The organism is Streptomyces sp. NPDC034085, assembly GCF_055575555.1.
Window position 1 is genome coordinate 202,379 of the sequence record NZ_JBVISL010000009.1, and the last position, 112,078, is coordinate 314,456.

Below are 112,078 nucleotides of genomic sequence, written 5' to 3' on the forward strand. Positions count from 1 at the left end.
GTCCCCGCCCCGGTTGTGGTGCCGGGGGGGGGGGGGGGGCGCGCGCTGCCCGCCAGCGGGTTCAGCACCAGCCGGTCGCCCCGGCGCGTGAGCAGCAGCTCCGGGGACGCGCCGAGCAGCACGCGCCGCCGCCGGCCGGCGGGGGAGGGCAACTCGACGCGGAAGACGTACGCGCTCGGATACCGCTCCATCGGACGGGCCGCGACGTCACTCCCGCCCCCGGCGAGAGGCCCGCCGAGATCCACGTGCCGGGCCAGCACCACCTTCTCGGCGGCGCCCGCCCGCAGCCGGCGCACCAGCCGGGCGACCGCGGCCACGTACGCCTGATCGGCCACGGGCGCGGCGCCGGACAACGGCGGTACGACCGGACCTGCCTGGGGCCGGCGGGGGGAGACCACGACCGCCGACAGGGTGAGCACCGCGGGTGTGTGCTCGTCACCGAACTGACCACGGACCAGGAAGTCCCCACCCGCCTCGACGGCATCCCGGACCCGGCAGCCCCGCCCCGCCGCCTCGGCCGCATCGGCGTCGTCCTCGAGGACGCCGACGCCGGCGGTGACTCCTACGTCGAAACCACCTCCAGCCCCAGCGTGTGGACCGGCCGCGAAGTCGGCGAGGCGGAGGGCTTCCTGCCCGGCACCCCCTGACCCACCGCCTGCCCCACGCCCAGGAACCGGACGCCCACCCGCACGAGACCGCCCCCGCCTGGCTCACCGACGCCCGCCGTACCCGCCGGCTCACCGATGCCCGGGCCGGCACGGCCGTCGCTTACGGCTCCCAGGTCCTCCACGGCGTCACCCCCGTCCGCGCCGGCCACCTGCGGAAGTTCGTCACCGACCTCCTCGACACCACCCTCCCGCCCCTGCGCTGAGGGCACGCCGCCACAGCCCCGGGCAAGGTCGGCAGGGGCTCGAAAGGCACCCTTGCTGCCCGGCGAACCGCCCCGCTACCGTCCGGCGGGTGCCTGATTCCTATGCCGACCTGTCGCGTTTCTACGACCTCGTCATGACGTCGGGGTACTACGACTACGACGCCTACGCACACGCCATCCTGACCTGCATCGGTACCCGCAAAGACGTGCTGGAGCTGGGGGTGGGCACCGGGCTGGTCGCCGACCGCCTCCTGGCTCTGGGCCCGGGAGACCTGAGACTCACCGCCATCGACCACACCGACAGCATGCTGGCCCAGGCCCGCGACAGACTGGGCGACCGAGCCCGGCTCCGCCGCGAGGACATCCTGGACCTGTCCCTCTCCTCGGCCTTCGACGTCGCGTACTCCGTCGGCGGCGTCTGGTACATCGTCCAGGACGGTGAGGAATCCTGGTTGAGCAGCCACCTCATGGAAGAGGAGGACAACGAGCGAGCGCTGACCAACCTCGCCGCCGCCATCCGGCCCGGCGGCTCCCTGCTGCTCTCCGTCCAGGGGCCCCATCGACGCTCCGATCGCCCCCTGCCCGGAGGTCTGCTCTACACGCAGCACGTCGCGGTCGACCGGGCAGGCCGTCATCTCAAGGACTACTTCATCGAAGACCAAGGAGTGGTGGTGGCCCACCAGCGCCTCCGCTTCCGGCTCTTCCCCCGGGCAACGGCCGACCGGCTCCTGACGCGCTGCGGATTCCACCTCCAGGCCAGCGAAGGCGTGCTGTGGCAGTACGTCCGGCGCTAGTCCTTCAACGACTCGACAACGAACATCCAGCACCCCCGGCCCGAAACGACCAGTTGGGCGGCGGTCAGGTCAGGCGGAAGACCGGGCCCCTCGGGGTGAAGGGGAGACCGGCGCCCTGGGGGATCAGGTAGGCGTGCTCGCGGCGGATGCGCAGGGTGTCGCACCAGCCGTCGGTGATCACCAGGAGCGGCGCCGCGGGCGGGAAGTCCTCGGCGCGCTGGAGCAGGTCGATGCCCGGCTGGAGCACCGTGCCGCCCCGGCCGCGGACCCGGACCCGGCCCGCGATCTCGGTCGGCGGGACGTAGCCCGCGTCGTAGGCCGCCGCGTCGCAGAACACCACGCGCGCCGCCGGGACGTCGCGGGCCTCGGCGTACGAGGCGATCGCGCCCAGTGCCTTGCCGAGCAGGGCGGCGTTCATCGACCCGGAGGTGTCGAGGACCACGCCGAAGGTGCAGCGGGCGGTCTCCTCGGGCGGGAAGTACCGGCCGGCGCGCGGGATGTCCGGGGTGGAGGCCTGGCGGCGCGCCGGGCGGGCGTAGGACCGTACGGCCTGCGGCCTGGGCACGTACTCGTCGAACCAGCGGGCGAGGCGGGCGTCCCACGGCACCGGCGGATGGGCCAGGGCCCGGATCTCCTGGACCAGCCCGGCGGGCAGCAGGCCGCGGCTGCCGCGCACGTGCAGGTCGAAGCCCTGGGCGAGGCCGCGCCGGTAGAACTCGTCGAGATCCGTGTACGGGCGCCCCGCGCCGTGGGCGAGCGGCTCGCCCAGCATGTCTCCGGCGCCCCGGCCGCGCAGGGTGGCCAGGCGCCGCATCCGGCGCAGATCGGTGGCGATCCGGTCGTACACCTCCTCTACGGACAGCCCGCGCAGCGCCGGGTCGTGCAGCAGCCCTTCGGGCATGCTCCCGATCCGCATCTCCACCAGCCAGTCGTTGACGACGTAGTCGGCGGCGACGTTGTGCAGCAAGGGATCGCGGGGGCCGCGGCGCTCGCCGTGGCGCAGGGCGGCGTGCAGCATCTCGTGGGCCAGGATGAACCGCCATTCGTCGTCGTCGAAGGTGCGCAGCGGGTTGATGTAGATCTCCCCGGCGGTGGCGCTGACGGCGGCGATGGAGATGTCCTGCGCGCGGGCCAGCTCGGCGTCGGCGACGACGGTCAGGCCGGCGGCGAGGCCGCCGAGCAGCGGGTACGAGGACACGAACCAGTTCAGGGCCCGGTCCCAGGGGCGCTGTGCGAGGCGTTCGCCGGTGGTCCGGTCGCGCCGGCCGCCGGCCACGTCCATGGCGGCGGAGACGCTGCGGGTCAGGGCGGCGGCGAAGGCGGTCTGCCAGTCGGGGACGGTGGTGTTCCAGGTCCGCCAGGGCACCAGGACCTGGTCGGGGTGGCGGCCGGCCGTGCCGCAGTGCTCGTAGGCGGCCGGAATGCCGTCGCGGCGCCAGCGGGCGGCGAGCTCGTCCTCGTCGCCGCCGGGGTACGCGGCGGGAAGGTGGTCCGGGGCGCGGCCGGCCGGGAAGGTCAGCAGGAAGCGGTTGACGACCGTGCAGCGGGCGGCGAGGTCGAAGCGGTCCGGCTGGGGCCGGTCCTCGTCCTTGGCGGCCGGGACGTGGCCGAAGCCGAGGTGCAGCAGGGCGTGGGCGATGGTCCAGGCCCACTCGCCGGGTTCGGCCCGCCGGGTGGGGTGGACGTGGACGACGCCATTGGAGGTGACGGCGGCCAGGCCCCCGCCCGGCGACTCCGGGCAGCCGGCCTCGCGGCAGATCTTGCCGTCGAGGGCGGCGAGGGCCGGGTTCTGCTTCACCAGGGCCAGGCCCTCGGCGAAGGCCTGGGTGGCGGGGTCGGGCTTGGCGGCGGCCTTCGCGCGGGCGTTTCCGCTCCGGCTCACCGGCGGGCCTCGACCAGGCGGGGCATGTCCCGGGCGGCCTCGATCAGGAACCATCCGGGCAGCACGGGCAGGCCGTCGGCGTCGTCGGCTATGACGGTCTGGGCGACTTCGACGGAGATCTCGGCGAGCTGGACGAGCAGCGACTTGAAACGGTGGGTGTGCTGGCGCAGGGCGGGCGAGACGTGTTCCTTCTGCGCGGGGAGTTCCTTGAGCAGGCGGCCCCGGAAGGCCTCCGCGAGGTAGTAGAGCAGGTCGCGGTCCTGGAGCCGGGCGGGCCAGGAGGCGTCGCCCTTCAGGATGGCCTCGATGCCGAAGGTGTGGCGGACGATCTTGGCGTAGCCGCAGAAGGAGACGGCGTGCGCGGGGGTGAGGGTGCCGTGCGCGACCACCTTGAGGGTCTGCTCGTCCAGCTCCGCGCCGAAGGAGTGCAGGGCGTCGGAGAGCATGTGCCAGGAGCGCGGGGTGGAGAAGGGCTCCTCGGTCTTGGGCGGCTGCGACCAGAGGTGGTCGGGGCGGTCGGTGAGGTAGTCGGTGACCCACGGGTGGACGCCGTGCTCGCCGGCCCACACCAGCCAGTCCTGTGCGGACGCCTGGAGGTGGACGTGGGTGAGGCGGTTGACCAGGGCGGAGGCGATGGGCCGGGCCAGCGCGTTGTCCGTGGCGCGGTTGCCGGCCCCGATGACGATGGAGCCGGCGGGCAGTTCGTAGGAGCCGATGCGGCGGTCGAGGATCAGCGAGTAGAAGGCCTTCTGGACGTCGGGGCCGGCGGCGTTGAGCTCGTCGAGGAAGAGGCAGTACGGCTCGTCGCGGGCGATGGCCTCGGGCGGGCAGAAGACGGAGCGGCCGTCGCGGATCTGGGGTACGCCGATCAGATCCTCGGGAGCGAGCTGCGTGCCGAGGAGGCTGACGCATTCCAGGCCCAGGGAGTCGGCGAACTTCCTTACCAGCGACGACTTCCCGATGCCGGGCGCCCCCCAGAGGAAAACGGGCCGCACGGTGGCGAGGCCGAGCAGCAGTTCGGGGATCTGGGCGGGGGTGACGGTGACGGCAGCCTGCACGGGCGGGGACGTCCTTCAGGTGGGGCGATGTGTTGGTGCGGCCAGTGTGGTCACACCGCACACCGCCCGGCATCCGGTTTTCCCGGGGGCGGTGCGGTGGTCCAGGTGGTCCCCGGTGCCCAGGTCTCGTCCTCGTTCTCGTCCTCGTCGTCTCCGTCAGGTCCTCCGTGTCGACGTCGAGTCGGCGCCGGTGGCGATGAGGAAGTCAGTCCAGGACGTTGCGGTCCAGGTGCCGGCCGAAGAGGCTTCGGGGTTCCGCGGTGCTCGGTTCAGCCCTCGCTGTCCGTATGCCGGTCCCGGTATACGCCGACGTGGGGACCTCGTCATCATGGGCCCATGATGCACAGCGACGACCAGCACACCGACTCGCCGGCGATAGCGCTGCTCAAGGAGAGGGGAGCGGAGACGGCCAAGCACTCCGGCGGCACGCTCCTCACCCATCTGCTGCGCGTCGAGGCGCTGCTCGCCGTGTGGGGCGCGCGGCCCGCACTGCAGACCGCGGCCCTGTGCCACGCCTTCTACGGCACCGACGGGCTGCCCTTGGTACTGCTGGAGCTGTCCGAGCGCGACCGCCTGGCCGCGGCGATCGGTACGGAGGCGGAGGAGCTCGTGTACTTCTACGCCAGCTGCGACCGCAAGGCCTCCTACCCCAGCCTCGCCGCACCGGACGGAGTGGCGGTGACCTTCCGGGACCGGTTCACCGGTGAGGAGTTCACGCCGTCCCTGCAACAGCGTCGGGACTTCGCCGAGCTCACGGTGGCCAACGAGCTGGACCTGGCCAAGGTGAACGAGTCCTTCCGGGAGCGCAACGGGGCCGCTCTGCTCGAGCTGTTCACGCGCTGGTCGCCCCTCCTGTCGGACGCGGCCCGTCACGAGGTGACCGCGGTCCTCGGCGCCGGAGGCGGCGCGGCCGTCAGCCCTTGACCTTGGATGCGCACGGCCCGGCCGACTCGCCGCCCTCCAGCTGCACGGCCTCCGTCTTCGTCCAGGGCGGCGTCACCTGGTGGAAGTGGTGGGAACTCCCGTTCCCGTCGGCCGCCACCCACGTGCTGGGCAAGCCCGAGGAGCGCCTGGGCAAGCCGCCCCGAACCAGGCTTGCCCACCCCGGCCGGGGCCGCGCCCTCAGGACGGCGCCGGAGAGGGTCCGCCCGGGGCACCTCGGCGGCGGCCGGTCCGACCGGACGCCCCGTACCCACCGACGTCAGGGCCGCCGCAGACCGTCCAGGGCGATCTCCGCGAACCGGCGCCAGTCTCCGATCTCATGGTGGCTGAGCATCGCCACGGCACCCACACTCATGTACAGGTCCCCGACCGTCACATCGGCACGCAGCGTCCCGTCCGACCGCCCCCGCTCGACCAGCCGCGCCCCCATCGCGAGCAGTGCCTCACCGACCTCGCCCCGCGGGGCCATGCCGCCGAACGACGCCTCGATCATGCCCGAGAGCGCGCGCCCCTCCTCGTGCATCTCACCCACGCGCGTCAGGAGCGCCTCCACCGCCCCACACGCGTCGGGCCGCGACGGGCCTTCCTCCTCCAGGAACGAGAGGACCTTCGCGAATCGTTGCTCGGCGACGGCCCCGACGAGGGCCTGCCGGGTCGGGAAGTGCCGGTAGACGGTTCCGACGCCGACCCCGGCGGCCCGGGCGACCTCCGCCATCTGCACCTCGTCCCCGCGCTCGGCGAACAGTTCGTGCGCAACCTTCAGCACCCGCAGGCGATTTCGCTCCGCGTCGGTCCGGGAGGGTCTTGACATGCCGCTGCTTCCTCTGCTCAGCTGAAACGGAATCGGATTCCGATTCCGAAGTCGTTGAGGGAAGGATACTCATGTCCGAAGACCGGTTCATCCTGCTCGACCCCGGCGCCTCCCGCCCCACTCGCGTACCGCTGCCGCCTGCGATGACCGTGAAGGCGAGGACGGAGGACACCGAGGGCCGTTTCTCCCTCATGGAAGTCGTCGTCGCCCAGGAGATCCCGCGCCACGTCCACCATGTGGCGGACGAATGCGTCTACGTGCTGTCCGGGGCCCTCGGCGTGGAGTTCGACGACACGGACCGCACGGTGACGGCCGGCCAGTTCGTCCTGCTGCCGCACGGCGTCCCGCACGCGCTGCGTCCCGCGAGCAGCCCGCCGCCGCACGTCCTCCAGATGTCCTCGCCCGGCGGCTGGGAGTGCTACCTGGAGGACCTGTCCGAGCACGTGTCCGGAACCGGCCACCGGGGCCGCCTCGACGCCACGGTGCTGAACCGGATTGCCGCCCCGTACCAGATCACCTACGAGGAGCGGGAGCCGCGTGCGTAACGGCGGTGGTTTCGGCGGAGTCTCCCACCGCCTCTGACGCCGGCTCCCGCTACCGCGGCCCTGCCGCCCGGCCGGGTCAGGCCCTGGGGGTGGCGGGGTAGAGGAGTTGGGCGGCCTCGAGGAGGGTCGCGACGAAGGGGCGGATGGCGGGGGAGCTGTACGACTTCAGCCAGACGGCGGCCCGGTCCAGGCATGGCATGTCGGTGAGCGGGACGTAGGTGATGCCGGGACGGGTGTAGAACTGGGTTACCTGCTCGCCGACGACGACTGCGCCGGTTCCCGAAGCGACCACTTGCAGGGCTTCCATGAACGTCTCTATCTCGGGGCCCGGGGTGATCGGCCTGCCTTGTGGCGTGCGGTCGGGCCAGAGCTCCGAGAGCCATGCCCCGGGTGGCGTGCCGGCGACGCGTACGAGCGCGACGTCGGCGAGGTCTTCCATGGTCACGCTTTCGCGGCGGGCCAGGGCGTGCCTCGCGGGAACGGCCAGCATCCGCCGCTCGGAGAAGACCACGGGCCCTACGACGATGTCGGGCTCGGTGATCGGCAGGGCGAGGATCAGGATGTCGACCTCTCCCTCGCGAAGTCGCGCCAGGGCGTTGAAGAGCTGGACCTCGCGGATGTGGACGCGCCAGCCGGGCTCGCGTTCGGGAAACATGTCGCCTGCCTGGTGGGCGATCTGGCCGGCGGCGGCACCCATGAAGCCGACCCGCAAAGTGTCGACGGTCGCCCGGGCGCTGCTCACAGCCCGGGCGAAGGCGGCCCGGATGTCTTCGTACGCGGGCCGGACTTCGTCGTGCAGCCGGTGGCCGAGCGGCGTCAGGCGAACACTGCGGTTGGTGCGCTCGAACAACGGCGCCCCAACCTTGCGTTCGATCTTCTTGATGAGCTGGCTGACCCTTCCGGTGGTTACGTGCAGGCGTTCCGCAGTACGTCCGAAGTGCAGCTCCGCCGCCAGCCCGAGGAACGCTTCCATTTCCAGACGTTCGAGCACCCGGCCACCACCCCCCTGTTCACCCTGATCAAACGAAGGTTCCAGTATCTCTCCTTGAAGCACGGGTCATGCCGGGCATCCTTCGCGCCGCGGCAGGTAGGCCCGTGTGTTGAACCTGGCTAAACGAGGGTTCCAGTATTGAGTGTTGTTCGGATGATCTCCAGGCGCGAGTCTGTGGGTCGGCAGAGCTGGCGATCGATCACCCAGCCAGGACGCCGCAACCACCCGCTTCTCATCTGAACCGAGGAGAACTCCCTTGGGCAAGATCGTCGCCCTGCCCTGCCCACTGCGCGACGGCGTCACAGAGGTGTGCCCGTGACGCCGCCGTCGCTGTGGAGCAGGCGCCGGATACTCAGCACCCTGGCCGGGGCCGCCGCGATTCCGGCCGTGCCGTCCGTCGTCACCTTGAGCGCCGGCCCGGCCCGGGCCGCCGAGGGCGACCCCGCCGTGGGCAACGGCCTGCCCGACACCGATCGGGGCAAGGCCGTATGGGCCTACAAGAGCGGAGGCCGGGCGGTCCGCGAGGCCGCTGCCGCCGCCCTCGTCGGCACCCCGGCCGCGGTCTCCGCCTTCCTCACGAGCGAACTGCCGCTCGCGAAGGCGGACGACAACCGGTTCGGCGTTCTCGCCGCCCTCCCCCTCGCGGACAAGTCGGTCCGCGAGAGCGCGAACGCGGCGCTCTCCGCCGGGGACGCGGCGATCGCGTCCTACCTGCGCGACGGCTACGCGCAGTCGCTCGACACGGACATGCGGGCAGCGGTCTTCACCGTCATGAACAACAGCGGGACCGCCGTCAAGCGGGAAGCCGCCAAAGCCCTGGAACTGGGCACCCCGGCGGCCCTGCGCACCTTCCTGCAGACGACGCAGCACACCGCGCAGCAGGAGGACGAGCGGGCCGAGGTCTTCGCGATCCTCACCACCGCCTCCCCCGAGGTCAAGAAGTACGCGGAGCGCGCCCTGAGCGACGGCTCGCCCGAGGCGATCCGCCAGTTCCTCGCCTCCGGCCAGTACATCGCGCGTGCCCGTGACGAAGAAGCCGCGACGGTCGACCAGTTGGTCAAGATCGTGATCCGGGAGGGCAACCGGGCGAAACTGCAGACGGAACAGGCCGTCGCCGCCTCGAACCGGGCCAAGGACGCCGCGGAGAAGGCGAAGGCCGCCGCGTTGAAGGCCGCCGAGGAAGCGAGGGCGGCGCAGAACGACGTACGGAAGTCGGCCAAGGCGGCGAACAGCGCCGCGAGTGCCGCACGGGGCGCCGCGAGCGCCGCCTACACGGCCATCTCCGCCTCCCGTACCGCTCAGGCCGCCTCCAGCCGCGCCGCGCAGGCCGCGCAGGCCGCCGCCGGCGCCGCCGCGGCCGCGGGCCGTGCCGCCTCGCGGGCCTACGGCGCCGCCATCGCCGCCTCGAAGGACGCCGGCAAGGCCTCGGCGGCGCGCCAGGCCGCCCAAGGCGCACGGGACGCGGCCGGACGCGCGCGCACCGCGGCCGCCGCCGCCGCGCAGGCCGCCGCCGCCACGCAGCAGTCGTCCGCCGCCTGCGCCGCCGCGACGAGCGCGGCCCAGAACGCCGCGGCCGCGGCCAACGCCGCCGCCGACGCGGCCGCCTCCGCCGGCAGCGCCAGGGCCCAGGCGGCGGAGGCGCGGGCGGCAGCGGCCGAGGCCGACGCGGCCGCCGCACGCGCGGCCCGGGCCGCGGCCCTCTCGCAGACCCTGGCGAACCGGGCCTCCGCCGCCGCCGGTGCCGCACGCGACGCCGCCAACAGCGCAGCCGACCACGCGGAGAAGGCCGCGGCCGCGGCGGACGACGCCGCGGCGAACGCGGGCAAGGCGATCGAGTACGCCAAGCGGTCCACCGCCTACGCGGAGGCCGCGCTGCAGGCCGCCAACACGGCGGCCGACGCGGTCAAGGAAGCCCAGGCCGTGGAACGGGCGGCCCGGGACGCGGAAACCGCCCGCATCGCCGAGGACACCGCGATGGGAGTCGAGGAGGCCCGCCTCAGGGCACAGGCCGAGACCGAGGAAATCGCCCGGGCGGCGAGGGAGCGCACGCAGGCCGACAGGACCGCCACCGACATCAAGGACCTCGTGGCGGCCGCCTCCGAGGCGTTGCGCGGCGGTGACCTGGTCGCGGCCGTCACGGCTGGCCGGAAGGCCGCCGTACGCCTCCTTGACTCACCGGGCACGTGGACGCGCGACGCCGCGGAGTTCGCCCTCGCCGGCGCCGAACAGGACGTCGTCAACTGGATCGACACCGACCGTCTTCTCGCCGAGCAGCAGGACGACCGGGAGACCGTGCTCGCCATCGCCGGGACGGCCGGCTCGGAAGTCGCCGCAGCCGCCCACCGGGCGCTGGCGAGCGACGACCCGAACGCGGCGCGCGATTTCCTCACCCACGGGGTCATCGAAGCCTCCGCCACGCAGAACCGCGTCATGGTGTTCGAGCTCCTGAACCAGAACCCGGGCAGCAACGTCAGGTCCAAGGCCGAGGCGGCCCTGGCCGACGGGAGCGCCGCTGCCCTGCACCGCTTCCTCACCGTCGAACTGGCGGACGCGGTGAAGGTCGACGACCAAGCCGAGGTGTTCGCCCTCCTCTCCGCCGGCGGCCCCTACATGAAGTCGGCCGCGCAGATCGTGCTGGAGGGCCCCGCCCGCATGCGGCGGTACTTCGTCCTCCAGGACAGGTTCAACATCGCCCGCCTGGACCAGGACCACGCCACCCACGTCTCCGCGATCCGCGCCTCGATCGCGCACGCCGCGAAGGTGGCGGCGAAGGCCCTGGAGGACGCGGCGCTGGCCTCCAAGGCTGCGGCCGAGGCCCGTCAGGCCGCGGCAGATGCGAGCACGTGGGCCTTGAAGGCACAGGGCCATGCCGCGGACGCCGAGACCGCGGCGCGGGACGCGAAGACGAACGCGGATGCCGCTGACCTGTCGGCGGCCGAAGCGGCCAAGTCGGCGGCGAGTGCCAAGCAGGCGGCCTCCGCAGCCCAGGTCGCCTCCCGTTCCGCGAACTATTCGATGCGCCAGGCCGTGGCGTCGGCGCGGCAGGCGGCCTCCTCCGCGTCGAGCGCCCAGGCGAGCGCCAGCCAGGCCCGTGCCTCCGCCCTGCAAGCCGGCCAGGACGCGCAGGCCGCCGCCGACGCGGCCACCGCCGCCCGCCTGACCGCCGAAGTCAAGCAGAGGGCCGAGGCCATCGCGAGGGCGAAGCAGGCGGTCGAGGATGCGCGCCAGTACGAGGCGAACGGCACCCATCCCTCGCAGACCACCGCCAACGACACGCCTTGGTACGTGGAATGGGGATTGTGGCCTTCGGACACGGGAAGCGACAAGGACTGGGCGAAGGTCACCAAGCGCTGGTCCACGCTCGCCGGCACGGCCTCGCTCATCACCATGGGGCTCGGTTTCATCCCGACGCCGGCCTCGCCCTTCCTGTTGGGGGCCAGTCTCGTGCTCGGCGGTGTCTCCGTGGCCCTCAAGGGGGTGAGCGCCTATTTCACGGGCCAGGCGTACGGCTGGGACAGCAGCGAGTTCCACACGTCGCTCGGGAAGTTCGTGCTCGGCGGCGTATTCCTCGGGAAGTCCGTCTTTCTCGAGCGGGCGGGCCTGGCCCACACGGTGGGCGGCAAGGTCTCGGAGTTCACGGGTGAAGCGGTGACCACGGTCATCGGCTGGCTGCAGTGGTAGCCCCCTCTACACCTCGGCGTTCACGGCCGCATCGGCGGCCCGCCTCCCTGCGCATGAAAAGGAACAACGGAATGAAGTTCGTACGACGCGTCATCGCGACCACAGCGGCGGCCGCGGCCTGCATCACCCTCGCCGTCACCGCGACGCACGCCAGTGAGGCCCCCGCCCAGGGCACGGCCGCGGTGAGCACCGACCTGCCGCCGCACGCGGTGGAGGACTTCACGTACCCGGACGCCGCGAGGATCCAGGCCGAACTGGGCATCACCCTCAAGCGCGGCGACGGGCACATCGTGCTCGCCGACTGCGCCTCGGCCTCCGGGCTGATGGAGGTGTACTCCCGGACCCGGGGCAAGATCTGCTTCCGCGCCACCGGGAAGACCGGCCACCTCAGCCTGGAGGTTCCCGCGGTGTACGGGATGAAGGGCGACGCCACCCACGAGGCCGATGTGACGCTGACCGCCGAGGGCAGCAAGCAGAACGTGACGGTGGCCCCGAACGAGTGGAAGGGCGTGGGCGAGGCCGCCGACCCCGAGCGCCGCGATCACGTCCTCGTCGAGATCACCGTCTCCTCGTAGCCCTCCACCGGCGGCCGGCGGGGACATCCCGCCGGACCGCCGCATGCGACCACCCTTCCGTCCGCCGTCTCGCGCGGCCGGAACGCCCTGACTCGATTTTTCGGAGAACACCATGTCGAACGTACGTCGTCGCAGAGCATGGATCGGCGGCGCCGCCGCCGTCGCCGCGGTGGCCGGAGGCCTGCTGGCGTCGCCCGCCCAGGCCCTGCAGGGAACCCCGGCCGAGGCGGCCGCCCACTCCCACACCGCCGCCATCGTCATCGGCAACGCCGAGCGCGCCTGCACGGGCACCCTCGTGGCCCCCCAGTGGGTCCTGTCCGCCGCGAGCTGTTTCGCCGACGCGACCGGCGTCGTCCAGCCCGGCAAGCCCACGGCCCCCGTCACGGTCACCGTCGGCAGGACGGACCTGACCCAGACCACCGCCGGAGCCACCCGCACCGCGATCCGGCTCGTCCCGCACCCGGAGCGGGACCTCGTCATGGTGAAGCTGGACACCGGCATCGCCAACCTGAAGCCGGCCGTCCTGGCCACCACGCCCGCGGGCGCCGACGAGACCGTGCGGGCGGCCGGCTTCGGCCGGACCAAGACCGCCTGGGTCCCCGACCGCCTGCACACCGCTTCCTTCACGGCGGTCGCCAACGGCTCCACCGACCTCGCCCTGACCGCCACCGGCGACGGGGCCATCTGCCAGGGCGACGCGGGCGGCCCCGTCCTGCGCGAGAAGAACGGCACCCAGGAACTCCTCGCCGTCACCAGCCGTTCCTGGCAGGGCGGATGCCTCGGCACGCCGTCCACCGAGACCCGTACCGGCGCCGTCGCGACCCGCGTGGACGACGTGCGCTCCTGGGTCGCGAACACGTCGTACGCCGTCCCGGGCGACCTGACCGGCGACAACAAGCCGGACCTCGTCGCGGTCGACGACACCGGCAAGCTGCGCCTGTACCCCGGTACGGGCACCGGCGGCGTCGGCGCGCACACGATCATCGGCACCGGCGGCTGGTCGGGAGCCTCCGTGACGCATCGGGGCGACTGGAACGGTGACGCCATGGAGGACGTCGTCGCCCGCGTCGACGACGAGGTCCGCGTCTACCCCAACCTCGGCAACGCCACTCTGGGCGCGCCGATCAAGATCGCCGGTGGTCTGCCCACCACCGCCCAGGTCGTCGGCATCGGGGACACCAACCGCGACGGGAAGCCGGACCTGGTCGTCACGCACACCAACAAGCTCTTCCTGTACCCGGGGGTCGTCGGCACCACCGCGGCCGTCGGCGCTCCCGTCCTCATCGGCAACGGCGGCTGGGACGTCATGGATCTGAGCGCCCTCGGCGACGCCAACAAGGACGGCCGCCCCGACCTGCTGGCCCGCGACACCCGTGACGGCGTCCTCTACGCCTACCTCGGCCAGCCCGACGGGAAGACCTTCAGCGACCGCAACGAGTTCGGCCGCGGCTACACCGTCGCCAACCGGCCGCTCATCGCCGGCGCCGCAGACGCCAACCTCGACGGCACGGCCGACATGTGGGCCACCGCCGGCGACGGCACCCTCAAGTTCTACAAGGGCGGCGCCGACATCCACGGCCCCATCGACGGCCCGAGCATCCAGGTCGGCAGCGGCGGCTGGGGCGCCATCAAGTCCATCAGCTGACCCGGCACCGGGCCCGGCCCGGACCCCGACGGCACCCGCCCACCGGCCCCGGCAGGAAAGTCCTGGCCGAGGCCGGTGGGCGCTGCCTCCCGGTGACGCGGTGCTCTTCGGCAGGGATGAAGTCCGTCAACGCCGTGCGGAAGGACCGCGGACCGCTGATCGCGATGACGGTGGAGCCCGTTTCAGGCCGTCGGGTCCCAGAGGCCGCCGGCCTCACCGCGGGCGAGGTGTTCGGCGTAGACACCCACCTTCCAGGTGATCACGGAACGACACTCCTCCAGCGCCCGGATCTGCGCGTCCACGCGCCGCCGATGCGCGTCGAGGAGCCGGAGGCGTTCCGCTTCGTTGCCCGGACCCTGCCGGACCAGCTCGGCGAACCTCTTGAGGTCGGACAGGGGCATTCCGGATTCCCGCAGCTTGACGCAGACCAACAGCCACTCGACATCGGAGGAGGAATAGCGTCGCCGACCGCCGGGAGTGCGCTGCACCGGTCCCACCAACAGGCCTTCGCGTTCGTAGAGACGGAGCGCGTGCACGCTGAGCCCGGTCCGTTCGGCCACCTCGCCGATGCTGCTCGGGTCCCGGGAGGTCTCGGTGCTCGCCATGCAGGACAGCGTAGGGCTTGATCTAGACCTAGGTCTAGATCGTAGCGTGGACGACATGACCAGTCGCGAACAACAGCCCCTCGGCTCGCCCTTCTCCGCCACCAGCACCGCCGCCGACGTCATGGCCGGCGTCGACCTCTGCGGCACCAGCGCCGTCGTGACCGGGGGTTACTCCGGACTCGGCCTGGAGACCACCCGGGCCCTGACGGCCGCCGGGGCCCGGGTCATCGTCCCGGCGCGGCGCCCGGAAGCCGCCCGAGCAGCCCTCGCCCACGTCAAGGGCTGTGACGTCGTCCCCATGGACCTGGCGGACCTCGGCAGCGTGCGCGCCGCCGCCGCGCGGATCAGGCAGTCCCTCACCAAGCTCGACCTGTGCATGGCCGTCGCCGGGGTCATGGCCACGCCCGAGCGGTACGTCGGACCCGGCTGGGAGAGCCAGCTCGCCGCCAACCACCTCGGGCACTTCACCCTCGCCTGCGAGTTGTATCCGCTCCTGGCCGCCGGCGAGGGCGCGCGCGTCGTGGTCAACAGCTCGGCCGGCCACGCCCTGACCGACGTCCGCTGGCACGACCCCCATTTCCGCACCGGCTACGACAAGTGGCTGGCGTACGGGCAGTCCAAGACCGCCAACTCCCTCTTCGCCGTGTGGCTCGACGTCCTCGGGCGCAACGACGGCATCCGGGCGTTCGCCCTTCACCCAGGGAAGATCATCACCGGACTGCAGCGGGAGATGACCTTCGAGGAGCAGGTCGAACGCGGCTGGGTGGACGTGCACGGCAACGTGGTCGGCGACGGCTTCAAGTCACCGTCCCAAGGCGCAGCCACCGGTCTGTGGGCAGCCACCTCCCCACTCCTCGACGACCGCGGCGGCCTCTACCTGGAGGACTGCGACGTCGCACGCGTCCTGCGCCGCGACGCCCCGATGGATGACGGCGGCGTACGCCCGCACGCGGTCGCCCCCGACTCGGCCGCACGCCTCTGGGCCCTGTCGCTCACCGCGACCGGAGCCACCCCGATCCCCGGGTGACCGGCCGCTCGGGTGGCGCTACCAGCCCACCGTCCACCCGAGTCGCGGGCTCCAGCCGGCGCTGATCGCGGTCGCGGCCAGAGCCGCCGCCGGCCCAACCGGCTCATTACCGTCTGTCTGTGCTCTGCTGCTGACAGCCCCGGCATGCGTAGGATGCAGGCATGGGCATGGGGAAGATCATTGAGGATCTGGCGGAGGAAGCCGAGCGGCAAATCCGTGATCAGGCGTGGGAGCTGTCGCCCACCGACCGCACCGTCGCCGCGAAAGCCGCCGCCGACCTCCACGCCGCCGTCGGCACCCCGCAGTCCCGGCAAGGCTTGCCCGAGGTCGACCGACTGGAACACCTGCGGGAAGCGCTCGCCGCTGTGGCCATCGCCCTCGCCCACGTCCACGGACGCCTGGCCTGGTTCCTCGGCGCAGCCGCCACCGCGCTCACGCCGGTCCTGCACTGGCGGGCCCTGCCCGCCGGAGGCGGTCCCACCTTCGGCGCCGTCCAGCCGACCCTCCAGGAGTACACGGAAGCGGAAGACGCGATCCGTCGGCTCCAGCGAACCCTCGCCAGTATCAACACCGCCTGACGCCCCCGGGCTCGCGGGGGAGCGTCCGTCGCGTTCGGGGAGGGGGCCGGGGTGACGCTGCGTTTTCCGATCGAGCCGATGCTCGCGCAGGCGCGTCGACAGAAGGCGATCACTCCGTGACGAGTAGGCACTCGGCGAGCAGGTCGAGGACGTCGCGCCAGGCTCGCTGCGCGTGCTGGGGGTGGTAGCCGACGCCGGGGACCGTGGGGTGATCGACCGGTGGGTGGTGGAAGGCGTGCAGGGCGCCGCCGTAGACCGTGATGCGCCAGTCGACGCCCGCGGCCTGCATCTCGGCGGCGAACGCGTCCCGTTGCGTGGGCGGCATGATCGGGTCTTCCGACCCGACCCCGGCCCACACCGGGCAGCGAATGCGCGCCGCCTCGCCCGGCCGACCCGTGGTCAGGGCGTTGACCGTCCCGATCGCGCGCAGGTCGACGCCATCGCGCCCGAGTTCCAGCCCGACGGCGCCCCCGGTGCCGTAGCCGACGGCGGCGATCCGGTCGGGGTCGGTCCGCGGTTCGGCGTGCAACACGTTGAGCGCCGCATGGCCGATGCCCCGCATCCGGTCGGGATCAGCGAGCAGCGGCAGGCAACGGGCCAGCATCTCCTCGGGGTCACCCAGATAGCGTCCGCCATGAAGGTCGAAGGCCAGCGCCACGTATCCCTGCTCGGCGAGAGCATCGGCCCGGCGGCGCTCGACATCGCTGAGCCCCATGCCCTCGGGTCCGAGCAGCACCGCGGGCCGGCGGTCGACACCGGCCGGAAGCGCGAGGTGCCCCACCATCATCAACCCGTCGGCCGGGTATTCGACGGTGCGTGTGGTAACCATCGTCATGGGACCGGACGGTAGTGATCATCGAGCCCGCTCGGGCCGTTGTTCACCGCTGGCAGAACAGCCGGGTATGCCTGAAACGCGGCGATACCTCACAAGGTCTCCCACAACCCCGGTCCCGCGCCAGCGCCCAAACGTCGCCGAGCGGCAGCCGGCGTGGCGCCCCCGCACCCGCCGCAGACCCCGGCGAGGCGGGCCGGCGCAGTGCCGGCCCGCCTCTTGTCACCGGGGCGGGGAAACCCGAAGCGTCAGGTCACACCCCACGACCACGTCCCGTCGGCGGTGACGAGACAGGCGAGGACCACCAGGTCCGCCACGCCCAGCGCGATGCCCAGGCGGGCCCGGCCCGGCCGGGCCGTGTGCCGCCGCAGGGCGAGGACGCCGAGCACGACGGCGGCCGGACCGAGGAGCAGGTTCATCACGAGCAGGCCCACCAGGCCGAGGACGAAGGACGCGACGGCCATCGCGTCGCCGTCACGGACGCGGACCCGGACCCGGGTCGCGGCGCGGGCAGGGGACTCGGTCCGAGAGCTCATCGCCGGCCTCCTCGTCCGAAGTGCGGCCCTCCGGGCCGGCGGTGGTCCGAGAAGCGCTCGCGCGCGAGGAAGACGGCGAGCCAGAGGGCGATGGCCAGGCCGGCCACCACGCTGACGGGAACGGGAACGTGAGCCACGGTGCCGAGGACGACCCCGAACACCAGCAACGCACCTATGAGGAAGAGCATGAGACGTCCTCCTGTTCAGGTAACAGTTGTACACTGACTACCCAGTTCAGTTCGCCTCATGCTGGCGCCTGTCGAGGTGACGCGGTTGAGTTCACGTCATGAGCCCGCACACCGGGGTCCGCGAGACCCAGCGCCGTCGTACCCGGCGCGCCCTCCTCGACGCGGCCCTGTCGGAGATGGAGGAGCGCAGCCTCGGCAGTCTCGGCCTCAGGGAGGTCGCCCGGGCAGCCGGCGTCACCCCCACGGCCTTCTACCGGCACTTCCGGGGCGTGGGCGACCTGGGAGCCGCGCTGGTCGAGGAGGCGCTGGCGAGCCTGCACGAGACGGTGCGCGGCATCCTCGCCGCGACCGGGGACGCCGAACAGCGCGGTGACGCCGCGGTGCGGCTCGTCGCCGAACTGGTGCGCAGCCGGCCGGCGCACGTCCGTTTCCTGGTGCGCGAGCGCCACGGCGGGGTACCGGCGGTACGCGAGGCCATCGCCGGACAACTCGACGCCTTGGCCGAGGAGATAGGGGTCGCGCTCGGGGCCGACCCCCTGAGCGAGGACTGGGACGCCGACGACGTGACGATGCTCTCGCGGCTCCTGGTGGACCACATGTTCATGACGGCGTCGGCCTTCCTCGCCGCCTCGTTGCGGGGCGAGGACTGGTCGGCCGCCCTCGCCACGGCCCGCCGCCAGCTCCGCCTGATCCATCTGGGGCGGGTGCACTGGGCCGGGTGACGCGGCGGAGCGGCCTGGGGACGCCCTTACGCCGCCCGGTCTCGCGCCGCGTCCGGGTCCGGGGCCACGACCAGGAAGGCGTCCCTCTCCAGGTCCATCACCACGGTCGCCCGCTCGCCCCGCTCCCGGCACCGGGCCGCGTACTCCTCGGCGAACCAACTTCCGTGTGGATGACCGGCGGGAAAGGAGTCCAGCACCTTCGTAGCGCGCACCGCCACCACCTCCTGAGCGACGAACCGTCCGCAGGGGCCTGTGCCCCGAGCCCCGGGACCCATGCACGTCACCCGCGGGGCGGCCCCGTTCCGGAAACGGGGGTTTACGGTCGCCGGACGCGAGCAAGAGAGCGTTCACGACCGAGCCGGTACATCGACGAGGAGGTCCCCATGTCGGGTGAACAGAAGGCCAAGGCACACGCCGAGCAGGCCAAGGGCAAGGCCGAGGAAGCCCTCGGCCGCGCCGTCGGCAACGACCGCATGGTCGCCGAGGGCCGCGCCGACCAGGCCAAGGGCGATGCACGCCAGGCCAAGGAGAAGACCAAGGACGCCTTCCGCCACTGATCCGGCGCAGGTGCCCTGGCACGACCGGGCCCCCGACCCCCTCCCCCCGGGTCGGGGGCCTCGCCGTGCCCGGAACACCCCGCGGCCGCGCCGCCGGCCCCCGCGCCGCGGCTACAGCAGGCGCGCCTCCTCCACGCTGTCCACGACCCGGAAGAGGTCACCGGCCTGGGTCAGGTCGAACACCCGGTTCAGGCGGTGCGGAGTGGGACCGATGAGGACCAGACGCCCCGTACGCAGCAGCCACAGGAGCAGGTTGAGAAGGGTGGAGTCCGCGAACTCCACGCCGGTGACGTCCAGCGCGATCCACCGCACGGCCGCATCACCCACCGCGGCCTCCGCGGCCGCCCGCAGAGGCCCGAGGGTGCCCTGGTCGAACTCACCGGAGCAGATGATGACCCGCACACCGCGCTGGTCGGACAGGACCTCGACCCGCTGCTCCACCAGCCCCACCCCCGCATCCGCCGCCGGTCCGGCCCCTCCCCAGGATGCCCACGGCCGGCATTCCACAACCAGCCGGCGGCGGCGGGTGGTTCCCCCGCGGTGTCGCGGCACTACGGTGGCCAGGGCCGTACGCCCCGGGGCGGGCAGCCGCGAGCTGCCCCCCGGACCGGTCCGGGCGTGCTACGGCGCGGCCTAGAGCCGCTCGCGGTCGCCGCTGTGCGGGGTGTACTCGCACGCGGTGCGCCGGCTGCCCGCGAAGGGTCAGAAGCCGCAGGACGCCCGCGCGTCCTGGAAGCGGTCGGGGTGGCGCCGACGGTACTCGACCAGGGACTGGGCGACCGCGGCGCCTTCGCCCACGGCGGCACCGACGCGCTTGACGGATCCGGAGCGTACGTCGCCCACGGCGAACACGCCGGGCACGCTGGTCTCCATCGGCAGCGCGTCCGGGCCGGCTCCACCGCTGCCGGTCAGCACGTACCCGCGCTCGTCGAGCCTCAGCGCGCCGCCGAGCCACTCGGTCGACGGCCGGCCGCCGATCAGCACGTACAGGCAGTGCGCGGCAACGGTGCGCTCGCCGCCGTCGCGGTCCCGCAGCCTGAGGGCGCTGAGGGTGCTCTCGCCGAGGCACTCGGCGACCTCGGTGCCCAGCAGGACCCGCAGGCCCGGGGTCCGCTCGATGCGCTGCACCAGGTAGCTCGACATCGAGGCGCCGAGGTCGGTGCCCCGTACCAGCAGGGTGACGGAGCGGGCGTAGCGCGCGAAGTAGAGGGCGGCCTGTCCGGCGGAGTTGCCCGCGCCCACCATGAACACGTCCTCCCCGGCGGTGGAGGGGGCGTCGGACAGGCACGACCCGTAGTACACGCCGGAGTTGAGGAGGCGGTCGACGCCGGGAGCCGTCAGGCGGTTCCAGTCCACGCCGGTGGCGACCACCACGGCGGCCGCGGTCACCGAGGCGCTCTCGTCGGTGCCCGCCTTGACGAACTCGACGGTGTGCCCGCCCGCCGCGGTCGGGGTCACGCCGCTGGCCACCCGCGTGGGCTGCCATTCGACGCGGGCCCGGCGGGCCTGTTGGAGGGCACGCTGGGCGAGGTCGCCACCCGTGAGGCCCACGGGGAACCCGAGGTAGTTCTCGATCCGCGAGGTCGTTCCCGCCTGGCCGCCGGGCGCGTCGTCCTCGATGACGACCACGCTCATGCCTTCGGCGGCGGCGTACACGGCCGCGGACAGGCCCCCGGGGCCGCCGCCGATCACCGCGACGTCGTAGTGGGCCCGCTCGGCCGGCCGGATGAGCCCGAGCCGCTCGGCCAGCTCGCTGATCGAGGGGTCCGCCATTTCGGTGCCGTCGCCGAGCCGGACGGTCACCGGGGCGTCGCGCACGTCCTCGTCGGGCAGCCAGCGGAAGATCACGCCACTGCGGCCGAGGAAGTCGCGGACCGCGTAGGCGGCGGGTGAGAAGCGGCTGCCGCGCACTTCGGCGGTCGGCAGGTCCCCGTGGCAGTCGGCGTTCCAGGTGCACAAGGAGTCGTCGAGCGCGCCCCTGAGGTGCTCGGCCGGGCCGTCGTCGCTCCGGGCGGCGACCCCGCCGGCCCCCTGGGACACGGCGTCACAAGAGCGGGCCAGCGGCAGCCAGCGTACGCCGGGGGGCGCGGCACCCGGGTCGGGGGCTTCGTCGGCGAGCACGGCTGCGACGGGCACCTTGCGGTGGGCCAGCGACCTCAGCGCCCGGACCACCTCCGCCGGTCCCGCGACCTGCAGCACGCGGAACGACGTCCGGTACCAGCTCTGCACCAGCTCGGCCGTCTCGTGCCGGCGGAGCGGATCGGGGTCGGAGAGAACGATCACCGGCAGTGCGGCATCGGCCATCAAGAGGTCCTCCAGTGGGTGTCGGGGCGGCTTCGCCCGCTCCGTCAACGAGCGGGAACGCGATACGGATCGGCCCCGCGTGCCGCCGGGGCGGGCGGGGCAGCGGGGGCGGGGAGGCGCCCCCGCCCGCCGCTCAGAGGCGGCCGAAGAACTGGTTGCCGCGGGCCGCGTGGTTCTCGCTCGTGTAGTACTCCTTCATCGCGGAGCTGATCTCGTCACGGCTCAGCTGCCCGTCGCCGTCGACGTCCAGCCGGTTGAAGGCCTCCTCGAAGGTCTCGCGGGGCAGGCGGAACATGCCGTGGAGCAGGGAGGTGTACTCCTCGCGGCTCAGCATGCCGTCGCCGTCGCGGTCACCGAGCTCGGTCCAGGCGTTGCTCATGGTCCTGATGCGGTCCCAGATCCGGTTCTGGTCCGTGACGATCCGCGCCCGGAACGCCGACCTGAACTCCTGCCGGTCGACGCCCCCGTCGTGGTCCTTGTCCATCTTCTCGAAGACGGTGTCCCACAACTGCGCCAGGGAGTCCCGGAGTCCGGCCACGGCGTCCGGGGCGTAGCCGAGTGATTCGGCGAGCTTGTCCGAGAGGCCGATGACGTCCGACTTCTCGAGCCGCCCGTCGCGGTCCGAGTCGAAGACGTCGAACGCCCGCTCCAGCTTGATGTCCAGAACGCTCACAGCATCCCCTTCACTGGGAGTAGTCGTCTCGCTACAGTGCGAGGCGGCCCCAGGAAACCACACGCCCCGGCCCCGCCGCACCGAAGGAGCGGGCCTGGTACGCATTCGGGTGACGAAGCCCGCCACCGCGCCGGGTTCCGAGGCGCGGGCCCCCATCTGCACGCCGACTCCGCCCGCCGCATCACCGGCACCCCCGCCCGTGCTCCGACTGCGCCGGACGCACCCTCCAGCCCGCCGCCGACCCGCACTCCCCGGCCTGCTCCCAGGCCGTCGCGCCCGGCAGACAGCGCGCCAACCGGCTGCGCGCGCTGCCGGAGCCACAGCGGGAGTTCTCCCGCGTCGACGCGGAGGCCATGTGCTCCGTCGGCGACGCCACCCCTCCCGGCCGCCAGCCTCTCCGGCACGTCGAGGCGATCAGGGACGCCGCCTACACGGAGGACGTGACCCGCGACTTCCTGCTCAGCCCGCCAGGCGGCCACCGGAAACGAGGGGGCGTTATGCGTCGAGGTAGTCACGGATTCCGGCCAGCGGGTCGCGGCCGTGCTCCCCGGCGTACTCACGTCGGCGAGCGTCGACCTCTTCAGGATGCGCCTGGCAGCAGTAGTCCCAGAAGTCGACCAGCACCCGGAACGCGTCGTCAAGGGTGAATGCACCCTGAACATGCTCGACGAAGTGGTTCTCCACTCTCACGCCCTGCGAGCTGATGGTGGCGGTGTGCGCGTTTCCGTCCAGATCCTCCGGCGCGAATCCCGGGTTGGCCTTCGCCTCGGTCACCAGGTCGATCGCCTCCAGGATGCACAGCGGCGAGAGCTGGATGTCGGCCGTCACCCACTGCCCCAGGACACTCAGCTCGTCAGGGCCGGAGAAGAACGGCGCCCTGAATGGGTTTGTAACGTAGTACTGAGTGCGGATCACTGCTCTGTTCTCCTTCTGACCTGCTACGGCATGATCGGCGTTCCTGCCAGCTCATGAAGGAGCCGAGTTCGCCATTGCTCATGGCCGCGACGATCTCGCCGTTCTCGGGTCCCCCTCCGAGGTCGTACAGACTCGAACCGTAACCCGGGATTCCGGAAGTCGGCACAGATATTCGACGACCGCGGCGACGGTCGGTCACCTCGCCGGCTCGGGTCTGCTGGTCCGCCTCGCCGGGGACTGCGAGTTCCCCGACGTCCACCCGGACCAGGTGGCCGCTCTGCTGCCTTGGGCCACGGTCTGGACCTGATGAGCCGCATTGTCAGTGCGGTGCGCTTCACTGTCCGCCATGGAGCTCACGCAAGCGGTCGTCAGCGACCTGTTGGCCCGACTCGGCCCGGGGGACAGCTATATGTACCTGCCCGGCGATCTGGACCCGCAGGAACTGACCGACCTACTCGCAGGCAGGTACGGCATCCCGCGCACCCTCGTCCTCGATGGCTTCACCGATCCGACGGTCGACGAGTCCAGGGGCGCGGCCCTCCTCGTCCCCTTCGAGGACCGCGCCGTGACGCTACGGGCGTGGGCATACGGGGATCAGTGGGTCGGCACGGGGATGGCGCGGGATGCCGAAGGGACCGAGCGGTCGGTGCTGGTAATCGCCGGCCGAGAGGTGCCCGAACCCTTGGGTGTCGCTCCGGACGAGGATGAGGACGAGGACATCGACTGGATGGAGCGGCTCAGACTGATCACCGGCTGGACGCAGTCCGACCAGCGGCCGGACATGGACTGGGTGGAGATGCAGTCCCGCCTGGGTACGGCGCTGCCGAGCGACTACAAGCGCATGGTCGAGACGTTCGGCAAGGGCGCCTTCGACGGATTCCTGGATCTGAACCAGGAGCCGTGGACGGACCTCATGGAAGACGGCCTGCTCATCTGGGCAGGCACGGAGCACGAGAACCTGTATTGCTGGAGGGCCGACGACGGCGACCCCGACCGCTGGCCTGTCGTGGTCCGGTCCTTCGACGGTGAGGACGTCCCCTTCGACTGCCAAGCCGCTGAGTTCGTCTGCCGCATCCTCATCGACCCGCACCACCCGTTCACGATGGCCCGCTTTTTCGACACTCACTGGTTCATGAACTACGGGTAGAGCGGCTGACCGAACCCTGCCGCCGACGGCAACGGTGGCCGCAGGTCACGGCGCAGACCTGCCGCCGCCGCATTCGCGGGCCTGATGACGCCGCATCGCGGGCGGTTCGCGCGTGTTGAGCCCCCGCGCCGGAGAACGTCGGTGAGAACTGACGCCGCTGCCGGGCGTCTGGAGTGTCAGTGGCTGCTGAGAACATCGAGTCATGACTGACCGCACTGCTTCGATCACAGCCTACTGGGATGCCGCCGCAGCCGCCTTCGACGACGAGCCCGACCACGGGCTGAGGGCTGACAACACACGCGCTGCGTGGACCCGGCTCCTGCACTCCTTGATGCCGACCGATCCAGTCGACGTTCTCGACATCGGCTGCGGCACCGGATCAGTGTCCTTGTTGTTGGCCGAGGCCGGACACCGGCCGACCGGGGTCGACCTGGCGCCGCGCATGGTTGAGCAGGCGCGCACGAAGTTCGAGACCGCCGGCCTTGCCGGCCGTTTCCTGGTCGGTGACGCCATGATGCCCCCGACCGGGGAACAGCGGTTCGATGTCGTGCTGTCGCGCCACCTGGTGTGGACGCTGCCCGATCCGGAGGCCGCCTTGCGCGAGTGGGTGACCCGCTTGCGGCCGGGAGGCCGGCTGGTACTGGTCGAGGGGCGGTGGCGTGAGGCAGGCCAGACGGGCGTCCCGTATGTGGCCGGCGCTGAATCGCTGCCGTGGAACGGCGGAATCAGCGCCGAGGACCTTGCTGCGGCCGTGCGCCCTCTTGTTGCCGCTGTGCGAATTGAGCCGCTCAGCAGCGATCCCGATCTGTGGGGTGGTCCGGTGGACGATGAACGGTATGCCCTGATCGCCGACGTGTGAGGGGCTGAGGCACGGTCAGCCCGCGGCGTCTTCGGCGGCGCGGGCGCGGGCGGTCGCGAGGCGATAGGAGTCGGTGCCGGTCTCGATGATCTCGCAGCCGAAGGCGAGACGGTCGACGATGGCAGCGCAGAGCTCAACGCGGCCGTAGCGGGCGATCGTGCATGCGGGGCCCGTCGAGCCGGCCGAGCCCGCGCACCCGGCAGCAGGCGGCTGCCGGGTGCGCGGTCCGTTCCGGACCCGGTAGGTGACGCACGGGCGGAGCCGGACGAACCCGGCCCGCCCCCGCGGCCGGGCCGCGCCGGCGCGGAGCGGGTGGGCGGCCCGCCGGGCGGCCTGCTGCCTTGCGGCACGGCCGGCCCCCGCAGGAGGGCGTGGACGGCGCGCTGATGGCGTCGGAGTCCGGCCAGTCGGGGCCGGGCGGCGGGACCGCGTACGGGGCGGTGGCCCGCTCGGGCACGGTCGGCGTCTTCCAGCCCGCGCGGGGCCGACGGACCTGCTCCGGCAGGGCCGTCGGCACGGTCCGACCGCCGTGGTCCGGTTCGTTACGCGCCGCCCGGAGCCAGGGATGCGTTCCAGAAAGCGGCGTAGCGGCCGCCGAGGCTCAGCAGTTCGTCGTGGCTGCCTTCCTCCACGATCCGGCCGCCGTCCAGGAAGACGACGCGATCGGCCCGATGGACGGTCCGCATCCGGTGCGCGACCATCACCACCGTCCGGCCGGCCATCAGGCGTTCGATGCCCTCGTGGACGGCGGCCTCGTTCACCGGGTCCAGCGCCGAGGTCACCTCGTCCAGCAGCACGACGGGCGCGTCCTTCAGCAGTGCCCGCGCGATCGAGACGCGCTGGCGCTCCCCGCCCGAGAGCAGCGCCCCGCCCTCGCCGACCCGCGTGGACCATCCACCCGGCAGGCGCTCGATCACCTCGTCCAACCGCGCCGCCGTCGCTGCCGCCCGTACCTCGGCGTCGTCCGCGTCAGGGCGGCCCAGACGCACGTTCTCCTCGATCGTGCCGTCGAAGAGATAGACGTCCTGGAAGACGATGGCGAACTGCGCCGCCAACACCTGCGGGTCGACCGCACGTACGTCCACACCGCCCACGCGCACGGCCCCCGCGTCCACGTCGTAGAACCTCGCGAGCAGCTGCAGGAACGTGCTCTTGCCGGAACCCGAGGGTCCGACCACGGCCAGCCGTTGTCCCTGCGGCAACGACAACGACAGGTGGTCGATCACCGTCCGGTCGCCGCGCCGGAAGGAGACGGACTCGAACTCCACGTCGTGCCGTACCGGCTGGACCGGTTCTGCGGCTTCCGGCAGTGGCTCGGTACGCAACACCGCGTCGAGCCTCTCCAGCTCGTGACGTGCGCCGCGCATCCGGCCGCCGAGGTCGGCCAGGGCCAGCAACGGATCCGCGCAGCGGGCGGCCAGCACCAGGAGCGACAGGACCTCCGCCGCACCGATGTCCCCGCCGAGCGCGAGGTAGGCGCCCAGGGCCAGCACCACGGTGAACGCCGTCTGCACCGTGAGCGTCAACCCCACCACGCCGGGCAGCGCCGACAGCGCGGAGCGCCGGGACGCGCGCTCGACGTCCCGCAGCGAGTCGTCGAGCAGCCTGAAGCGTTCGACGGTCCGGCCTCCGGCGCGCAGCACCGGCTGGGCCTGGAGGTACTCGATGACCCGCCCGGTGGCCTCGTGGTCACGTGCGTGCCGCTCGGCGTCGGCGGCGGCCATCGAGCGGCCGGTCCGGATCTGGATCACCGCCACGATCGGTACGGCGGCCGCCGCGGCCAGACCGATCTGCCAGTTGAAGGCCAGCATCACGACGACGATCGTCAGGGGGGTCACGCAGGCGGAGATGAACGGGCCCAGCAGGTGCGCGATCGCGCTCATCGCCTGGAGGACGCCGCGGCCGGCCAGGACGGACACCTCTCCGAGGCGGCCCGCTTCGTACCAGCCCAGGGGCAGTCGTGCCAGATGATCGCCGAGACGGTGGTACGTGCCGCGCAACAGCGTGGCTCCGGCATGGAAACCGGACCGGTCGCTGACGTACCGCAGTACCGCGTAGCCCGCGACCGCGGTCCCGAACGCGATCAGCCAGAGCCGGGCGTCTTCGGGCGTGCTGCCGAAAAGGGCCCGCAGTACGGGAACCAGCAGGGCGTAGGACAGGCCCTCGACCACCGCGGTCGCGCTCATCAGGGCCACGGTGCGACGCACCGGCCGGGCGTATTCGCGGCCCAGCACGCGCAGCAGCATTCGGATCATCGGGGCCCGCCTCCTCGAGGTACGTCATCCGGCGTCGCGACCTGGTCGGCCGTCGTCGTCCGCCGGGACCAGAACGCGGCGAACCTTCCGGGGCGCGCCAGCAGATCGGCCGGTCTGCCCTGTTCGACGACCAGTCCTTCGTCCAGCATCACGACGGTGTCGGCGTCGGCGATCGTCTCCAGGCGATGGGCGATGACTAGGACCGTCCGGTCACCCCCCAGCGTCGCCAGTGCCCGGCGCACCGCCTGTTCGGTCTGCGGGTCCGCGAAGGCGGTCGCCTCGTCGAGCACGAGGACGGGCGCGTCGGCGAGCAGTGCGCGTGCGAGCGCGATCCGCTGTGCCTCGCCACCCGACAGACCGGCGTCCTCACCGACCACCGACCGGTATCCGCGGGGCAGCTCGAGGATCCGGTCGTGGATGTTCGCCAGTCGGGCGGCGCGCACCACGTCGTCGAGGTCGGCGTGCGGTACCGCCAGGGCGATGTTGTCCGCGACCGATGCACGCAGCAGGCGGACGTCCTGGAAGACGAAGGAGACCGTCCGGTAGAGCTCCCGGCTGCCGAGCTCGCGCAGATCCACACCGCCCAGGGTCACCGAGCCGTGGGTCGGGTCGAAGAACCGCGGCAACAGCTGCACCAGCGTGGACTTCCCGCTCCCCGACGGCCCCACGATCGCGGTGGTCGTCCCCGGTTCGAGTACCAGGTCGACGCCGCGCAGGACCTCGCGATCGGCGTCGTAGCCGAACCGGACGCCCCGCAGTTCCACCCGGTGACCCCGCGGCGCCACCGGGTGCGCGGGCTCGGGCAGCGGCCGCACCGCGAGCACCTCCCGGATCCGGCCGATGGCGCGGCGGGCCGCCTGCATGTCGTCGAACCCGTGGCCGAGGGCCGCCACCGGAGCGGTCAGGCCCAGTCCGAGCAGCAGGAAGGGCAGCAGGTCGGCCGGAGCCATGCCACCGGTGGTGATCAGAGCGGTACCGCCGATCAGGACGACCGACAGTACGAACGGCGGCGACAGCACCACCTGCATGGCGGCGGCGACGCCGGCGAGCCCGCGCACCATCCCGAGGAAGCTGCCGACGAAATCGTCCACGGCCGTGAGGAACCGACGGTGGGCGCGCCCCGACGCCCCGAACGCCTTCACCACCGCGATGCCCTGGACGAACTCGACGACGGAACTCGAGATCCGTCCCATGGCCGCGTCGAACTCCTCCTGCTCGCGCAACCGGGCCGGGGTCATCATCAGGGGGACCAGCGCCACGGCCAGCACGACCGGTATCAGCGTGATCAGCGTGAGCCGCCAGTCGACGGTGAACAGGTAGACCAGCGACGCCAGAGGAACCACGAAGGCGGAAACCAGCTCCCCGGGGGCGTGGGCGATGAACGGGTGCACGGCGCTGACGTCGTCCCCCACCACCTTGGCCAGCTCACCGGTCCGGCGCCGGGAGAACCAGCCGATCGGCACCCGCCCGAGCCGCGCGGCCAGTCGCCGGCGGAGCGTCAGTTGCACCTGGCCGTCCACGACGTGTCCCAGTCCTGACGAGGCGGCCGTGAACAGAAGCCGGAGGAACAGGCCCGCGGCACCCTCGATCACGACGATCCGGACATGGCCGGCGTCGACCGGGCCGGGTGCCAAGAGGGTGCGCCCCAGCTCGACGACGGCCAGCAGCGGCATCAGACCGGCGAGGGCGCCGATGACCTGCAATGTCACCACGGCGGCGAAACTCGCGTAGTGGGGGCGCAGCAGCCCCGTCGTGCTCTCTTCCGCCGCGCGATCGGCAGCGGGCGGTGGTGCGGAGCGCTCCCTGGCCTCGGTGAGGTCGGTGGTGGTCATGCTCCTCCTGTCTTCGTCGATCCCGCCGCGACCGGGCCCGGAACGGGGCCCGCGGTCATGGGGATGGGTGGGGGAGTGGCGGTGGCCACATGCGTGATCAAGGACGCCCGGGCGTGCCTGTTTTCGGCCGGTCGGGCCGGAACGGTTCGGCGAGCTGGGCGAGGTAGGAGACCGGGTAGTCGGGCTTGGCGGCCATGCCCAGGTCCTCGGAGGTGAACCGCCGGTCCGGGTCGTAGGTGTAGGTGCGCATCGCGTGGTCCCAGACGAGGGTGAACAGGCCGAAGTTGACGTCTCCGATGCCGGCCCATTTCAGGTGGTGGAACCGGTGGCCCTGGTTGAGGGCGAGGACCTTGGTGAGCGGCCCGGTGCGGTAATCGGCGTTGGAGTGCTGGAGCAGTAGCTGGACGGCGACGGCGAAGGCCAGGACGGAGGCGACGTCGAGGGGCATGCCGAGCAGCAGCAGCGGGGTGACGCCCCCGAGGGTCTCGAGGCTCTGGTGGAGGGGGTGCTTCATCAGACCGTTGAAGCCGTAGAAGCGCGTGACGCTGTGGTGGACGGCGTGCAGCCGCCACAGCCAGCCGACGTGGTGGCTGGCGCGGTGTACGAGGGTGATGCCGACGTCGGCGACGGCGACGGCGAGCAGCACCTGGCACCACAGCGGCCAGCTGTCCGGCCACGCCCCCGAGGCCGGTGCGAGCGCGGCGGCCGCGGGTACGACGGCGAGTCCGGCCAGGGTGAACACCTCGTTGACGAACGCGTGGACGGTGTCGCGGCGGCCGTCCCCGCGCGGGGTGTTCCACGCGGGCAGGTACGGGAGCACGCGTTCGGCGGCGAACGAGCAGCCCACCGCGAACGCCAACAGCACCAGCAGCCAGGGTTTCGGGGCTCCGGCGCTCACCAGCCAGATGGCGGCACCGTTGACGCCGAGCAGCATGAAGGGCACGTACGCGTACCGGACCAGGAAGCGAGCGGGGGCGGCAGCGGGCGCCGCGGCGGTCGTTGTGGGCATACCGGCAGCCTCGCGGCCGCGGTGCCCGGCGGGCTTGAACGGATCCGCTACCGGCCCCGCCGCGTATCGGGGCCGTCGGCCGTCGGCGTCCAGTGGGCGGCGGCCAGGGCCTGGGAGGGGGTGATGCCGAACATGGCCTTGCACACACGGGTCAGGTGGGCGCTGTCCGAGAACCCGGCGGCGTGCGCGGCCTCGGTGGCGTTCGCCCCACCACGCACCGAGACGATCGCGGCCTGCAGCCGCGCCCACCGCACCGCCGCCGGGAACGACCAGCCCAACTGCTCGGCGAACAGGTGCCCCAGCCGGCTCGCGGACACCCCGGCCCGGGCGGCGACCTCGCCCACCCGCACCGGTCCGTCCGCCACCGCGCCCGGCAGCGCCGCCAGCGCCGCCGCGAGGGCCGGATGCCGGGGCTGCCCGGGGGCAGCGGCGCCGAGCCTGTCCAGCGCACGCAGCACACCTGCCGCCGACACGGCGACGGGCGGCGGCTCGGCCTCGGCGAACACGGACGCCGCGGCGGCCCAGCCGGCCACCCCACCACGGGCCGCGGTGTCGTGCAGGGCGCGTCCGGCGGTGGTGTCCGCGTCGAGGTAGACCATCACCCCCATCGGCGGCGGCCCCGGTGCCGGACGCACGCGATGCGTGTGCCCGGCGGGGATGACGGCGGCTCGTACGGGCAGTTCGTCCCGCCCGTCGCTCAGCAGCACTCTGCCGGACCCGCACGCCAGTACCTGTACGGCGGCGTGCGCGTGCTCCCGGGCCTCGCCGATCACCCCGGCCACGACCAGGCGGCCCGGCGCCGCATCGACCTCGACCCGCCACGCGTCGGCACCGCCCCCGGACGACGCCACGGACCCCAGGGTGCCCGTGCTCAAGGCTGCCGCGCCGGCGTGGACACGGGCGGCACCACCCGGCCGGCCGTGACGGGCTCCGGCGCGGTCGCCGGAACCCCGACCGGCCGCAGGACCCCGGCGGGTACCCGTACGCCACCACGCGCGGCGGCGCGCGCACGGCGGCCCGCGGGCTCCCGGAGCGAACGCGGGACGCCACCGCCCCCGCCGATCCGCGGGCGCCGAGCCACCCCGACGGACCGATGCGGACCGCCGAGGTCCTTTGCCAAGCCCACGCGCGTGATCCCCTTCACCCGTCCGCGTCCGCCCACGAGAGCCGACGACGGTCACGTACGGACCGGCCCCCGCCGGAACACCGGGAGTATACGGAGGGAGCGAGCACCATCCGCACGCCCTGGAGCCGTCCTCGGCGAGGGCGTCATCGCCGCCGACGGGCCGACGGGCGGGATCATCGCCGACGAGGAGCTCATCGCCCGGCACCGCCTGGAGCTGCCGTTCGCCTTCGTGCTGAGCTCCCCACCTGACTTTGGTCCGACCGGCTGGATGTGCCGGTGGTTCGTGCCGGGGTGCTCCGCGGCGCGGCGGAGTCGAGGTTATGAAGGGAATCGAACGACATCGGATGGCATTTCGCTATCCGGTCATTCCCGAACATCAACCTCAGGAGTCGCATGATGCGCCCCATCAGAGCGGCCGGCATCGGCACGGCCACGCTGGTCACCCTCCTCGCCTGCACCACCGTCGCGGCCGCCGCGACGGACACCGGTTCCGCCCAGGACAGGGACAAGACCCGGGTCATCACGGTCCTGGGCGAGGTGCAGCAGCTCACACGCTTCCCCGTCACCCCCGGCAGCGTCTCGCAGGGCGATGAAGTCGTCGTCCGCTCGGACCTCTTCGACGAGGACCACAACAAGGTCGGCGAGACCCACGGCACCTGCACCACCACCCGGGGCGGCGCCGATGAAGCGGAGCAGTGCCTCGTGACCTACATCCTCCCGGGCGGCCAGCTCACAGTGCAGGGCGTGTACTTCAACTACCTGGACCAGGGTCCCTTCGACAACGCGATCACCGGCGGCACCGGGGAGTACAAGAAGGCTCGCGGCTGGGTCCACGCCGACACGATCGCCACGACCCCCAAGGTCGTGAGGCGCTTCACGATCCACCTCGTCTGACGGACCCGGACGTCGCACAACCCCGGAATCCGGCCTTCTCCCCTGGCCTCGCACCATCGGAGCCGGTCGTACGAAGGCCGGCTCCGGCTCCTCCAGCACGCTGGCAAGCTTCGCCCCTGACGCTCCTACAGATCATCAAGCCGGGCTGCGAAGTCCAAAAAGATGCGTTCATGGCTCGGGTTGATGAGGTCAAGGCGATGTTCTGGGGCGAGGGCCTGTAGGGGGTTCAGCCACCGCTGACCGACGCGGTCGTTCCGGATGCCGAGCGCCAGCTCGGTGTCTGTCTGCCGGCCGCGTTGCTGGAGATCCTGCGGCCGGCGTCATGATCCGGCTCCGCCCGAGCCCGCCGTGTTCAGGATGCCTGTGCTGCTGAGATGCCTGGAGACCTCGCGGGCGACGAACCTCTTGAGGGGGTTGGCTCCTGCGGTGATCAGCAGTTGGCCAGCCGTCACGGTGCCTACCCCGGGCAGTGCGATGAGATCGGGCGCCGCCCGCGTCACGAAGGGATTCAGGCCCGCATCCTTCACCGAGGTGGTCGAGTGCCTGGCAGTACCGGCCGTGCGCCCCGCCCGGGACACGGAGTTGCCGCGTCGGTCCAAGGACGCGCTCGCCGCCGCCGGCTACTTCGTCCTCTCGGTTCTCCCGGACGAGGCGTAGCTGCCCCTGGCCCGGTACAGCGCCGAGCACACCCTCGCGCGGGACCATGCCGACAAGTCGAATATGCAGGCGTCGGGCTGGACGGCGGTCAGCAGCTCGAGGACCGGGGGGTGAAAGCCGGTCATGGGCGGGTCCGCCGGGGCGGGTGGCGGCGACCGCGTCGCGCAGTCCTCTCGCGGCCAGGGCATGGACCTGCGTGCCGGTGACGGTGAGGAAGGGACGCGGTCCGTACATGACGGGGAGGTCGCACCATGTGCCGTGGGAGTCCTGGGTCTCGATGAGGAAGCGCCTGCCGCGCTCCACAGCGGCGTCCTGGGGGCCGGCGCCGTGCTGCGCCAGGGCGGTGAGGGCCAGGCCGGTGGCGGCGGGGCTGGAGTGCGGCTCGCCGGGCAGGGGCGATGGCTGCGGCAGCGAACTGTGCCGAGAAGGACGTACCCGCGCTTGCCTGGGCAAGCCGCCCCGCACCCAGGCTTGCCCACCCCGGCCTGGGTCCGTCGGCAGGGGGCGTCGGCCACCTGTGGGCCTTCGCCTCACTGAGTGGTTCAGCCGGCGCGGACGCCCACTACCGTCGCTGCCGGGCAGGCGGGGACTGGCACATGCAGGCTCTGCGGCATCTGTTCAATCGGATGCTCGGCCAGCTTCACCACTGCCTTCACGCGCGCAGTCTGTTCGACGAAGCGATCGCCTACCCAGCAGACGCCGCTACCGGGTCACTGACGGGACTTCCTTCTCCGGCATAGCCATGACGAGACCCGAGCTGACGGGGCGCTCGTCGTTGACAAGAATGAGCCGGTTCCTGGCCCAGGTATCGAGCCGGTCGCATGCCCAGGCCGGGTCGTACGCTGCCGTGGGCAGCTGCGGTATGCGCTTTCGACCGGTCTCGTCGAGCCGATAGGGGACGTCGAAGGCCGTGGTCCAGCCGTCCAGGTTCGCGGCGAACCGCTCTTCCGCCTCTGCTGGACTGATGCCCAGGTAGTGGGCGATCTCTGCCCAGGAGCTGCCTCGCTCGCGTTCGTAGATCATGGCCGAGGCCAGAGCGCGCTCCGCGAGTTCGATGAGCTGGAATGCCTGGCTTACCCGGCCCCCGGGAGCGGTGTCAGGGTCGTTCTCGGTGGCGACCAGACCAGTGGCGCCATCCGCGACATCCGCTGCGTGATCGCACAGAACGAGGCGGGCCAGCGCCTGGCGGGTGAATCGGGCACGGTCGGCGTCATACGGGGTTGTCTCAGCCACCCCCACAGCCTCGCAGGCTTCGTCCCCGGTGAGTACCTGATTTCCGCCGAGGACCGGACTCCGCTTGACGGCTTAACTGCATGAGGTGTCCTACCTTCTAGTACTCCAGCCGTAGATCGTGATCTTCATGGCCGTGCGGCTGCTTGCCGTCGGTAGTGCGAGGTGCGGGCGCGGGCTTGGTGTCGGCGTCGCCATTGTGACCAGCGGAGCCCGTGCCGGAAGGCGTGAACCGGACTGATCAGCACGGTGAACAGGTGCTGGATCTCATTGGCGGTCAAGGGGATCAGGTGGTCGGGTGAGGGATGGTCTCGGCATTCGGTGGCCGCGGTGACAGCCAGGAACGCGTGGGCGAGCATGGCCAGGGTGACCCAGCGGTGCCAGGAGGTCCAGCGGCGGACCTGGTGCTCGTCCAGGCCCGCCAGGCCCTTGCCGGCCTGGAAGGTCTCCTCCACCGTCCAGCGTCGTCCAGCCACCTGGACCAGCTCGGACAGCGGGACCGGGTGGGGTGAGAAGCAGCGGTAGAAGGCGAGTTCGCCACTTCGCCGGTTGCGGCGGACCAGCAGCCACCAGTGCCCGGGCCGCCCGGTAGGGCCAGTGATGTCGACCTGGGCCCAGTCGTAGAGCCGCTCGCCCTTGGCGCCCGCTCCGGCGGACAGTCGCTGCCAGGCCAGCTTTGGGATTCGCGCGATCAGCGGCTTCGCCTGGAACTTGCCCGCGTGCGTGAGGACTTGGTGAGTGCTGGAGACGGCCAGCACGTAGCCGATCGGGCGGGCCTCGCCGCATGCCCGCGAGCGGCGGAGTAAACCAGGTAGACGGCAACCTGGGAGTTCTCGATCCGCCCGGCCGTGCCTGTGTACTGCCGCTGCACGCCGACCGTCGCGGTTCCCTTCTTCAGGTCGCCGGTCTCGTCGACCACGAGCACCGCCTGGTCGTCGGCAAGGTGCTCGACCACGGAGGCGCGTACGTCGTCGCGGACCAAGTCGGCGTCCCACTTCGCACGGCGCAGCAGGTGCTGCATGCCGTCCGGGCTCGCGTCGCCCGCGTGCTCGGCCAGGGTCCAGCGGTTCTTCCTCGGCAGGTCTGCGAGCAGGCCAAGCACCAACGCCGTTGCACGACGCCTGGGTTCGACCCGTGTGAACCGTCCCGCGACACGGCCCATCAGCTGGTCGAACATCACGTGCCACCGGGCAGGGACTACGCTGTGACCCGCGGCCACCGCAAGATCGTTAGTCTTCACACACCGATGATCAGCGGTGGCCGTACTTCCTCCCCTGCCAGTGCCGGCGAAGCCGGCCCGGATCGAGACGCGGCGAGCTCACCGCGCCAAGAGCATGCCCAGTTCAGTACCGAGTTCGGCGGCGTCGCCGAACTGGATCGCGGTGATCCCCAGCTCCTGGGCGGCCGCGACGTTCGCGGCCTTGTCGTCGATGAACACGGCCTCAGCCGGAGCACAACCCATCAGGTCGAGCGCCCGGGTGAACACCACTGGATCGGGCTTGGCCGCCCCGAGTCGGCAGGAGAAGAGCAAGGAGTCGAAGCGGGACTCGACTTCAGGGAGCACCTGCGGGAGCGCGTCCAGAAGCAGATGGTCGTTGTCGGTGAGCAGGGCCGTGTGCAGCGGGCGCAGCCCGTCGATCAGTTGCAGCACCTGCGAATCCGGCTCGAACGCGCGACACCAGAGTTCTTGCAGCTCAGCAAGGCTCCCCTGGTACCCCAGCCCGTTCGTCATCCTGCGATGAATCTCCGTGGACGAGTCGTGCCCGAGGTCCCACCGCCTGATGAGCCCAGACGTGTAGAGCACGTCTTTCACTTGGTCAGAGCTCGTCCCGCACACCTCGCCGAGAGCGTCGAGCCGCCGTTGCGGAAGGAACCGGCAGACCACGCCCCCGAGGTCGAAGAAAATCACCTTTGGCTGCATGCGCCGACGGTAGCGGTACTCCACCTGAGCGAAACGGGCGGCCCCGGCCACCCGCCGCCAGCTCCTGTCGCTCGTGATCACGATCTACGGCTGGTGGAGTACTAGGGCGTTCGGGAGAGCCCGGATACCGGCCCTGATCCTGTCACCGAGCAAGTTCGGCTCGGCGAAGACTGCGGAACACCTCCGCGGTCGTCCATCCGCGCAGCGTGGCGTGAATCGACGAGTGGAATGCCGTCTCGGCCGTGGTGGCGTCGAGGGCCCCGGCCAGTTCGAGAGTCACGAGTCCGTGGAGGGTTGCCCAGATCGACAGGGCGATCGCTGTTGCGTCGCCGGCGAGGACGGATGCCCTCAAGGCGCGCTCGATCGCCGCGAGGAGCGGACGGATCGGGTCACTGGCACCTTCATTGCCCGACGGGTCGAAGGACTGCACACCACCGAACAGCACCGTGTACAGGTGGCTGTGTCCGCGCCCCCAACGACGGTAGGCGACGGCCAGCGCGTAGAGGTCGGCGAGAGGGTCCGCCGAGGCCCGCACCCCCGACACGTCATGGAACAGGCCGGCGACGGCTCTGTCGCGCACCGCACCGATCAGCCCGTCCTTACCACCGAACAGGGAATACACCGCCGTGGTCGAGGCCTCGGCGGCAGCGGCCACGGCGCGTACCGAGACCGACTCCCGCGGGAGGGTGGCGAGCATCTCGGTCGCGCATTCCACAAGCCGCTCTTTGACGGCCTCGTCGTTTGTTCTGGGCCTACCCACGGTCAGCACCCTACCTTCTCTGATAACGTCGTTTTGAAACAGCGTTCTGAAACTGTCGGAGGTCACGCCTTGCCCACGCCCGCCTTACGTCTCGTCCGCTTCGCCGGACGCCTACTGCTGGCCCTGACCGCCATCGCCGTGCTGGTCGTCGTCTTCCTCGCACTGATCGCCCTCACGGACGGGGCAGGTTCGGGGCTCGCCGCGTGGTTGACGACCCTGGGGACCGGGACTGTCCTCGCACTGTGGCGGGGCCGACACCGCACCTGGCCAGCGCGACTCGTGCCGCTCCTGCCGGTGATCGTCGCGGCGGCGTTGACGGCGACGGTCTGCATCCCGACCGTGCCGACGGCCCGGCAGTACCCGCCCGCCCTACCCTTCGTGGCCACGCAGCACTGGACCCTGGCCACGGGCAGCCGGGTCGCGGTGTATCACTACCCGCCCGCGGACCCCGGCCCCCGGCATCCCGTCCCGTTCGTGTACCTCCACGGAGGCCCCGTCCGAGGCATCTCGGTACAAGACCACCGGTTTCTGCGACTTCTGGCACGCCAGGGCTACGACGTCTACGCCTACGAACAGGCCGGTGGCGGACGGAGCGACCTGCTCTCCCTGGACCAGTACACGATCTCCAGGTCGGTCCGTGACCTCGCCGCCTTCGTCGACCGCCTGAACAAGGGCAAGGTCGACGTCCTCGGATTCTCCGGAGGCGGAGTCGTGCTCACCCGAGCCCTAACCGACACTGGCGTCGCCACACGCCTGCACCGGGCGATCATCGCCGAGCCGGGACCCATGGACGGCCCCACCGCACACATCACCGGGCACAAGGGCCGAGCATCCGCACGGGGCCTCGCGCCGGCCCCGACCGGACCGCGATCGACGCACGTCCCCCGGTACGCCGTGGCATTCGGCCTCATGCGACTCGGACTCCTCACCCCCGACACCAGACTGATCGGACAGGCCGAAGGCGACAACGCCTTCACCGCCGCCGACCTCGGCAACGACATCGCATCCTCCTACTGCGCGCGCGACGCGCACCGCATCCCCACCGAGGACATCCCACAGAACTTCTCGTTCAGCCCCGCTGCCAGCCTCCGCATCCAGCAGACGGTCAAGGACTCGCCCTCCACCGCACCGCAACTGAGGCGCTCCCGGACGCCCGCGATGCTGATGATCGCTGAGTGCTCCTCGCAGGTCCGTCAATGGGCGACCGCCGTGCTTGCCAATGACCCCGCCATCCAGCGCACGCAGTACATGCCTGGAGTCGGACACCACATGTGGAACGGCCTCGACGGCAACAACGACCGGGCCGTCGCCGTCATTACTGCGTTCCTGGAGGACAAGCCGGCCCCCCTGCCGGACTACCCGACGCGCGAGGAGATCCCTACCTTCCTGCGTGAACACAAATGAAGACGTCGCAGCCGGCAGCGGCCAAGACGGGCGGAATCACGAAGCCGCCTGGTGCCCTGCGCGACGTTCAGCCAAGGACGAGCTCTTAGCTTGTTCTTTATGGTCGGGAGGAATGACCGTTCGTGACGGCTGTTACGGTCGCGGTTGTAACTGAGCAGCTTCCTGAGTTCCCGTACCACCCCGACCCCGTTGCCACGGGTGTGGTTGTTCCTTCAGATGTGACCTGCGTCTGCTGTGGGCGGGGACGCGGGTCCATCTACACGGGCCCGGTCTACGCCGTCGAAGACCTCAAGGACCGCCTGTGCCCGTGGTGCCTCGCAAGCGGCAGCGCCGCCGAACTGTTTGACGCGCACTTCACGGCAGGAACTTGCCTGGGCGACGACGTACCCCTTGAAGTCTTCTCGGCAGTCGACAGGCATACCCCCCGGTTTCTCAGCCTCGCAGCAGCCCCAGTGGTTCTTCCACTGCGGTGAGGGCACCGCTTTTCTGGGCTGTTTCGGGAGTGCAGAACTCGCCGCTCATTCTGACGCGCTGGAGACACCGCGACATGAGATGAGCGGCTAGGGCTGGCCGTCGGATCAGGTCGAGCACTACCTCGGCTCGCTGGACAAAGATGACCAGCCGGCATATCTGTTCCGGTGCCGTGGCTGCGCGACCCACCTCGCCTACTCCGACGTCGCATAGGTCTACATCTGAGCTGAACGAGGACACGAACGTTCACTCGTAGGTGGATTCCGGGGACGTGAACACGGCCTTCGCCTGATCCTGTGCTCCAACCAAAGAGGCACCTGACCAGCACGAAGGCCGTGGGGGAATGAGTCTGCTGCATGACGATGGCCGGCGAGATGCGTTCGCTATCGCGTCATACTTCCGGGACGACTTCTACCGGTGCCTGCTTGCGCACGGTGACGAACTGTTCGAGTTGACGGACGCGCTGCTGCGTGCGGACGGCCCGGTGAGGACGCCGCTGGATCTGACCCTGCTGGCCGAGCACCGTCGCGGGCACGGCGCTTTGTATGCGGCCCTGAACCAGGGCCGCATCGACGCGGGCCGGCTGCGGCGGACACTCGCCGCACTGCCGCAGCCGCGGGCCGCCGACGACCGGCTCGTCCTGGCGGTGGACGTGAGCAACTGGCTGCGGCCGGATGCCGAGTGCAGCCCGGAGCGGTTGTTCTGCCATACCTTCGGCCGGGGCCGGGACCAGCATCTGATGATCCCGGGCTGGCCGTACTCGTTAGTCGCCGCGCTGGAGAGCGGCCGCACGTCCTGGTGCCAGCTGCTGGACGCGGTGCGGCTCGGCCCGGAGGACGACGTCGCCGAGGTCACCGCCGTCCAGGTCCGCCGTGTCGTCGAGGGCCTGATCGCTGGTGGACATTGGTGCGAAGGCGATCCGGACATCCTGGTCGTCTTCGACGCCGGCTAAAACGCCCCGCGCATGGCCTACATGCTTGACGGGCTGCCCGTCGAGGTCCTGGGGCGGATGCGCTCGGACCGCGTCATGCGCCGGCCGACGCCCTCGCTCAAGGAGTACGCCGAGGCCTATCCCCGGGGCGGGCGGTATCCGAAGCACGGCAAGGAGTTCCGTTTCGCCAGGCCCGAGACTTGGGGCGAGCCGGACGCGGCGACCGTCCAGGTCACCGACCGCTATGGCACCGCGCAAGCGATGGCCTGCCGACTGCGTACGCACAGAAGGACACCTCGGAACCTCTCAAGGACGGCTTCGCCAGCCCGCTGGAGACTCTCGGCGAGGTCGGGACGCTGACTACGACGGCCAGACGACGACGCCGTCACGCGCAACCAGCGGCTCCGCCTGGCGTGATTCACAGAAACGGATCCACCCCAGGTCCACACTGCCGTCAGAGTCTCGGTGGCAGTCGCCGGCCTTGGTCGCAAGCCAGCCGAGCAGGATACCCATGAGGTCGAACTGGTCGGGGTGAATCTCCTGCCGACTGGTCAGAGCCCACGCTCCAAACGGGGTGCGTTCTCGGTGAAGGAGAACCGAGACGAGCGCGCCGCCCACGGTGAATGCCTCACCGTGCTCTCCGAGAAGGGGCTCAGGGTGGTCCTCGACGACGAGTTCGCCGTCATCATCCGCGTACACGAACGGAAACTCGGTCACGATGCGGAGGATCTCCGGTTGGGGTCCGAGCCCGAGGTGCCATTGGAGCTCGGCGAGCTCGTCCTCGGACAACTCGTCGCGCATATCCAGCGTGAGTATGAGCTCGAATATGTCAGCCATAGCTGCATACGCTAGTGCTCACCTCTGACAGCCCCCATCCGTCGCGGCCACGGACGGCCTTCTTAAGCGTCCCGGCCGACGGGGCGCCGGGTCGGCGCACGTTGGTGGGCCACTGCCCGACCTGCACGTCGAGGAGCGCCGCGCTCCGCGGGGCTGCCAGGGTGCCGTGGATCCGGTTGTCGTACAGCCCGGCTTCGTTGCGGGGGCGGTCGAAGAAGCGGCAGTGGGGGTGAGCTGCGGCAGGCTTGATGCGGCCTCAGTCGCCGGCCCGGGCGAGGGTCGTCACCGCGGCCATTACGGTTCCGAACACGTGGGGCACCCCCGTCTGCGGTCACGCCGGTTCGACGCCGCGGGCTGTGACCACGGTCGCCAGGGGGGGGAGAGAGAGCGCGGCTGCGCGCCGCAGGTGTCGTCCGGCGTGCTGGAGCGGCGTGGCGTACCGGCAGCAGACCCACGCCGAGGAGGCACCCGTGGCCAGGCGTTCGGTTCAGCCCGTTTGGGCGGAGGCGATGACGCCGCGCCCCAAGGCGGTGAGCGCGCAGGTGATCTGCTGGACGTCGAGTCCGAGGTGGTCCCGCTGGAATTGGAAGACCTCGGGTGCGAGCGGAGCGAGGAGGAGGTCCACCATTGCCTCTCGGTCCGCAATCGCAGCCTCGGCCAGCAGTGTTGCGACGTGCGCGCGCCAGAACCCGTAGGCGCCTGTCGCGAACCGCGAGCGCCCTGTCTCCATGCCGAGAACCAGGTGGGTGTGCCGGTCGAGCAGTTCGACCATGGCTTCGTAGAACGCCGCCAGCCGCTCTGCGGGCGGGGCCCCGGGGCCCAAGGGGGGAGCGCCCCGCAGCATCTTCTCCTGCAGGGCTCGCTCGTGGTCGTCCAGGAGTGCGACCGCGATGGAGGCGATGTCCGGGTAGCGACGGTAGAGGGTGCCCTTACCGACGCCGGCGGCCTTCGCGATTTCTTGCATGCTGACGCCGCCCGGACCGTGCGTGGCGAACAACTGTGCGGCTGCGTCGAGCACACGCATGCGGTTTCGCGCGGCATCCGCCCGCTCCTGCTTGGCAGCAGAGGGTCCTGCTTCCAGGTCCAGGAGATTGCTCGGCTCATCCATGCCGTCACCCTACTGCATAAGTGGACGCATGGTCCGCTTCTTGTTATGGTCTCGGCGAGCAAGCGGACGCAGCGTCCGCTTAAGTGATCCGATCGAAGGACTCACCATGCCGCACCTGCTCCACCTCGACGCCAGTGCCCGACGACGCTCCTTCTCCCGTGAGGTCAGCAGTACGTTCGCCGATGCGTGGCGCGCGGCCGGCGGAACGGTCACCTACCGCGATCTCGCCACCGACCCAGTGCCCCAGATCACCGAGGCGTGGACCGGGATATGCGACAACCTCCTCACCGATGGGATCACCGCCCTTGACCGGCTGGCCGAGGGCGCACGCACTCCGGACCAGGTCGCCGCCTGGCAGATCGTCCAGCCGCTCCTCGACGAGCTCATCGCAGCCCACGTCGTCATCATCGGAACCCCGATGTACAACTACGGCGTCCCGGCCTCCTTGAAGGCATGGATCGACCAGGTCACCTTCCCCCGCATGTCACTGGCCGGACGGACCATCGTTGTGGCCGGCGCCCGCGGCGGCTCCTACCTCCCCGGCGCCCCCAAGGCCGCATTCGATCATCAAGCCCGGTACCTGCAGGACTTCGCCGCCGGTCATTTCGCCATCACCGACGTCCGCTTCCTGCACGCCGAACTAACGAACTCTGTCATCGACCCGCTCCTGACCGGCCAGCGCCCTCGTCACGAAACGTCCCTCGCCGAGGCGTTGGAGGAAGCCCGCAACCTCGGCCGCGATCTCGCCACCAGGGTGACCACCCCGTGAACTGGATCTTCCTCGCCCTCGCCGGAGCGGTGGAGATCGCCTGGTCCCAGAGCATCAAGCCGACCCAGAACTTCACCCGTCCGCTGCCCACCGTCATCTGCTTCCTCCTGGCCGCCGGCGCGGTCTACCTGCTCACCCTCGCCATGCGGACCATCCCCGTGGGCACCGCGTACGCCGTCTTCACCGGCATCGGAGCCGTCGGCGCCATCACTCTCGGGGTCATCGTCAACCGCGACCCCGTCACGCTCCTGCGTGTCACCGCCCTGGCCCTGATCGTCGGCGGCATCGTCCTGGCCCGTATCGCCAGTTCCGAAAGCTGATGCCGAACGCCAGACGCATAAGACGTCAAATCCACCGCGGCTCATAACCCCGACGCCCTGAGCACCTCAGCCACTCCGCCCGGCCCCACCACCACGGGGCCGGGCGGTCGCATTCCGTGGTTCATCCGCTCGCTGCGGGCGAGGCTCCGGGTACCCGCGCGGCACTCCCGTGTGATCAAGATCTACTACTCGGATAAACCTGTGTGGCATTAACGCTCTGGTTTGGCTCCGTCTTCCGGCGTGTGGCCCCACTCCTGGGGGCGTTCGGGAGCGATCGGGGGTTGTTCCGGTCTGATCTGGCCCCACCGGGTGGCGGGTGGTGGGACGGTCGTGGTGGGCCACCGTGTGGGGGCGTTGCCGGATGGAGTTGTCGAGGGAAGAGCTGTTCACGCCGAAGCCGAACGCCACTACGTCACCGCCCTGCGCGCCGCCGCGAGCGCCGGCGACCGCATCGTCGGCGCGAACACCCTCGCCTTCTGGGCCATCCAGCGCTACAGCACCGGCGACCCCCAAGGCGCCCAGCACCTGATCACCGCCGCACTCGAAGCCGCCCCCTCCATCGGTTCACCCCGCATGACCGCCATGCTCCACGCCCGCTCCGCCCGCGCCCACGCCAAGGCCGGAGACCGCCAGGCCGGCCAGCGCGCGGCTGGCGCCGCCTTCGACGCCTACGACCGCATCGAGGCCGGATCTGCCGAGCCCGCCTGCACCTACTGGGTCAACCGCGGCGAACTCCACCAGCTCGCCGGCTCCAGCGCCCTCAATCTGGCCGACCCCGCCCGCGCCCTGACCCACTTCCGTACCGCGACCACCGCCACGGCCAACGACGCATACGACGGCACCGCCTTCCCTCGAGGGGCCGCCATCTACCTCGCCCGCGAAGCCGAAGCCGAACTCGCCCTCAACGACATCGACGCAGCCCTGGAGACCGCCCACCGTGCCGTCGAGCACATGGGCGGCGTCATCTCCGCCCGCGGCACCAGCACCCTCAAAGACCTCCGCACCCAGCTCTCCGCACGCCGCACCATCCCCGCCGTCCGCGACTTCCTCGCCGCCACCGCCTGAACAGCCCGCACAGATCCCCGAACGGCGGACACCGAGGCAGCAGGCCACCATCAGCACGCCGGCCGCCCTCGGCGACCACGAGCGAAGACGACGTCCGCAGGGCCTGCTCCGCATTCCCCGCGCCTTGCAGGCACGACGGCCCGGTGCGCGGCGACCGCCCGGCGGCCTTCAACTTGCGGCGCAGGCCGTACCCACCACCGGGAGCGGGCCGGCAATAGGGACGGCTAGTTCGGCAGGGGTTGGTGCAGCCACGCCTGCACCGCGCCGTTTTTCACCGGGACGGCGATCTCATGGAATGCCTCCGCCGGGATGCCGTGGTGATTCTGGCGCACGGTCGCCCAGTAGACGGGGTCCGATACGCACAGCACGTAGTCATCCCGGCCTCCGCTCAGCGCCGCCCTCATCGCCTCTGCGTCGAGCAGCCGGCAGGCATCATTGAGCGCAGCACCCACCCAGCAGTCCTGTTCGTCCACGCTCACGCTGCCTGTGGCCAGGACCAGGCGCGGGCGAAGTCGGACCGAGGCCGCGGCAAGCCGGTTGACCGCATGCAGGTGGGCAGGAAGGACTACGAGCACAGCGCGCAGGAGGTCGGCCATGGGGACAGCGGCATCGATCAGCTCGATGACTCCGTCACCCCGGTCCGCTTGCCGCCGCGCCGCTGCGTCAACGCCAGCAGCATCCGCAACGCGGTCAAGAAGGTCGTAGAGCATCCGGCGCATGTATGCCTGCTCAACGTCATCTCGGCTGCTGAACCGCTCAAGGTCGGCAAGTAGCAGGCTTCGCGGTGTAAGCCTCCCCGCTGGGGGAACAGAAGTGGCTGCCGCGGCTTGGGGCACCTTCTGGGCCGGCCCCGGGTCGTCCATGACCTGCGGCAAAGAGACTGCTTCTGCGGCCTCGTCCCACAGCATGTGGAACCGCTTCACCGCAGCTGCCGCATCGGCTCCCGGAGTCCGGCCGGCAAGTTCGATCACCAACATCTGCACAAGCCCCCACGTCGGCAGCCGAGGCTTGATGAAGGCGTCGTGGATCCGGCTTGAGCTGACCACTCCGGTGCCCAGCGCACGGGCCATTTCCCGCACCGAGGGCCATCCCGCCCGTCGGTGAGCCAGGTGCAGCTCATCGCTCAGCCTCTTGCGAGGCCCAGGCGGAAACGTGGGAGCCGTGAGCTGGGCCATACGTGATCCCTCGCAGAGTGTCCAGAAGCGTCCGACTACGTCCGACGGGCAACGTACCGCGTCCGAACTCGTAAATTCCCGCCTTGAGTTGTCTGCCGACGTCAGACCACGTCAGGACGCCTGCGGACAGGCTGACCGTGGAGGAGGCCAATCGGAATCGCACCAGGAGACACCATGATCGACTCAGCACTCACCCTCGTCGTCCAAGGCCTGCTCACCGAACTCCCCGCCAGCCTGATCACGGCGGCCGGCACCGCGCTCACCGTCTGGGTAGTACGCAAATGCGGTGCAGCCCCGCGGGACAAGTGATCACCGCTCCATGCCTCCGGCCTCCGATACCCCCATCGGGCAGGTGGGGGTATCGGTGGACCATCGCCAGCGTGGCTGCGCCCGGGCCGCGAGCGCCTCCGCCTCCTCGCGGGCCTGGCGGGCTCGGTTGAGCGGGCCGACCCCACTCAGGAACCCAGGTGGTCGGGCGTCGACAGTGGCGTGCCGCAGGCGTCGAGTCCGCGTTCTTGTCGTTTCCAGCCCGGCCGTGTGGCCCGGTGGGCAGGATGGCGTGATGAGTGAACTCACGCACGTGCCCGTCATGGAACTCCTTCGCGCCTCGCTCGATCCGGCGAGCCACCGCGAAGACGTCGTCTCGAAGCTGGACCTGCCGACCGGGCGCCTGATCGCGGCCGCGGCCCACGCGGACGCCGACGACAACGGAGCCGACCGCCTGGCCAACCTCGCGGGCGGTCTCGCCCTCGCAGCGCTAGGCCTTAGCGCGGAGGTTGCCTCCCGGGGAGAAAGGACGCTCGACGAGTTCCTCGACGGCCTGACCCAGGCCAGTGACGACGAGGTGAACACGCTCATGGTCGAGACGATCCGGGGCATGCTCCACGACCAGGGCGTGGAGATCATGGGGCGTACCCTCGCGCAGGACCAGGCTCGCTTCCTCGACCTCCTGCTCGCGCTCACCTCATACTGCGGCACCAGCATTCTCGCCCTGCAGGCCGCCGGAACCCCTGCCGAGACCACCCTCACCGACCTGGAAGACGCCCTGCGGGACGCAGGTGACGAAGCGGAGCCCGCCGCTACCTCCTGACCGCCAGCCTCGACGCCGCCCCGCCCAGGCCGACAGCCAGGAGCCGCCCAGTGGAAACCATCATCACCGCGGTGATAGCCGCGTTCGCAGCACTCGGGGCGGCCTGATCGGACGCTCTGCCGGACTCAAGACCGCCCAGCTCACCGCCGAGGCCGCCCGTACGGCCACGCGCTACGCCACGCAGCGCGACACGATCGCCGAGTTCCTCACAGCCGCTGACAGGGAGATGGCGCTGGCCTGGGAGGCCGAGGTCGGCCGGGCCGACCGCGACGAATCGGCGCATACTCGGGCCCAGGACGAAGCGTACTTGGCATCCCGCCGCGCCCTAACACTGATCGAGTTGACGAACACCCCCGAGGTACGTGCTCACGCCCAGGCAATCCTGGAGGGCCTCACCAAGGCACGCCAAACGCAGGACTGGGAGCCCTTCAAGGCGGCGAGGGCCAAGCTGATCGACACCGCCCGGAGCCAGCTGGCCGCTCTATGACCCGCCTGGCGCTCCCCGGAGTGCGCCCGCCCCTGAACGGGATCAGCTGAGGGTTTGACCGTCCCGGGCCGAGGCCAGCCGCTAGCCGTCGATGTGCACGGTGACGTAGAGGTCCCCTGGCGCCCCGCCGTTCCTCCCGGGCCTGCCCATGCCGCGCAAGCGCAGCTGCTGGCCTGCTTGCACGCCGGCGGGGATCCGGATCTGCTGGAGCCTGCTCTCCTTGGCCTGCCCGGTCCCTTCACAGGGGCCACACCCGGCAGAGCCCTCGCCGCCGGCTCTGGAGGCGCAGGCCGGGCAAGGTTTGCGGGTCGTCATGCGCATCGGGATGACGGCCCCGTGAGTGGCTTCGGCCCGGCTGAGTGTGACCTCGCTGGCAACGTTCTGGCCCTGAGTGGGCGGGTTGTAGCCGAAGTGCTCCCCGTAGATGTCGGCGAGCAGGTCTGCGACCTCTCCGGCGCTCGCAGGGCGGTCGGCCGGGCTCTTGGCAAGGAGCTGGGCGACGAGCGTCTCCAGTTCCGGCGGGGCATCGGGGCGCAGGCTTCTCAGCGGGTGCGGCTGTTCGTTCAGGTGCTGGTTGATGAGGTGCCAGGACGTGCCACCGAAAGGCCGGCGCCCGGTGAGCATCTCGTAGAGCACGCACCCGAGGGAGTACAGGTCAGAGCGGTAGTCGAAGGTGCTGCCGAAACACTCGGGGGCCATGTAGGCCGGGGTGCCGATCAGGACACCGGTTGTGGTGATGTCGTGCTGAGCGTCGCTGCCCTTGGAGATGCCGAAGTCCACCACCTTCGTGCTTCCGTCAGGCAGGACCATGATGTTGGACGGCTTGATGTCGCGGTGGGTCAGCCCCGCATCATGGGCGGCGTCCAGGGCCTCGGCGACACAGCCCGCGATGTACAGGAGCTGGGGCAGGGGCAGTCTGCCGGTCTCGAGGCTGGAGCTGAGCGACTTCCCCGGGAGCAGCTCCATCACCAGATAGGCAAGTAACCGTCCGTCGTTCATCGCGGAGCCGAAGTCGTGGACGGTGACGATGTTCGGGTGCGAGAGGCTGCCAGCGACCGCGGCCTCGCGGGCGAACCGGGCCACCTGGCGGCGGTCTTCGGGGCCGCTGTCACCCGTGAGCACCTTGACCGCGACCTGCCGGTCGACCTTCGGGTCGTGAGCCTTCCAGACCTGCCCGAACCCGCCCACACCGATCGGCTCGATCAGCCGGTAGCGCCCGTCCAGCACGGTCCCTGCCCGCACGACTCCCCCTTCGGTCTACCGCCACGCACGGCACGGCCCGTACCAGGCGTGTACGCCACGCTACGCCGGAGGAACCCGCCAGGGCAGAGGAATGTGATCATCCGTCACGCGCACCCGGGAGCGCCGCTTGACGCGCCTGCGGCAGCCGGGTGCGGTGAAGCGGGCTGCGGCAGGATCACCGCTGCTCCCGACTGCCGGGCACGCTCTGCGCGGGCCCGCAGTACGGCGGCCGCTTCCGTGGCGGCAAACTCGCGGCGGCGCCGAAGGACCGCGGCGTCGATCGGAGCCGGCCGGTCGTCGGCGCGCTCTTCCGTGTCGGGAAAGGCCCGGCTGCTGAGTTCCCTCATCGCCCGCGCCTGCCGCTCCACCGCTGCGCGATCGCCGGGTCGACGCGGCTGACGGGCGCGACGGCCTGGTGCGCGGCGAGGGCCCGGTGAAAGCCCGGCGACGCCATCTCGCGAGTCTTCACCGGCACGGCGACGGCGTCCGTCGATGCGGCCGTCGCCGGGGCCGGGGCCTGCGGGGCGGCACGGGGCGCGGGCACCACGCCGACGGGCAGGACCCGCACCGTGCGCACCGCGTCCGCGCCGACCGCGCTGTTCTAAGCGACTCCGGGAAACCGTCACTCGGCTGAAGAAGACCATCGCCGACCAGAACGTCGAGATCCAGGACCTCCGCCAGCGGATCACGCGGCTCACCCTTGCCGCAGCCGTGCTCACACACGACCACGACCAACCGGGACCTGCCCTGAAGGACATCAGCAACATCCTCCACCTGCGCCCGCCGACCTGAAACCCAAGCTGCCTGGCTGCGCATGTGGAAACCAGGAACGGGTTTCGCAGTGATCTGAGAACACGTCTTGGTCTCCTCGTGCCACGTGGCCTTGGGTTCAGGATGAACGTCAGTCGAGACGAGCGTCGAGCTCAGGTCGATGCGGTGCGTGCGCGAATGCGGTGCGCGGTCCGCAGCCCCTGTTTGGCGGCGGTTGCCACGAGGCCGCCGAGGGTGGTTTTGGCGAGGTCGTGGGCGGCGAGGTGTTCCAGTGCCGGCAGGGCCCGGTCGTCGGCGGTTGAGCCGAGAGCGCGGCAGGCCAGTGCCCGCAGGTCCGGGTCGGGATCGGCGGTGAGGGTGATCAGGTCGTCCACCACCGACGGGCCAAAAGCGGCGATCGCCGAGGCGAGATGACTGGCCTTCGGGTTCCGGCGTTCCATCATGGCCTGCCAGAGCGCAGCACGTGCCCGGTCGCCGCCGATCTGGCCGAGCGCCATGGCGGCCCTGCTGCGGACCCAACTGGTCCCGTCGTTCAGCAGGGCTGTCAGGGCGGGCACGGCGGCGCGTTCCCCAAAGAGGCCGAGCGCCTCGCAGGCACCCTCGCGGACCATCGGATCTGGATGCTCCAGCAGGGCGGTGATCAGCGGAACGGCCCGGCGGAAGCCGAGTTCGGCACAGGCGAGCGCCGACCACCGCACCCCGCGGTGCCCGGTGTCGGCGAGCGCGCGCAGTAGGCCCGGTTCGAGGCTCGCGTGGCCGAACAGGGCGATCCGGTTGAGTGCCTTGGTCCAGACGGTGACGTCCTGCGTCCGGTGGTCGGAGGCGATCTCGGAGAGGGCTGCCAGGGCCTGCGGATGGGCGAGCTCGGCCCACTCCAGCAGGGCGTCGATCGCCCGCAGCTGGATCGTGTGGTTCCCGCTCAATTCGGCCGCGTGGACGGTGACGAGGGATGCCGGCCCGTCCGGCAGGTGGCCCAGGGCGTCCCCGAGCGGGCCGGCGAGCGCTGGTTCGAGCTCGCCCAGTTGCAGGGCCAGTGGGCCGATTCGGGTGCCGACGTCCGCGTCGTAGTGGCCGGCGCCCCGCAGGTTCGCGGCCAGCTTGGCGACCGTACGAAACAGTAGATCTGCCCGGTCCGATGGGGAACCAGAGAGGGCGCCGAGTCGGCCGGATATCGCCGCGGTGACGGCGGTCGGCGGTCGGCCGGTGGCCTCCAGTACTGCCTCCGCCCAGGCGAGTGGCTCGTCCTGTCGCTCGTAGAGCTGGCGCCCCCACAGGCGGAGGACGGCGTCACGGTGGTCGGTCATTCCAGGATCGTTCCAGCAGGGAACACCGACAGCCAACGGATTTTCCCGTGTATCCCTGCACACAGCAACTTGACAGGGAACGCCACGAACTGCGAGCAAAGGGTGCGCGCCAACCTGATCGCCACCGCCCGCCGCCACGGCGTGCCCACGGTCGCTCTCGTTGTCCCCACCCCGGCCTCCGTGTGCGTCGCACGCCAGGAAGCCCGGTCCGTAAACCGGCGCGTGCCCGAGCGCGTCGTCCTTGCGCAGCACGCCGCCATGGTCGCCGCCTGGCCCGGCCTGCCCGGCGAGGGCTTCGACCACGTCGTCGTCGCGGACAACCTCTACCGCCTGGAGGCGATGCTCAAGCCGCTCAGCGACGCCCGGCGCGCGGACCTCGGCTGGGACGGCAGCGAGGGCCTGGGCGACCGGCTCCTGGTGCGCCGCTACTTCGGCCCCGAGCTCCTGCCGCTGTGGCGCTGGCGCGACGGCTCGCAGCTCGCCGGCGGCGACCGCGTCGCGGAGATCCGCCCCGGAGCGGACCGCATCGTCCTCGCCCAGCGGACCGACGTCGACGGGGCGGGCGACATCGGCTTTGACGTCCTGGTGGGCTGCCCCGCCGACGAGGAATGTGAAGGCCAGGCGTGGGTGCCGGTCTACAACGTGACCGACCTCCTGCGCGCCCTGACCGGCGAGCTGATGAACGACCCGGACGTGCGCTGCACCGTCCACGGCCCGCACGAGAACGACGACCAGGCCGACGACCCCGAGGGCCGCGCCGGCCTGGAAGCGCAGTACGCGGAAGCGGTCTGGGGATGAGCCGCGCCGCCGACGGCCCGCACCCGCACCCGCTCACCCCGGCCGACCTCCCGGCCGGCGACGAGTGGCTGTACAGCTGCGACGAGTGCCAGCTGCCCATCCAGGGCGGCGCCGCCGGCCTCGCCGCGCACCGCCGCACCGTCCACAACCCCCGCCGCGACTACGGTGACCACCGCATCCCCATCACGGTCCACCTCGACCTCGGCTTCTGACCCGAAGGAGACCCGTCCATGTCCGTGACCGCGAAGTCGTACTACGCCGCCCACACCCAGGCCCTGCGCGACCACGGCGCGATGAACGCCGCCCGCCTCTGGCCGCGCCAGGCCCTGCAGTACACCACCGTCAACGGAGCCCAGTTCCTGCCGTTCCCCTCCCGGATGCCCGCCCGGTCCGTGGCCCCGGCCGTCCGCTCGGCCCTCAAGAAGCACACGGTCCACGAGTACGACATCACCGCCCGCGACGGCTCCCCGCTGCTCATCGTCTACATCCGCCACGCCCCTGGCACCTGGTCCGGCGGCGAGGACGTCATGCCCTCCGTGAAGCCGCCGCGAGGCTGGCCCGCATCAACGAAGGTCTGGGTGGGGGAGTGGACATGGAGGCGGAGACGGCCCAGCTGCTGAGCACGCTGCTGCCGAAGCCGGTCATCCGGCGCTGACGCCACGTTGACTGGGCATCGCCATACAGGCAAGGCCCGAATTCCCCCCGCTGCGGGTGGGGGGAATCCGGCCTCGATACTCCGCTGCGCGTTCTGCTCCGCACACGTCGAAGCGGCCGCCGGATGCGAGAGCGTGCGCAAGCACAACCCCTGCGTGGGGCGTCGGCGCCCGAGTGGGGTGGTTCATGTCACAGCAGAATTGACCGAGCCGTTTGAATCGGTCGGGCACGCCGAGCCTGGGCCGGAGGCCAAGTTCATCAGGAGGAGCCCATGAGCACCTGCCGAACCGGGGCCGAGGACGTTCGAAGGGCACGGGCCAACTCGCCGCACGGTGAAGCCCAACGGGGTGCAGGGCGCTGCCAGTAGTCCTCAGCCCCCCATGTTGCACACGGGGCGAACTGCTTCAATCAGGACTTCGCTGCTCCGTTCGATCCTGGTGCCCGCAGGCCTGACTGACAGCCGCCCACAAGGGCGCGGGGCGCACCGTATATGCACGCTCTGACAGAGACGCTAACCAGCCAATGGTGAGTGTTTGCGCCAACCCGGCAGTGCTGCTTCCATGTCGCCATCTCACCGCCCTGACCTGCTGCTTCTGCCAGCAGAGGACGCGGTGTGCGCGGGTACTGGGTGACGACAAAGGGACTTGAAGTGCGGGACATTTACGAGCGGCTGCTTGCCGCGGCGAGTCTGCGTTCGACCGACGGGGCAATCCGCGTCAGCGCGGAGTACGAGCCGATCGGCGGCGCCGGGGACACGCTGTTCCCGCCCACCGTGAAAATCAAGGAAACCGATGGCGCCGGCTACCTCGTCGAACCCCGCTACGTGGACGGCGAGAAGGCCGAGGTGGTCTGGCTAGACCAGCCGCAGTCGCAGGCCAACCGCTGCGAGCAGGCACTCATGGACGCCATCCGCGACGGATCCGCGTACCTTCCCCATCTGCTGCTGATCACCGAGTCGGCGGGCGTCCCCGTGCGAACGACGAACCTGCAAGCGCCCCACCGGTCCAGGGACGCCTACTTCCGCGACGCCGAAGATGCCACTGGTGCCGCCTTCGACAAGACCGAGGCGGGCCGTGCCCTGCGCCAGGCAAGCTCCGAGGACTGGAGCGCCTACCTGCGCCTGGTACCGAGCGACCTCGCGTACGGGGTGTGGGACTCGCACCGCAAGCGGCGGATCCAGGTGAAGATTCCGCGCGCGTACAAGTCGGCGATGATCGGCATTGCCCCGCTGATCGGGGTTCGCGGGGCCGGCCGCGTTGACCCGCTGAACCTGGCCGGCGACACGGTACAGGTGTCCGAAGCGGGCTGGACGCCCGTCGAGGGGACCAAGGCGCCCAAGGGCGCCAAGACGGCACGGATGTCCGAGCTCGGGCACGGCATGATCCCGCCCTCGGAGGGACTGGGTGGCGTCTCGGTGCGCTCTGTCCAGCGCGAGGCGAGTCTTGCGATGGCCCAGCTGGCCTCGCTGCGGTTCGGGGAAGCCGGTGAGCAGTTCACGACGGCGGCGCGCGCCCTGGTGGCAGCAATCGCTCTGCTGGGCGACCGGCTGGCTTTCGCTTCCCCGGCCCTGCGCCTGCGCTCAGGCTGTGACCTGGTGCTCGTTTCCGAGCGGGTGCAGTGGGTCCAGCGTGGCCGGGACGGGCGCCCCCAGGAGGAGCCGCTGGCGGTGAACACCGTGCAGGAGGCGCTAGCCCTGTTCGAGATCGCGTCCGAGCGGGCGCGCGCGGCGGGCCTGGAGTGGTCCGCCGAGCCGGTGGCGCTGAAACCGAACGCGAGCCTGCAGCAGGCCATCGACAAGTCGTTCCTGTCCGACGGCGTCGGCGAGGCAGAGGGCGAGTGACGGCATGCCATTCCGTATAACCGTTCATCTGCTGGACCCCGTCTACCAGGCCTCGACGCTGGACCGTGGCGCGGCCGAATGGCCGCCCCACCCCTACCGGGTGTTCTGCGGCCTGGTGTCGGTGGCCGATCCGAAGGACCCGGTTCAGGACGCCGCCCTCCAGTGGCTGGAACAGCAGCCCGCCCCGACCGTGCGGGTGCCCGAGCACACGGCCGAGGCGGCGTCGCCGCGCGGCGCGTGGGTGCCGACCAACGGGATCGAGAAGACCAAGCCCAGCCACGGGGTGCTGCCAGGCCGGACGGCTGGCGGAAAGCCGAAGGTCTGGCCCGAGCGCACCCTGGCCGAGCCGACTGTGGAGTTCGAGTGGCCCACCGAACCACCGGCAGGCGTCCACACGGTCCTGGAGATGCTGGCGAGGTCTGTTCCCTACATCGGCCGGGCCACCGGCCACGCCTTCGTGCACGCCGCGATCCAGCCCGCTGACGAGAACACCCCCGACGAGGGTCCGTGGCAGGTCTGGGAGCCGGCCGACGACAGCGACGCACACCGAGCGGACGCACAGTCCCTGCGCATCCCGTACCCGGGGCTGCTGGCACAGCTGCGGTGGGCTCACGAAGAGGGCCAGAGCGCCTACCAGCAGGCCCGCCCGCACCCCTACATTCTGCGCGGCACGGTGGCCGAGGATGAGGAACCCACCGTGGTGGAGGGACCGTACTCGGATCTCCTGTCCTTCGCCTTCCCGTCCGGCTTCTCGCTGGACCCGGCCCACACCTTGAAGGTCACCGGCGCACTGCGAAGCACGGTCAGCACCCTGCTGGACGAGGCCGGTCACGACGTGGACGCCATGGTCGCGGTCCACGGCCACAAGGCACCGGGCGACGAGCGACGGCTGTGCGCGTTCGTGGCCTACCCGTTCGTCGGACACCGCCACGCGGACGGCCGGCTGCGCGGCGTGGGCGTTGCCCTGCCCTCCGACCTGGAACCGGCTCACCGCCGCGCCCTGCTGGCCATCCTGCTGCGCGCCGGTGGCGGCCTGGCCGAACTGAACGTCCCGGCCGTATCCAGGCCGATCCCCCTGACCTACATCAGCGCGGGCGCCACACCGACCGACGCCATTCGCACCGTACGGCCGCAGCGCTGGACACGACCCGCCCGCGAGTGGACCACGGCGCTGCCGATGGTGCTGGATTTCTTCCCCAAGCGCCACGGCCGTGAGATCGAGGCCTCGGTGGCTGCCAGCTGTCGCCTCGCTGGTCTTCCCGAGCCCGTTGCCGTGGAAGTCCTGCACTCGGGCGCGTACGCGGCCGGCGCCCCGACGCTTCCGGCGCGCGCCCTGCGCCGCAAGGCCGACGAGCGCCCGCTGCCCGCCCGGCACGTCCGCCTGCGATTCGCCCAACCCGTGACCGGCCCGGTGCTGCTCGGCAGCAAGAAGAACTACGGCTTGGGCCTGTGCCTGCCCACCCATCCGGAGGAGAAGCCCGCATGAGCCTCACCCCGGCACACACACTTCGGCTGGAGGAGTTCCCCGACTTCGTCCAGGAAGTCCGAGGCCACCGTCCCTTCCCCTGGCAGACCGCCTACCTCCACGAGGTCGCCGACCGTGGCACTTGGCCGGACCTGGACATCCCCACCGGCCTCGGCAAAACCAGCATCATCGACATCTGGGCCTTCCTCCTCGCCTGGCAGCACACTTCCGGCACCCGCCGGACGGTGCCACTGCGGCTGTTCTTCGTCGTCGACCGGCGCCTGGTCGTCGACCAGGCCCACGACAGTGCCCGCACCCTTCAACACGCCCTCGACACGATCCGTCCCGATACCGTGACCGGTCGTGTCGCCCGCGCGCTGCGCGAGATCGCGGGTTCCGGTTCGGCGCTGGAGAGTGTGCGGATGCGCGGCGGCGTCGACTGGGCCTCGCGCTGGCTGCGCTCTCCGGCCCAGCCGGCCGTCATCACCTCCACCGTCGACCAATACGGCAGCCGCCTGCTTTTCCGCGGCTACCACACCAGCCCCCGCATGCGGCCCATCGACGCCGCCCTGTGCGGAATAGACGCGCTCCTCGCCGTGGACGAGGCCCACATCGCCCTGCCGCTGCTCGTCACGGCCACCGACTGCGCTGCCTACCAGGCCACCGCCACCCAACCCGAATTCGCCGACCGGGCCGTCAAGGTCGTCAGCCTCTCCGCAACCGCCTCGACCGGCCCCGACCGGCCACGCCACTCCATTACCGGCGCCGACCGAACCCACCCCGTGGCCGGCAGGCGCCTGACCGCCCGGCGGCGCCTGACACTGCTGGACGCCTCTGCCGACGCCAAGGACACCGCTGAAGCCTTCGCACACGCCGCAGAATCTGCCGTCGACACACTGCTGCCGATCGTGGAACGCCCGGTGATCGGCGTGGTCGCCAACACGATCCGAGCCGCCCGCGCCACCTACCGCCTGCTGTCCCATCGCGACGACGTGGACGTGGTGCTGCTGACCGGCCGCTCCCGCACCCTGGACCGCGAACGACTGCTCGCCAGCACGCTCGTCACCGAACTTCTCACCGGCGTAAACGCGGAGCGCGTCAGGCCGCTCGTCGTGGTCGCCACCCAGACCGTCGAGGTCGGCATAGACATCTCCTTCGCCGGCCTCATCACGGAGAACGCGGCCCTCGCCGCGCTCATCCAACGCCTGGGCCGCCTCGACCGCACCGGCGACCTCCACCTCGCCCCCGCCCTCGTGATCCGCGCCAGCACCCAGAGCGACCAGTCCTCCATCCCCGTCTACGGAGAGGCCGCCGAACACGTCTGGAACTGGCTCACCGACCAGACTCCCGTCTTGCCCGCGACCGACCTCGATAGGACCGCCCTCGCCCAGGCACTGCCGGACGGCCTGCTGGTCAACCCGCTGACCCTGACCGGCCTGCTCGCTGACGTCGACACCACCCTCGTGAACGTGGCGCCGCCACGAATACCGGTGGTGCATCGCACGCTCCTCGACTCCTGGACCCGAACCAGCCCCACCCCTGTTCCCGACCAGAACCCAGCCCCGTTCCTGCACGGCCTGGACACCACCCCCGAAGACGTTCAGGTCCTGTGGCGAGCCGACCTTCAAGAGGTCGACGGCCGGCCGGACTTCGACCGGTGGATGGTCCGCATGCGGCAGATCCCCCCTCACCCGGCCGAAACCGTCGCCATCCCCGCAACGCAGCTCCGCCGCTTCCTCACCCGCACCCCGGGACCGGACGACACCAGCGACCTCGAATCCACCCCCCTGACCCATGAACCCGCCCCCGGACCGAAGAAGCAGGAGCAGCCGCGCATGTCGCCGGTGCTGTCCTTCGACGAGGTCCAAGGGGAGTGGGTGCCGGTGACCGAAGCGAAGGGCATCCGGCCGGGCAGCACCGTGGTCCTGCCCAGCCGCTACGGCGGCCACGATGCCTACGGCTGGGCCGGCACCCGCGACCTGCCCACCTGTGACCTCGGTGACTTCCCGCCCGCCGCCACCGCCCCCACCCGCATCCACGCGCCCCTGCTCACCCTCCTCGCCGGCGGCGACGAGCACCTCACCGAGGCCCTCACCAAGACCATCACCCGAGCTGTCGGGCTCCTGCATGCGGGAGAACAGGAGGAGGCCGTCATCGTGCACAACCTCCTCGACACGCTCCTGGGGCACCTGAACCGGCACACGGGGGACGGCGCGTACGCCGACCTGGCCCGTGACCGCCTGAGCCACCTTCGGACGGTTGGGCAGTGGACCGCGGAACCCACCGGCCGTACCGAACGCCGAGGACGCGTCGTCCTGGACCCCGACGAACCCGCCCGCCTCCTCCTCATCCCCCCGCACCTGCCCGTAGGACAGCGAGAACAAGGCGCGGGAGTCGACGACGAGAGCGCCGACGCCAGCTCCCTGACCAGGCCCGTCCCCCTCAGCCAGCACAGCCTGGCCGTCGCAAACCGCACCGCAGCCTTCGCCACCGCCCTTGACCTGCCCACCGACCTCATCGACACCCTCCGCACCGCCGGCCACGCCCACGACTGCGGAAAGGCCCACAGCAGATTCCAGTGCATGCTGTGCGCTGGCGACCGACTTCTCGCCGAATCCCTCGACGAACCCCGAGCGAAATCCGGCATGGACCCCGCCGACCACGCCGCACGCCGACGAGCCGCCAGACTCGCCCAGTGGGCTCCCGAGATGCGTCACGAAGCACTCAGCGCCCTCGCCGTCACCGCCTGGCTCGATACCCAGCCCGACCATGCACGCGGAACCGACGATGAACTCCTCATCCACCTTGTCGCCGCCCACCACGGCCACGCCCGTCCGCTCCTGCCCCCCGTCACCGACCCCTCACCACAAGCCGTGACCTGCACCATGCCCGACAACCAGCAGATGACCGTCAACAGCGCCAACATGGGCACCGACTGGAGCGGCCCCGACCGCTTCCACGCGCTCAACCGCGGCTACGGCCCCTGGGGCCTGGCCCTCCTCGAAGCCGTCCTCCGCCTCGCCGACATGGCCTGTTCCGAAGAAGGCACCTGACCATGCCGATGCCCCCGCACCAGCTGGAACTCCCCGCCCTCTACGGAAGCTCACCCCTCGGCTTCCTCGCCGCACTCGGCACCCTCCACCTCACCACCCACCTCCTCGACCAAGCCCCCCGCCTCTCCTGGAGCGGACCCGACGCCTCCGCAGTCCTCCACACCCACCACCCCCTCACCCACCAGACCCTCGCCGACCTCCTCGCCACCCAACTCCCCACCCAGCCCCACAAAGACCCCCTCGCCATCGCCCCCGGCATCCTCGACCAGCCCCGCCACCCTGCACCCGGCTCGCCCAACGACCCACTCCAGATGCCCATCGACGACGCCCTTACTCGACTCCGCGACCACGCACAGGCCGAACGCGACCGCGACGACAACCGCGCCCACTGGTTCACCTCACTGATCAACACCCTCAGCCTCACCCCGGGCAAGAACGACAAGGCCGCACTCACGAAGAACAAGGGCGTGGCCCGCGGAACCCTCTACACCCGGACCACCCCGTACTTCGGCCGCAGCGGCCAGATGACCCTGCCCAACAACTGGACCAAGGCCGCCCAGCACTGCCTAAAGGACCCCACCCACCTCCACGCAGCCCTCACCCGATGGCACCGCGTCGACGACTACGCCGGCGCCAACCTCGACCACCTCTCCACCGGGGACGCCCACATGGTCAGCCACGGCAAAGCCACCCAACAAGGCGTTCCTGGCGCCACCTGGCTCGCACTCCACGGCTTCACCGCCTTCCGCCTGACCGGAAACACGAACCGGCCCCAAGCCACCAGCTGGGACACCACCAACCACGCCTTCACCTGGCCCATCTGGCACCAACCCCACACCACCAACACCCTCACCACCCTCCTCGAACACCCCGACATCAGAACCCAGACCCCCAAACCCACCCGACTCCACAACCTCGGCGTCACTGCCCTCTACACCGCACCACGCACCCGCCTCCCGTACGGCGACGGCCCCCTCGAACCAGGTCGCCGCATCGACGTAGCGGTACGGGGAATCCGGAGTCCCCGACCCGCCACGACACACCGGAATACACCCAGCCAAAGAGGCGGATAAGGAGACAATGTCCAATGCTGAGGAATTGAGCTTCGGGCCACCTTTCGGAACCAACACAACCAGACCAAAACATCTCTGCGGTTATGCACCGCAGCACCACTGTGGCGTGCGGCCTCATAGCACCGAGGAGCTTTGGCCATCCGTCGCTGCGGGTACCGCCCGCAGCACCACTACGGTGCGTCGTCCCAGATCACACGGCCACGATGCTGGCCCGAGTCTCTGCAGGTCCGTCCCTGCAGCACCACTGCGGCTTGAACTTGTGCGCCTCCTCAACGAACAGATAGTCCCGCCGCTGTGGGCGGTCCCCGCAGCACCACTTCGGCGTGCCGTGCCCGATCGTGGGGGCGATTCCTCCGACCATCACTGCGGGTTTCGTCCTGCAGCCCCACTGCGGCATTTCATGGCCGGCGGTTTTGAAGCCAATGCCGTCTGTCTCTGCGGATCCGTCCGGCAGCACCCCTACTGGCACGCCCCCAGGGCGGGGGGATGGCGATTTCTGCAGGCTCACCTCGCAGCATCACTGCGGCATGATGTCGGCAGGGGGCATCGTTTCGACCTCGCCGACTGTTCCTGCAGGTCCGCCCGCAGCACCACCACGGCATCGCCGAACGGGGGGATTGGCCGTTGCTGGGCGCCACCTCTGCGGGTCCACCCCGCAGCACCACTACTGGCCGTCCGCACCGGTTTGCGCGAGGCTCCCAGTGGGCCAATTCTGCGGGCCCGTCCGCAGCACCACTACGGCGTCATGCAGGCGGTGAACGGGCCGTCTCCGGCACGCCGACTCTGCGGGGTCTTTTGGCCTGTCCATCTTGGCGAGGCGTCCGCCTCTGCGGACTGGTACCCGCAGCTTCACCGCGGCAACTTGAGGCAGTCCTCGGTCGTCAGGCCGACGCTCCCGTCTCTGCGGGTTTGTCCTGCAGCACCACTACGGCATCGTCATCGTGGAGATCGGCAGGACCGCCATCGACGATTCTGTCGGCACAGCCCACAGCACCACTGCGGCGAGCGGATCGAAGGGCGCATCCTACAGACCTTCAGCTCACCTTCCTGCGGGTACGGTCCGCAGCAGCACTACGGCCTTACGCTGGTCACGAGAAACGTGTCTTTGTCGCGCTGCCGTCTGTACGGGTCTGCCCTGCAGCACCACTACGGCACGCCGACCTCGACCATCCGGCCGTCCTTGAGACGCCCATCTCTGCGGGTCTATCCCGAAGCACCACTATGGCCGCTCCCTCGGATGCCTGGGTCTGACGCACACTCGGGCCCTCTCTGCGGGCACCCCCCCGCAGCGCTACTTCGGCTCGATCAGACGGACGACCATGCTTTCCAGGACGTTGGGTCATCTTCTGCGGGTTTGCCCTGCAGCACCACCACGGAACTATCTTTCGGTGGGTGCCGACCCGAGCCGCACCGACCATTTCTGCGCGCCACTCCGCAACACCACACGGCATCTCGCACTGGTCCATCGGGCGGGCAGCGAGGCGCCACCTCTGCGGATCCGTTGCGCAGCACCACTTCGGCGAGTGTTGATGCCGGCCGGGGTGTCACCCCCATCCCACCCAATCTGCGGGGCGCCCCTAGCAGCACCACTGCGGCAGCGCATAGGCGATCAACCCGCGTATCAGGGCCAGGGCCGTTTCTGCGGGCGTATCCCGCAGCACCACTGGGGTGCCGAACCTAAAGCATCCATCGTTGACATGGTTCAGGCCGTGCCTGCGGGTACAGCCCGCAGCACCACTGCGGCGATCACTGGTACTCCGAATCTGTCGGCACCGTCGTCCATCTCTGCGGCCTGTCCCCGCAGCACCACTGCGGCGACGAGCCGATCGCCGACACGTTCAACCCACCTGTGGGTCGGCCCGCCCGGCCCACAGCACCACCTCGGCCACATTTTCACCGGTGAACCGACCGGCCAGGGCAGCTCTGTCTCTGCGGGTTCCGCCTCGCAGCACTACTACGGCGTCTTCCCGGACTTCTACCACGCAGTGAATCTCGCCCCATCTCTGCGGGTACAACCCGCAGCACCACTACGGCACCCTTCGCGGACGCACCCACCAGCACCTGAAAAGGCCTATCTCTGCGACCACGTGACGCAGCACCACTAGGGCATCCGCACCCGTGCAACCGCCTACGCCATCATGCGCGCCAGCCTCTGCGCGTTTGCCGCGCACACCACCGCGGCTCGTACACATGTGCGCTGGACGCCGGCTATTCGCCCATGCCCTGCGGGCACCACTATGGCTTGTGCGCTTCGAGCGAATGTGCGATTTTGGCGACTGTCTTCCTTCGCGGGTTCGCTCAGCCGAAAGATCAGCACATCGTCAATGGCTCATGGCGGAAGGGTGCGCTGGCGCCGGCCGACGGGGTATGGCCATACAGGCAAGGCCCGGATTCCCCCCGCTGCGGGCTGGGGGAATCCGGGCCTTGGTCGCTGGTCAGACCGTCGGGGTGCGCCCGTTTGCCGCGTGCGGCAGGAAGGCGGCGAATGCGGACTCGGTGAAGGCCAGTGCCGGGCCCGTCGGCCTCTTCGAGTCGCGGACGGCGATGAAGCCGTGGGTGGGCCGGGTGTCTGCGACCTCGACGCACTGTTCGCCGCCGTCGCTGAACGACGACTTGCGCCACTGAGCTTCGGGTAGGTCGGTGGCGGACAGCCTGTTCATGTCGGTCATGACTTCTCCATGATGGTTTTGATCTTCTCCCGCGAGTCGTCGACGGGGAGTGCTGCGGCCACGATCCGCTCGAAGGCGGCCTCGTAGACCTTCACGTCGTCGGTCCCCTCGGCGAAGGTCCCGCCGCGGATCGTCTCCACGCTGATCACGGTGGGCCAGGGGTGAGGGAACCGGACGATGTGGAACGGGCCCACCATGCCGGGGTGGGGGTTGGCGAGTATCGGCATCAGCTGGATGGTGATGTTTGGCTGCTCGGCCATATCGAGCAGGTGGCGTAGCTGCTCGCGCATCAGTGAAGGGTGTGTCGCGGAGCGGTAGTGCAGGGTCGCCTCGTGGATGACGGCCCACAGGTGGAGGGGTCCGCCCGGGCGGCTGGTGTCGGTGAGGATGGCCTGGCGCTTCTTGCGCATCTCGACCAGGGCGGAGACCTCTTCGGTGGTCCGGGTGATGGCGGAGCCGGTGATGATCTCGCGGGCGTACTGGGGGATCTGGAGCAGGCCGGGGATCAGGCCGGGCAGGTAGATCCGGGTCGACTCGGCGTCTTCCTCCAGGCCGATGTAGTCCTTGTAGTTGGTCTCGGGCAGGTCGCCGTAGTTGCTCCACCAGCCGACCTTGTTGGCGTCGCGGGCCAGTTCCTCCATGGCGGTGACCACCGTCTCGTCGGTGACCCCGTACGCCTCCAGGAGCGGCTTGACGTCCTTGATCGGCAGGTGTGCCTTGGCGTTCTCGATCCGGTTGATCTTGCTGCCGTCCCATCCGATCGCCTGGGCGGCGCTGTCGGACGTGTTGAAGCCGGCGTTCTTCCTGAAGGTTCGCAGCGCGCTGCCGAGACGGCGTCTGCGCACGGTCTGCACAAGCGGCGGTGTGGGCACGGGAAGTTGAGCCTCTCTGCGGGCTGGCGGGGTGATTCGGGGGTGGATCTTCCCCTTCCGGGGCGCGGCGTCCTTATCCCGGGTCAGTCTGCCCGGCCCGGGGATCGGAAGTCGATCGAACATCCCTCCAATCGTTGGGAGTTTGGTTGCAATGGTTGCAGGCATCGCGTCATCGGGTGCATTCTTCCAACGTGACGCCGTGACCAAGTGTCAGCAGATGATCACGCTGAGGTGGTAAGTCGCGGCCCCAGAACGGCCGGGTTCGAGCATGGCCCGGCCCGCCGGCCTCGTGTCCCCGCCCCCGTCGGGGACACGAGGCCACGCACCCGACACCCGCTCCCGAACACGCCGAGGCCACCCATGAGCCAGAGCACCACGCACACGCCCCGCACTTCCCGTACGGCCCCCACTTCCCGTACGGCCCCCACCGCGTACGGCCCCGATGCCCCGGTCCGCGTTGCGGCCCTCGCCATACAGAGCCTCATCGCTGGCAAGGCCGCCCGGTGACCGGCACGCTGGCCGAAGACGTGAGAGCAGCACCCACCGGACCCCAGCGCTACAGCGACGGCTACTCGCCCCGCGACACCGCCCCGGCCCGCGCTCGACGAGACGTCACCCTCTGCCTGCGCACCTGGGGCCTCGATGCCCTGGTCGACGACGCACGGCTGATCGTTTCCGAGCTCGTCGCGAACGCGGTCCAGCACACCCGCACCCGCCGGATCGGCGTCTCCGTCACCCGGCACCCCGACCACGTGCGGATCGTCGTCACCGACACCAGCCGCACCCTCCCCGCCCCTATGACCCACACCCCCGAAGACGAGGTTGAGTCCGGCCGCGGGCTCCAGCTCGTCGACCAGCTCACCACCCGATGGGGCAGCAAGCGGTTCCGGACCGGCAAGCAGGTCTGGGCCGAACTCAGCACCAGCAAGACGGCGTCGTGAGCGCCGGCGACTGGGGCGAGTTACACGGCCCCACCCACCTGAACCCACCCCGGAAGCGCCGGCACGCCCGGCCGGACGGAAACGTGGTCGCAGGACTGCTGCTGACGACAGGCAACGTGCTCGGCCTGGCCGTCCTCGCACTCTCCTGCGCCCACCAGGCCGACGGCGCCACCCCCCGCCCCTCGATCACCGTTCCGGACCAGTCCGCCGAAGCACAGCCGGCCCGAGGGCTGGCCATCGACACGGCGGACCCCGGCACCTTCCGACCGGCAGCCCGCACCCCAGAGACACGGGCCTGCCGCTGCGGATCCCGTACCCGCACCACCCTGTGAACTCCGGTGGCAGCGCGGCGCCCCTGGGCCCGCGCTGTCACCGGCCACCATCCCGGCCGGCACCCCGAAGGACATCACCGCCGGACCGGGCCACCGTCCCCGGCTGAACAACCCTGGACAGGTCGAGCAGCCGGGGACGGGCACCACCGGGTCGGCCATCCTCGCGACGGCCCCTGCCCGCAGGCAAACCGGGCCTGCACCGTACGGAAGTTCACCGCGTCCGTCCCCTGACCGGATGGAGGGCCCCGTGCCTGCCACCACACCGCGTGAATCCCACACCACCGACTTAGACAGCATCGCCGACCTCGCCGACCTCGCCGCCCGCTACGGCGTACCCGTCGAGGACGCGCTGCTGATCGCGATCAACCTGCACGGCATCAGCTCCCCGCAGAACAGGCACCGCGCCCGGGTCCTGATTCGCCTCGCGTCAGCGCCCACGGTGCCGTGGCAAGTGATCGTGCCGCTCAACGCCAGCACCTCGCCGTTCGTCCTCGACGAGGACACCCTCCTCCTCGCCGGGAACCCCGTCGCCACCGTCACGCGGATCGACGCGGATGAGGCCGTGGGCGGCTACTTCCGCAACGACGGCCGGGCCGCAACCCTCAACCCCAACGCCCGCAGCCGCTGCGTCGGCTGCGCGTTCTGCCCCAACACCCTCGAAGCCGCCGCAGACCCCCGCCTGTCCGAGCAGCGCGCGGTCCGCGAGCTCCTCGACGCCATGGCCCACCAGCACCCGGCCGGCACGCTGACCGCCCTGGAAGAGGTCACCGTTTCCACCGGCTGCTTCGAACGCGAACAGGCCGCCATCGACCACCTCGCCGACCTGCGCGCCGTGCTGACCGAGGCCGACATCACCGCCCGCATCGGGTTCCTCAGCTCCGTGTTGCGCACCCAGCCCGCCTTCGACACCCTGGCCCGCACGGCCGGCCCGTTCGTCCTACGGATGACCGCCGAGTGCTTTACCCGCCGAGACCTGCTGCTGAAGGCCTCCAAAGCGGAGCTCACCAGGCAGCAGATGCCGCGCGTGCTGCGCCGGGCCGTACGCGCCGGACACGACACGTCGTTCACCTACATCGTCGGCCTCGACGACCTGCCCGCCATGAAGGACGGCGTCCGCGACCTCGCCCCGCACATCACTGAGTTCCCCAACCTTCAGGTCTACCAGGCCCACAACCGGATCATGGAGGGGCTCCGGGCTCCCGGCGCCACCGACCTCGCCTTCTACCTGAAGGCCCGCACCGTCCTGGAGGACATCCTCGGCCCGACCGGCCTACGCCCCAAGGCCTGGGAGTGCTACCGGCCCCTGTGGCACTTCACCTTCGGCCCTGAACGCCTGGTCGCGGCATGACCAGCCACGCCCACAAGGCGGATCTGCTGTGGCGGGCCCAGGCCTACGTGGCCGCCACGCAGATCCACCTCCAGGACAACGTGCTGCTGCGCCACCCGCTAAGCCCGGGGGACGTAAAGGCGCGCCCGACCGGGCACTGGGGCACCGTGCCGGGGACGGCGTGGGCCCTGGCCCACGTCGCGCTGCTGTCCGGTGCCGGCGACATCGACGCCACCGAGTTGGTGCCGCTGCTGGGCGCCGGCCACGCCGGGGTGGCGCAGATTGCCGCAGGCTGGCTCGCGGGCCACCTCGCCGCCGTCCGGCCCCAGTTCACCCGCGACGAGCAGGGACTGGTGAACCTGTGCCGGTCCTTCCCCGACGTGGCCGGCCTCGGCTCCGAGGTCACCCCAGCCCTGCCCGCAGGTGACTTCCTCGGCGGCCGTCTCGGCGGCTGCCTCCCCTTCGCCCAGGGCGCCGCCCTCGCATCCGGCTCGGGACGCGTGATCGTGCCAGCTCTCGGCGACGGCGAGTGTGAGACCCCGACCACCGCTGCGGCCTGGCTCGCCGCCCACGCCCTGCCCGGCACCCCGGTCCTGCCGATCGTCCACCTCAACGGCTTCCGCATGGGCGCCCCCAGCCTCCTCGCCAGCCTGGACGCGCAGGCCTTGACCGCGTACGTGGCTGGGCTCGGCTGGCACGCCCGCACCGTCACCGTCCCGGACGACGGCCACGAGGCCTTTCACACCGAGCTCGCCCAGGGCGTCGCCGACACCCTGGCCGGACGCCGCACGGTGCTGATCATGCGGTGCGTCAAGGGCTGGAGTGGCCCCGCCACCGTCAACGGGCAACAGATCCTCGGCACCGCCCGCGCCCACAAAACCCTTCTGACCCGTGCTGCCACCGACTCCGCACAGATCCACGCCCTGGAAGCGTGGCTGTCCTCGTACCGCCCCGAGGAACTGTTCACCGACGGCGGCCACCCGGGCCCCGGCCTTGCCGCTGCCCTCGCCGCAGCCGCGTGGCCCCGCCTGAAAGCGCCCAGCCCTACGCCGGCGCCGCTCGCCAGCATTCAGCAGCAGCCCGTCTCGTTCGCCGATGCTGCTGCCACCGTGATCCGCGCCCACGCCCGCGCCGGGGACTTCCGGGTCTTCAGCCCGGACGAGCTCGCATCCAACCGCCTCTCCGAACTCGCCGGACAACCGTGGACCACCGAGGTCCTTGCCGAGGAGGTCCTGGGCGAGCAACTCGCCGGCTTCAACGCGGCCGGCGGCCGCGGGGTCCTCATCTCCTACGAGGCCTTCGCCCCGCTCCTGGCGACCGGGATCGTCTCCCTGCTCAAGCAGCAGCGGATGCCCGGAGCCGCCCCGCGGCCGAGCTTCAACCTGCTCCTGACCTCCTACGGCTGGCACAACACCTACACCCACGGCGACCCCTCGCTGACGACGACGCTCCTCGCGCTGGAGGACCCGGCCATACGGGTGCTGATGCCAGCCGACCCGGCCCGGCTGTCGGCCGTCCTAGACGACGCCTTCACCAGCACGGGCCAGCTCAACGTGATCGTCGCGGGCAAACACCCCCTGCCGCCCGTCCCCACCGACACGCTCCGCGAGGAACTGGACCGCGGGATCGCCGTCTGGCCACACCTCTCCGACGCCCAGCCGCCGGCCTTGACCGTGATGGTGTGCGGGGACCTTCCCGCCGCTGTCACCGCTGAGGCGCTGCCCCGGATCCGGGCGGAGCTCGGCGTCGCGGTGCGGGTGGTCTCCGTCCTCGACTTGACCGCGCTCGGCGACCCCGACGTGTGGCCCGCCGGCCTCCGCCCCGCCGAGCTGGACGCCCTGCTCGGCGAGGACGCGGCACTGGTGGTCGTCACCCTCGGCCACCCGGCCGCGATCTGGTCCCTCCTGAAGGCACGGCACGCCCGGCCGGTCGAGGTGATCGGCTGGCGCGAGACCGAAGGGCCGCACACCCAGCAGGACATCGCGGCCGCAGCCGGCCTGACCGCCGAGGGCCTCTTCGCGGCCGCCGGACGCCTGCTGAAGGCGAGGACGCGATGCGACACCTGGTGATCGACTCCTTCGACTTCGTAGATCTCGCCGACCACGCCGGGCCGGGTGACGACACCGTCTTCGTCTCGGTGCGCTCCGGCCGGGCAGCCGGCTGGTACGGGCCCCTCCCCGACCCCGTCGCCTGCACCATCCGCTCCCTGGCGGGCGTCCTCGTCGGCGCCGACGCCACCGACCACGAAGGCCTCCAGGACCGCTTGGCCCAGGCGGCGCCCCGCTCCCGAGCCGGGTCCTGGGCGGTCGGCGCGCTGGACTGCGCGGCATGGGACCTGCACGCCCAGTCCGAAGGCTGCCCGGCCGCCCGACTGCTGACCGACGAGCCGCTACGCCACCGGATCACGGCGTACTCGTCCTGGCTGACCCGCGACCTCAACCACGCTGCCACCGCAAACCTGATCCCCGAGGTCAGCGCACAGGGCTGGGCCTTCACCAAGTGGGGACTGCGCAACCGCCCGGGCGCCAGCGGGAGAGCGTTCGCCGACGTTCTGCACGCCGCCGCGACCGCCGAGCCGGTCGCGGTCGACGCCGTCAGCACCTGGCCGCCGGCCCTCGCGGCAGAGTTCGCCGCGGCCGCCGACCCGGCGGCGCTGGTCTGGCTGGAGGACCCGGCCCCCACCCACGCCCCCCGCGCCTACGAGCGGCTGCGCACCCTGCCGCTCGCGATGGGGGAGCGCCTCACCCTGACCGACGACGCCCCCGCCGTCCTCGCCTGGATCCGGCCGGCCGCACTCACCCTCGACGTCGTCGGCTGCGGCGGACTCACCGCCGCCCGCCGGATCCTGGCCCGCACGATGACCCCGGTCTTCCCGCACGGCCGCTCCCTGATGCCCGCCCTGCACCTTGCCGCCGCCCGCCCCGACCGAGTCCTGGCCGTCGAGTACCGGCAGCAGTGGGAGCCCGGCCGCCAACAGCTATACGCCGAATCTGTCGAACCCGACCGCGGACACCTCACCCTGCCCACCGGCCCCGGCCTGGGCGCCGCCCCGAGGAGCGCACCATGCTGAACCCGCCCCGCGCCCTGCCCGTATGGGGCCGCACCGTCCCCGCCGCCACCGGCCCGCTGCTCGTCCTGGACGCACGCCTCGAAGGGCACGACACCTTCCTGACCGGCGCCCTCACCCTGGACGGCCACGACATCCCGGTGCGCATCACCACCCTGGACGACAGCACCACCCTCCAGCCCACCCAGCCACTCCCGGACCACCTTCCGGAGCGCTGGCAGGCAACCCTCCACCTCCGACACGGGCAGCGCCCCCGCGAGATTCCCGACGACCTGCGCGCCGCAGCCCACACGGCCGACCGAGACCTCGACGCCCTGGACGACGCCGAACTGCGCTACGCCCTGACCTTCCTCGGCGAAGCCACCACCGAAGCCATCCGCACCGGGCGCCTGGCCGCGATCGTCACCGGCCTGCCCACCCGCGAAGGAGAACCCGAGTGACCCAGCTCCCGGTACAGCTCATCAGCGTGGACGTCGGCGGCACCATCGGCGAAGCCGACGGCCCCGGCCTGACCATGCAGCTCACCGCCGCGTCCCCCCTGCCCGCCGACCAGGCGCGCGCCGTCATGCGCGGCCGCCTGCACACCCAGCCCGCCATCAGCGACGCCCTCGCCGCCGAACTTGCCGACGCCCTCGGCATCGAGCCGGCCGACTTCCCCCGCAACCTGCCGGCCGCCCCGCTCACCCTGTACTCGTACGCCCTCGACGCGCTCCAGCAGCTGGCGGGCATCGCGCCGGTCGTCACCCTCTCCAACGTCACCTGCGTGGACGCCGACACCGAAGGCCTGCGTCAACGCCTCGCGCCCTGGGTCACCGACCTGTTCCCGTCCTGCACCCTCGGCTACGCCAAGCCCGACCCCCGCGCGTTCCTCACCGTCGCCGAACACCACGGCGTGACACCGGCCAGCATGATTCACATCGGCGACGACTGGGCCTGTGACGTCCTGGGCGCCCTCGGCGCCGGCGCCGTCCCGGTGTGGATCTCCAAAGACCGGCCCATTCCCGACACACCGCCCACCTTCGGGCGGCAGCATGTCCACGTGGCCGCCACCCTCGCCGACGCGGCCGCCCTCATCCGCACCCTCAACACCCCCGAAGGGACCACGTCATGAGCCTGTTCACCGGCACCTCCAGCTACTACCGCCAGTACCGCCCCGGCATCCCCGACGACCTCGCCGCCCACCTCGCTGCCTACGCGCCCGACCGCCGACCGCGCCGCCACCTGGACATCGGCACCGGCACCGGCCTGGTCGCCGAAGCCCTCATGCCCTACTTCACCGACATCATCGCCTGCGACAACGACCCCGACATGATCGCCACCGCCGAGGAGGCCCTGCGCCCCAAGGTCCCGCAGGGCACCACCCTGTCCCTGGTCACCTCCACCGCCGAGGACTTCCGCCCGCCGGCCGGGTGGAAGGCCGACCTGGTCACCATCTGCCGCGCGTTCCACTGGCTCGACCAGGCCAGCGTGCTCGCCCTGCTGGACTCGCAGGTCGCCGAGGGCGGGGCGGTGGCCGTGTTCGCCGACCGCAGCTTCTGGGCCGCCGAAAGCGACTGGAAGGCCGCGGTCAAGCAGGTCATCAAGGACTTCCTCGGCGAACAACGCCGCGCGGGCGGCGGCACCTTCCAGCACCACAACCGCCCCTACAGCGAGATCATGGAGGAGTCGCCGTTCAACCAGGTCGAGGAGTTCACCGTCCCGGTCACCCGGACCTGGAACACCGCCGGCATCCTCGGCTACCTGTACTCCACCAGCTTCGCCGCCCCCGCCCTCTTCGGCGACCGGCTGGAGGAGTTCGAGACCGCCGTGCAGAAGACCCTGCGCGGCTTCTCCGAGGACGACACCTTCCACGAGAGCAACGAGTTCCTCGTCCGCGTCGGACGGCGCACCGCATGACCGGCCCCGGCGGCGGTCACCGCCGGCTCGACCGGCTGACCGCCGCCGCCCTCCCCACCCGCGTGCAAGCCGACTCCGTGCTGTGCCTGCCCGTCGGCTCCACCGAACAGCACGGCCCCCACTTACCGCTCGCCACCGACACCGTCATCGCCCAGGAGTTCACCCGGCACCTGGTCGCCGCGCACGGCGAGGCCTTCGACCTGTGGCAGCTCCCGGCCCTCCCGTACGGCATTGCCCCCGAGCACGCCTGGGCGCCCGGCACCCTGTCGCTGACCATCACCGAGTTCACCACCCTCCTGCACACCCTGGTCGCCCAGCACGTGCGTGCCACCCAGGCCCGGAACCTGGTCCTGGTCAACGGGCACGGCGGCAACCGCGGCGTGCTGGCCGCGCTCGTCTACGAACTCGGCCACGCCCACGAGATCAGCGTGTGCGTCCTGCACCCCCTGGCCCTGGCCCACCTTCCCGCCGGCGACCGGCCCGAGATCCACGCCGGCCTCCACGAGACCGCGCTCATGCTCCACCTCGCGCCCGACACGGTCCACCTCGACCAGCTCGCCGACCATCCGCCTCAGGACGCCGACGAGATCCGCCGGCAGGTCACCGACCGGGGCGTGAGCTGGCCCTGGTCCTCAGGCGACCCGCGCATCGCCGCCGCCGGGTTCATCGGCAACGACCCGCGCACCGCCACCCCCGCACTCGGCGCCCGCCTCCTGGACGAGGCAGTCGCCTCCGCCGTACCCGCCCTGGAGGCCCTCACCGGAAGGAAGAGCCCATGCTCGTGACCGACGGCGAGCGCGCCCGATTCCGCCGCGACGGCATGTTCGTCCGCCGTGGCCTCGCCGCCAACGCCCACACCGGCCCCGCCCGCGACCTCATCACCACCTGGTTCGCCAAGGACTACGACCCCGACCGCCTGACCGAGTACACCCAGCGCACCTTCGCCCCCGAACACGGCCAGCACCCGGCCCTCCTCGACCTCTACACGGCCACCGGCGCCGCCGACATCGCCACCGACCTGCTGACCGACCCGGCCCCGGTCACCACCACCCAGGTCCAGATCCGCATCCCCGCCAGCCCGCCGGCCGCCGCCCAGCCGGAGAAGACGATGCACGTGGACGGCGTTGGCTGCCCCCACCTCGACCCCGCCGAATTGCGCACCTTCTCCCTCCTGGTCGGCGTCGTTCTCTCCCCGATCACCCGCCCCGACGCCGGCGCCCTCCACTACGTCCCCGGCGGACACCTGACGATGTCCCGCTGGTTCGCCACCGAATGGGCCCGCGGCATCACCGACCAAGTCCCCCCGGACATCGACACCACCGACGGCGTCCCGCTCCTCGCCGACGTCGGCGATGTCCTCTTCATGCACCACCTGGTCCCGCACGCCGTCGGCACCAACCACACCACCACGCTCCGCCTGATGGCGTACTTCCGCGTCTCCCACACCCAGCACTCCACCCGGCGCCTCGACGCACTGCGCGACCCCTGGCTCGACTACCCCGCCCTGAACCCCTGACCGGGAAGGACACCCACCGTTGCAGATCATCCCGACCACCGACATCGACACCGCCGCAGCCGCCATCGAAGCCGGACGCCTCGTCGTCGTCCCCACCGCCCGCTGGTACATGATCTGCGCCGACGCAGCCAACCCCGACGCCTACAAGGCCATACTCGAGGGCAAGCAGCGCCCAAAGAACAAGCCCCTCGCCCTCGTCGTCCCCGACCAGGACCGGGCCCGAGACCTCCTGCACTTCACCCCCGACGCCGAGCGCCTGGCCGCCGCGTTCTGGCCCGGCGACCTCGCCCTCTTCCTCCCATGGCGCGACCAGGCCGACGCCGCCCGATACACCGTCGTCGGCTCACCCGCCCTGACCACCCACGCCCCCGGCCCCCTGGGCGCCCTCGCCCGAGCGGTACCCGGCCTGCTCGCGGCCACCACCGTCAACGTCTCCGGCGACGCCGGCCCCGACGACCGCGGGCCCGCCATCACTCTCGCCGAGGTCGAAGGGTTCCTCACCGAAGCCGGCCTCGACGCGATCGTCATGGACGGCGGCGTCTGCCCGGCTGCCAACCACCTCACCATCGTCGACTGCGCGAGCGAGCAGACCCAGCTCGTCCGCGCCGGCCTGGTCCACCCGCGGGCCGTCGCCTCCGTCATCGGCCACGCCCTGCCGGCTACCTGACCCGATCCGCCCGAAGGGCGCCTCCCCTGCCCGGGGAGGCGCCCTTCACCAGCAGGCGAGCGCGGACAACTCCGCTGCCACTGCCGAATAGGAATCCCGTACACCGGCCTGGTTGCCGAGCCGGTGCCGCTCCAGGCGCAGCGCACCGAGGTGCCGCACCTCATACAGGTGCCGCCGCCACCGGACCGACGCAATGTCCGCGGGGGCCGCGCAGGCCTCGAAGAGGGACAGGCGCTCGTCCTGCTTGGCCCGGGCCATCCGCGTCGGCCAGTCCGCCTCCGGATCACCCCACCAGGTGCGGTCCATGTCGAGGACACCGCAGATCGTCGGCACCGGGGCGCCGCCCGCGAGCATCGTGTTCACCGTCCACAGATTCCCGGTCAACAGCCGCGGCACCGTCACCTCGTCCAGGACGTGCGCGGCGGCCTGAGCGACGTCAGCAGCCGTGCGCAGGTCGGCCGCGTCCAGACCGCAGCTGGCGACATCCTCGGCGATCAGGTGCAGCGACGCGACGACGGCCTCGCTCCACCGCGCGTGCCCGGGGCCGCCGGATCAATACGCTCAAGGCCAGATGTTCGGCCGAGCCGGCTTCGACCTGCTGGCGCAAGCGAGTACTGCTGGCGGGCTGAGCCCAGGTCGTTACATGCTGATCCAGCAGTACAGCCGGTGACCGCGAGCGGCCGCCCTCTCTGCCAGAGCAGCAAGATCCTCGAGGAAGCCCGTGAGCCCACTCGGGTCCGACGGCGCGTTGAAGACACCCGACGCGGACCAACCACGTGCCACTTCGCCCAACTGCTTCCGGTCGAAACGGGCGAGCGACTCACAAAACGAATCCGTGAGAGACAAGCTGACCACCTCGCCGTCACCCACTATGCCGACCAACTGCCCGTGCCGCGGATCGGCCTCGATGCCATCGGCAGCCCGTCCCGTAATGAGCACCTCTGCCGGCAGCAGCTCAACCACCGGATCGACGCCCTTCACGACAAACGAGTCGTACCCCGTTCCCATCGGCTGTCCGTCCTCACGAACCACAGCCCGAGCGGCGTCTTCATCGTCAGCAGCGGCGTAGTAGCCGAAAAGAGCCCCCATACAACCGATCATGGCACTCACCACCGACAACGAGCCCGGCAGGCAGCCATACCCAGTCATCGATCACCACGCAGGGGCACCGACCACAAACCTGTGCCAGAACCCGTACTCACACGCGACGCCCGAGGTCGTCGACAAACGACTCCCGTTCCGTTCCCGCGTACAAAACCACACGGGCACTCACCGGATGAGGTGACAGCCCGGTCATGGCGGTGAGCGGCGCCGGTACCTAATTGGCATCGACGTGACCGCGAAGGTGCTGGAGGTCTGGAGGACCGGCTGCTGCTGCCGGGCAACATCTCCGGCGGAGGCCTGGGCCGCGGCAAGGGCAGCACCTCCCGGCCGGCGCTGGAGAGCTTCGACCTCGCCCTCGGCCTCGCCCGTCATGCCGGTCGCGGCAAGCGCCCGAACGATGTGGCCCTGGTTCTGTTCGGCGAGGGTCTCCCGGTACCGGAGCAGACGGTACGGACCGCCTTCACCGCGGCGGTGGACACCCTCACCGTCCCCGGCGACGACGAACCAGACACCGACCCGGAGCATCGGCTCGACGCCCTCGCCGACCACATTGCGGACGCCGGCCTGACTGTGACCCTGGTCCCCGCCCGGGCACGGCGGATCGACGAAGGCATCGCCCGCCTCGTCCGCGCCGCCGGACACACCTGGCCCCCGGCCGAGCTCGCCGCCTTCGACGCGAACCCCGGCCCGTCAACTGCCACACCCAAGGACGCCGCGCTGGCCGCGGCCACTGCCGCCTTCAACGGGACGATGTCCCTGGAGGACATTGGTGACCTGCTGCGTGCAATGAACCCCACCGCGGTGGCCAACCCGATCGCGTCCCTCGTTGAGACCACCCGCAAAGACGTCCCCGAGTTCGCCGACGCGGTCCTCACCGACGACCACCAGCTGGCCCTCGGCCCCGTGCGGGATGCCCGCGATCATCTGCGCGACCTGGCCGCCACGGCTCCCCTTCAGGACCTGGCGCGGGCCTGGAAGACCGCCGAGGGCGTACGGCAGTGGGCCCTGGACCTGTGCGGCCGGGTCGAGGGGGAACTCGCCGGCGGGCAGCTGGGCGAGGGGGCGGGGGAGTGGATGAACGGCCGCTATGCGATGGCCGGACTGGCTGTGCTCAGCACGCTGAGGGAGCGCGACTGGCCGCCCGCCCAGCACGCCCTCGATACCTTGGTGCTGGTCTACCAGCTTGGGGAGTGCCGGCGGCTCGACCGCCTGGTTCCCGGCTGTCAGTGGCACCTTCTGGCCACTGAGGGGCTGATGCCGCCGCCCACCCGGGAGCTTCTCCAGGACCTCATCAGCCGGAACGTGCCCGGTGCCGGGGCGGGGGTCGATGTCAGACCTGCCTCGTAGCGTCGATGGCGAGGGCCCGGACCGGACGGGCCCCCGGAGGACCGAAGGAGCGGGCCATGGGCGAGATCAGCATCGAGCGGCAGCAGCTTGACCGGCTGCTTGCCGACAGCGCGAGCACGTACGGCGCCCCCTACCAGCGGGCCTTCGCCGAGCTCGCTGAAGCGCGTCGCGGCCGGCCCGTCTCCGAGATCCTTCCGCTGCTGCGTCGCGCCGCCGATGAGGCGCTGCTCGGCTTCACGGACGCGGATCTGCGAGAGCAGGCCGAGGCCATCCGCACGGGGGAGCCGTACGCCCTGCGCGTCAAGGTGACCTGACCCAGACCTCGGCCGCGCCCCCCGGGCGGTTCAGGACGTGCGGCGGCCTTGCCCGGTGTCGGCGAGGGCGTCGGCGAGCTGGTCGTGGGTCATGTGGGAACGCCCTTTGATGCCGGCCTTGGCGGCCCTGTCGTACAAGTCGGCCTTGGTCAGCGACCGAAGCGACTCAGCCTCCGAAGTTCCGGCGCGTTTCTTCGCAGCAGGCTTCTTCGCATGTCCGGTGTTCCGGGAGGTGCTGGCCTTCTCACCGGTGTCCTTCGGGCTGCGAGCCCGCTCGACGCTCGCGCGCAAGGCATCCATCAGGTCGATCACGCCGGTGGGCTCGGCGGCTGGCTCCGCCTTCTCCACGCTCTCGCCGGCGGCCTTGGCCTCGATGAGCGCCTTGACCTTCTCCTGGAAGCTGTCGTGGAAGTCCTGCGGATTCCACTCGGTGGTGAGGGCGTCGATGAGCTGGTGCGCCATTTTCACCTCGGCCGCGGTCGGCTCCGTTGTGCCAGGAAGGTCGGGGACCTCCTGGTGCGGGTCGCGGATCTCGTCGGCCCAGTGCAGGGTATGCAGTGTCAGCAGGTCGTCCTCGGCCTTCAGCGCGACGAGGTACTCGTGTCCGCGCATCACGAAGGTCGCGATGCCGGCCTTGTTCGACTCCGCCAAGGCCCGCTGCAGCAGGGCGTAGACCTTGCTGTACTGCTCGCCGCGGGGGCCGAGGTAGTACGTCTTGTCGAAGAAGATCGGGTCCACCGTGTCGAGGTCGACGAACGCGGACACCTCCAGGGCCTTGGACCGGCCGGGCGCGATGTCATCGAGCTCCTTCGGCTCGACGATCACGTACTCGCCGCCGGTGTCGTAGCCCTTGACGATCTCGCCGATGTCTACCTCATCACCTGTGCGCTCGTTGATCCTTTTATTGCGGATCCGGTCCGCGGTGCCTCGCTGGAGCTGGTGGAAACGGATCGTGTGGCTGTCGGTCGCGGTGTAGAGCGCGACCGGCAGCGACACGAGTCCGAAGCTGACGACCCCCGCCCATACCGGTCTGGCCATCACGGCACCACCTTTCACCGTGGGTTCTCGGCGTCTTCCCACCCTGTGCCTGATCACCCCCGCAGGGCCCTACGGCCCCCGTCAGGCGCCTTCCGCTTCGCCGCCCTCCCGCGTCCAGGAGCGCAGGGGGTGCTCGCCGTCGGGCCCCTCTGCGACAAGATCGATCCGTACGTTTGCCTGGCTGCCGTAGCGGCCGATGAACTCCCTGAATCTCCGCTCGGCCAGTTCGCGGCTGCTCCAGGTACCGGTGACAGCAGGAGAGGCCTGAGGTCCGAAACGCAGCCTGACGTGAAACGGCACATGCGGATCATGCGGGGTCGGCCCTCCGGCTACAAGGTGATCACCTGCTGGCGGCGCCAGGTGCCTCAGGCGCGGCCTGTCAGCTGCTCCGGCCCGCCGTGCCGGTTTCCGCCTCGCGGACCAGTTGCACTGGCGGCCGGCGCAGAGTTGCACAGCGCTACGCCCGGCAGCGAGGGGCTGGGGGAAGACCGTAGGTCAGTGCGGCAGCGTCATCCGTCGGGGTGGCTCTGCCGCAGGTCCGTGACGGAACGGGGCCCGCCGCCATTGACCGGCCATGAACACTCCAAACGCCTCTCAGCTCCGCGTCGTGGCGGTCATGGCCCTCCTGGCGGCCACCACCATGGCCACGGCTGCCACCGCAGCGCCCTCCCTGCACTACAAGTGCTCCAGCAGCACCAAGTCGATCGACGACGCGGCCTACAGCGGGCCGTGGCCGGACAACTGGGATGTGACCGTTCAGGTGTGCGCGGCCCGCTCCGGAGCGACGGTCTACACCTACGCGGATGTCCGCTGGGACGGCCCGGCCTTCTACGCCACGAGCGACGCGACCATCTTCGACGGAGCCAAGATCCGGGTGCAGATCATGCAGTCTCGTGAGGGCACCGACCCGGTGGTGGCCGAGCAGGACTTTCCGCTGAAAGCGCGGCTGGAGAAGGCGGCACCCCGCGGGGACCGCGACGGCAGCTACCGGACCCCGGTGATCAGCCACCGGGCCGGCGGCGGCGCGTACGGGAACGCGGTGGTCTTCCTGGACTGGCACAAGGACGGTCACGGCTACCAGGCCCACGACTTCAAGGCGTCCCCCAGCCTCTGACCGCGCGGACGCGGGGGCAGGTGAGGCGCGACAGCCCGGGCTGACGGTGCACCCTGGCTTGTTCGATCGAGCGCGCACGACGGGTGCTTCGCCTCTTGGCGGCGAGCGGTAACGTCCTCGTAGAGGAGGGGGGAGTCCGCCATGGGCATGGGGATCGGCGACCTGATCAGAGGGCGCCGGCTGGAACTCGGGCTGAGTGAGGAAGACCTGGCGCGGCGCCTCGCCGATGTCTCCCACCGTGCCAGCGTCAGCCGCACCGAGGTGTGGCGCTGGGAGACCGGCTACGAGAACCGCACCCCAGGCCCCTTCTGGCTGCCCCACCTGGCCGCGGTCCTCCAGCTCGACGAGGACCGGCTGCGCCGGGCCCGGGCGGCGAGCCGCGCCGCACGCCGATTCGCCATCCCCACCCCGGCCGCCCCGGCCGAGGTGATCTCCTCGCTCCTGCCGCCCGAGACCGCGCTGTCCCCGCTCGGCACCACGAGGGGCCGCACCGTCGGCGCCGCCGATGCCGAGGCGTTACTGCGCCGCGTCCACGGCCTGCGCCTGGCCGACGACGTGCTGGCCGGCGGCGACCTGGTGGAGACCGTCGTCCGCGAGCTGCGCCGCGCCACCGCCCTGTACACCTCCACCTGCCACAGCGAAGCCGTCGGGCGCCGCCTGCTGACCGGCGTCGGGGAACTCGCCCAGCTCGCCGGCTGGGTCGCCACCGACTCCACCGACGTCGACCCGCGCCCCCTGTTCAACCTCGGCGTCCACGCCGCCCGCCAGGCCGGTGACGGCCCCCTCACCGCCCACCTCCTCGGATCCTGGGGCTACTGGGAGGCCAACCAGGGCCGAGTCGAACGCGGCCTGGAACTGGTCACCGCCGCCGAAGCCGCGGCAGCCGGCGGAAGCGTCCGCGCTCAGTCCCTCACCGCCGCCCGCCTCGCCTGGGTCCACACCCTCGCCGGACACCAGCGCCCCGCCCTCACCGCGATGTCCGCCGCCATGGACCAGATCACCGCAGCCGACGAAGAAACGGACGCGACGCAGGACCCACGTAAGTGGCTGTACTGGGTCAACCGTGACGAACAGGAGGTCATGCAGGCCCGCGTCTGCACCGAGCTCCACCGGCCGCTGCGTGCCGTCCCCCTGCTGCGCAAGGTCCTCGCGTCCTACGACCCCAGTCACGCCCGCGAGTACGCCCTGTACCTGTCGTGGCTGGCCGTGGCCCTCGCCGACGCCAACGAGCCCGAGGAGGCCGCCTCCACCGCCGCCCGCATGTTCGACGTCATGGCCGCCATCCCCAGCAGCCGCGCACATGACCGCTCCCGCGCCGTCCTGGCCGCCCTGCGCCGCCACCGCGAGGTGCCCGAGGCCGCCGAGGTCCTCACGCAGTGGGAACGGACCGCGTAGCCGTTTGGAAGACGCTTTGGCAGACATCCCGGCACTGTGACAGCAGCCACACGCTGCGTAGCGTGGTGAGGCCGCCGACCACAGGAGCCGACCGTGAACAGCGCCCTCCCTCGCCGCACCCCTGGAACCGCACTACCCCGCCCCGACACCACCGCCGAGCGCACCCCCTGGGACGCCTTCGCCCTGGCTGTCGACACCTCGGGCACATACGGGCGGCCTTCGCCGGCCCTGATCGAGCCGGCCCGGCGGGGATGGCGCAGGCTCGGCTCCCCGCGCGCCCACGCCCGTGAGGACGGCGTGGCATGAGCAAGCTCCCCGCATGGCTCTTCGAGGGAGCCCGCGTTCTCGACGTCGTGGAAGACCGCGAAGGCGTGATCCAGTTCATCGGCGACTACGAGGACCCGGCCACCCGCCGAATCACCCCCCAAGCGATCTTCCTGCGCCCCGAGGGCGGCGGCCGCGAGTGGGTGGTGGCCGACCACCAGGCCCTGCGCCAGGCCGACGCCCGCTGACCACCAGACCCCCCTCCTCGGACGCTCACACCTCGTCGCGGTACTGGCCCCGGGTGTGCTCGCGCCGCTCCTCCCCGGGCCGCAGCACCCACTGGAGCTGGAAGAACGCGGCCGTCTCGTCATCGAACTCTGCGTGCACTCCGTACTTGAGTGCCGGGCAGTTCTCGCGGGTGCTGTAGCGGGTGGCGGTAACGGCGCCGGCTGCCAGGGCGGCGTGGGCGAGGATCAGCTCGATGTCGCCGACGCGGACCGGTCCGGAGGCCGGCAGGACAGGCGCCGGGTCGAGCTCGGGGACAGTGGGACGGGACTCGGGGGTGGTCCGTACGGAGATCTGCCACCAGGTCTCCCCGCCGTCGCCGCTACGCGTCACGAAGCCGTAGGCCAGACCGTCTCCCGGCACACCTTCAGCGGGCCGGACCTCCATCCCGGTGACGGGCTCCAGGGCGGCAAGGATGGCATCGCGCAGCGCGATCGGTTCCACGGTGGGGCTCCTTCGGTGATGCTGCCGCCGGACAGGGAAGGCCCGGTAAACCGGGCCAACATGCCCACGGCCGAATCTGTTCCGCAAGGATGTTCGGCCAGATGGGCGGCTCCCGGCAGGGCGGGAAAGTCCTCATGCCGGCCAGGGCCAGAGCCGATGCGGGTTCCTACAGACGAGGCGGCCGCCCCGGCGTCTCACCGCGACCCCGAGACGCCAGCGCGGTCCCCCTGCCGGCAGTTTTGCCATTTCGCGAACAACGGGCCCTGGGGTGCGAAACCGTCGCTACAGCACCAGCGATGGCCCGGGCCGGGGATGTGGGAGGGAACACGTGATGGGGATTCTTGAAAACGACCAGTGTCGCTCTTCGCCTCAGTTCGTTGCTGCTTGAACGGTGTGAGGAGGGTGGGGAGCGAAGAGTATGGGTGAGCCCCGCCGACCGTCAGGTCGGCGGGGCCCGGTGATCGTGGACCTCAGCTGGTGGTCAATTGATCAGCCCGCACTTCGAACTCGATGCGTCCGTCGAGGGATTCGAGTCCCCAGGGAGCGACGGAGATCTTGACCGTGTCCGCAGTGTCCGCGCTGTTGCCAGCGGTCAGGATGTCGCAGAGGACGCCCACCTCGACGGGATAGCTGGAGTCGGGGTGGAGGTCCTCACCACTGAAGACAGGCCACTTGTCAACGAAGGTCCACTGCTGGTGGTGGGCGTCGGTGAAGCGGACTTCGACCAGGCCGGGCTGGGGTTCGTCATCGACCCATCGGACCGCTTCGCAACGTAGGAAGACCATGGGCAGACTCTGCCATCAAGGCCTGTGGCCGGCAGCCCGATTTTTCAGGCTGCCGATCAGTTGATGGTGCTCTCAGGGAGCCCTGCGGAGTGGGACGACATCGGGAAGGCCAGTGGGAACTGGCGGCCGGGCGGCTTCCGGTGTCGCCAGGAGAGCGACGATGCTGACGGGCTGCTGGCAGTGGGGACAGTTGCGGGTCGCGGTCGGTTCCAGGGGTCTCGCTCCGGGGCCTGCCGGTATGTGGGTCGTGCTGCCGGGTGGGGGCATGGCCGGCCCCGGGTGATCCGGGGAGATCTCGGGGCCCGGTTGTTTCTGCGGCCGCGCCGTACGCGCTGTTCGGGCTGCAGCGTCACGCATGTGCTGTTGGCCGAGGTGTTCAGGCCGCGGCGGGCGGATGCGGCCGAGGTGATCGAGGCCGGGCTGGAGATAGCCACGTGGGGTATGGGCCAGGCCCAGGTCGCCGCCCACCTGGGCCTGGCCGAGGGAACGGTCCGCGGCTGGTTGCGTGCGTTCGCCGGGCGGGCGGAGGACATCCGGCGGTACCTCACCGTCGTTCTGGTCGCGCTGGCCGATGACCCGGTGATGCCGGATGCGGAGCCGTCAGCGCTCGCCGATGCCGTCTCGGCGGTCGCGGCCGCGCATCAGGCGGCCTGAAGGGCTGCCGCCCAGGAAGAGTCCAAGGGGCCTGAGGCAACTTCCCAATCTCGACGTCAAGCCGAGCTGTGCCGGTGTCGTCAGCGTGGTGGAGCGCTACGACCAGGCCGCGCCCGCAGGAACGATCTGCGGGCGCGGCCTTGCCCTACCCCGCCTGGGCGGGGATCCGTCAGGCTCTGTCGGACCCCTCCCGCGCTCGCGGGCCGACGGCGGTGGCGGTTATCAGCCCGGCTAGCCGGGAGTTGCCGCGACCGGTCCGGTGAGCATGCCCACCGTGGTCCGGCTTACGTCCCGACCTGTAGCTGTGCCTGACCGCTGCTTTTCTCGAGCCCCTCCAGCAGGCATTCGGTGGGCAGCTCGCCAGGGAGTGCCGTAACGGTTCGCTGCGCCGCCAGCCCCTTGCCGTAGCCTTCAGCCACTTGGCCGGACAGCTTGGTCACGTAAACGCCGGCGACACGGCTGATAGTGGCGCTGTTGTACACGATCGACGAATGTTGCCCGTCCGCGAACGTGACTTCTTCCGTGAAGTCGTTCGTCCCCTCCCGGAGGCAGGACGCCGCCGGCGAGTTGCCTACGAGGTGGCCGGTGGCCGACACCGTCTTGCCGGGGCCAACCCCGCACGTGTAACCGGCACGCGTGTCGATGCGGGTCGGGCGCGGCTGCAGGGTCAGGGGCGGGTCGTATGTGCTGGTACTGGAGCCTGTGCACAGAAAACTCTCCTGTGCCAACTCACTGGCCTGACCGGCTGGGGCCCAGACCGCCGACGAGGCCACCAGGGTCAGGGAACTCATCACGACTGCTGTGCTGTGTCTGCCGAACATTCACCCTCCACGGAATGGGTCGGTCCACAAGGATTGTGACTATCTGCAAGCCGTTTCGACCCCGCCCGGGCTCATGAGTCACACCATTGGCGCACCAGACGCGTTACGTGTGGACGGGGTCTGATTGGTCAGGCCCACGCCGCCGTCCCGTTCCCTCCGATCAGCCAGGGGACTCCCGCGTAGACGCCTCATCAGGGGGTGCAGATACGCAACTTCCCAATCTGGAAGTCCAGCCGGAGCCGCTGGCCAGTGAGCCGTTGCTGGAAGCCGAGTCTTCGGTCGTCTTTGCGTCATGAGGTGGAGTATCGGCCGTCTTTCCCCCAACGCGTGTCTCACCGAATCCACCTGGCCCCATGATCGTTGAGCAGCACATCGGATCTCAATCCAAGGGCTGCTGGCGCATGTCGCGAGGCAGGTGCTGGTAGCCCCGCGACCGCGAGGAGGGGACATGAGTTCCTCTGACGTTGCCGTTTCTGACGCCTGCATCGAGGCGTTCAACAAGCTCACGAGGGAGCGCAAGTACAGGTACGTGATCTTCACCTTGACCGAAGATCTCAAGGAGATCGTGGTCGAGAAGACCTCGGACGAAGACAGCTACGAGGCGTTCCTGAAGGACCTGCCCGAGAGCGAGTGCCGATACGCGGTTTACGACTTCCCGCACGAGAGGGAAGGGCGACAGATCAGCACCGTGATCTTCTACCGTTGGATTCCTGATGGTGCGGGGGTCAGGAGCAAGATGACCTACACCACCGCGGGCGACAAGTTCCTGGAGCGCCTCGGCGGCGTCCGCACCGATCTCAAGGCGAGCGAGCCCGCCGACGTCTCTCACGCGAAGGTTTCCGCACTGGTCCGGTAACGAGGCAGCCGACCGACATGACCAGGGGTTAGGTCTAGAGCCGACGCCGCAGCAGCCACAGAGGATCACTCGTTTCGGCCTCACGGAGAGGCTCATGCCGTTCATCAGGCGGCCGTGGCAAGGATCGGGGTGGCCTGGAAGGGCGTGTGGTCGCGGATCATGGCCCACAGGACGTTGACGCGACGGCGTGCGAGGGCGAGGACGGCCTGCTTGTGCCCTTTGCCCTCTTTCCGCTTCCGGTCGTAGTACGCCTTGGAGACGGGGCAGAAGAACACACTGACCTGGGCGGAGAGGTAGAGGGCGCGTTGGAGGCCGCGGTGATAGCGCCGCGGCCTTCGCAGGTTCCCGCTGACCTTCCCCGAGTCCCAGGGGACCGGGGCCAGGCCGGCGAAGCCTGCCAGGCGGTCGGGGCTGGCGAAGGCGGTGAGGTCACCGCCGGTCGCGGCGATGAACTCGGCACCAGTGGTGGGGCCCATGCCGGGCAGGCTGAGGAGGATCTCGGCGTCCCGGTGCTGGCGGAAGCGGGCTTCGATTCGAGCGTCGAGCTCGGCCACCTCGTCATTGTGGGCGACCACCGAGCGGGCGAGACGGAAACTATCGGCCAACACCCATCAAGTGAGGCCATGTTGACGACATTCGCATCGCCGCTTCCCGCCCGACCACGCCCGGTCGACGACTCTCCGTCCCTGGGCGCCCAGGACCAGGTCGTCTTCCGTAGCGCTCTGATGATCCCCGACGCCGACCGCGCACTGTTCGAAGCGGTCCGCAGCGAGACCATCACCTGGATAAAGACCAAGCAGAACCGCTACCCGGACGCCCCCAGCACCAGCGGTGTCCACCACCTCGACGCCACCACCGTGCTCACCAGCCAGTCCCGCTACGACGACAAGGGCGCGGAAGAGGCCCTGCGTATCCAGCTGCGCGAAGACCGGCCCGAGGCCACCTGGCGGACCACGGTGACCGCCGTCCTGGCCGCGCCGGGCACCGGGCAAAGGGCCGCGGTCGCGGTGTCGCTGGAGTGCTTCCCCAACGGCAAGCCCGAAGGACTGCGCCCGGGCCGGCCCGCCATCGTCGAGAAACTCGTAGCCAAGCTGCGCCCGATGGACGGCCGCGGCCGTCTGACCGTCCACGCCCTCCAGGTCACCCGGGCCCAGACCCAGGTCGACGACCTCATCGAGGTCCTCTGCGACCCCGACCGCCACCACCCGGTCGTCGTGGCCGCCCGCACCACCGAACCCGATCCGCTGTGGTCCCGGCGTATGCGCCAGGTCATGCCGCAGTGCGCGGGCTCCGCCGGCTTGTACCTCCTCGCCGACCAGGCTGCGGTGGATGCCTTCCGCCGCGAAATCGGCGAACACCACCGAGTGGCACCTGGCGCCGTGCGCACCTTCCTGCCCGGCACCGACCCGGCCTGGCCCCCGGACGCAGCCCGCCACCGCTTCGTCAGCCCCGCCCGCATGCGTGATCCCGCCGACCATGCATGGAACGCCATCGCGCGCGCCGCCCAACGCCACGCCACCCAGGCCCCCATCCCGCAGCTGCTACGCGACCTGCGTTTCCCCGACGACGACGCCGCCACGCAGCAGCGCCGCGACGCCCTGACCGCCGTGCCCGCACCCCGTGTCTCCGCCGACACCCTCAACGAAATGCGGCACCTGCGCGAGGAGAACGCCCTCCTCCTCAGCCTCCTGAAGACCGCTGACGAAGAAATCGAAGAAAAACGCACCAGCACCCGCCTGGCCGAACGCGCAACTGCCTCCCTCGAAGACCAGCTTGCGCACGCCCGTCAGGAGGCCCTGGACAATCTCCAGGAAGCCGTCGAAGCCCTGGAAAAAGCTGAACGAGCCCAAGCTGAAGCCGACCAGCTGCGCTCCCGCTTCTATCAGCAGGGCCGCCACGAAGACGCCAAAGCTCCGATCGAGGAACCGCCGCCGCTGCCGACCTCGTTCGAAGAGCTCTGGGACCGGCGCGATACGTTCACCCGCGTCACGATCACGGCCGACCGCGAGACCTGCATCGACCTCGACGACAACGACCGTGCCCGCGTCTGGGCGGGCAAGGCATGGGTCGCCCTACGCGCCCTGGACTCCTACGCCGAGCAGTCCCAGAACGGCTTCAAGGGCGCCTTCTACGACTTCTGCACAGCACCGCTGCCCGGCGTTCAGGGCTGGCCGGCCAAGCAGGCCGCGATGGCAGAGGGATCCGCGACCATGGACCAATTCGGAAGCCAGCGGGTCTTCCCCGTCCCCGAGTCAGTCGACCCTTCGGGCCGCGCTGTCATGGAGGCTCACCTCAAGATCGACAGCAAGGGCGCCACCTCACCTCGCATCCACTTCCTCGACGACACCAAAGGCACCACCCAGAAGATCATCGTCGGCTACATCGGCCCCCACCTGCGCAACACGAAGACCAACTGACCAAGGCTGCTGCAGTCCGGCCTGTGGGCATCGAGGCGTCCACGCAGAGTTCCTGCCTGACGGCCAACACCGAGGCGCTCGCGTTCGTACCGTCGACTGCAGCAGTTTGGAGCACAGCGGAGCACGCGCGGCCGCAGCACGACGCGTGCGTACTCCGCGGCGTCCGGGCTGTCGGCGTACTCGCCTATGTGCAGAGCTGAGTACGGATGAACGTGCAGAGCAAGGAGACCTGTGAAGCGCGGGCGTCGTGGTTCGAGATGATGGAGCGGTGTCTCTTCGCTATTTCAATCAGACCGGCTGGACCGCGATCTTCAATGGCACCGACACCGAGATCGGCCGCATGGTGCGTGTGGAGGGCTGGGACCAGGCGACCGGGACGGCCCTGGTTGTCGACCCCAAGCGTGGTGGCCTGCGTCCGGTGACGGACTACGAGGACTTCTCCCACCTGGAGCGAGCTGATCAGGTCGTGGCCGCGGTGCCTGGCGGAGGGTGGCGGGTGCACTGGAAGGACGAGGGACCAGGGGGAACGCCGCTGACGGAACAGGTACTGGCCTGGCTCATCACGTCGCAGGGGCGGGCGACGGCCATCACGGTCGATGCTCAGGGGCATGTCGAGGATGCCGATGGCGCCGACGCCTTCATCCCGCCGGGCGAGGACCCGATGTCCTGATCGCAGCTGGTCAGGCCACGTCAGTCTCTCGCTCGATGGCCTGGAGGCGGTTCTTCAGCCGGTAGCTGGGGCCGTTGATGGAGATCACTTCGCAGTGGTGGAGGAGTCGGTCGAGGATCGCGGTGGCGAGGACCTCGTCGCCGAACACCTGGCCCCACCGAGGACTTCCGCCGCCCTCCTTTGAGCTTCGCTCACCCGCTGTGAGCGGACTCTTCACCCGGGAGCCTGACTCGGCAGGGCCCTCTGGCCCTCTTCGCGTGCCACACCCACCCAGCTGGGCAGGCTCTCTTTGCCAGGCCCGAAGTAGGCGGCGAAAGACGGCCGTCCCCGAGCGGTTCTCACCCCGCCCTTCGAGCCGATGCTCGCCCAGGCCGCCGAGCCCGTCCCCGGCTCCGGCGTCCTGGGGAGCGGATCGGCCGCAGCAGAAGTCCGACCAGCACCGCGCGGTCTGCGGGCGGCCATACGGCCCCAGGAGAGCCGGTCGCCGGTAGCCGCCCGGAGCCACGGAGGCCGAGTCAGCCTCCAACGTGGGGGGCGACGGCGGCGAGGACCAGGCGTTGGAGCTCGGCGGGGTCGTCAGGGACCTTCCACCTCACCGCGCTCCCGTGTCCAGGAGCGCACGGTGTGCTCGCCCTGGGGCCCGTCCTCGACCAGCTCGATGCGCACGTCCGCCCGGCTGCCGTAGCGGCCGATGAAACCCCGGAACTTCCGCTCGGCGGTCGCCTCACTGTCCCAGGTGCCAGTGACGGCGGGGGAGGACGGCAGCCCGAAGCGCAGCCTGACGTGAAACGGCACATGCGGATCATGAGCGGTGCCCCTCCCGGCTGCAAGCCGCGCGGGACCGACGGACGGCCGCCGTCGCCCGATCCCCTCACCACCCGCTGGGACACCGGCACGCCCTGTTATCGAAAAGATGTTCCGTCCCGGGTGGCATGCGGGTTACCGTCCCTGCACGCAAGATCCCTTCAGGGGGGAGCACCACATGCACGTCACCGAATCCGAAGCCCGCCCCGGGCGTCCGCCCGGCGTCACCCGCCCGGGCCCGGACGGACTCACCACCCGCCAGGCCGCCATCGTCGCCTTCATCGAGCAGACCGTCGCCCGCAAGGGCTACCCGCCCTCGATGCGGGAGATCGGCGAAGGCGTCCACCTGCGCAGTACCTCCTCCGTCGCACACCAGCTGATGGCCCTGGAGCGCAAAGGCTTCCTCTACCGGGACCCGCACCGTCCCCGCGCCTACCGCGTGCGCGGCGGCCGGCCCGCCGACATCCCCGACACCCCGGCCGGCATGACGCCGGAGGCGGTCCAGGTCCCGCTCGTCGGCCGCATCGCGGCCGGCACGCCGATCCTCGCCGAGGAACTCGTCGAAGACATCCTGCCGATGCCGCGGCACCTGGTCGGCGAAGGCCAGCTGTTCGCTCTGACGGTGGTCGGCGACAGCATGATCGACGCCGCCATCTGCGACGGCGACATCGTAACCGTCAGGAAGGCCGACAGCGCCGACCACGGCGACATAGTCGCCGCCATGCTGGACGGCGAAGCCACCGTCAAGCGTCTGCGCCGCGAGAACGGCCGGGTCTGGCTCATGCCACACAACGCGGCCCATCAGCCGATCCCCGGCGACGACGCCGTTATCCTCGGCAAGGTAGTCGCCGTCCTGCGCGCGCTCTGATCCAGCACGCCCCGCGCCGCCCAAGGGACGTCCCCCCTCGGCACGGCGTCCCCCTGTACGAGCCGACAGAACGCCGGCATGGACCAGCCCAACGACGGGACCCCGACTTGACCCTGATGCCCGGAGCACGCGTGCCGGGGCGGACCTGGACGGTCCGCCTCACCGGCCACCCCGATCACACCGTGTCCGTCACCTGCAGCACCGCCGCGTGCCGTATGCCGCCCCGCTCGAAGGACGCCGCCAGCATGCGCCGCTTCGCCGCCGAGCACATCAAGGCCCACGGACGCCTCGCCGGCGCCCGCCCCAACGCAGCCTGCAGCTGCGGCAGCACGCACTGCGCCCTCCACGAATCCCGCGTCCAGTGCGCCGGCACCAGCCTGCTGGTCCTCGCCCACAACCCGGCCGTCGGCCAGGTCTGGACCCTGGCCGAGGTCTGCCAGACCTGCGCCCGGGACATCCCGCACATCACCATCCTGGCCACGGCCAAGCGCGCCGCCCCCACCGCTGCGGCTCCTTCCGTGGAGCAGCCGGCGCCGCGCACCGCGGTACCGGGCGGGTTCTCCTCACCGGAGGCCGCTCCCGAACCCTCACCGGGCCGGCGCCGGCCCCACCGTCCGAACCGGTCGCGCGGCTGAAACCGGCGCGGAGCCACCGCCGAGCCCTCGCAGAGTTGCCGGCTTGCCGCTGGTTGAGCACGGCTGGGGTCAGCGGCGGGTGACGCCGTAGCCGGTGTCGTTGAGGGCGGCCGTCCAGACCTCCCGGTTGAACCACTTCGTGATGTCGGGCTGCATGGCGCTGATGGTGTCCATCCGGGCCTGCCAGTCGGTGCCGGTGGGCCGTTTGTCCTGGCAGCCGGCGCAGCCGTCCTCGCCGTGAATGTGGCCGGCCATCCAGGCGTTGACGGCGACGTTGACGATGACGCTGTAGAGGTCGCCGCCGCTCTCCTCCAAGGCGTCGGGGACACCCCCGAGGATGAGCGCCAGCTCCGGGTTGTCGACTGGCGGCATCGGCGCGCGCCCCACCTGGCCGCCGGGCGTGCTGCTGGTCTCGGCCGCCTGCCGTTGCTGGGCGATGCTGGCCGCGAGGCCGGCCGGGTCGAAGTACCGCCAGGCGGAGCGCTCCTGGATCCCGAGGCGCTCGGCGACGGCGCGGATGTTCCGCTCGATGGTGTCGGCGACCGTACCCGGGCGGACCGTCACCCCGCGGTGGGCCAGCTGAGCCAGCGTCTCCGCGACCGCTTCCTTGAAGGCTTTGGTGTTGCGCATGAACACCATCCTTCAGCAAGAGGGCAAGATCCACCGCCCCCGGTCAGTTCTCGTATCGGGGCCTCGGAGGCCGAGTTGAGGCTGCTGTGACGGTCTCGCTGTGCTGGTACAGCCGTCAGCCACCGGGTCGACGGTCGCCGGTCCAGTCTCGGTGAACGCCCTGAGCCGGTCTCGCTGCCGCTCCTCTTCCGTGATGCAGGCGTCGAGCACGGCCTGGTCGACGTGGGGGGCGACGGCGGCGGCCCCGAGCCCCAGCCGGGTTCGTCCCGTCGCGGTCTAGCTTCCCTCGGGCGGGGCGCCGTGGCAGGGCCCGTCCTGACAGCATGCTGCAGCACCGGGGCCTGCGGACGGCGGGCGGCCGGTCGTTCGGCCCGTACCATCCCCGACAGCGGCGTACCGAACCGCGTTCGACCAGTGCCCATACCGGAGAAGGGGAGTCACCTGTGAGCAGGAGTGCTGTGGCCGAGGGACAGCTGTACCGCGACCTCGCCCCCGACATGAAGGAGCGGGACCGGCGGCTGCGCGTTACCGCGGTCCGCGACGGACGGGCCGACCTCGTCGTGGAACACGACCTGGGCGGCCCGGCCGGCCGCAAGACCCATGCGAGCTCCGCCCGGCTCCGGTCCGCCGCATTTGAGCTCGTCGAGGACCCGGCCGACGCCGACCCCCAGTACCTGGCCCTGCTGGCCGCCCTTACTGAAGTTCACCACCCCGGGGCCACGCCGCCCGACTACGCGCGCGCGGCCCTCCGCGTGCTGCGCCGGCTCGTCCCGGCGGGGGAGGCCCGGTGACCGTACGCGAGACAGGGACCGTCGGCACTCCGGACCGGCGTGACCCGGACGATCCGTGCGGTCGTACGACCCGCACATGCCCCACCGAGCCTGGCTCACCGAGCGGGTCGGCGTCTGCCCCAGCGTCCCCGGCCCTGCCGGATCCCGGAACGGGCCGATGAACACAAAGGCCCACAAAGCCAGGTGACCAGCCGCCAGGCCCGGTTATGTGCGGCCGGGCACTCAAGCCCGCGGTCTGCCTGTACGCCACCGACCGGGTTCGATGGCCCTTCATGGTGAAAGGGAGTGGAATAGCTCCCGCTTGTCAGGGTTTCCTGACATCCTCATCCTCGTCGGCCCGTCAGGAAACCCTGACGGTCTTGTGCTGGGAAGAAGGGGTGTTGGGGATGGGCTGGGTGGATGAGAGCGGCCGGCACGAGGGCCGGGTGGCCGCGGTACTGGCGGACGGGCAGGAGGCCGCGCCCATCGTGGCTCTGGACGGGAGTACGGCGTGGTGGGACAGCGACGGCACCGTGTCCGAGCGCGCGGTCGCGGTGAAAGCCGCCTGCGGATGCGGCTGGCGCGCGAGCGGCATGCATCAGGTGGTGTGGGGTGACGTCGAGGCGACCGAGGGCGAGCACGCGCGGACGGGCCCGTTCGCCGACTGGGAGTACCACGTCACCACCGTTGAAGGTGTTCTCCCGCGCGATGTCGAGCAGATGCTGACCGCCCTGCAGGAGCGGATCGGCGACCTCTCCCGGACCCGGCCGGTCACCGCCCTGCGGGCTGTCGCCCGCCTGCAGGACACCGTGCCGGGCTTGGCGGTCGAAGCCGTACGCGCAGCCCGGGCTGCCCTTGTGACCTGGGAGGCGATCGGAGCGGGCCTGGGCTGCAGCCGCCAATCCGCCCACGAACGCTACGCCCCCCACGTGAAGGAGTAACTTCACCAGGGGCCGAGCCCGACCCGTCGCAGCCCCCGAGGAGGACATGATGAGCAATATCACCGAGACCGAATACGGGCTCGCGTCCGACTCCCTGGAGGACATCGAGTCCCTGGGGAGGATCCCCCGGCCCCGCGCAGAGGCCATCCGGGAGGACAGCCGAAGGCAGTGGCCGGACGTGTACCTGATCCAGCGGGCCAGCGGCGAGCCCTGGCGGCGGGCCGCCTCCTGACACCCGAGCTTGCAGGCCACGGCGGCGGGCGCGACGCGCAGATCGCGCCCTGCCCCGTGCGGTACGCCGACCGGCGCCCTCCGACGCGCCGTGGCCTGGCACGGCGGTCAGGCTGCCCCTGAAAACCCGGCGGACCGACGGCGAAGGGCTCCGAAATGGTGCCCCGGCCACCGGTGGAACCGGTGCTCGCGCAGGCCGCCGAGGTGCTCCCGGGCCCGGCCGCACCGCGGGATGCCCGGCTGACGGGTGAGGTGCGGGGCAGGGAAGGCGCCGCAAGTCTGGCAGGAAGCCGGACGCACGCGGGCCCCGTTTCGTCAGGATCAGGCGGGCTGCGCCGACGGCGTCGCCCGTGAGCTGCGGGAGGACGCGCGGTGCGGCGGCGTGATGATCTACCCGCCCAAGGCCTGTGCCGTCACGCCAGCCGGGACCCGATCCGAAACCGCATGTCCCCGGCAGCCCGACGGACATCCTCCGACAGGGCCTCCACCTCCAGCACCCCGAGCAGCACCATCAGAGCCCGCGCCTCATCCTCGGCCAGCAGCCGCAGACGCGGTTCGGGCACCCCATCGAGCAGCGAATCCAACAGGTCCAGCACACCGTCATCCATGCCGGAGACAACGCGGTAGGTCGACCGAAGTCACCGGCCCCCAGAGGACGAACCGCGAGGCGGCGATGCCGGTTGATGCGCGGATCATCCCACTGCAAACCCCCCAGTGACGATTTGCATGAACCCACGCCGCTAGACATTCGAAGGACTCGCCGCTGAAAATACGTTACAGCGTTCCGCGTCCTGGTGTCTGTGTTCGCCATCGTCGGCCCCCCGCCGCAGACAGGCGTACTGCAACAATGCCTGGGAACACTATGACACAACCTGTCCTCAACGACAGTAGATGCCTAACAGCCGCAACAGATGCGAACACGGTCGTAGGCTGGCTGACAACCGACCGCTGCTATTACCATCCACTTACAGGATAGCCCTGCTGCTGCCGAACTCATTAATCGCGGTGGGCCCCCATCGAAACTCACCTCGATGGGGGCCCGCTGCCTGAGACTCAGCTTCCTAGGCAGCCATCAGTAAAAATGTCAGCCGCGAGGCTTTAGTTCACGCCTAGCCACGGGTCCCTCCGCAGGTCTGCGAGGGACTGTTCATTGTAGTGAAACATGCCCTCGAAGAACGCCATGAGCGATGGAAAGACTTCAATCTCCTGCCCCGCGATCCAATGAACCGAACCACTTGCCAATTCAATCGCGAAGACGTCGATGTCGAAATTTGCCGCGGCGATCGGAGTGAACTTACTCCGGTCGGACTGAATCAGCCCACCGCTACCTTCGCTGGCCGCGTCGAGGATTCCCCACGCTCTTTCAAGCTTGCCGCAATGAATGTAATCCTCTGTCCCAAACAGATCGACATCATGATAGAAGCCTTTCCAGCCGTCGGCTGCCACTAGCATGTTCTTGTGGTCGCCATTCAGAGGAGCCGGCTGCCGTGTCTCACATTCTCGAATCTTGGTGGGTGTGGCGCCGGGGCGGGGCGGGCCATAATTCCAAATATCGTTCACATCTGCTGCAGCGAGCTCGCCCGTCAGCCGAGCGAACTTATCGATGATTTGGCGCCAGCGCTGCTCATCACTGTTCATGGCACGTACCTGAATTCGGTCGGGATGTATCCAACTGGATAGCGGGTCGACTGCCCGCCGAGGCTTGCGTTCACCCTATAGGAGAGGTCCAGCCACTCAGGCGGATTGGCCATGCCAGTCCAAGTGGTGTCTGGCCCGTGGCCAACAACGCCCTGGTAGGGGGTGCCAGCCTTCTCTGCTCGCTTCCGTTCAGCTGCTGCTGCTGCGCTTGCTTGCCTACGGAGAGCCCCAGTCGTAGAGACACGGCCGCCGGCCGTAAATCCTGCACACCGGGCTCGTTCGCAGGCGGCGACGTAGTCCTTCACGTCTTGTATCTCGGCTGCACTCGCGTTCGGAGGAGCATTGAATTCGACCACCCCAGTGCCAGTTGACGGAGCACAGTTGTGGACGAGGACAGAGGTCGAACCGGCCGCCACATAATAGGCGTGAAATTCGGCGACCGTCAGGTTGTACGTGTCTTTCGTGGCTCGGTAAAGGTAAGTCTGCTTAATGCGTACAGGCGAGCCTTCGACGGTTCGAAGGGATTCCCCAGCGCGGAGGCTGCCAGCTTCGACCCAACGATGCTGTGATTCCGACCAGATGACGTGGTGGGCTGTCGCTGTGATCGTACTGGTGCCATCACCCGTATCGATCTCAATATCGACGTAGTTCTTATCGTCGTTGGTGTAGATCGTGCCCGTTACGGTTTTTTCTTCAGTCGCCCCTGTATCCGGGTCGGAGGCAACGACCTGATCACCATTCTGTACTTCCTCGACAGGTTTGCTTTCGCCGTTTACCAAAAGCACCTTGGTGCCAGCGATGAAACTGTCGCATTTGCTGAGGGCAGACTTGATTTTACCGGCGACCTTGCCGCCGCCCTTTTCGGCAATTTTCGCGGCTTTGGCTGTGCTCGCACCGGGGATTGGGGCGAGAATAGAGCCTGTCTGGTAGCTGTCGCCCTTCGTGTCGACGCCGAAGTATTCCATCAGGCGGTCGTAAGCTTGCTCGGGTGTAGGGATGCCCACGAGCGGCAAAACCATCTTAGCTGCGGGCGCCATTACCAGGGTGGCTGCTTGAGGGATTCCTCGACCCAGGCCAGCCACTACGAATGCGATCTTCTTCTTGATGGCATTCGTGTCGATGAACTTGACGTTTTGGTTTTTGTAGATCTGCTTGGTGATGTTGCGCGGTGACCAGTTGTCGCCGTTGCCGTTGTTCCCGCGGTAGTCGGGAGCGGGTGCGTGGGTTTCGTAGTACCTGCGCTGGCTGGAGATTGGGGCGTAGGTGATTTCGTGGGAGTTGTTGGCGGTGATGACCGTGTGGCCGTGGCAGTCGTAGAGCGTTCCGCACTCTTCGGTTCGCAGGCCGCTCGGGTCCCAGTTGCCGATGGGGTTTCCGCTAGCGTATGTGTACCCGTTCATTTGGAGCGGGTCGGTGATGTCGATGATGGGGTCAACGGAGATGAACCGGCCGGTGGTCGACTCGTACTCGCGCGCTCCGATGTGGGTGAGAGCGGTGTTCGTGTCGTCGATGCCGCTGCCGAGGAAGCCGTGGCTTCCGGGCCAGTTGCCGGGCTGGCCGCCGCGCGGGTTTCCGTACGGGTCGGACTTCCGGCGAGTGACGGTCTGGCCGTTGCTCTGGTCGATGGTGGTGTTGGCGGTGTTGTGGTGGTCGGCCAGCTGCACGCTCAGCTGGTGGTTGTTCGCCTTGCCGCCGGTCTGGCGGACGGTGGTGGCGCCGGGGCCGCTGTAGTAGCGGACGGCGTCGAGGGCCTGGCCGGCCTTGTTGACGGTGATCTCGGCTTCGCCGAGGTAGAGGGTGCGGCTGCTGCCGGTTTCCTCGATGAGGCGGTTGCCTCCGGCGTCGTAGGTGTAGGTGGTGGTGTTGTCGAAGGTGAACTGCTGGGGACCTGTGGCGTTGCAGGACCACAGCTGGAGGTCACCGCCGTCGGCTGCGTTGTTGGGGACGTCGACGCACTGGTTGGTGGCCGGGTTGTTGAGCGACTTGTCGCTGGCACGGTAGACGAACTTCTGCTTGTCGCTGCCGTCACAGGCGGCCAGCACCAGCTTGGTGCCGCTGGCGGTCAGGCACTTGTCCAGGGCTCGGACGGTGTTGCCGGTTAGACGCCATTGCTGCGCCTTCGTTTCGTTGCAGGGGTAGATCTGCACCGGCGTGCCGTCGGCGGTCTTGCCGCTTTCTACGTCGATGCACTTGCCCGAGGCTCCGATGACGGAGACGGCGCCGATGCCGGGGCTGGTGGCGGAGGTGACCTTGCCGCGACGGTCCCAGTTCAGCGTTTGGGTGTCACCGTCGATGCGCCGGCTTGTTGTGTTGCCGAGGGCGTCGTAGGTGTAGTTGGAGACCGAGTTGGCCGTCGACCCCGGGTTGCGGGTGGTCTTCTCGGCCTTCTCCAGGGCGTGCGGCTTGATCTTCAGCGGCGGCTGGGTGCCGTTGCCGGCGATGGTGATGCCGTAGGTGTAGGTGGTCTCGTCGTCCAGCTCGCTGTTGGTCAGGTCGCGGTTGATCAGCTTGGTGCGGTTGCCGATCGCGTCGAACTGGTATTCCTGCCAGAAGCCGTCACTGTCCGGGCCGGGGGTGACGTCGGTCAGGCTGGGGCCGGTGCATGCCGCCGTCTTGCCGGTCCATGCCTTTGTCAGCTGGCCCATCGGGTCGTAGACGTAGCACTGGCGGTCTTCGCGTCCACCGGGCTGGGTGTCGGTGACCGAGGTGATGTTCCCGGTCGGGTCGTAGGTGTAGGAGACGTCGCTGATCCGGTTCGGACCGGTCTCGCGGTCGCTGATCTGGTTGGTCAGCTGTCCGGTGTTCGGGTTGTACTGGTTGGTGGTCCACACCCGGTTGGGTGCGTTGCCGGTCGCGGTGCGCAGGACTTCGCCGTACGGGCTGTACTTGACGTCGGCGGTGTACCAGGTCAGGCCGGACATGCTCTGTGGCATGCCGTCGCGGTCGTAGCGGGTGACCAGCTTTTCGGCGGCCAGGCCTCCGGGTGTAGCGGGGAGGGTAGTCGACTGGACCTTGCCTGTCGGCGTGTAGGTGGTGCTGTATGCGTAGGTGCCTGCGAGGCCCTTGGTGCCGGGCACGTCCGGAATGGTGATCTTGGATCCGGTGGGCCGGTACTCGGTGTCGTAGCCGGTGACCTCGCTTGTGTAGGCGGCGCCGCTTTCGTAGTGCGTGGAGGAGACGGCGAGGCCCTTGGCGCCGGGCAGCGAGTCGAATGTCCAGGAGGTGACGAGTGGGCCGTTGGCCGCGTCGTCGTGCAGTTCGGTTGCGCGGCCGAGGGGGTCGTAGGTGGTGAACTGGGTCCGGCCGGTTGAGTCGGTCGTGGAGATCTTCTGGTTGAGGTTGTTGTAGGAGACGGTGGTCTTGCCCGCGTCGGGGTCGTCCGACCAGGTCATTCGATCACGGGCGTCGTAGCCGTAGGTCCAGCTGTTGCCGGCGGGGTCGGTGACCTTGGCCATGTTGCCGCGTTCGTCGTAGGAGTACGAGGTCTTGTTGGACGTGGTCAGGTCGCTCGAGGTGTAGTTGCGGACCTCGGTGGTGCGGTTGAGGGTGTCGGTCCAGGTTTCGCTGGCGCGGCTGCCCTTGAGCGGAGTGGAACCGTCGGGGGACATCCCGGTGCGGCTGCGGGTCCAGTCGCCGCCGTATTCGGTCGTGGCCGAGCTCTGCTCTACACCGGCGTGCAGGCTGGTCGCGCGGATCGTGCGGCCGAGTCCGTCGTAGGCGATCTTGGTGGAGTTGGGGATCTGGAAGACGCTCTCCGCAACGAAGATGTTCTTGCCGGGGTCGCCTTCGGCGTAGTAGCCGTTGTTGGTCTGCCGGACGCTTCCGTTCGCGTTGTAGAAGGTATCCGTGATGAGGCGGCCGCTGCCGAGTGCTTCGCTCTGGGTCTGGCGCGTGCGCATGAGGCCGTCGTAGATCGCGACCGAGGTGGAGTACGTGCCGTCGTCCTGCAGCGTTCTGCTCGTGACGGCGGGTGCTTCGTGCTCGGAGATCTGGTACTCGACCGTCTTCGCCGGCTTGTCCGACGTCTTCTGCGATGCGGTCCAGACGGCGGTGGTCCGGCCGAGGTTGTCATAGGACGTGGTGATCTTTCGCCCGTTGACGTCCGTGACTTCCAGAGGGTTGCCTCGAGCCGGATCGATCTTGGTTGACCCGGTGTGTCCCAGCGCGTTGGTGTTGGTGACCGTGAACGCAACCCCGGCGGCGGGGCTGTAAGAGGAGGATGTCATGTTGCCGGCCGCGTCGTAGTCCTTAACGCGACGGCCCAGGGCGTCGTACTCGACACGCCCGGAAGGTGCCCATCCGGTGCCCGCGGCGTCCAGGGTCTCCAGTTGGACGGCGAGTCCCTTGGTGGGCGCCGCGCCGAATGCGTTCAGGGCATCGTAGGAGGTGCGGGCGTCCTTGAGTGCGGTCCCTGTGGATGCGTGGGCGCAGTCGCCGGTGGTCTTTCGTACCCGTTGGGGCAGGCCGATCAGGTTTTTGGCCGGGTTGTGGACGTAGGTGGTCGTGGTGCAGCTCTGCTCGACTGTGGACCACGTCGTGCCGTTGTGGGACAGCGCGTCGGTCTGTGCCGTGACGGGGAGGCCGTAGGTGGGGTCGTAGGCGTTGAGCGTGCGGATCATGCGGGACTTGCCGCCGCTGATGGCCTGTACCTCGTCGGTCCGGGCTGTGCCGCCGCGGAATGCCTCCAGAGGTGTGGTGCCGTCCCTGGGGCGGGCTGCCGTCTTCTGGCTCCAGGGCCAGGTCACCTCTCGGGAGACGACCTGGCCGCCCGCCTTGCTGTAGGTGATGGTTTCGGCGGTCAGGCCTTGGTACTGCGGCAGGTCTTCGCCGAGGTCCTCGGCGCCGGTGGAGTCCTTGATGGTTACCTTGGGCCGGCCGGCGTCACCTGACATGCCGCGGAAGTACCGGTGGCGTGATTGTGATTCTTCGGTCGCGTCGCTCTTGGCCGCATTGGCGGTGACGCCGCGCTTCGTCACGACGCTGGCATAGCCCCGCCACTGGCTGTAGGTGCGCAGCTCGGGCTTGGCGAACTCGTCGGTGTCCTTGGCCCAGGCGGCGTCGCCCTCGTAGGTGTAGCTGGTGACCACGTCCGGCTGGCGGGCGACCCGGTCCTTCTCTATCACCTTGTCGACGACGTATTTGTTGAACCACTCGAGCTTGGGCTTGTCCAGGTCCGGGTCCGGGGACCAGTGGACCGGGAAGCAGCGGCCGGTGTTCTCCTCCGGCTTGGGATGCGTGGTTCCGACCGGGCACGGATCCGAGTAGTCGACGTACGTCTCACTACCGGTTTCACTGCGGATGGTCTCCACGCGCAGGCGGTCGAAGTCCGGGGTGGCGTCGTTGGAGCCGGTCGCGACCCGGTTGGGCATGTCCTTCACGTTGGCGATGAAGGAGACTGGGGGAAGGCTGGTGGACTCCTGGTTGCCGGCGGCGTCCTTGGTGGTGCCGTAGCCGGTGCGGGTGATGGACTCCAGCCACAGCGGCGGGTGGGTGTCGGTGCGCTGCTTAGGGAACGACTGCGCAAGGTTCCATCGGTCCACCAGCGACAGGGCAGTGGAGCCCTCGGTGCGCTGGCCATAGGTGGTGACGGCGGTCAGGCGCTTACGGGTCCAGAAGGTGGGCGAGGCGATGTAGCAGTCCTTGGCGTCCGCCTTGCAGTGCAGCGTCGAGGGGGTGTCCCACCAGGGCTGCTTGTCGCCGTAGTTGTTGCCTTCGAACTCAGCGTCGGAGCACTCGGTGGCGCCCTCCTTGATGCAGCGTTCGGCGACGGTGAACTCGACCTTGGCGCCAGGAGGGCCGGCGAGGCTGTCGCTGCGCAGGCCGTAGGTGATCTGGGTCGGGTACCCACCGCGGATGTAGGCGACCTTGGCCTTGTACTTCTCATTCTTGGCGTAGCGGTTGGTCTCCTTGGCCCAGTCGATGATCATTGCGTTGCCGTGAACGTCCTCGACGTAGTCGAGGTTCCACCGCCACGCCTGCTCGCACGAGGAACTGGCGAAAGCCGTCTGGTAGCACGGCTCACCGGGGTGATTGCCGAAGACCGGGACGGTGAAAACGGAGTTCGTGACCGGACGGGTACCGGAACCGTCGAGGTCATGGCGTCCGAAGAAGTAGCGGGTGCCGTCACGAGTGGTGACGACCCAGTACTCACCGTCCTTGGCGCCGTTGGGCACGGAGGCGTCGGTCTTGTGCTCGACCTTAGAGCCGGTGTCGGAGACCGGAATCCACTGCCCCGTGGCAGTGTCATGTACCAGCTCGGTGGCCCCGCCGCCGAGGGACATGGTCACCGAGTCCCCGGCCCAGCACAGATCGCGCTTCTTCTTGTCAGCGCTGTTGTCGTTGTTGGGCTTGGACGGCGTGGCTTTCAGATCATCGGCGCAGGGGCGGTAGCGGCGCTCGATGTAGCCGGGTTCGTAGTCCCAGCCGTCGCCTATCCAGGACGCCTGGCCGTTGGACACTGATGTCTTGCCGTCGACTGCCTGCGAGGAGTAGGAGAACGCGACCGACGGCGCGGGTCCTGCCGGGGCTGCGGGCAGGTTCAAAGGGTAGGCCCAGGAGAAACCGCCGCTGCTGCTGCCCGCCGTCCACGAGCCGGACGGGGAGAGGGAAGTGGCCGTGTACATCCCGCCGGCACCGGACGCGCCGTCGGAAGCAGCAAGCACGACCGGGCCGCCGGCACCGGTCATGGTCCGCATGCCCTCGCTCGGCGTGGTGGCCGGGTCGATGGTGGCGCGGACCGTGCCCGCGGCAGCGTCGTTGGTGCTGGGGACGTCTTGGGTGACCGTGCACTCGGGGAGGTCGGGGGTGGTCAGAAAGCACGCCGGGAGCTGCTTGAGCTCCAGGCGGGTTGCCCACTCGGTGCCGTAGAGGTCCTTGAACGTCTTGTAGTCCAGCTGGACGTCCACCGGTGTGGAGCCCTCAGCCGGCGGAGTCACCTTGATGAGCGCGCCGTCGACACTCGCGGCCTCCGTCGCCGCGCGGGTCTCGACCGCCACCGACCAGGTACCGGACGGGGCCGGCGGGGTGGGGTTCGCCTCGGTGGGCGATGCCTTGCCGATACTGACCGGAAGCGTGCCCGCCTGGACGAGTTGATCACCCGAGAGGGCGACGCTGACCGTGCCGCCGGCCGGCGGCGTTACCTTGGAGGGCTCGTACTCCGGCGGAGGCTGGACGGGAGCTCCCGCCCAGCCTTCGAGCTTGGCGGCCTCGACCTGGTCGAGCTTGGCCTTCATGTCCTGCTGGAGCCCGGGCAGCTGGACCCCGCTGCGGTCGCCCGGTGATGCCGCCCACGCCTGGGCGGGCAGGAGTGATGCGACCAGCGCCACCGAGATGGTGATGCCGGCATGCCCGGCGAGACGCGCGCGTCTCATGCGCGCTCTCTTGTTTCCGGGCAGGCGGAAATGATGCGCCGACAACGGCGACATGTAGACCCCCCACGATCTGCCCACGGTGACGGCACACGTGTGGCAGGAAACTGACAAATAGTCTGCTGATTCTCAGGCTCGCGCGAGCAGAAAAGCCATAGCGATCTAGGTGGTGTGGGCTTTATCACTTACCGGCGGCATACGTCGTGACAAAAGCGACATTGGGGCTCCACCTGCAACATTCTCGCAGGTGACGCCAGCTGCCTTAATCAGTCATGCTCTGCTCGCACATTCCGTGCGCGAACGTCCGGATGGGGAGCCGGTATTCGTGCCGCCCGGCCATCGGGCTCCTTTGTCTGAGAACACCCAGGGGTGGCGGAATCGCATACCCGAGGGGGGAGAAGAAGTAGCGTGTCAAAACCCGAACCCGCACTCGTCGGTTCGTCAAAAAACCCTGACGCAAGCAGAATCGGCCAGCAGAGCTGGCTTCGGCGACGCAAAAAGCTGGGCGGCCTCGCGGCGCTGCTGGCCGTCGCCGTCGCCGTCCCCGTCGTCCTGAACCGTAACGACACCAGCACCCCGACTGAGGCCACGCCGTCGCCGAACCCCAAGACTTCTGTCAGCGCCCCCGAGGCGCGTCGACTGGCGAAGGAGAGCGGCAAGGAGGTCGAGGTCACGGCTGAGGCCACCGCGCACACCACCACATGGGCGCAACCTGGCGGAACCTTCAAGTTGCGCGTTTCCAGTGCTGCGACGCGGGCGAAGATCGGCAGCCAGTGGAAGGCGATCGATACCACGCTCGAGCGGGTCGAGGGCGGCTTCGCGCCCAAGGTGGTGAACGGGCGCGTCGTCTTCACCGCCGGCAGCAAGGCCGCGCCGGCCGGCGACAGCGGACGGGCGTCCCGCAGTGTCTCCCGCGCAGCTCTCGTACAGCCTGCCGTGGTCAAGGCCGATACGCCGACTCCGGTATGGGCGGATCTGGTGCGCTTGCATCTGGACGGCCATGACCTGGCAGTCGCCTGGCCGGGGCCTCTGCCCGAGCCGGTCATCTCCGGCCCGCGGGCTCTGTACGAGAATGTCCGTCCGGGCATCGACCTGGTCATGACCGCGCAGGACGGCGGCTTCACACACGTCCTGGTCGTCAAGGACAAGCAGGCAGCTGCGGACCCGCTGCTGGGCCAGCTGGATTACCGGCTCTCCTCCCCGGACCTGACCTTCCACCTCGATGAGGAGTCCAAGTCGGTCAGTGCGCGGGACGCGCAAGGTCAGGAGGTCGCTGGATCTCCGACTCCGTTCATGTGGGACTCCGCGGGCAAGGTCGCTGTGACCGAGGGGGAGCCGCAGGCGAAGCCCGCGCCGGAGGCGAAGGACCACCCGACCCTGGCGCTGCCCGGGCTCAACGGTGCGGAGGGCAATCACTCGAAGGCGGCCGGTGCCACGCTATCCGGCGAGAACGTGCTGCGGGTGACGCCCAACACGCAGCTGTTGCACGATGCGGACACCGTGTATCCGGTCTTCATCGACCCGTCGATCAAGGGCCACAAGCAGAACTGGACCGCCCTCTACAAAACCGAGGGCAACTCCAGCTTCTGGAACGGGCAGAATTACAACAGCGGATCCGGCACGCCGGAGGCCCGTGTCGGCTACGAGACGACGACCTACGGCACGTCCCGCTCCGCGTTCATCTTCGAGTTTCCCACCCAGATCCAGGGAGGGCAGATTCGCTCGGCGAACCTGCGGATGTTGCAGACCTACTCCTGGGGCTGTGACGCCAGGGCCTTCGACGTCTACCACACGCCGCTGATCACCAGCTCCAGCACGTGGAACAACACCAACAACGGCACCTTCTGGGGCAATCGCATCGCTGGCGCCAGCACCGGCCACGGCTACAACAGCACCTGCCCGGACTCCTGGGTCGGCATCGACATCAAGTCGAAGGTCGAGGAGGGTGCCCGAGGCGCGTGGCAGAGCCTGACCCTGGGGCTCCGTTCGCCGAACGAGAGCGACGCCAGCTACTGGAAGAAGTTCCTGGCCAACGGTGAGAGCGCCCCGTACATCGAGGTCGAGTACACCAAGGTCCCCGACACGCCGGTCCTTGCGAACATGAGCACCTCCCCAGGCGGTGCGTGCGTCACCGGGCAGCCTTTCACCAAGATCGGCAAGACGGATGTCGACTTCCGTGCCAAGGCCACCGACGGCGACGGCAATCTGCGCCGACTGAGCTTCAGGATCTGGTCCGCCGACGGCTCGCCCGTCGCTGACGAGCTCCGCGACACCAACGGCGACGGCGCAGCGAACGTGACCGTCCCGTGGGAGAAGTTCACCCCCGGCAAGACGTACTTCTGGCTCGCCCAGGCCATCGACTGGGACGGACAGTGGTCCGGCAGTGGCCCCATGGACTCCGGCGGTGGCGGCTGGTGCAGCTTCACCGTCGACCACACCCAGCCCACACCGCCCACCATCCGCTCCGAAGACTTCCCGGCCCCCGGCCCCGACGGCGCCGAGTGGAGCAAGAACACCCTCGGCCCCGGCAAGATCACGGTGATCGCGGGCGGAACCAACCCCGCGGACATCACCGAGTTCCAGTGGTCCCTCAACCACCCCGTCTACGACAAGAAGGCCGTCCCCGCCGCCGGGTCGGACACGGTGACCGTCGACGTCAACCCCGACAACGCCGGACCCAACCTCTTCTACGTCCGCGTCGTCAACAAGGCCGGCAACCCCTCCAACCCCGTCACCTACACCTTCTACGTCCGCCCCCGCCCCGGCCTCGACGGCCCCGGCGACACCACCGGCGACGGCAAGGCCGACCTCCTCGCCATCGACGCAGCCGGAAACCTGCGCGTCTACCCCGCCGACCAGGTCGGCGACCTCGATGCCTGGATGCCCGCCGCCACCGACAACGGCAAACCCGCACCGGCCGGCTACTGGAAGGACGCCAGCGGCAAGACCGCACTGATCGCCCACTCCAACGACTGGTACCCCGGCGACGGCATCACCGACCTCATCGCCCGCATGCCCGACGGCAAGCTCTACATCTACCAAGGCGACGGCAACGGCCGCTTCGACATCAGCCGCCGCACCGAAATCCTCCTCCCCGCCGGCGCACCCGACCCCGCCACCTTCTCCCAGATCGTCGTCGTACCCGACATGAACGGAGACAAGATGGAGGACATCTTCGCCACCGCCGGCGACGCCTTCTGGAGCCTCACCGGCTACAGCGGCGCCACCATCACCGAAGCACGCCAGCTCTCCGCCAGCAGCTGGTCCCGGCGTGACATCGTCGACGTCCGCGACGTCACCGGCGACAACGTCCCCGACCTCCTCTTCCGCGACGACTCCACTCCCGACCGCGGCCTGGCTTTGCGACGGGGCAAGCCCGGCACCGGCGGCGGAGCCGACATCAACTCCCTCGCCCTCGCCGTCAACTCCGCCGACGGCAAGGACCTCACCTACGCCACCACCGGCTGGGACAGCACCACCTGGCCCCTCCTGCGCGGCACACCCGACGTCAACAACGACCAGATCCCCGACCTCTACCTGACCCGAAACGACGGCACCCTCCACCTCTACTACGGAGGCCGCACCGCCATCGGCAACGGCTGGCGCGTCGAGGAAGACGACTGGGCAACAGCCCGCACCATCGGCTGATCCAGAACCCGCTCCACCAACGAGTGCCCGGCCATCGCTCCACCCGGCCGGGCACTCGTTCTCACCCCCCTCAAGCAGGGCCGGAACACACATCTGCCAAGGAGACCCCATGCGCTTTCGCCCCGTCCGCCATGCCATCACAGCCGTTTCGGCGACCCTGCTCCTCACGTCGTGCGGCGCAGGTAAGGACACCCCCTCCCACCCCGAGCCGACCTCGACAGCCGCAACCGCAGCGCCGGCACCCAAGCCCCTGAACGAGGAGCAGCTGACCGCCGTGGCCCTGACCCCGCCGGACCTTCCTGACCACAAGGTCGAAGAAGCCTTCCAGGGGCCGGTCATCTCCGCGGACAAGCCCGAATGCCGGGACCTGGCCACCGCCCTCCTCGGCGGTGCGATGACCGGTACCGGCGGCCAGGTCCATACTCAGGCCACCAAGGACACGACCACGACGAAGGTGTCCCTGCACTCCTGGTACGGCACGAAGGCCGCAACCCTGCTCGCCGACATCAAGGCCGCCGGCCCGGCATGCAGCGGCCCCATCAACGTCGTCAACGGCACCGAGAAGGTGACGCTCACCAACATCGTGCCCGGCACGGCCCCCGCCACCGGCGACGACAGCGCGACCTTCAGCGCGGAGCAGGACCTCAACGGCAAGAAGACAGCGATCGAGGCCATCGTGATACGCAAGGGCACCACCCTCGCGACCTTCACCGCGCACAGCGACTCCGGAACGGCGGAGAAGCCGGCCGAGGTAGTGGCGGCCCAGCTCAAGAAGCTCAACTGAACACGCCGACGCCACCGCGGTAGCGGGTGCTCCCGCAAGGTGCAGCCACCGTGTCACAGACAAGATCACAAATGCCTATCCGGGCCGACCCGACCTTGACTGCCATGGGCCGTCCATCACCACGGTGTCGACTCGCAGCTCTTTTTCGCCTGCGCAGACGAAGCTCCCCTCCTGCCGGCTGCCCTCCAAGGTCAGGGCCTGCTTCGGAGCTGCGGTTAAGCCTGCACCAGATTCCATCCGATCATCACATCACCCAAGGAGTGCGGCATGAGCCTGGCCTTCTTCCTTCTCACCCTCGGCACCGTCAGCCTCATCACGGGCGCCGCACTCGCTCTCAACATCCGAGGTGCCGCCGCCGCGGCGGCACGCTACGCGGCGGCCAACGCCGAACTGGCCATGCACGCCCGCGGAGATCTCGGCCCTCCGAAGCGGGTCATGTCGAAGCAGGTCTACCGGTACCTGGGAGCCGTCATGGGCCTCGCCGGGCTGCTCCTCACCCTCGGCGGCCTGCTGGAACTCGCTTTCTGATGCCCGCCCGATCCCGGCCACAGTCCGCGGCGCGTAGGTAGCCCCCTGGTCTGAGATTCCCCGTTGAGGAACTTGCACTGTCTTCACCCTCCTTCCAGCGTTGTTGCAGGCAATCGAAGGTAAGGACCAAGGTCGTGCACGATGACGTAATTCCCCGTCCTGGCGGTCACGCAATTCCTCAGTGCCTTGACGCAGTGTGTCCGTAGCATGAGGTCACTGGCCGCTCGTCTGAAGCCGCAGGAAGAGGAGACAATCGTGATCGCAACGTCAGAACGGGTTCGTGGATACGGCCTCGATACCGACCGGCTGATCTGGCATGTGCCGGTCGCTGCCGCGGTTGAGGATTTTCAGGCGATCGCGTGCAGTGACGAGGAGGGGCTGGCGGTGTCCTCGGGCGAGCGCGAGGTTCCACTGCGCCTCGAGGTGCCTGATGAGTCGTGGTGTCCCCAGTGCCTCTCGATGGTCCCAGCGGCGAAGAAGCAGGAAGCGGGATCGAGCTCGTGATGCCAGGGCTGGATGCTGCCTCAGCGATTCTCTCTCCGGCCCAAGTCTTCGGCCGCTTGTCCGGTCGATAGTGGGCCGTTCATGATGGCTTGGCGGCTGGCGTTGATCAGTCGGTCGAGGAGGGACCGGCCACGACGAGGTCGCGCAAATTCCCGCCGACCGTGCTGCGGCGCCGGCTGGTCAACCCGGAGTCGGCGTAGGTCTGCTGCCACGGACCTTGGAGCGTGCAGGGGTCGCGCGTCGTCGCGCCGCGACCGGGCTGGCGTTTCGATACCAAGCGGGAAGAACTCCTCGCCCCAGGGCAACGGGCTCCCGCACCGGGCCCCCACCCAGATACTGGGACGGCCCGCTTGGTGCTCCGGCGAGGGGCCCGAGGGCTGGCTGCCATGAAGGGTCGTGGCCAAACCGAGTAGGACCGGCTGCTGGACAGCGAGGCCGGCTGCGGTGGCACGGACGTGCAGTTCACCGCCGCCCAGTAGCGCCGAGTGCCGTGGAGGGTGGCGCGGGCGAAGCCAGGTGACGATGCACGGCGCCGAAAGCGGATCGATCACCGTCCTTGAGCAGCCCGCTCTGACCCGTGCCAGCAGCACAGGAAACCAGCCTGCGCGGGGTGCCCGTGACACCCACCTCCGCGGGGGAAGTTGTCCAGTTCTCCTGCCTCTGCCGCACAGGTGCGTCATGGTCGGTGCGGGGCCGGCTGCCGATGGCGGGTCCGTTGCGAGGGAAGGGGACGTCATGGCCGACGGCAGGGAAACGTGGACGACGGTGGAGTTCGGGACCTCCCACGAGGGCTGGGTCGGGGTACTCCTGTCGGACGGTACGGTCCCGCGACCGGCGATCTTCGACACCGGGTCGGGCCCGGACGTTCACCAGACGTCCCACTGGTCCGTCTACGACGGCCGCTTCCCGCACATCCCGCGCGCGGCCACCCTGCACGCGGTGTGTTCGTGCGGATGGAGTGGCCCAGAGCACCCCCTGGACTGGGACACGATCGGCACACAGGACTTGGAGGATGCCGCCGACGAGCAGGCGGACGCTTGCTGCCGGGACTGGGACAAGCACACGGTTGTCGTCGAGGCGGCCGCGATTCCGCTGCCCGAGTCGCTCACCGGCCTCCTGGACCAGCTGGAGGCGGAGATCGGCAAACTCGGCACCTCCTCACCCCTCGCGGCGGTCCGCGCGGTCCGCCTGCTGGAGCTAACCGCCAGGGAGGCCGGGTACGAGCCCGCCCGCTGCGTGCAGCATGATTCCACCCCGGCACAGGCGGCGGCCGCGCTCGGCCTCACGGAGGTGGCAGCCCGCAGGGAACTGGCCCGCCTGGGACGCTGGAACGTCTACCAGCGCTGAAGATATGGTGCCCAGGAGTCCGGCACGGCAGTGTCCGGCGCGGTGTGCGGACCGCTGGGAAGATGGCCGAGCCTTTGGCGGACATGCGGAAGAGGCCGCAGCCTGGCCGGAAGCCGGAAGCCGGAAGCCGGAAGCCGGAAGCCGGAAGCCGGAAGCCGGAAGCCGGAAGCCGGAAGCCGGAAGCCGGAAGCGCACGGGCCCCGTTCCGTCAGGATCAGGCGGCTGTGCCGAGGGCGTCGACTGCGTGCGGGAGGACGCGCGGTGCGTGCCCACAGCCGGCGGCGTGAAGGCCTGTGCCCTCACGCTAGCCGGGACCCGATCCGAAACCTCATGTCCCCGGCAGCCCGACGGACATCCTCCGACAGGGCCTCCACCTCCAGCACCCCGAGCAGCACCATCAGAGCCCGCGCCTCATCCTCGGCCAGCAGCCGCAGACGCGGCTCGGGCACCCCATCCAGCAGCGAATCCAACAGGTCCAGCACACCCTCATCCATGCCGGAGACAACGCGGTAGGCCGGCCGAAGTCACCGGCCCGCAGAAGGGCGATCCACGAGGAGGCCGATGCCGGTCGAAGCCCGCATCATCGGGTGCCGGTCCCTTCAGTCCCTGCCTGGCGTCGGCACCGCGTGGACACGGCGCTGCGCCTGCTGCGGGGTCGCCCGCGTACGGCTCGAGCCCAGCGGACGCCCGGGACATGGCCGAGCCGCTGGCGGACATGCTTGCCATCCTCGGCGAGGACGTCCGCCGCCGTGACGTTCTCAACTGGACAGCGGTGGTGCCCGCCGCCGGCTGACCGGCGGACCGGTCCGGACGCCTGGGGGAGAGGTCCCTCGCCGGGGGCGGTTTCGTGACGGGCCTGTCACCCGGGCGGTAGCGGCATTGAGCGGGCATGAACATCATCAAGCGCGCGGCGGTGGCCGCGCTGGCATCACTGAGGTGGGGCCGCCCCCTGCTGCCAGCCCTCAGCTCTGACTCGTGCCAAGGTTTCCGAAGGCGCGCGGCACCCACTGATCGAGCTGGGTGCCGAAGGCCGCCGCCGATGTGATGTCGAACGCCGGTATCGGTCCGCCGTCGTCGATACCGTCGAAGTAGTCCACGTCAGCCCAGCCGCCCCGGAACAGCACCACGGACAGCCCGGGGCCCCCTGGGCCGTCGATGAGCACGCCGATGGATACGGGATCACGCACGAGTGCCCTGTCAGTCTCAAACTGCCGCGGCCACGGCGAAGTTGCGTCCAGCCACGTCACCTGCCCAACAGTGAGACCGGCCGCCAGCCACCCCGCAGCCCGCTCAAAGATCACTGCGGCTGCCTGATCAAGATCGATGACGTGCTCCATGAGCGGATCATGCCCCACTCCGACGGACCGCTCCACCGACTTCCACACGCCCCCCGGCCGGGCCGCACACCACTGAGCCGACTCCGGTGCTCTCACTTCTCAGCGACATGTTCAGAGTGCCCAGCCATCAACCGCTCTTGGAAGCCACCGACAAACGCTCTCCGGTCTCACCTACGCAGCCACCCCGTGGTGATCGAGCGCGACTTCACCGTCATCGAGGGCCGGCTGGAGGCCAGCACATCGGGCGGCAACTACAACGGCCACTACCGAACTCCGACGATCAGCCACCGGGCCAGCCCCCAAGCTCTGGCCGATGCGGTGCTGTTCCTGGACTGGCACGGCGACGGCCGCGGCTACGGCCGCCACGACTACACCGCCTCACCCACCGTCTGACCCGCAGCAGCAGTGCGGGCCGCCCCCAGCTGCCGGGTGGCGGCCCGCACTGCTGCGCTCACTGCTCGCCGGAGTCGGGACTCCACACAGCAGGCCCGCCGCCGCGCCACTCAATCAGCAGCGTGTCGTCCAGGTGGACGTCGTCGGGGTCGAGGCCGGCCCTGCGCAGGAACTCGAAGAGGTCGTTCGGGCCGAGGGCGCGGCCCAGGATCTCGCCGTCGCAGCGAACACGGCGTCCGCCTTGGGCGTCGGGCGGGTAGACGACCACGCGCACGGCAGGCCTCATTCCTCCACCCTGGCGCTGGCCGGTCATTCGAGCACTCCGAGGATGGTGTCAGGGCGGCAGGCCGGGCAGGCCTGTACGCCTTCGGCCAGGGCCCGCCGGGCGAGTTCGGTGGTGGCGGGTTTGCAGCGGCTGCGGGTGTCCCAGCAGCTGCCGGCGTGCACCCGGGCAGCCGGCCGGCCCGTGCCGATCCCGTACTTGATCAGCCACTCCGGCTGCGGCGGCGCAGGCCTTCGCGCAGCCTCCACCACCGCGTGCTGCTCCTCTGCGGCTATCCAGTCGCGGGTGCGCTGGAGATCTTGGAGCTGGACGCGTTCGAGGAAGCGTAGGAGGTCCAGCGCGGGCTGTCGGCCGGGGGTGGTGGTGCGGGCATCGCCACTTCCCGTACTGCGCCGCCCGCGCTTGCCCGCATGCAGGGCACAAGGGGAAGGCGCCAACCCCGTACCGGCAGGTGGGAGCGTGGCTTCTCTGCACTAAGTCAAGCGAGCCGATCTTGAATCGTCATGAGAATGCCTGCGAGGTGGAACCCAGCCTGGCCACCGACCCAATGATCCGAACAGGTCGACCTCGGGTCAGGATGGGTTCGTGATACCTCCCCGACTGCTGTGGTGTGACCCCCGGCCCATCCCCCGGTTCAACCGGCAGGAGCCGGTAACCACGATCGTTCGCGATCCCAACTTCTACGAGCCGACCGAAGAAGATGACTGTTGGAGGTTCGGGTACTTCTGCCAGACGCATGACCGCCCCTATTGGCACGAGTCCTGCGGGGAAGGACCGCATCTCATCGCTCTGCACTGCACCGAGCACGGGCCGGAGAACATGTGGCCGCAGCCGAAGATGCTGATGTTCCCGGCAGGGTTCGACCCGCCTCTGAGCGCCGTGCAGCTGACCTGGGTGCAGGCAGAGTGGGACGCCGCGGAATAGGCACGATCTGCGTCACGAGGTGGACAGGTGAGCGAAGGAGGCTCGGACGGGCTGGGCGGCGCGGTGGGTCTCCCCGAGCGCCCCCGCTCCATAGACCAGCTGCCGCCGGCCCTGAAGGCGTCCTACTGGAGCTTCCACGACGCCTCCTACGGGCGGTACTGGGACTTCGCGTGGGAGTCGCTGGGCTTTTCCCACGCGGACGCCGACGAGGCAGTGGACGCCGCGTTCGCGGCGATCGGCACCGAGTGGGAGCGCATGCAGGAGATGGCCAACGCGCCGGGCTTCGCCTGGCGGATCCTGAAGTTCCGGATCGAGGACGTCAGGCGCAAGAAGCGTCCCGAGCCCATGGACCTCACCGTCTTCGATGCCTCCGCCGACGAGGCCGGCGAAGACCCCTATCACCAGCTGACCCAGCGGATCGCGCTCCACCAGGCGATGCGCCACCTCACCGAACGCCAGCGCGACATCCTCACCATGACGACCCGACTCGAATACACCGACCAGGAGACCGCGCTGATCATGGGCGTCGATCCCAAGACGGTCCGCACCACCCGCAGCCAGGCCAAACAGAAACTCAAGCGGCTGCTCGCCTCTGAGACAGACCACTCGGATGGGAGGACATCGTGAGTGAAAGGACCGAAGCCGACTCCCTCGACGACCTGCTGCGCGCCGGCCCGCAGAGGCCGGCCAGGCGCACCCGCGCGGACCGGGAAGCGGCCTGGGCACGGCCGCTGGACCGTCCCGCCCACGGGCAGGACGAGGACGCCCCCGTACAGTTCTGGCCCGACCCCACTGCCGTCGAGCCCGTGCTCCCGGAGCGCGCCGAGGCGGCGCTGGAGGCGCTGAGCGTCTCCGCGGTGCACGCCGTGAAGTCCGCCTCCCGCCTCGCGGTGTTCGCCTCCGACGTCACCCTCGCCACCGGGGCCCTGGTATTCGCCTGCGTGCTGCACCTGACCGGCGACGAGCACGGCGCCCGCTTCTGGTGGCAGTACGCCGCCGGCTGCGACAACCGGACCGCCGCCTACTGCCTCTACCTCGACCACACCCGCAACGGCGACTACGACGACGCCCGCCGCTGGGCCGACCAGGCAGCCGGCCGCACACCCTTCGCCCCGGAACCCTGGTGGGGCTGCGGATCCGCCGAACCTGTCCACGGCGCCGCCTACCTGCGCCTGGCCCGCAGCACCGGCGCCGCCGGCCACCCCGACCTCGGGGAGATCCCGGCGCCCACCCCCCCCGGGTGGCCAAAGAAGCGATGGCGCTCGCCCCGCCCCCGGCCCCCTGGGACTACCCCCTCAAGCCCGGTGGCTGGATGCTGCACCGCGGGCGAAGGAACAAGAACAAGGCACCCGCCGGCACACCCCGCCGCCAGCGCACCTCCCGCACCCTGCACACCGCACCCGCTGGCGCACTCTCCTCTGTCGGCACCGCGTCACCGTCGGCGGCCGCACCGGTCATGAGCCAGGCCCTGGAGGAAGCCCGCCGCGCTCTGGCCGTCGTCCGGATCCTCCAAGACCACCGCCTCGGCGTGGAGATCCGCCAGATCAGTCAGGACACCGCCGTGCCCGAGGCCACCCTCATGCCCCTCCTGGACATGCTGTGCGAGGAGGAGTTCGCCGAACCGATCACCGACACCGTCTTCGCCCCCGGCCTCGCACTGGACCGCCTGGCACTGCCCGGCGGCACCGGCATCGCCGCCCAGCTCCAGCTCACCCTGGCCATCATCCGCCAGGAGATCGGAGCCGCCGTCTACCTCGGCCGCTACGCCGGCGGAGACATCACCATCGCCCAGGCCTCCACCGCGGACGCGACCCCGCCCGTGCGCGAGGACATCCCCTTCCGCTACGCCGGCCACGCCACCGCCGTAGGAAAGTCCCTCCTAGGCCAGCTCGCCCCCGCCGACTACGCCGACCACATCGCCCGCTACAAAACCGAGGCCTTCACCGAACACACCATCACCAGCCCCTGGGCCCTCCTGGAGCGCCTCAGCCGCCTGCGGCCCGGCGCACCCGTCTACGACGCCTTCGAATACGGCGCCGAATGGTGCTGCTCCGCCGTGCCCGTCGGAATCGGGGCCGAAGCCGGCTCCCTGGCACTGTCCCTGCCCGCCGACCACATCCCCCGCCTGGGCGACGCCACCCAGCAGCTGCGCCGCAAGGCCGTCCCCATCATGCTCGTCCTCCTCCTCGCCGGGGAGCTTCCCGCCGAAGGACCTGTGGAGGAGAGCGAGCCCTCCCCCCTGACCCGCACCACGGACGACGGCGTCCTGAGCCCCGGCGCCATGGTCCGTCTGCGCCGCATGTTCACCAAGCCCCTGATCAGCGCCACCGCCATCCGTGACACGGCCGTGGCCTGGTCGGGCCCGCATCTGGTCACCGACGAAGGATCAGCCAACGTCTACTACTTCGACGCGGCCCCCGGCCTCGCACACAGTGGAGCCCTCACCCTGCCCCAGACCCTCACTGTCCGCCCCCAGACCAGCCAGGCCCCTCAGCCCACACCCTCCGGCTGGGAACACCCGACCGCCCACACCCTCGGGGAGCTCACCGTGTACCGCACATGACCGTCCCCCGTCTGCGTGTCCGGATACGCGAGTGCCTCACGGGCCCAAGGCAAAGCACTGGTCCGCCCGGAGGCACTGGCGGAGATCAGTGCCGACCGGGCCGTGGACCGCGACGGGGGCCCTGTCGCAACCCGGTTCCGTTCAAGCGGCTGCGCCTGGACGTGACGCTCGATGATGTGCCCCCGTTCGGGACGAGCCCGGCCGCCGCGGCTGATCGCGTGGTCCGTAAGGCACCTTACGGAGGTGCTTGGGGAGCCGGTGGGGGCTTGCGCGTCCGGTGGGCCATGACGCGCTCACCGGAGGTACCTGCGCACGAGCAGGGTGAGGCTTGCGGTTCGGCAGCGCTTGCCGCCGAACCGGGGGCACGCCCAACGGCTATGACGGGCCGGAACCTTCATACCCCAGTCAGGCTCTCCCGCTCGGCCTCCTCGACCAGCCACTGCTGCTCGGCCGGGTGCTGCTGCGACGTCGAGCTGCTCCAGGGCTGTCGGGTGGACTGCGAGGACTCCACCCCGGCCACCCGGCCGGACCGGGCCGCGCGGGTGGCAGGGCCGGTCGAGCGGAGGAGGGGCCACCACCCGCAGCGTCGCCGACGACCGCCAGCCGCCTGGCGGACTCGGGGCGCGGGCGCCGGGTGGGGAAATGAGACAGGGCCGGCCCCGGTGGGGCCGACCCTGCGTGCGGCACTCACGCGCCAACGCGGTGCTGCTTGTGTCCCTGCTGCGGAGTCACCTACTTCAGGGGTCCGCCAGTCTCTGGCGGTTGTGTCCCACCGTGCGCTTTCAGTGGTCGGCAGCGCAAGTTCTGCT

General features: G+C 70.1%; 112 protein-coding genes and 5 pseudogenes. 68 read left to right on the forward strand and 49 right to left on the reverse strand.

The window, feature by feature from the left end; genetic code table 11:
• Positions 1–419, reverse strand: a 419-nt coding sequence (locus tag ACZ501_RS27475) for a chorismate-binding protein (RefSeq protein WP_468799007.1), incomplete at its 3' end; no start/stop codon positions are given.
• Positions 420–428: 9 nt separating this feature from the next.
• Between ACZ501_RS27475 and ACZ501_RS27480 the strand changes: the two genes are divergently transcribed.
• The 3 genes from ACZ501_RS27480 to ACZ501_RS27490 all read left to right on the forward strand — a co-directional run bounded on the left by ACZ501_RS27480 (position 429) and on the right by ACZ501_RS27490 (position 1,665).
• On the forward strand, positions 429–647 hold the full coding sequence (locus tag ACZ501_RS27480; protein ID WP_468799009.1) for a hypothetical protein: 219 nt from the start codon (positions 429–431) through the stop codon (positions 645–647).
• Positions 593–871 (forward strand): hypothetical protein, encoded by a 279-nt coding sequence (locus ACZ501_RS27485; protein WP_468799011.1) that lies wholly within the window; start codon positions 593–595, stop codon positions 869–871. The genes ACZ501_RS27480 and ACZ501_RS27485 overlap by 55 nt, the downstream gene beginning before the upstream one ends.
• A gap of 89 nt (positions 872–960) precedes the next feature.
• The gene (locus ACZ501_RS27490; protein ID WP_468799013.1) at positions 961–1,665 is read left to right on the forward strand and encodes a class I SAM-dependent methyltransferase; all 705 of its coding nucleotides are present in this window, start codon (positions 961–963) and stop codon (positions 1,663–1,665) included.
• Positions 1,666–1,729: 64 nt separating this feature from the next.
• Here ACZ501_RS27490 and ACZ501_RS27495 read toward each other — a convergent pair whose 3' ends face one another.
• Positions 1,730–3,547 carry a vWA domain-containing protein gene (locus ACZ501_RS27495; protein WP_468799015.1) on the reverse strand — a complete coding sequence of 606 codons (1,818 nt, stop codon included), beginning with the start codon at positions 3,545–3,547 and terminating at the stop codon, positions 1,730–1,732.
• Positions 3,544–4,605, reverse strand: a complete 1,062-nt coding sequence (locus tag ACZ501_RS27500; protein ID WP_468799017.1) for an ATP-binding protein — start codon at positions 4,603–4,605, stop codon at positions 3,544–3,546. The genes ACZ501_RS27495 and ACZ501_RS27500 overlap by 4 nt, the downstream gene beginning before the upstream one ends.
• 336 nt (positions 4,606–4,941) lie before the next feature.
• On the opposite strand from ACZ501_RS27500, the gene ACZ501_RS27505 reads away from it, so the two are divergent.
• On the forward strand, positions 4,942–5,529 hold the full coding sequence (locus ACZ501_RS27505) for a DUF6817 domain-containing protein (protein WP_468799019.1): 588 nt from the start codon (positions 4,942–4,944) through the stop codon (positions 5,527–5,529).
• On the opposite strand, the gene ACZ501_RS27510 is transcribed toward ACZ501_RS27505, so the two are convergent.
• Entirely contained in the window at positions 5,519–5,662 is a 144-nt protein-coding gene (locus ACZ501_RS27510; RefSeq protein ID WP_468799021.1) for a hypothetical protein, read from the reverse strand. The two genes, ACZ501_RS27505 and ACZ501_RS27510, sit on opposite strands and share 11 nt — an antisense overlap.
• 144 nt (positions 5,663–5,806) lie before the next feature.
• Entirely contained in the window at positions 5,807–6,358 is a 552-nt protein-coding gene (locus tag ACZ501_RS27515; protein ID WP_361595911.1) for a TetR/AcrR family transcriptional regulator, read from the reverse strand.
• Positions 6,359–6,429: 71 nt separating this feature from the next.
• Between ACZ501_RS27515 and ACZ501_RS27520 the strand changes: the two genes are divergently transcribed.
• Positions 6,430–6,903 (forward strand): cupin domain-containing protein, encoded by a 474-nt coding sequence (locus ACZ501_RS27520; RefSeq protein ID WP_468799023.1) that lies wholly within the window; start codon positions 6,430–6,432, stop codon positions 6,901–6,903.
• A 76-nt stretch (positions 6,904–6,979) separates the two neighbouring features.
• On the opposite strand, the gene ACZ501_RS27525 is transcribed toward ACZ501_RS27520, so the two are convergent.
• On the reverse strand, positions 6,980–7,894 hold the full coding sequence (locus ACZ501_RS27525; RefSeq protein ID WP_468799025.1) for a LysR family transcriptional regulator: 915 nt from the start codon (positions 7,892–7,894) through the stop codon (positions 6,980–6,982).
• A gap of 315 nt (positions 7,895–8,209) precedes the next feature.
• Between ACZ501_RS27525 and ACZ501_RS27530 the strand changes: the two genes are divergently transcribed.
• The 3 genes from ACZ501_RS27530 (at position 8,210) to ACZ501_RS27540 (ending at position 13,795) form a co-directional block, all read left to right on the forward strand.
• Positions 8,210–11,575 (forward strand): ALF repeat-containing protein, encoded by a 3,366-nt coding sequence (locus ACZ501_RS27530; protein WP_468799027.1) that lies wholly within the window; start codon positions 8,210–8,212, stop codon positions 11,573–11,575.
• A 71-nt stretch (positions 11,576–11,646) separates the two neighbouring features.
• Positions 11,647–12,150, forward strand: coding sequence for a hypothetical protein (locus ACZ501_RS27535; RefSeq protein ID WP_468799029.1), 504 nt, complete (start codon positions 11,647–11,649; stop codon positions 12,148–12,150).
• Between the two features lie 112 nt (positions 12,151–12,262).
• Positions 12,263–13,795, forward strand: coding sequence for a trypsin-like serine protease (locus ACZ501_RS27540; RefSeq protein WP_468799031.1), 1,533 nt, complete (start codon positions 12,263–12,265; stop codon positions 13,793–13,795).
• A 182-nt stretch (positions 13,796–13,977) separates the two neighbouring features.
• Here ACZ501_RS27540 and ACZ501_RS27545 read toward each other — a convergent pair whose 3' ends face one another.
• A complete protein-coding gene (locus ACZ501_RS27545; RefSeq protein WP_468799033.1) occupies positions 13,978–14,400 on the reverse strand; it encodes a MerR family transcriptional regulator in 423 nt (140 codons plus the stop codon).
• 55 nt (positions 14,401–14,455) lie between these two features.
• Here ACZ501_RS27545 and ACZ501_RS27550 point away from each other — a divergent pair, with 55 nt between their 5' ends.
• Entirely contained in the window at positions 14,456–15,427 is a 972-nt protein-coding gene (locus ACZ501_RS27550; protein ID WP_468799035.1) for an oxidoreductase, read from the forward strand.
• A gap of 167 nt (positions 15,428–15,594) precedes the next feature.
• Positions 15,595–16,005, forward strand: a complete 411-nt coding sequence (locus ACZ501_RS27555) for a hypothetical protein (protein ID WP_361602837.1) — start codon at positions 15,595–15,597, stop codon at positions 16,003–16,005.
• 109 nt (positions 16,006–16,114) lie between these two features.
• Here ACZ501_RS27555 and ACZ501_RS27560 read toward each other — a convergent pair whose 3' ends face one another.
• The 3 genes from ACZ501_RS27560 to ACZ501_RS27570 form a co-directional block, all read right to left on the reverse strand.
• Positions 16,115–16,840: a dienelactone hydrolase family protein gene (locus ACZ501_RS27560; protein ID WP_468799037.1), complete on the reverse strand. Its 726-nt coding sequence runs from the start codon at positions 16,838–16,840 to the stop codon at positions 16,115–16,117.
• 245 nt (positions 16,841–17,085) lie between these two features.
• Positions 17,086–17,373: a DUF4190 domain-containing protein gene (locus tag ACZ501_RS27565; RefSeq protein WP_361602843.1), complete on the reverse strand. Its 288-nt coding sequence runs from the start codon at positions 17,371–17,373 to the stop codon at positions 17,086–17,088.
• The gene (locus ACZ501_RS27570; protein ID WP_362456836.1) at positions 17,370–17,561 is read right to left on the reverse strand and encodes a hypothetical protein; all 192 of its coding nucleotides are present in this window, start codon (positions 17,559–17,561) and stop codon (positions 17,370–17,372) included. The genes ACZ501_RS27565 and ACZ501_RS27570 overlap by 4 nt, the downstream gene beginning before the upstream one ends.
• 98 nt (positions 17,562–17,659) lie before the next feature.
• Here ACZ501_RS27570 and ACZ501_RS27575 point away from each other — a divergent pair, with 98 nt between their 5' ends.
• Entirely contained in the window at positions 17,660–18,283 is a 624-nt protein-coding gene (locus ACZ501_RS27575; protein WP_361602849.1) for a TetR family transcriptional regulator, read from the forward strand.
• A 26-nt stretch (positions 18,284–18,309) separates the two neighbouring features.
• Here ACZ501_RS27575 and ACZ501_RS27580 read toward each other — a convergent pair whose 3' ends face one another.
• Positions 18,310–18,558 carry a hypothetical protein gene (locus ACZ501_RS27580; protein ID WP_361602852.1) on the reverse strand — a complete coding sequence of 83 codons (249 nt, stop codon included), beginning with the start codon at positions 18,556–18,558 and terminating at the stop codon, positions 18,310–18,312.
• A gap of 108 nt (positions 18,559–18,666) precedes the next feature.
• On the opposite strand from ACZ501_RS27580, the gene ACZ501_RS27585 reads away from it, so the two are divergent.
• Complete coding sequence (locus tag ACZ501_RS27585) at positions 18,667–18,840, forward strand: CsbD family protein (protein WP_361602855.1); 174 nt, start codon at positions 18,667–18,669, stop codon at positions 18,838–18,840.
• A gap of 111 nt (positions 18,841–18,951) precedes the next feature.
• Here the strand turns inward: ACZ501_RS27585 and ACZ501_RS27590 are convergent, their stop codons facing one another.
• From ACZ501_RS27590 to ACZ501_RS27605, 4 genes are all read right to left on the reverse strand, one after another.
• Entirely contained in the window at positions 18,952–19,281 is a 330-nt protein-coding gene (locus tag ACZ501_RS27590; RefSeq protein WP_361602858.1) for an STAS domain-containing protein, read from the reverse strand.
• A gap of 261 nt (positions 19,282–19,542) precedes the next feature.
• Complete coding sequence (locus ACZ501_RS27595; protein WP_468799039.1) at positions 19,543–21,144, reverse strand: NAD(P)/FAD-dependent oxidoreductase; 1,602 nt, start codon at positions 21,142–21,144, stop codon at positions 19,543–19,545.
• A gap of 133 nt (positions 21,145–21,277) precedes the next feature.
• Entirely contained in the window at positions 21,278–21,817 is a 540-nt protein-coding gene (locus ACZ501_RS27600) for an EF-hand domain-containing protein (protein ID WP_361602864.1), read from the reverse strand.
• Between the two features lie 495 nt (positions 21,818–22,312).
• Positions 22,313–22,732, reverse strand: coding sequence for a hypothetical protein (locus ACZ501_RS27605; protein WP_468799041.1), 420 nt, complete (start codon positions 22,730–22,732; stop codon positions 22,313–22,315).
• Positions 22,733–23,078: 346 nt separating this feature from the next.
• Between ACZ501_RS27605 and ACZ501_RS27610 the strand changes: the two genes are divergently transcribed.
• Positions 23,079–23,879: a hypothetical protein gene (locus ACZ501_RS27610; RefSeq protein ID WP_468799043.1), complete on the forward strand. Its 801-nt coding sequence runs from the start codon at positions 23,079–23,081 to the stop codon at positions 23,877–23,879.
• Between the two features lie 202 nt (positions 23,880–24,081).
• Positions 24,082–24,738 carry a class I SAM-dependent methyltransferase gene (locus ACZ501_RS27615; protein WP_468799045.1) on the forward strand — a complete coding sequence of 219 codons (657 nt, stop codon included), beginning with the start codon at positions 24,082–24,084 and terminating at the stop codon, positions 24,736–24,738.
• Positions 24,739–24,753: 15 nt separating this feature from the next.
• Here the strand turns inward: ACZ501_RS27615 and ACZ501_RS27620 are convergent.
• The 5 genes and pseudogenes from ACZ501_RS27620 to ACZ501_RS27640 all read right to left on the reverse strand — a co-directional run.
• Positions 24,754–24,870 (reverse strand): annotated as a pseudogene (locus ACZ501_RS27620) (IS21-like element helper ATPase IstB); the annotation flags it as partial.
• A 410-nt stretch (positions 24,871–25,280) separates the two neighbouring features.
• Positions 25,281–26,993: an ABC transporter ATP-binding protein gene (locus ACZ501_RS27625; RefSeq protein ID WP_468799047.1), complete on the reverse strand. Its 1,713-nt coding sequence runs from the start codon at positions 26,991–26,993 to the stop codon at positions 25,281–25,283.
• Positions 26,990–28,825, reverse strand: a complete 1,836-nt coding sequence (locus tag ACZ501_RS27630; protein ID WP_468799049.1) for an ABC transporter ATP-binding protein — start codon at positions 28,823–28,825, stop codon at positions 26,990–26,992. The genes ACZ501_RS27625 and ACZ501_RS27630 overlap by 4 nt, the downstream gene beginning before the upstream one ends.
• Positions 28,826–28,922: 97 nt before the next feature.
• On the reverse strand, positions 28,923–29,834 hold the full coding sequence (locus ACZ501_RS27635) for a sterol desaturase family protein (protein ID WP_362456860.1): 912 nt from the start codon (positions 29,832–29,834) through the stop codon (positions 28,923–28,925).
• A gap of 47 nt (positions 29,835–29,881) precedes the next feature.
• Positions 29,882–30,685 (reverse strand): helix-turn-helix transcriptional regulator, encoded by an 804-nt coding sequence (locus tag ACZ501_RS27640; protein ID WP_468799051.1) that lies wholly within the window; start codon positions 30,683–30,685, stop codon positions 29,882–29,884.
• Between the two features lie 671 nt (positions 30,686–31,356).
• Between ACZ501_RS27640 and ACZ501_RS27645 the strand changes: the two genes are divergently transcribed.
• Together ACZ501_RS27645 and ACZ501_RS27650 are read left to right on the forward strand one after the other, a co-directional pair.
• Positions 31,357–31,854, forward strand: coding sequence for an allene oxide cyclase barrel-like domain-containing protein (locus ACZ501_RS27645; RefSeq protein WP_362456865.1), 498 nt, complete (start codon positions 31,357–31,359; stop codon positions 31,852–31,854).
• 474 nt (positions 31,855–32,328) lie between these two features.
• Positions 32,329–32,511, forward strand: a complete 183-nt coding sequence (locus ACZ501_RS27650; RefSeq protein ID WP_468799236.1) for a hypothetical protein — start codon at positions 32,329–32,331, stop codon at positions 32,509–32,511.
• A gap of 702 nt (positions 32,512–33,213) precedes the next feature.
• Here ACZ501_RS27650 and ACZ501_RS27655 read toward each other — a convergent pair.
• The 4 genes and pseudogenes from ACZ501_RS27655 to ACZ501_RS27670 all read right to left on the reverse strand — a co-directional run bounded on the left by ACZ501_RS27655 (position 33,214) and on the right by ACZ501_RS27670 (position 36,422).
• Entirely contained in the window at positions 33,214–33,744 is a 531-nt protein-coding gene (locus tag ACZ501_RS27655; protein ID WP_361606816.1) for a hypothetical protein, read from the reverse strand.
• A 125-nt stretch (positions 33,745–33,869) separates the two neighbouring features.
• Positions 33,870–34,918: pseudogene (locus tag ACZ501_RS27660) on the reverse strand (IS701 family transposase).
• Positions 34,919–35,059: 141 nt separating this feature from the next.
• On the reverse strand, positions 35,060–35,743 hold the full coding sequence (locus tag ACZ501_RS27665; RefSeq protein WP_468799053.1) for an HAD family hydrolase: 684 nt from the start codon (positions 35,741–35,743) through the stop codon (positions 35,060–35,062).
• 61 nt (positions 35,744–35,804) lie between these two features.
• Entirely contained in the window at positions 35,805–36,422 is a 618-nt protein-coding gene (locus ACZ501_RS27670) for a TetR/AcrR family transcriptional regulator (RefSeq protein WP_468799226.1), read from the reverse strand.
• Positions 36,423–36,491: 69 nt separating this feature from the next.
• Here ACZ501_RS27670 and ACZ501_RS27675 point away from each other — a divergent pair, with 69 nt between their 5' ends.
• From ACZ501_RS27675 to ACZ501_RS27690, 4 genes and pseudogenes are all read left to right on the forward strand, one after another.
• Entirely contained in the window at positions 36,492–37,826 is a 1,335-nt protein-coding gene (locus ACZ501_RS27675) for an alpha/beta hydrolase (RefSeq protein ID WP_468799055.1), read from the forward strand.
• 218 nt (positions 37,827–38,044) lie between these two features.
• Entirely contained in the window at positions 38,045–38,299 is a 255-nt protein-coding gene (locus tag ACZ501_RS27680) for a CbrC family protein (protein ID WP_468799228.1), read from the forward strand.
• A complete protein-coding gene (locus tag ACZ501_RS27685; protein WP_468799057.1) occupies positions 38,217–38,390 on the forward strand; it encodes a CbrC family protein in 174 nt (57 codons plus the stop codon). Before ACZ501_RS27680 ends, ACZ501_RS27685 begins: the two co-directional genes overlap by 83 nt.
• A 250-nt stretch (positions 38,391–38,640) precedes the next feature.
• Positions 38,641–39,546, forward strand: a pseudogene (locus tag ACZ501_RS27690) (transposase); the annotation flags it as partial.
• 42 nt (positions 39,547–39,588) lie between these two features.
• On the opposite strand, the gene ACZ501_RS27695 reads toward ACZ501_RS27690, so the two are convergent.
• Positions 39,589–40,065 (reverse strand): hypothetical protein, encoded by a 477-nt coding sequence (locus ACZ501_RS27695; RefSeq protein WP_468799059.1) that lies wholly within the window; start codon positions 40,063–40,065, stop codon positions 39,589–39,591.
• Between the two features lie 487 nt (positions 40,066–40,552).
• A complete protein-coding gene (locus tag ACZ501_RS27700; protein ID WP_361606831.1) occupies positions 40,553–41,173 on the reverse strand; it encodes a TetR/AcrR family transcriptional regulator in 621 nt (206 codons plus the stop codon).
• A gap of 106 nt (positions 41,174–41,279) precedes the next feature.
• On the opposite strand from ACZ501_RS27700, the gene ACZ501_RS27705 reads away from it, so the two are divergent.
• The 3 genes from ACZ501_RS27705 to ACZ501_RS27715 all read left to right on the forward strand — a co-directional run bounded on the left by ACZ501_RS27705 (position 41,280) and on the right by ACZ501_RS27715 (position 43,327).
• Entirely contained in the window at positions 41,280–41,942 is a 663-nt protein-coding gene (locus ACZ501_RS27705; protein WP_361606834.1) for an FMN-dependent NADH-azoreductase, read from the forward strand.
• Positions 41,939–42,262 carry a DMT family transporter gene (locus ACZ501_RS27710; RefSeq protein WP_361606836.1) on the forward strand — a complete coding sequence of 108 codons (324 nt, stop codon included), beginning with the start codon at positions 41,939–41,941 and terminating at the stop codon, positions 42,260–42,262. The genes ACZ501_RS27705 and ACZ501_RS27710 overlap by 4 nt, the downstream gene beginning before the upstream one ends.
• Before the next feature lie 354 nt (positions 42,263–42,616).
• The gene (locus ACZ501_RS27715; RefSeq protein WP_468799061.1) at positions 42,617–43,327 is read left to right on the forward strand and encodes a hypothetical protein; all 711 of its coding nucleotides are present in this window, start codon (positions 42,617–42,619) and stop codon (positions 43,325–43,327) included.
• 224 nt (positions 43,328–43,551) lie between these two features.
• Here ACZ501_RS27715 and ACZ501_RS27720 read toward each other — a convergent pair whose 3' ends face one another.
• Entirely contained in the window at positions 43,552–44,397 is an 846-nt protein-coding gene (locus ACZ501_RS27720) for a hypothetical protein (RefSeq protein WP_468799063.1), read from the reverse strand.
• A gap of 279 nt (positions 44,398–44,676) precedes the next feature.
• On the opposite strand from ACZ501_RS27720, the gene ACZ501_RS27725 reads away from it, so the two are divergent.
• The 3 genes from ACZ501_RS27725 to ACZ501_RS27735 all read left to right on the forward strand — a co-directional run bounded on the left by ACZ501_RS27725 (position 44,677) and on the right by ACZ501_RS27735 (position 46,079).
• Positions 44,677–44,811, forward strand: a complete 135-nt coding sequence (locus ACZ501_RS27725; RefSeq protein WP_468476814.1) for a hypothetical protein — start codon at positions 44,677–44,679, stop codon at positions 44,809–44,811.
• A 253-nt stretch (positions 44,812–45,064) separates the two neighbouring features.
• Positions 45,065–45,592 (forward strand): hypothetical protein, encoded by a 528-nt coding sequence (locus ACZ501_RS27730; protein WP_468799065.1) that lies wholly within the window; start codon positions 45,065–45,067, stop codon positions 45,590–45,592.
• Positions 45,561–46,079: a hypothetical protein gene (locus ACZ501_RS27735; RefSeq protein ID WP_468799067.1), complete on the forward strand. Its 519-nt coding sequence runs from the start codon at positions 45,561–45,563 to the stop codon at positions 46,077–46,079. Before ACZ501_RS27730 ends, ACZ501_RS27735 begins: the two co-directional genes overlap by 32 nt.
• A gap of 81 nt (positions 46,080–46,160) precedes the next feature.
• Here ACZ501_RS27735 and ACZ501_RS27740 read toward each other — a convergent pair whose 3' ends face one another.
• From ACZ501_RS27740 to ACZ501_RS27750, 3 genes are all read right to left on the reverse strand, one after another.
• Positions 46,161–47,321 (reverse strand): serine/threonine-protein kinase, encoded by a 1,161-nt coding sequence (locus ACZ501_RS27740; RefSeq protein WP_468799069.1) that lies wholly within the window; start codon positions 47,319–47,321, stop codon positions 46,161–46,163.
• A gap of 343 nt (positions 47,322–47,664) precedes the next feature.
• The gene (locus ACZ501_RS27745) at positions 47,665–47,889 is read right to left on the reverse strand and encodes a hypothetical protein (RefSeq protein ID WP_468799071.1); all 225 of its coding nucleotides are present in this window, start codon (positions 47,887–47,889) and stop codon (positions 47,665–47,667) included.
• 355 nt (positions 47,890–48,244) lie between these two features.
• Positions 48,245–49,396: a HEAT repeat domain-containing protein gene (locus ACZ501_RS27750; protein ID WP_468799073.1), complete on the reverse strand. Its 1,152-nt coding sequence runs from the start codon at positions 49,394–49,396 to the stop codon at positions 48,245–48,247.
• A gap of 69 nt (positions 49,397–49,465) precedes the next feature.
• On the opposite strand from ACZ501_RS27750, the gene ACZ501_RS27755 reads away from it, so the two are divergent.
• From ACZ501_RS27755 to ACZ501_RS27785, 7 genes are all read left to right on the forward strand, one after another.
• Positions 49,466–50,194, forward strand: a complete 729-nt coding sequence (locus ACZ501_RS27755) for an AAA family ATPase (RefSeq protein ID WP_468799075.1) — start codon at positions 49,466–49,468, stop codon at positions 50,192–50,194.
• A complete protein-coding gene (locus ACZ501_RS27760; RefSeq protein ID WP_468799077.1) occupies positions 50,191–50,406 on the forward strand; it encodes a hypothetical protein in 216 nt (71 codons plus the stop codon). The genes ACZ501_RS27755 and ACZ501_RS27760 overlap by 4 nt, the downstream gene beginning before the upstream one ends.
• Positions 50,407–50,424: 18 nt before the next feature.
• Complete coding sequence (locus tag ACZ501_RS27765) at positions 50,425–50,814, forward strand: hypothetical protein (protein WP_468799079.1); 390 nt, start codon at positions 50,425–50,427, stop codon at positions 50,812–50,814.
• 683 nt (positions 50,815–51,497) lie between these two features.
• Positions 51,498–52,688: a type I-G CRISPR-associated RAMP protein Csb1/Cas7g gene (gene cas7g / locus ACZ501_RS27770; RefSeq protein WP_468799081.1), complete on the forward strand. Its 1,191-nt coding sequence runs from the start codon at positions 51,498–51,500 to the stop codon at positions 52,686–52,688.
• A gap of 4 nt (positions 52,689–52,692) precedes the next feature.
• A complete protein-coding gene (gene csb2, locus ACZ501_RS27775) occupies positions 52,693–54,174 on the forward strand; it encodes a type I-G CRISPR-associated protein Csb2 (protein ID WP_468799083.1) in 1,482 nt (493 codons plus the stop codon).
• A complete protein-coding gene (cas3g, locus tag ACZ501_RS27780) occupies positions 54,171–57,206 on the forward strand; it encodes a type I-G CRISPR-associated helicase/endonuclease Cas3g (protein WP_468799085.1) in 3,036 nt (1,011 codons plus the stop codon). Before csb2 ends, cas3g begins: the two co-directional genes overlap by 4 nt.
• A 2-nt stretch (positions 57,207–57,208) precedes the next feature.
• Positions 57,209–58,279, forward strand: coding sequence for a type I-G CRISPR-associated protein, Cas3-extension family (locus ACZ501_RS27785; protein ID WP_468799087.1), 1,071 nt, complete (start codon positions 57,209–57,211; stop codon positions 58,277–58,279).
• Positions 58,280–60,714: 2,435 nt separating this feature from the next.
• Here the strand turns inward: ACZ501_RS27785 and ACZ501_RS27790 are convergent.
• On the reverse strand, positions 60,715–60,948 hold the full coding sequence (locus ACZ501_RS27790) for a DUF397 domain-containing protein (protein ID WP_468799089.1): 234 nt from the start codon (positions 60,946–60,948) through the stop codon (positions 60,715–60,717).
• Positions 60,945–61,793 (reverse strand): helix-turn-helix domain-containing protein, encoded by an 849-nt coding sequence (locus ACZ501_RS27795; protein ID WP_468799091.1) that lies wholly within the window; start codon positions 61,791–61,793, stop codon positions 60,945–60,947. Before ACZ501_RS27795 ends, ACZ501_RS27790 begins: the two co-directional genes overlap by 4 nt.
• A 554-nt stretch (positions 61,794–62,347) precedes the next feature.
• On the opposite strand from ACZ501_RS27795, the gene ACZ501_RS27800 reads away from it, so the two are divergent.
• The 11 genes from ACZ501_RS27800 (at position 62,348) to ACZ501_RS27850 (ending at position 71,566) form a co-directional block, all read left to right on the forward strand.
• Positions 62,348–62,761 (forward strand): ATP-binding protein, encoded by a 414-nt coding sequence (locus ACZ501_RS27800; protein WP_468799093.1) that lies wholly within the window; start codon positions 62,348–62,350, stop codon positions 62,759–62,761.
• Positions 62,762–62,844: 83 nt separating this feature from the next.
• On the forward strand, positions 62,845–63,093 hold the full coding sequence (locus ACZ501_RS27805) for a hypothetical protein (RefSeq protein ID WP_468799095.1): 249 nt from the start codon (positions 62,845–62,847) through the stop codon (positions 63,091–63,093).
• 247 nt (positions 63,094–63,340) lie between these two features.
• On the forward strand, positions 63,341–64,441 hold the full coding sequence (locus ACZ501_RS27810) for a hypothetical protein (protein WP_468799097.1): 1,101 nt from the start codon (positions 63,341–63,343) through the stop codon (positions 64,439–64,441).
• Positions 64,438–66,489: a phosphoketolase family protein gene (locus tag ACZ501_RS27815; RefSeq protein WP_468799099.1), complete on the forward strand. Its 2,052-nt coding sequence runs from the start codon at positions 64,438–64,440 to the stop codon at positions 66,487–66,489. Before ACZ501_RS27810 ends, ACZ501_RS27815 begins: the two co-directional genes overlap by 4 nt.
• Positions 66,474–67,490 (forward strand): enolase C-terminal domain-like protein, encoded by a 1,017-nt coding sequence (locus ACZ501_RS27820; RefSeq protein WP_468799101.1) that lies wholly within the window; start codon positions 66,474–66,476, stop codon positions 67,488–67,490. The genes ACZ501_RS27815 and ACZ501_RS27820 overlap by 16 nt, the downstream gene beginning before the upstream one ends.
• Entirely contained in the window at positions 67,484–67,927 is a 444-nt protein-coding gene (locus tag ACZ501_RS27825) for a hypothetical protein (RefSeq protein WP_468799103.1), read from the forward strand. The genes ACZ501_RS27820 and ACZ501_RS27825 overlap by 7 nt, the downstream gene beginning before the upstream one ends.
• The gene (locus tag ACZ501_RS27830; protein WP_468799105.1) at positions 67,924–68,598 is read left to right on the forward strand and encodes an HAD family hydrolase; all 675 of its coding nucleotides are present in this window, start codon (positions 67,924–67,926) and stop codon (positions 68,596–68,598) included. The genes ACZ501_RS27825 and ACZ501_RS27830 overlap by 4 nt, the downstream gene beginning before the upstream one ends.
• Positions 68,595–69,383, forward strand: coding sequence for a class I SAM-dependent methyltransferase (locus ACZ501_RS27835; protein WP_468799107.1), 789 nt, complete (start codon positions 68,595–68,597; stop codon positions 69,381–69,383). Before ACZ501_RS27830 ends, ACZ501_RS27835 begins: the two co-directional genes overlap by 4 nt.
• The gene (locus tag ACZ501_RS27840) at positions 69,380–70,168 is read left to right on the forward strand and encodes a creatininase family protein (RefSeq protein WP_468799109.1); all 789 of its coding nucleotides are present in this window, start codon (positions 69,380–69,382) and stop codon (positions 70,166–70,168) included. Before ACZ501_RS27835 ends, ACZ501_RS27840 begins: the two co-directional genes overlap by 4 nt.
• Positions 70,159–70,899: a phytanoyl-CoA dioxygenase family protein gene (locus ACZ501_RS27845; RefSeq protein WP_468799111.1), complete on the forward strand. Its 741-nt coding sequence runs from the start codon at positions 70,159–70,161 to the stop codon at positions 70,897–70,899. Before ACZ501_RS27840 ends, ACZ501_RS27845 begins: the two co-directional genes overlap by 10 nt.
• Positions 70,900–70,918: 19 nt before the next feature.
• Positions 70,919–71,566 (forward strand): L-threonylcarbamoyladenylate synthase, encoded by a 648-nt coding sequence (locus ACZ501_RS27850; RefSeq protein WP_468799113.1) that lies wholly within the window; start codon positions 70,919–70,921, stop codon positions 71,564–71,566.
• 45 nt (positions 71,567–71,611) lie between these two features.
• Here ACZ501_RS27850 and ACZ501_RS27855 read toward each other — a convergent pair whose 3' ends face one another.
• Positions 71,612–71,929, reverse strand: a complete 318-nt coding sequence (locus ACZ501_RS27855) for a hypothetical protein (RefSeq protein ID WP_468799115.1) — start codon at positions 71,927–71,929, stop codon at positions 71,612–71,614.
• Positions 71,930–72,205: 276 nt separating this feature from the next.
• Complete coding sequence (locus ACZ501_RS27860) at positions 72,206–72,667, reverse strand: hypothetical protein (protein WP_468799230.1); 462 nt, start codon at positions 72,665–72,667, stop codon at positions 72,206–72,208.
• Positions 72,668–73,069: 402 nt separating this feature from the next.
• Between ACZ501_RS27860 and ACZ501_RS27865 the strand changes: the two genes are divergently transcribed.
• Together ACZ501_RS27865 and ACZ501_RS27870 are read left to right on the forward strand one after the other, a co-directional pair.
• On the forward strand, positions 73,070–74,017 hold the full coding sequence (locus ACZ501_RS27865; protein ID WP_468799117.1) for a hypothetical protein: 948 nt from the start codon (positions 73,070–73,072) through the stop codon (positions 74,015–74,017).
• A 56-nt stretch (positions 74,018–74,073) separates the two neighbouring features.
• A complete protein-coding gene (locus ACZ501_RS27870) occupies positions 74,074–74,331 on the forward strand; it encodes a hypothetical protein (RefSeq protein ID WP_468799119.1) in 258 nt (85 codons plus the stop codon).
• Between the two features lie 30 nt (positions 74,332–74,361).
• Here the strand turns inward: ACZ501_RS27870 and ku are convergent, their stop codons facing one another.
• A complete protein-coding gene (gene ku / locus ACZ501_RS27875; RefSeq protein ID WP_468799121.1) occupies positions 74,362–75,369 on the reverse strand; it encodes a non-homologous end joining protein Ku in 1,008 nt (335 codons plus the stop codon).
• Positions 75,370–75,943: 574 nt separating this feature from the next.
• Here ku and ACZ501_RS27880 point away from each other — a divergent pair.
• The 4 genes from ACZ501_RS27880 to ACZ501_RS27895 all read left to right on the forward strand — a co-directional run bounded on the left by ACZ501_RS27880 (position 75,944) and on the right by ACZ501_RS27895 (position 78,390).
• The gene (locus ACZ501_RS27880; protein WP_468799123.1) at positions 75,944–76,483 is read left to right on the forward strand and encodes a hypothetical protein; all 540 of its coding nucleotides are present in this window, start codon (positions 75,944–75,946) and stop codon (positions 76,481–76,483) included.
• A 141-nt stretch (positions 76,484–76,624) separates the two neighbouring features.
• A complete protein-coding gene (locus ACZ501_RS27885) occupies positions 76,625–77,878 on the forward strand; it encodes a helix-turn-helix domain-containing protein (RefSeq protein WP_468799125.1) in 1,254 nt (417 codons plus the stop codon).
• Positions 77,879–77,971: 93 nt separating this feature from the next.
• Positions 77,972–78,184: a hypothetical protein gene (locus tag ACZ501_RS27890; RefSeq protein WP_468799127.1), complete on the forward strand. Its 213-nt coding sequence runs from the start codon at positions 77,972–77,974 to the stop codon at positions 78,182–78,184.
• Complete coding sequence (locus ACZ501_RS27895; protein ID WP_468799129.1) at positions 78,181–78,390, forward strand: hypothetical protein; 210 nt, start codon at positions 78,181–78,183, stop codon at positions 78,388–78,390. The genes ACZ501_RS27890 and ACZ501_RS27895 overlap by 4 nt, the downstream gene beginning before the upstream one ends.
• Before the next feature lie 25 nt (positions 78,391–78,415).
• On the opposite strand, the gene ACZ501_RS27900 is transcribed toward ACZ501_RS27895, so the two are convergent.
• Both ACZ501_RS27900 and ACZ501_RS27905 read right to left on the reverse strand, forming a co-directional pair.
• Entirely contained in the window at positions 78,416–78,871 is a 456-nt protein-coding gene (locus tag ACZ501_RS27900; RefSeq protein WP_468799131.1) for a hypothetical protein, read from the reverse strand.
• Positions 78,872–79,341: 470 nt separating this feature from the next.
• A complete protein-coding gene (locus ACZ501_RS27905; protein WP_468799133.1) occupies positions 79,342–79,656 on the reverse strand; it encodes a hypothetical protein in 315 nt (104 codons plus the stop codon).
• A 357-nt stretch (positions 79,657–80,013) separates the two neighbouring features.
• Here ACZ501_RS27905 and ACZ501_RS27910 point away from each other — a divergent pair, with 357 nt between their 5' ends.
• Positions 80,014–80,310 (forward strand): hypothetical protein, encoded by a 297-nt coding sequence (locus ACZ501_RS27910; protein ID WP_468799135.1) that lies wholly within the window; start codon positions 80,014–80,016, stop codon positions 80,308–80,310.
• Positions 80,311–80,594: 284 nt separating this feature from the next.
• Here ACZ501_RS27910 and ACZ501_RS27915 read toward each other — a convergent pair whose 3' ends face one another.
• Complete coding sequence (locus ACZ501_RS27915; protein WP_468799137.1) at positions 80,595–81,101, reverse strand: hypothetical protein; 507 nt, start codon at positions 81,099–81,101, stop codon at positions 80,595–80,597.
• Positions 81,102–81,579: 478 nt separating this feature from the next.
• Between ACZ501_RS27915 and ACZ501_RS27920 the strand changes: the two genes are divergently transcribed.
• Positions 81,580–81,987 (forward strand): actin-binding ADF family protein, encoded by a 408-nt coding sequence (locus tag ACZ501_RS27920; protein ID WP_468799139.1) that lies wholly within the window; start codon positions 81,580–81,582, stop codon positions 81,985–81,987.
• A 104-nt stretch (positions 81,988–82,091) separates the two neighbouring features.
• Here the strand turns inward: ACZ501_RS27920 and ACZ501_RS27925 are convergent.
• Positions 82,092–82,577, reverse strand: a pseudogene (locus ACZ501_RS27925) (transposase); the annotation flags it as partial.
• Between ACZ501_RS27925 and ACZ501_RS27930 the strand changes: the two are divergent.
• Positions 82,497–84,404: a hypothetical protein gene (locus ACZ501_RS27930; RefSeq protein WP_468799238.1), complete on the forward strand. Its 1,908-nt coding sequence runs from the start codon at positions 82,497–82,499 to the stop codon at positions 84,402–84,404. The pseudogene ACZ501_RS27925 and the gene ACZ501_RS27930 overlap by 81 nt on opposite strands.
• Before the next feature lie 268 nt (positions 84,405–84,672).
• On the forward strand, positions 84,673–85,074 hold the full coding sequence (locus tag ACZ501_RS27935) for a hypothetical protein (RefSeq protein ID WP_468799141.1): 402 nt from the start codon (positions 84,673–84,675) through the stop codon (positions 85,072–85,074).
• A 10-nt stretch (positions 85,075–85,084) separates the two neighbouring features.
• On the opposite strand, the pseudogene ACZ501_RS27940 reads toward ACZ501_RS27935, so the two are convergent.
• Positions 85,085–85,231: pseudogene (locus ACZ501_RS27940) on the reverse strand (ATP-binding protein); the annotation flags it as partial.
• Positions 85,232–85,650: 419 nt separating this feature from the next.
• Positions 85,651–85,869 (reverse strand): hypothetical protein, encoded by a 219-nt coding sequence (locus ACZ501_RS27945; RefSeq protein WP_468799143.1) that lies wholly within the window; start codon positions 85,867–85,869, stop codon positions 85,651–85,653.
• A 187-nt stretch (positions 85,870–86,056) separates the two neighbouring features.
• Between ACZ501_RS27945 and lexA the strand changes: the two genes are divergently transcribed.
• Together lexA and ACZ501_RS27955 are read left to right on the forward strand one after the other, a co-directional pair.
• Positions 86,057–86,746, forward strand: coding sequence for a transcriptional repressor LexA (gene lexA, locus ACZ501_RS27950; protein WP_468799145.1), 690 nt, complete (start codon positions 86,057–86,059; stop codon positions 86,744–86,746).
• A 116-nt stretch (positions 86,747–86,862) separates the two neighbouring features.
• Positions 86,863–87,381, forward strand: coding sequence for a hypothetical protein (locus tag ACZ501_RS27955; protein WP_468799232.1), 519 nt, complete (start codon positions 86,863–86,865; stop codon positions 87,379–87,381).
• 69 nt (positions 87,382–87,450) lie between these two features.
• On the opposite strand, the gene ACZ501_RS27960 is transcribed toward ACZ501_RS27955, so the two are convergent.
• Positions 87,451–88,011: a hypothetical protein gene (locus ACZ501_RS27960; RefSeq protein WP_468799147.1), complete on the reverse strand. Its 561-nt coding sequence runs from the start codon at positions 88,009–88,011 to the stop codon at positions 87,451–87,453.
• Positions 88,012–88,454: 443 nt separating this feature from the next.
• Between ACZ501_RS27960 and ACZ501_RS27965 the strand changes: the two genes are divergently transcribed.
• From ACZ501_RS27965 to ACZ501_RS27975, 3 genes are all read left to right on the forward strand, one after another.
• Positions 88,455–88,802: a DUF6354 family protein gene (locus tag ACZ501_RS27965; RefSeq protein ID WP_468799149.1), complete on the forward strand. Its 348-nt coding sequence runs from the start codon at positions 88,455–88,457 to the stop codon at positions 88,800–88,802.
• 359 nt (positions 88,803–89,161) lie between these two features.
• On the forward strand, positions 89,162–89,722 hold the full coding sequence (locus ACZ501_RS27970; RefSeq protein WP_468799151.1) for a hypothetical protein: 561 nt from the start codon (positions 89,162–89,164) through the stop codon (positions 89,720–89,722).
• Between the two features lie 49 nt (positions 89,723–89,771).
• Positions 89,772–89,954, forward strand: coding sequence for a hypothetical protein (locus ACZ501_RS27975; RefSeq protein WP_468799153.1), 183 nt, complete (start codon positions 89,772–89,774; stop codon positions 89,952–89,954).
• Between the two features lie 412 nt (positions 89,955–90,366).
• Here ACZ501_RS27975 and ACZ501_RS27980 read toward each other — a convergent pair whose 3' ends face one another.
• The 3 genes from ACZ501_RS27980 to ACZ501_RS27990 all read right to left on the reverse strand — a co-directional run bounded on the left by ACZ501_RS27980 (position 90,367) and on the right by ACZ501_RS27990 (position 98,961).
• Positions 90,367–90,549 carry a hypothetical protein gene (locus ACZ501_RS27980; RefSeq protein ID WP_362454500.1) on the reverse strand — a complete coding sequence of 61 codons (183 nt, stop codon included), beginning with the start codon at positions 90,547–90,549 and terminating at the stop codon, positions 90,367–90,369.
• Between the two features lie 502 nt (positions 90,550–91,051).
• Positions 91,052–91,591, reverse strand: coding sequence for a hypothetical protein (locus ACZ501_RS27985; RefSeq protein ID WP_468799155.1), 540 nt, complete (start codon positions 91,589–91,591; stop codon positions 91,052–91,054).
• Positions 91,588–98,961, reverse strand: a complete 7,374-nt coding sequence (locus ACZ501_RS27990; RefSeq protein ID WP_468799157.1) for a ricin-type beta-trefoil lectin domain protein — start codon at positions 98,959–98,961, stop codon at positions 91,588–91,590. Before ACZ501_RS27990 ends, ACZ501_RS27985 begins: the two co-directional genes overlap by 4 nt.
• A gap of 405 nt (positions 98,962–99,366) precedes the next feature.
• Here ACZ501_RS27990 and ACZ501_RS27995 point away from each other — a divergent pair, with 405 nt between their 5' ends.
• The 5 genes from ACZ501_RS27995 to ACZ501_RS28015 all read left to right on the forward strand — a co-directional run bounded on the left by ACZ501_RS27995 (position 99,367) and on the right by ACZ501_RS28015 (position 105,769).
• Positions 99,367–102,606 (forward strand): DNRLRE domain-containing protein, encoded by a 3,240-nt coding sequence (locus tag ACZ501_RS27995; RefSeq protein WP_468799159.1) that lies wholly within the window; start codon positions 99,367–99,369, stop codon positions 102,604–102,606.
• 109 nt (positions 102,607–102,715) lie between these two features.
• Positions 102,716–103,390, forward strand: coding sequence for a hypothetical protein (locus tag ACZ501_RS28000; RefSeq protein ID WP_468799161.1), 675 nt, complete (start codon positions 102,716–102,718; stop codon positions 103,388–103,390).
• A 267-nt stretch (positions 103,391–103,657) separates the two neighbouring features.
• Positions 103,658–103,918, forward strand: a complete 261-nt coding sequence (locus tag ACZ501_RS28005; protein ID WP_468799163.1) for a hypothetical protein — start codon at positions 103,658–103,660, stop codon at positions 103,916–103,918.
• Between the two features lie 255 nt (positions 103,919–104,173).
• Positions 104,174–104,422: a hypothetical protein gene (locus tag ACZ501_RS28010; protein WP_468799165.1), complete on the forward strand. Its 249-nt coding sequence runs from the start codon at positions 104,174–104,176 to the stop codon at positions 104,420–104,422.
• 735 nt (positions 104,423–105,157) lie between these two features.
• Positions 105,158–105,769, forward strand: a complete 612-nt coding sequence (locus ACZ501_RS28015; RefSeq protein ID WP_468799167.1) for a hypothetical protein — start codon at positions 105,158–105,160, stop codon at positions 105,767–105,769.
• A 299-nt stretch (positions 105,770–106,068) separates the two neighbouring features.
• Here ACZ501_RS28015 and ACZ501_RS28020 read toward each other — a convergent pair whose 3' ends face one another.
• Both ACZ501_RS28020 and ACZ501_RS28025 read right to left on the reverse strand, forming a co-directional pair.
• Positions 106,069–106,251, reverse strand: a complete 183-nt coding sequence (locus ACZ501_RS28020; RefSeq protein ID WP_362454500.1) for a hypothetical protein — start codon at positions 106,249–106,251, stop codon at positions 106,069–106,071.
• A 480-nt stretch (positions 106,252–106,731) separates the two neighbouring features.
• On the reverse strand, positions 106,732–107,106 hold the full coding sequence (locus tag ACZ501_RS28025; protein ID WP_468799169.1) for a hypothetical protein: 375 nt from the start codon (positions 107,104–107,106) through the stop codon (positions 106,732–106,734).
• A 186-nt stretch (positions 107,107–107,292) separates the two neighbouring features.
• On the opposite strand from ACZ501_RS28025, the gene ACZ501_RS28030 reads away from it, so the two are divergent.
• A complete protein-coding gene (locus ACZ501_RS28030; protein ID WP_468799171.1) occupies positions 107,293–107,499 on the forward strand; it encodes a hypothetical protein in 207 nt (68 codons plus the stop codon).
• Positions 107,500–107,557: 58 nt separating this feature from the next.
• Here the strand turns inward: ACZ501_RS28030 and ACZ501_RS28035 are convergent, their stop codons facing one another.
• Together ACZ501_RS28035 and ACZ501_RS28040 are read right to left on the reverse strand one after the other, a co-directional pair.
• Positions 107,558–107,785, reverse strand: a complete 228-nt coding sequence (locus tag ACZ501_RS28035; RefSeq protein ID WP_468799173.1) for a hypothetical protein — start codon at positions 107,783–107,785, stop codon at positions 107,558–107,560.
• A gap of 23 nt (positions 107,786–107,808) precedes the next feature.
• Positions 107,809–108,219: a DUF6233 domain-containing protein gene (locus ACZ501_RS28040; protein WP_468799175.1), complete on the reverse strand. Its 411-nt coding sequence runs from the start codon at positions 108,217–108,219 to the stop codon at positions 107,809–107,811.
• Between the two features lie 514 nt (positions 108,220–108,733).
• Between ACZ501_RS28040 and ACZ501_RS28045 the strand changes: the two genes are divergently transcribed.
• The 3 genes from ACZ501_RS28045 to ACZ501_RS28055 are packed head-to-tail and all read left to right on the forward strand — an operon-like array spanning position 108,734 to position 111,269.
• On the forward strand, positions 108,734–109,333 hold the full coding sequence (locus tag ACZ501_RS28045) for a sigma-70 family RNA polymerase sigma factor (RefSeq protein ID WP_468799177.1): 600 nt from the start codon (positions 108,734–108,736) through the stop codon (positions 109,331–109,333).
• On the forward strand, positions 109,330–110,166 hold the full coding sequence (locus ACZ501_RS28050; RefSeq protein WP_468799179.1) for a hypothetical protein: 837 nt from the start codon (positions 109,330–109,332) through the stop codon (positions 110,164–110,166). The genes ACZ501_RS28045 and ACZ501_RS28050 overlap by 4 nt, the downstream gene beginning before the upstream one ends.
• Positions 110,163–111,269 (forward strand): IclR family transcriptional regulator domain-containing protein, encoded by a 1,107-nt coding sequence (locus ACZ501_RS28055; protein ID WP_468799181.1) that lies wholly within the window; start codon positions 110,163–110,165, stop codon positions 111,267–111,269. The genes ACZ501_RS28050 and ACZ501_RS28055 overlap by 4 nt, the downstream gene beginning before the upstream one ends.
• The last annotated feature ends 809 nt before the right edge of the window (positions 111,270–112,078 follow it).

Coding starts and splice junctions, on each gene's coding strand:
- ACZ501_RS27515 (WP_361595911.1), bottom strand. CDS start 6,358: ATGTCAAGACCCTCCCGGACCGACGCGGAGCGAAATCGCCTGCGGGTG.
- ACZ501_RS27815 (WP_468799099.1), top strand. CDS start 64,438: ATGACCAGCCACGCCCACAAGGCGGATCTGCTGTGGCGGGCCCAGGCC.
- ACZ501_RS27535 (WP_468799029.1), top strand. CDS start 11,647: ATGAAGTTCGTACGACGCGTCATCGCGACCACAGCGGCGGCCGCGGCC.
- ACZ501_RS27545 (WP_468799033.1), bottom strand. CDS start 14,400: ATGGCGAGCACCGAGACCTCCCGGGACCCGAGCAGCATCGGCGAGGTG.
- ACZ501_RS27565 (WP_361602843.1), bottom strand. CDS start 17,373: ATGAGCTCTCGGACCGAGTCCCCTGCCCGCGCCGCGACCCGGGTCCGG.
- ACZ501_RS28025 (WP_468799169.1), bottom strand. CDS start 107,106: ATGGAGCACGTCATCGATCTTGATCAGGCAGCCGCAGTGATCTTTGAG.
- ACZ501_RS28000 (WP_468799161.1), top strand. CDS start 102,716: ATGCGCTTTCGCCCCGTCCGCCATGCCATCACAGCCGTTTCGGCGACC.
- ACZ501_RS27695 (WP_468799059.1), bottom strand. CDS start 40,065: ATGGCTGACATATTCGAGCTCATACTCACGCTGGATATGCGCGACGAG.
- ACZ501_RS28055 (WP_468799181.1), top strand. CDS start 110,163: ATGAGCCAGGCCCTGGAGGAAGCCCGCCGCGCTCTGGCCGTCGTCCGG.
- ACZ501_RS27560 (WP_468799037.1), bottom strand. CDS start 16,840: ATGACGATGGTTACCACACGCACCGTCGAATACCCGGCCGACGGGTTG.
- ACZ501_RS27975 (WP_468799153.1), top strand. CDS start 89,772: ATGAGCAATATCACCGAGACCGAATACGGGCTCGCGTCCGACTCCCTG.
- ACZ501_RS27585 (WP_361602855.1), top strand. CDS start 18,667: ATGTCGGGTGAACAGAAGGCCAAGGCACACGCCGAGCAGGCCAAGGGC.
- ACZ501_RS27595 (WP_468799039.1), bottom strand. CDS start 21,144: ATGGCCGATGCCGCACTGCCGGTGATCGTTCTCTCCGACCCCGATCCG.
- ACZ501_RS27730 (WP_468799065.1), top strand. CDS start 45,065: ATGAGTGAACTCACGCACGTGCCCGTCATGGAACTCCTTCGCGCCTCG.
- ACZ501_RS27825 (WP_468799103.1), top strand. CDS start 67,484: ATGCTGAACCCGCCCCGCGCCCTGCCCGTATGGGGCCGCACCGTCCCC.
- ACZ501_RS27570 (WP_362456836.1), bottom strand. CDS start 17,561: ATGCTCTTCCTCATAGGTGCGTTGCTGGTGTTCGGGGTCGTCCTCGGC.
- ACZ501_RS27630 (WP_468799049.1), bottom strand. CDS start 28,825: ATGACCACCACCGACCTCACCGAGGCCAGGGAGCGCTCCGCACCACCG.
- ACZ501_RS27575 (WP_361602849.1), top strand. CDS start 17,660: ATGAGCCCGCACACCGGGGTCCGCGAGACCCAGCGCCGTCGTACCCGG.
- ACZ501_RS27650 (WP_468799236.1), top strand. CDS start 32,329: ATGAGATCGGGCGCCGCCCGCGTCACGAAGGGATTCAGGCCCGCATCC.
- ACZ501_RS27955 (WP_468799232.1), top strand. CDS start 86,863: ATGCCCGGAGCACGCGTGCCGGGGCGGACCTGGACGGTCCGCCTCACC.
- ACZ501_RS27505 (WP_468799019.1), top strand. CDS start 4,942: ATGATGCACAGCGACGACCAGCACACCGACTCGCCGGCGATAGCGCTG.
- ACZ501_RS27700 (WP_361606831.1), bottom strand. CDS start 41,173: ATGGATGAGCCGAGCAATCTCCTGGACCTGGAAGCAGGACCCTCTGCT.
- ACZ501_RS27840 (WP_468799109.1), top strand. CDS start 69,380: ATGACCGGCCCCGGCGGCGGTCACCGCCGGCTCGACCGGCTGACCGCC.
- ACZ501_RS27725 (WP_468476814.1), top strand. CDS start 44,677: ATGATCGACTCAGCACTCACCCTCGTCGTCCAAGGCCTGCTCACCGAA.
- ACZ501_RS27610 (WP_468799043.1), top strand. CDS start 23,079: ATGGAGCTCACGCAAGCGGTCGTCAGCGACCTGTTGGCCCGACTCGGC.
- csb2 (WP_468799083.1), top strand. CDS start 52,693: ATGCCATTCCGTATAACCGTTCATCTGCTGGACCCCGTCTACCAGGCC.
- ACZ501_RS27615 (WP_468799045.1), top strand. CDS start 24,082: ATGACTGACCGCACTGCTTCGATCACAGCCTACTGGGATGCCGCCGCA.
- ACZ501_RS27870 (WP_468799119.1), top strand. CDS start 74,074: ATGGGCGAGATCAGCATCGAGCGGCAGCAGCTTGACCGGCTGCTTGCC.
- ACZ501_RS27555 (WP_361602837.1), top strand. CDS start 15,595: ATGGGGAAGATCATTGAGGATCTGGCGGAGGAAGCCGAGCGGCAAATC.
- ACZ501_RS27750 (WP_468799073.1), bottom strand. CDS start 49,396: ATGACCGACCACCGTGACGCCGTCCTCCGCCTGTGGGGGCGCCAGCTC.
- ACZ501_RS27705 (WP_361606834.1), top strand. CDS start 41,280: ATGCCGCACCTGCTCCACCTCGACGCCAGTGCCCGACGACGCTCCTTC.
- ACZ501_RS27880 (WP_468799123.1), top strand. CDS start 75,944: ATGAACACTCCAAACGCCTCTCAGCTCCGCGTCGTGGCGGTCATGGCC.
- ACZ501_RS27920 (WP_468799139.1), top strand. CDS start 81,580: ATGAGTTCCTCTGACGTTGCCGTTTCTGACGCCTGCATCGAGGCGTTC.
- ACZ501_RS27835 (WP_468799107.1), top strand. CDS start 68,595: ATGAGCCTGTTCACCGGCACCTCCAGCTACTACCGCCAGTACCGCCCC.
- ACZ501_RS27790 (WP_468799089.1), bottom strand. CDS start 60,948: ATGACCGACATGAACAGGCTGTCCGCCACCGACCTACCCGAAGCTCAG.
- ACZ501_RS27635 (WP_362456860.1), bottom strand. CDS start 29,834: ATGCCCACAACGACCGCCGCGGCGCCCGCTGCCGCCCCCGCTCGCTTC.
- ACZ501_RS27625 (WP_468799047.1), bottom strand. CDS start 26,993: ATGATCCGAATGCTGCTGCGCGTGCTGGGCCGCGAATACGCCCGGCCG.
- ACZ501_RS27990 (WP_468799157.1), bottom strand. CDS start 98,961: ATGAGACGCGCGCGTCTCGCCGGGCATGCCGGCATCACCATCTCGGTG.
- ACZ501_RS27785 (WP_468799087.1), top strand. CDS start 57,209: ATGCCGATGCCCCCGCACCAGCTGGAACTCCCCGCCCTCTACGGAAGC.
- ACZ501_RS27885 (WP_468799125.1), top strand. CDS start 76,625: ATGGGCATGGGGATCGGCGACCTGATCAGAGGGCGCCGGCTGGAACTC.
- ACZ501_RS27820 (WP_468799101.1), top strand. CDS start 66,474: ATGCGACACCTGGTGATCGACTCCTTCGACTTCGTAGATCTCGCCGAC.
- ACZ501_RS27765 (WP_468799079.1), top strand. CDS start 50,425: ATGTCCGTGACCGCGAAGTCGTACTACGCCGCCCACACCCAGGCCCTG.
- ACZ501_RS28035 (WP_468799173.1), bottom strand. CDS start 107,785: ATGAGGCCTGCCGTGCGCGTGGTCGTCTACCCGCCCGACGCCCAAGGC.
- ACZ501_RS27550 (WP_468799035.1), top strand. CDS start 14,456: ATGACCAGTCGCGAACAACAGCCCCTCGGCTCGCCCTTCTCCGCCACC.
- ACZ501_RS27540 (WP_468799031.1), top strand. CDS start 12,263: ATGTCGAACGTACGTCGTCGCAGAGCATGGATCGGCGGCGCCGCCGCC.
- lexA (WP_468799145.1), top strand. CDS start 86,057: ATGCACGTCACCGAATCCGAAGCCCGCCCCGGGCGTCCGCCCGGCGTC.
- ACZ501_RS27760 (WP_468799077.1), top strand. CDS start 50,191: ATGAGCCGCGCCGCCGACGGCCCGCACCCGCACCCGCTCACCCCGGCC.
- ACZ501_RS27580 (WP_361602852.1), bottom strand. CDS start 18,558: ATGGGTCCCGGGGCTCGGGGCACAGGCCCCTGCGGACGGTTCGTCGCT.
- ACZ501_RS27645 (WP_362456865.1), top strand. CDS start 31,357: ATGCGCCCCATCAGAGCGGCCGGCATCGGCACGGCCACGCTGGTCACC.
- ACZ501_RS27905 (WP_468799133.1), bottom strand. CDS start 79,656: ATGGTCTTCCTACGTTGCGAAGCGGTCCGATGGGTCGATGACGAACCC.
- ACZ501_RS28005 (WP_468799163.1), top strand. CDS start 103,658: ATGAGCCTGGCCTTCTTCCTTCTCACCCTCGGCACCGTCAGCCTCATC.
- ACZ501_RS27845 (WP_468799111.1), top strand. CDS start 70,159: ATGCTCGTGACCGACGGCGAGCGCGCCCGATTCCGCCGCGACGGCATG.
- ACZ501_RS27960 (WP_468799147.1), bottom strand. CDS start 88,011: ATGCGCAACACCAAAGCCTTCAAGGAAGCGGTCGCGGAGACGCTGGCT.
- ku (WP_468799121.1), bottom strand. CDS start 75,369: ATGGCCAGACCGGTATGGGCGGGGGTCGTCAGCTTCGGACTCGTGTCG.
- ACZ501_RS27895 (WP_468799129.1), top strand. CDS start 78,181: ATGAGCAAGCTCCCCGCATGGCTCTTCGAGGGAGCCCGCGTTCTCGAC.
- ACZ501_RS28015 (WP_468799167.1), top strand. CDS start 105,158: ATGGCCGACGGCAGGGAAACGTGGACGACGGTGGAGTTCGGGACCTCC.
- ACZ501_RS27915 (WP_468799137.1), bottom strand. CDS start 81,101: ATGAGTTCCCTGACCCTGGTGGCCTCGTCGGCGGTCTGGGCCCCAGCC.
- ACZ501_RS27520 (WP_468799023.1), top strand. CDS start 6,430: ATGTCCGAAGACCGGTTCATCCTGCTCGACCCCGGCGCCTCCCGCCCC.
- ACZ501_RS27860 (WP_468799230.1), bottom strand. CDS start 72,667: ATGATCGGTTGTATGGGGGCTCTTTTCGGCTACTACGCCGCTGCTGAC.
- ACZ501_RS27720 (WP_468799063.1), bottom strand. CDS start 44,397: ATGGCCCGTGCGCTGGGCACCGGAGTGGTCAGCTCAAGCCGGATCCAC.
- cas3g (WP_468799085.1), top strand. CDS start 54,171: ATGAGCCTCACCCCGGCACACACACTTCGGCTGGAGGAGTTCCCCGAC.
- ACZ501_RS27985 (WP_468799155.1), bottom strand. CDS start 91,591: ATGAACAGTGATGAGCAGCGCTGGCGCCAAATCATCGATAAGTTCGCT.